General features: G+C 72.6%; 108 protein-coding genes (1 of these 108 only partly in view). 43 read left to right on the top strand and 65 right to left on the bottom strand.

Annotation, left to right across the window (positions count from 1 at the left end):
• Positions 1-195: 195 nt before the first annotated feature.
• Both ACFZCD_RS08445 and ACFZCD_RS08440 read right to left on the bottom strand, forming a co-directional pair.
• A complete protein-coding gene (locus tag ACFZCD_RS08445) occupies positions 196-693 on the bottom strand; it encodes a hypothetical protein (RefSeq protein WP_391828994.1) in 498 nt (165 codons plus the stop codon).
• Between the two features lie 22 nt (positions 694-715).
• Complete coding sequence (locus ACFZCD_RS08440) at positions 716-1,045, bottom strand: SH3 domain-containing protein (protein WP_391828993.1); 330 nt, start codon at positions 1,043-1,045, stop codon at positions 716-718.
• A 223-nt stretch (positions 1,046-1,268) separates the two neighbouring features.
• On the opposite strand from ACFZCD_RS08440, the gene ACFZCD_RS08435 reads away from it, so the two are divergent.
• Complete coding sequence (locus ACFZCD_RS08435; protein ID WP_391828992.1) at positions 1,269-3,569, top strand: protein kinase; 2,301 nt, start codon at positions 1,269-1,271, stop codon at positions 3,567-3,569.
• 328 nt (positions 3,570-3,897) lie between these two features.
• Here the strand turns inward: ACFZCD_RS08435 and ilvD are convergent, their stop codons facing one another.
• The 4 genes from ilvD to ACFZCD_RS08415 all read right to left on the bottom strand — a co-directional run bounded on the left by ilvD (position 3,898) and on the right by ACFZCD_RS08415 (position 8,534).
• Positions 3,898-5,754 carry a dihydroxy-acid dehydratase gene (ilvD, locus tag ACFZCD_RS08430; protein WP_391828991.1) on the bottom strand — a complete coding sequence of 619 codons (1,857 nt, stop codon included), beginning with the start codon at positions 5,752-5,754 and terminating at the stop codon, positions 3,898-3,900.
• 167 nt (positions 5,755-5,921) lie between these two features.
• A complete protein-coding gene (locus ACFZCD_RS08425) occupies positions 5,922-6,557 on the bottom strand; it encodes a TetR family transcriptional regulator (protein ID WP_391828990.1) in 636 nt (211 codons plus the stop codon).
• A complete protein-coding gene (locus tag ACFZCD_RS08420) occupies positions 6,554-7,378 on the bottom strand; it encodes a sugar phosphate isomerase/epimerase family protein (protein WP_391828989.1) in 825 nt (274 codons plus the stop codon). The genes ACFZCD_RS08425 and ACFZCD_RS08420 overlap by 4 nt, the downstream gene beginning before the upstream one ends.
• Positions 7,379-7,592: 214 nt before the next feature.
• Complete coding sequence (locus tag ACFZCD_RS08415; RefSeq protein WP_391828988.1) at positions 7,593-8,534, bottom strand: Ppx/GppA family phosphatase; 942 nt, start codon at positions 8,532-8,534, stop codon at positions 7,593-7,595.
• 45 nt (positions 8,535-8,579) lie between these two features.
• On the opposite strand from ACFZCD_RS08415, the gene ACFZCD_RS08410 reads away from it, so the two are divergent.
• The gene (locus ACFZCD_RS08410) at positions 8,580-9,386 is read left to right on the top strand and encodes a hypothetical protein (protein ID WP_391828987.1); all 807 of its coding nucleotides are present in this window, start codon (positions 8,580-8,582) and stop codon (positions 9,384-9,386) included.
• Between the two features lie 127 nt (positions 9,387-9,513).
• Here ACFZCD_RS08410 and ACFZCD_RS08405 read toward each other — a convergent pair whose 3' ends face one another.
• Positions 9,514-11,214 carry a sigma-70 family RNA polymerase sigma factor gene (locus tag ACFZCD_RS08405; RefSeq protein ID WP_391828986.1) on the bottom strand — a complete coding sequence of 567 codons (1,701 nt, stop codon included), beginning with the start codon at positions 11,212-11,214 and terminating at the stop codon, positions 9,514-9,516.
• 352 nt (positions 11,215-11,566) lie between these two features.
• On the opposite strand from ACFZCD_RS08405, the gene radA reads away from it, so the two are divergent.
• Positions 11,567-13,024 (top strand): DNA repair protein RadA, encoded by a 1,458-nt coding sequence (gene radA, locus ACFZCD_RS08400; protein ID WP_391828985.1) that lies wholly within the window; start codon positions 11,567-11,569, stop codon positions 13,022-13,024.
• A 107-nt stretch (positions 13,025-13,131) separates the two neighbouring features.
• Positions 13,132-14,256, top strand: a complete 1,125-nt coding sequence (gene disA, locus ACFZCD_RS08395; RefSeq protein WP_391828984.1) for a DNA integrity scanning diadenylate cyclase DisA — start codon at positions 13,132-13,134, stop codon at positions 14,254-14,256.
• Positions 14,257-14,320: 64 nt separating this feature from the next.
• Here the strand turns inward: disA and ACFZCD_RS08390 are convergent, their stop codons facing one another.
• Entirely contained in the window at positions 14,321-15,052 is a 732-nt protein-coding gene (locus ACFZCD_RS08390; protein ID WP_391828983.1) for a hypothetical protein, read from the bottom strand.
• Between the two features lie 283 nt (positions 15,053-15,335).
• On the opposite strand from ACFZCD_RS08390, the gene ACFZCD_RS08385 reads away from it, so the two are divergent.
• Positions 15,336-15,926, top strand: coding sequence for a phosphatase PAP2 family protein (locus tag ACFZCD_RS08385; RefSeq protein ID WP_391828982.1), 591 nt, complete (start codon positions 15,336-15,338; stop codon positions 15,924-15,926).
• An 82-nt stretch (positions 15,927-16,008) separates the two neighbouring features.
• On the opposite strand, the gene ACFZCD_RS08380 is transcribed toward ACFZCD_RS08385, so the two are convergent.
• The 3 genes from ACFZCD_RS08380 to ACFZCD_RS08370 all read right to left on the bottom strand — a co-directional run bounded on the left by ACFZCD_RS08380 (position 16,009) and on the right by ACFZCD_RS08370 (position 19,183).
• On the bottom strand, positions 16,009-16,512 hold the full coding sequence (locus ACFZCD_RS08380) for a pyridoxamine 5'-phosphate oxidase family protein (protein ID WP_391828981.1): 504 nt from the start codon (positions 16,510-16,512) through the stop codon (positions 16,009-16,011).
• Positions 16,513-16,673: 161 nt separating this feature from the next.
• Positions 16,674-17,375, bottom strand: a complete 702-nt coding sequence (locus tag ACFZCD_RS08375) for a response regulator (RefSeq protein ID WP_391828980.1) — start codon at positions 17,373-17,375, stop codon at positions 16,674-16,676.
• Positions 17,363-19,183 (bottom strand): sensor histidine kinase, encoded by a 1,821-nt coding sequence (locus ACFZCD_RS08370; RefSeq protein WP_391828979.1) that lies wholly within the window; start codon positions 19,181-19,183, stop codon positions 17,363-17,365. The genes ACFZCD_RS08375 and ACFZCD_RS08370 overlap by 13 nt, the downstream gene beginning before the upstream one ends.
• A 120-nt stretch (positions 19,184-19,303) precedes the next feature.
• Here ACFZCD_RS08370 and ACFZCD_RS08365 point away from each other — a divergent pair, with 120 nt between their 5' ends.
• The 5 genes from ACFZCD_RS08365 to cseC all read left to right on the top strand — a co-directional run bounded on the left by ACFZCD_RS08365 (position 19,304) and on the right by cseC (position 23,836).
• Positions 19,304-20,281 carry an A/G-specific adenine glycosylase gene (locus tag ACFZCD_RS08365; RefSeq protein WP_391828978.1) on the top strand — a complete coding sequence of 326 codons (978 nt, stop codon included), beginning with the start codon at positions 19,304-19,306 and terminating at the stop codon, positions 20,279-20,281.
• Between the two features lie 280 nt (positions 20,282-20,561).
• Entirely contained in the window at positions 20,562-21,110 is a 549-nt protein-coding gene (locus tag ACFZCD_RS08360) for a SigE family RNA polymerase sigma factor (protein ID WP_120755533.1), read from the top strand.
• A complete protein-coding gene (locus ACFZCD_RS08355) occupies positions 21,098-21,766 on the top strand; it encodes a hypothetical protein (RefSeq protein ID WP_391828977.1) in 669 nt (222 codons plus the stop codon). The genes ACFZCD_RS08360 and ACFZCD_RS08355 overlap by 13 nt, the downstream gene beginning before the upstream one ends.
• A 7-nt stretch (positions 21,767-21,773) precedes the next feature.
• A complete protein-coding gene (gene cseB / locus ACFZCD_RS08350) occupies positions 21,774-22,481 on the top strand; it encodes a two-component system response regulator CseB (RefSeq protein WP_391828976.1) in 708 nt (235 codons plus the stop codon).
• Between the two features lie 53 nt (positions 22,482-22,534).
• Positions 22,535-23,836, top strand: a complete 1,302-nt coding sequence (gene cseC, locus ACFZCD_RS08345) for a two-component system sensor histidine kinase CseC (protein ID WP_391828975.1) — start codon at positions 22,535-22,537, stop codon at positions 23,834-23,836.
• 52 nt (positions 23,837-23,888) lie between these two features.
• Here the strand turns inward: cseC and ACFZCD_RS08340 are convergent, their stop codons facing one another.
• Both ACFZCD_RS08340 and ACFZCD_RS08335 read right to left on the bottom strand, forming a co-directional pair.
• Entirely contained in the window at positions 23,889-24,398 is a 510-nt protein-coding gene (locus ACFZCD_RS08340) for a VOC family protein (protein ID WP_391828974.1), read from the bottom strand.
• Positions 24,399-24,515: 117 nt separating this feature from the next.
• Positions 24,516-25,253: a M23 family metallopeptidase gene (locus ACFZCD_RS08335; RefSeq protein ID WP_391828973.1), complete on the bottom strand. Its 738-nt coding sequence runs from the start codon at positions 25,251-25,253 to the stop codon at positions 24,516-24,518.
• 358 nt (positions 25,254-25,611) lie between these two features.
• On the opposite strand from ACFZCD_RS08335, the gene ACFZCD_RS08330 reads away from it, so the two are divergent.
• Both ACFZCD_RS08330 and ACFZCD_RS08325 read left to right on the top strand, forming a co-directional pair.
• Positions 25,612-25,950, top strand: coding sequence for a trypco2 family protein (locus tag ACFZCD_RS08330; protein ID WP_391828972.1), 339 nt, complete (start codon positions 25,612-25,614; stop codon positions 25,948-25,950).
• A 2-nt stretch (positions 25,951-25,952) separates the two neighbouring features.
• Positions 25,953-28,250, top strand: a complete 2,298-nt coding sequence (locus ACFZCD_RS08325) for an NACHT domain-containing protein (protein WP_391828971.1) — start codon at positions 25,953-25,955, stop codon at positions 28,248-28,250.
• A 68-nt stretch (positions 28,251-28,318) separates the two neighbouring features.
• Here ACFZCD_RS08325 and ACFZCD_RS08320 read toward each other — a convergent pair whose 3' ends face one another.
• Positions 28,319-30,844 (bottom strand): ATP-dependent Clp protease ATP-binding subunit, encoded by a 2,526-nt coding sequence (locus ACFZCD_RS08320; RefSeq protein WP_391828970.1) that lies wholly within the window; start codon positions 30,842-30,844, stop codon positions 28,319-28,321.
• Between the two features lie 499 nt (positions 30,845-31,343).
• Here ACFZCD_RS08320 and ACFZCD_RS08315 point away from each other — a divergent pair, with 499 nt between their 5' ends.
• Positions 31,344-32,030 (top strand): SCO3374 family protein, encoded by a 687-nt coding sequence (locus ACFZCD_RS08315; protein WP_391828969.1) that lies wholly within the window; start codon positions 31,344-31,346, stop codon positions 32,028-32,030.
• Here ACFZCD_RS08315 and ACFZCD_RS08310 read toward each other — a convergent pair.
• The 12 genes from ACFZCD_RS08310 to ACFZCD_RS08255 all read right to left on the bottom strand — a co-directional run bounded on the left by ACFZCD_RS08310 (position 31,961) and on the right by ACFZCD_RS08255 (position 41,394).
• Positions 31,961-32,302 carry an Lsr2 family protein gene (locus ACFZCD_RS08310; protein WP_391828968.1) on the bottom strand — a complete coding sequence of 114 codons (342 nt, stop codon included), beginning with the start codon at positions 32,300-32,302 and terminating at the stop codon, positions 31,961-31,963. The two genes, ACFZCD_RS08315 and ACFZCD_RS08310, sit on opposite strands and share 70 nt — an antisense overlap.
• 160 nt (positions 32,303-32,462) lie before the next feature.
• On the bottom strand, positions 32,463-32,981 hold the full coding sequence (locus tag ACFZCD_RS08305) for an amino-acid N-acetyltransferase (protein ID WP_391828967.1): 519 nt from the start codon (positions 32,979-32,981) through the stop codon (positions 32,463-32,465).
• 9 nt (positions 32,982-32,990) lie between these two features.
• On the bottom strand, positions 32,991-33,386 hold the full coding sequence (locus tag ACFZCD_RS08300) for a BlaI/MecI/CopY family transcriptional regulator (protein ID WP_058045637.1): 396 nt from the start codon (positions 33,384-33,386) through the stop codon (positions 32,991-32,993).
• A gap of 141 nt (positions 33,387-33,527) precedes the next feature.
• Positions 33,528-33,707: a hypothetical protein gene (locus ACFZCD_RS08295; RefSeq protein ID WP_391828966.1), complete on the bottom strand. Its 180-nt coding sequence runs from the start codon at positions 33,705-33,707 to the stop codon at positions 33,528-33,530.
• Positions 33,708-33,823: 116 nt separating this feature from the next.
• The gene (locus ACFZCD_RS08290) at positions 33,824-34,549 is read right to left on the bottom strand and encodes a hypothetical protein (protein WP_391828965.1); all 726 of its coding nucleotides are present in this window, start codon (positions 34,547-34,549) and stop codon (positions 33,824-33,826) included.
• Positions 34,550-34,622: 73 nt separating this feature from the next.
• Positions 34,623-35,261, bottom strand: coding sequence for a hypothetical protein (locus tag ACFZCD_RS08285; protein ID WP_391828964.1), 639 nt, complete (start codon positions 35,259-35,261; stop codon positions 34,623-34,625).
• A gap of 194 nt (positions 35,262-35,455) precedes the next feature.
• Entirely contained in the window at positions 35,456-36,253 is a 798-nt protein-coding gene (locus ACFZCD_RS08280; RefSeq protein ID WP_356287499.1) for a type III pantothenate kinase, read from the bottom strand.
• The gene (gene nadC, locus ACFZCD_RS08275; protein ID WP_391828963.1) at positions 36,253-37,296 is read right to left on the bottom strand and encodes a carboxylating nicotinate-nucleotide diphosphorylase; all 1,044 of its coding nucleotides are present in this window, start codon (positions 37,294-37,296) and stop codon (positions 36,253-36,255) included. The genes ACFZCD_RS08280 and nadC overlap by 1 nt, the downstream gene beginning before the upstream one ends.
• Complete coding sequence (locus ACFZCD_RS08270) at positions 37,293-39,011, bottom strand: L-aspartate oxidase (protein WP_391828962.1); 1,719 nt, start codon at positions 39,009-39,011, stop codon at positions 37,293-37,295. Before ACFZCD_RS08270 ends, nadC begins: the two co-directional genes overlap by 4 nt.
• A complete protein-coding gene (gene panC / locus ACFZCD_RS08265) occupies positions 39,008-39,922 on the bottom strand; it encodes a pantoate--beta-alanine ligase (RefSeq protein WP_391828961.1) in 915 nt (304 codons plus the stop codon). The genes ACFZCD_RS08270 and panC overlap by 4 nt, the downstream gene beginning before the upstream one ends.
• On the bottom strand, positions 39,919-40,839 hold the full coding sequence (locus ACFZCD_RS08260; protein ID WP_391828960.1) for a Rossmann-like and DUF2520 domain-containing protein: 921 nt from the start codon (positions 40,837-40,839) through the stop codon (positions 39,919-39,921). The genes panC and ACFZCD_RS08260 overlap by 4 nt, the downstream gene beginning before the upstream one ends.
• 207 nt (positions 40,840-41,046) lie before the next feature.
• On the bottom strand, positions 41,047-41,394 hold the full coding sequence (locus ACFZCD_RS08255) for a hypothetical protein (protein ID WP_391828959.1): 348 nt from the start codon (positions 41,392-41,394) through the stop codon (positions 41,047-41,049).
• Positions 41,395-41,493: 99 nt separating this feature from the next.
• Between ACFZCD_RS08255 and ACFZCD_RS08250 the strand changes: the two genes are divergently transcribed.
• Entirely contained in the window at positions 41,494-42,576 is a 1,083-nt protein-coding gene (locus tag ACFZCD_RS08250; protein WP_391828958.1) for a DUF5937 family protein, read from the top strand.
• Positions 42,577-42,641: 65 nt separating this feature from the next.
• Here the strand turns inward: ACFZCD_RS08250 and ACFZCD_RS08245 are convergent, their stop codons facing one another.
• Entirely contained in the window at positions 42,642-43,241 is a 600-nt protein-coding gene (locus tag ACFZCD_RS08245; protein ID WP_391828957.1) for a short chain dehydrogenase, read from the bottom strand.
• 138 nt (positions 43,242-43,379) lie between these two features.
• Between ACFZCD_RS08245 and ACFZCD_RS08240 the strand changes: the two genes are divergently transcribed.
• Positions 43,380-44,243 carry a LysR family transcriptional regulator gene (locus tag ACFZCD_RS08240; protein ID WP_391828956.1) on the top strand — a complete coding sequence of 288 codons (864 nt, stop codon included), beginning with the start codon at positions 43,380-43,382 and terminating at the stop codon, positions 44,241-44,243.
• Between the two features lie 49 nt (positions 44,244-44,292).
• On the opposite strand, the gene ACFZCD_RS08235 is transcribed toward ACFZCD_RS08240, so the two are convergent.
• Both ACFZCD_RS08235 and ACFZCD_RS08230 read right to left on the bottom strand, forming a co-directional pair.
• Positions 44,293-44,976 (bottom strand): response regulator, encoded by a 684-nt coding sequence (locus tag ACFZCD_RS08235; protein WP_391828955.1) that lies wholly within the window; start codon positions 44,974-44,976, stop codon positions 44,293-44,295.
• A 118-nt stretch (positions 44,977-45,094) separates the two neighbouring features.
• Positions 45,095-46,300: a sensor histidine kinase gene (locus tag ACFZCD_RS08230; RefSeq protein ID WP_391829028.1), complete on the bottom strand. Its 1,206-nt coding sequence runs from the start codon at positions 46,298-46,300 to the stop codon at positions 45,095-45,097.
• 121 nt (positions 46,301-46,421) lie between these two features.
• Here ACFZCD_RS08230 and ACFZCD_RS08225 point away from each other — a divergent pair, with 121 nt between their 5' ends.
• Positions 46,422-47,450 (top strand): SAM-dependent methyltransferase, encoded by a 1,029-nt coding sequence (locus tag ACFZCD_RS08225; protein ID WP_391828954.1) that lies wholly within the window; start codon positions 46,422-46,424, stop codon positions 47,448-47,450.
• Between the two features lie 22 nt (positions 47,451-47,472).
• Positions 47,473-48,615: an NADH-quinone oxidoreductase subunit D gene (locus ACFZCD_RS08220; RefSeq protein WP_391829027.1), complete on the top strand. Its 1,143-nt coding sequence runs from the start codon at positions 47,473-47,475 to the stop codon at positions 48,613-48,615.
• A 112-nt stretch (positions 48,616-48,727) separates the two neighbouring features.
• Here the strand turns inward: ACFZCD_RS08220 and ACFZCD_RS08215 are convergent, their stop codons facing one another.
• The 4 genes from ACFZCD_RS08215 to ACFZCD_RS08200 form a co-directional block, all read right to left on the bottom strand.
• Positions 48,728-49,738, bottom strand: coding sequence for a hypothetical protein (locus ACFZCD_RS08215; RefSeq protein WP_391828953.1), 1,011 nt, complete (start codon positions 49,736-49,738; stop codon positions 48,728-48,730).
• 183 nt (positions 49,739-49,921) lie between these two features.
• Complete coding sequence (locus ACFZCD_RS08210; RefSeq protein ID WP_391828952.1) at positions 49,922-50,908, bottom strand: ABC transporter substrate-binding protein; 987 nt, start codon at positions 50,906-50,908, stop codon at positions 49,922-49,924.
• A 79-nt stretch (positions 50,909-50,987) separates the two neighbouring features.
• Positions 50,988-51,671: an ABC transporter permease gene (locus ACFZCD_RS08205; protein WP_391828951.1), complete on the bottom strand. Its 684-nt coding sequence runs from the start codon at positions 51,669-51,671 to the stop codon at positions 50,988-50,990.
• Positions 51,671-52,399 carry an ABC transporter permease gene (locus ACFZCD_RS08200; RefSeq protein ID WP_391828950.1) on the bottom strand — a complete coding sequence of 243 codons (729 nt, stop codon included), beginning with the start codon at positions 52,397-52,399 and terminating at the stop codon, positions 51,671-51,673. The genes ACFZCD_RS08205 and ACFZCD_RS08200 overlap by 1 nt, the downstream gene beginning before the upstream one ends.
• 136 nt (positions 52,400-52,535) lie before the next feature.
• On the opposite strand from ACFZCD_RS08200, the gene ACFZCD_RS08195 reads away from it, so the two are divergent.
• On the top strand, positions 52,536-53,702 hold the full coding sequence (locus tag ACFZCD_RS08195; protein ID WP_391828949.1) for an ABC transporter ATP-binding protein: 1,167 nt from the start codon (positions 52,536-52,538) through the stop codon (positions 53,700-53,702).
• Positions 53,703-53,897: 195 nt separating this feature from the next.
• Here the strand turns inward: ACFZCD_RS08195 and ACFZCD_RS08190 are convergent, their stop codons facing one another.
• From ACFZCD_RS08190 to ACFZCD_RS08165, 6 genes are all read right to left on the bottom strand, one after another.
• A complete protein-coding gene (locus tag ACFZCD_RS08190; RefSeq protein ID WP_391828948.1) occupies positions 53,898-54,392 on the bottom strand; it encodes a DUF3180 domain-containing protein in 495 nt (164 codons plus the stop codon).
• Positions 54,393-54,438: 46 nt separating this feature from the next.
• Positions 54,439-55,032 carry a 2-amino-4-hydroxy-6-hydroxymethyldihydropteridine diphosphokinase gene (gene folK / locus ACFZCD_RS08185; RefSeq protein ID WP_391828947.1) on the bottom strand — a complete coding sequence of 198 codons (594 nt, stop codon included), beginning with the start codon at positions 55,030-55,032 and terminating at the stop codon, positions 54,439-54,441.
• Entirely contained in the window at positions 55,029-55,388 is a 360-nt protein-coding gene (folB, locus tag ACFZCD_RS08180) for a dihydroneopterin aldolase (protein WP_391828946.1), read from the bottom strand. Before folB ends, folK begins: the two co-directional genes overlap by 4 nt.
• A gap of 319 nt (positions 55,389-55,707) precedes the next feature.
• Complete coding sequence (locus ACFZCD_RS08175; protein ID WP_391828945.1) at positions 55,708-56,196, bottom strand: nuclear transport factor 2 family protein; 489 nt, start codon at positions 56,194-56,196, stop codon at positions 55,708-55,710.
• Positions 56,193-57,155 carry a dihydropteroate synthase gene (gene folP, locus ACFZCD_RS08170; RefSeq protein WP_391828944.1) on the bottom strand — a complete coding sequence of 321 codons (963 nt, stop codon included), beginning with the start codon at positions 57,153-57,155 and terminating at the stop codon, positions 56,193-56,195. The genes ACFZCD_RS08175 and folP overlap by 4 nt, the downstream gene beginning before the upstream one ends.
• Before the next feature lie 132 nt (positions 57,156-57,287).
• Positions 57,288-59,141, bottom strand: coding sequence for a phosphatidylglycerol lysyltransferase domain-containing protein (locus ACFZCD_RS08165; protein ID WP_391828943.1), 1,854 nt, complete (start codon positions 59,139-59,141; stop codon positions 57,288-57,290).
• 169 nt (positions 59,142-59,310) lie between these two features.
• Between ACFZCD_RS08165 and ACFZCD_RS08160 the strand changes: the two genes are divergently transcribed.
• Positions 59,311-60,420 carry an alpha/beta hydrolase gene (locus tag ACFZCD_RS08160; RefSeq protein WP_391828942.1) on the top strand — a complete coding sequence of 370 codons (1,110 nt, stop codon included), beginning with the start codon at positions 59,311-59,313 and terminating at the stop codon, positions 60,418-60,420.
• A 113-nt stretch (positions 60,421-60,533) separates the two neighbouring features.
• Here ACFZCD_RS08160 and folE read toward each other — a convergent pair whose 3' ends face one another.
• The 6 genes from folE to dacB all read right to left on the bottom strand — a co-directional run bounded on the left by folE (position 60,534) and on the right by dacB (position 68,192).
• Entirely contained in the window at positions 60,534-61,139 is a 606-nt protein-coding gene (folE, locus tag ACFZCD_RS08155) for a GTP cyclohydrolase I FolE (RefSeq protein WP_391828941.1), read from the bottom strand.
• A 151-nt stretch (positions 61,140-61,290) separates the two neighbouring features.
• Entirely contained in the window at positions 61,291-63,285 is a 1,995-nt protein-coding gene (gene ftsH / locus ACFZCD_RS08150) for an ATP-dependent zinc metalloprotease FtsH (RefSeq protein ID WP_391829026.1), read from the bottom strand.
• Between the two features lie 267 nt (positions 63,286-63,552).
• A complete protein-coding gene (gene hpt / locus ACFZCD_RS08145) occupies positions 63,553-64,092 on the bottom strand; it encodes a hypoxanthine phosphoribosyltransferase (RefSeq protein ID WP_391829025.1) in 540 nt (179 codons plus the stop codon).
• A gap of 99 nt (positions 64,093-64,191) precedes the next feature.
• Positions 64,192-65,214: a tRNA lysidine(34) synthetase TilS gene (tilS, locus tag ACFZCD_RS08140; RefSeq protein WP_391828940.1), complete on the bottom strand. Its 1,023-nt coding sequence runs from the start codon at positions 65,212-65,214 to the stop codon at positions 64,192-64,194.
• 189 nt (positions 65,215-65,403) lie between these two features.
• A complete protein-coding gene (locus ACFZCD_RS08135; protein ID WP_391828939.1) occupies positions 65,404-66,555 on the bottom strand; it encodes a zinc-dependent metalloprotease in 1,152 nt (383 codons plus the stop codon).
• A gap of 179 nt (positions 66,556-66,734) precedes the next feature.
• A complete protein-coding gene (gene dacB / locus ACFZCD_RS08130; protein ID WP_391828938.1) occupies positions 66,735-68,192 on the bottom strand; it encodes a D-alanyl-D-alanine carboxypeptidase/D-alanyl-D-alanine-endopeptidase in 1,458 nt (485 codons plus the stop codon).
• A gap of 85 nt (positions 68,193-68,277) precedes the next feature.
• Here dacB and ACFZCD_RS08125 point away from each other — a divergent pair, with 85 nt between their 5' ends.
• A complete protein-coding gene (locus ACFZCD_RS08125; RefSeq protein WP_030367366.1) occupies positions 68,278-68,775 on the top strand; it encodes an inorganic diphosphatase in 498 nt (165 codons plus the stop codon).
• Positions 68,776-68,969: 194 nt separating this feature from the next.
• Here the strand turns inward: ACFZCD_RS08125 and ACFZCD_RS08120 are convergent, their stop codons facing one another.
• Complete coding sequence (locus ACFZCD_RS08120; protein WP_391828937.1) at positions 68,970-70,670, bottom strand: threonine/serine exporter ThrE family protein; 1,701 nt, start codon at positions 70,668-70,670, stop codon at positions 68,970-68,972.
• Positions 70,671-70,856: 186 nt separating this feature from the next.
• Entirely contained in the window at positions 70,857-72,554 is a 1,698-nt protein-coding gene (locus tag ACFZCD_RS08115) for a VTT domain-containing protein (RefSeq protein ID WP_391829024.1), read from the bottom strand.
• 278 nt (positions 72,555-72,832) lie between these two features.
• Between ACFZCD_RS08115 and ACFZCD_RS08110 the strand changes: the two genes are divergently transcribed.
• Positions 72,833-73,198: a YbjQ family protein gene (locus ACFZCD_RS08110; RefSeq protein ID WP_391828936.1), complete on the top strand. Its 366-nt coding sequence runs from the start codon at positions 72,833-72,835 to the stop codon at positions 73,196-73,198.
• A gap of 89 nt (positions 73,199-73,287) precedes the next feature.
• On the opposite strand, the gene ACFZCD_RS08105 is transcribed toward ACFZCD_RS08110, so the two are convergent.
• On the bottom strand, positions 73,288-74,046 hold the full coding sequence (locus ACFZCD_RS08105; RefSeq protein ID WP_391828935.1) for a MerR family transcriptional regulator: 759 nt from the start codon (positions 74,044-74,046) through the stop codon (positions 73,288-73,290).
• 104 nt (positions 74,047-74,150) lie between these two features.
• Here ACFZCD_RS08105 and ACFZCD_RS08100 point away from each other — a divergent pair, with 104 nt between their 5' ends.
• Complete coding sequence (locus ACFZCD_RS08100) at positions 74,151-75,587, top strand: glutamate decarboxylase (protein ID WP_391828934.1); 1,437 nt, start codon at positions 74,151-74,153, stop codon at positions 75,585-75,587.
• Positions 75,588-75,596: 9 nt separating this feature from the next.
• Here the strand turns inward: ACFZCD_RS08100 and ACFZCD_RS08095 are convergent, their stop codons facing one another.
• Positions 75,597-75,950, bottom strand: coding sequence for a hypothetical protein (locus ACFZCD_RS08095; protein WP_391828933.1), 354 nt, complete (start codon positions 75,948-75,950; stop codon positions 75,597-75,599).
• A 174-nt stretch (positions 75,951-76,124) separates the two neighbouring features.
• Between ACFZCD_RS08095 and ACFZCD_RS08090 the strand changes: the two genes are divergently transcribed.
• Both ACFZCD_RS08090 and ACFZCD_RS08085 read left to right on the top strand, forming a co-directional pair.
• Entirely contained in the window at positions 76,125-76,367 is a 243-nt protein-coding gene (locus tag ACFZCD_RS08090; RefSeq protein ID WP_391828932.1) for a GntR family transcriptional regulator, read from the top strand.
• 12 nt (positions 76,368-76,379) lie between these two features.
• Complete coding sequence (locus ACFZCD_RS08085; protein ID WP_391828931.1) at positions 76,380-76,925, top strand: MepB family protein; 546 nt, start codon at positions 76,380-76,382, stop codon at positions 76,923-76,925.
• Positions 76,926-77,332: 407 nt separating this feature from the next.
• Here ACFZCD_RS08085 and lspA read toward each other — a convergent pair whose 3' ends face one another.
• The 6 genes from lspA to ACFZCD_RS08055 form a co-directional block, all read right to left on the bottom strand.
• Complete coding sequence (gene lspA / locus ACFZCD_RS08080) at positions 77,333-77,929, bottom strand: signal peptidase II (RefSeq protein WP_391828930.1); 597 nt, start codon at positions 77,927-77,929, stop codon at positions 77,333-77,335.
• A gap of 166 nt (positions 77,930-78,095) precedes the next feature.
• On the bottom strand, positions 78,096-78,737 hold the full coding sequence (locus ACFZCD_RS08075; RefSeq protein WP_391829023.1) for a TetR/AcrR family transcriptional regulator: 642 nt from the start codon (positions 78,735-78,737) through the stop codon (positions 78,096-78,098).
• A gap of 105 nt (positions 78,738-78,842) precedes the next feature.
• Positions 78,843-79,262 (bottom strand): hypothetical protein, encoded by a 420-nt coding sequence (locus ACFZCD_RS08070; RefSeq protein WP_391828929.1) that lies wholly within the window; start codon positions 79,260-79,262, stop codon positions 78,843-78,845.
• Positions 79,255-79,824 (bottom strand): thiol-disulfide oxidoreductase DCC family protein, encoded by a 570-nt coding sequence (locus ACFZCD_RS08065; RefSeq protein ID WP_391828928.1) that lies wholly within the window; start codon positions 79,822-79,824, stop codon positions 79,255-79,257. The genes ACFZCD_RS08070 and ACFZCD_RS08065 overlap by 8 nt, the downstream gene beginning before the upstream one ends.
• A 7-nt stretch (positions 79,825-79,831) precedes the next feature.
• Complete coding sequence (locus ACFZCD_RS08060; RefSeq protein WP_391828927.1) at positions 79,832-80,260, bottom strand: hypothetical protein; 429 nt, start codon at positions 80,258-80,260, stop codon at positions 79,832-79,834.
• A gap of 175 nt (positions 80,261-80,435) precedes the next feature.
• The gene (locus tag ACFZCD_RS08055) at positions 80,436-81,305 is read right to left on the bottom strand and encodes a universal stress protein (RefSeq protein ID WP_391829022.1); all 870 of its coding nucleotides are present in this window, start codon (positions 81,303-81,305) and stop codon (positions 80,436-80,438) included.
• Between the two features lie 122 nt (positions 81,306-81,427).
• On the opposite strand from ACFZCD_RS08055, the gene ACFZCD_RS08050 reads away from it, so the two are divergent.
• A complete protein-coding gene (locus ACFZCD_RS08050; RefSeq protein WP_391828926.1) occupies positions 81,428-81,925 on the top strand; it encodes a peptidylprolyl isomerase in 498 nt (165 codons plus the stop codon).
• A 277-nt stretch (positions 81,926-82,202) separates the two neighbouring features.
• Here ACFZCD_RS08050 and rpsN read toward each other — a convergent pair whose 3' ends face one another.
• Together rpsN and rpmB are read right to left on the bottom strand one after the other, a co-directional pair.
• Positions 82,203-82,508 carry a 30S ribosomal protein S14 gene (gene rpsN, locus ACFZCD_RS08045; protein ID WP_391828925.1) on the bottom strand — a complete coding sequence of 102 codons (306 nt, stop codon included), beginning with the start codon at positions 82,506-82,508 and terminating at the stop codon, positions 82,203-82,205.
• Between the two features lie 77 nt (positions 82,509-82,585).
• Positions 82,586-82,822, bottom strand: coding sequence for a 50S ribosomal protein L28 (gene rpmB / locus ACFZCD_RS08040; RefSeq protein ID WP_391828924.1), 237 nt, complete (start codon positions 82,820-82,822; stop codon positions 82,586-82,588).
• A 49-nt stretch (positions 82,823-82,871) separates the two neighbouring features.
• Here rpmB and rpmG point away from each other — a divergent pair, with 49 nt between their 5' ends.
• The 5 genes from rpmG (at position 82,872) to ACFZCD_RS08015 (ending at position 85,254) form a co-directional block, all read left to right on the top strand.
• A complete protein-coding gene (gene rpmG, locus ACFZCD_RS08035) occupies positions 82,872-83,036 on the top strand; it encodes a 50S ribosomal protein L33 (RefSeq protein ID WP_391828923.1) in 165 nt (54 codons plus the stop codon).
• A gap of 6 nt (positions 83,037-83,042) precedes the next feature.
• A complete protein-coding gene (locus ACFZCD_RS08030; protein WP_391828922.1) occupies positions 83,043-83,372 on the top strand; it encodes a type B 50S ribosomal protein L31 in 330 nt (109 codons plus the stop codon).
• Positions 83,369-84,562, top strand: coding sequence for a CobW family GTP-binding protein (locus ACFZCD_RS08025; RefSeq protein WP_391828921.1), 1,194 nt, complete (start codon positions 83,369-83,371; stop codon positions 84,560-84,562). Before ACFZCD_RS08030 ends, ACFZCD_RS08025 begins: the two co-directional genes overlap by 4 nt.
• Before the next feature lie 29 nt (positions 84,563-84,591).
• Positions 84,592-84,834: a 30S ribosomal protein S18 gene (gene rpsR, locus ACFZCD_RS08020; RefSeq protein ID WP_391828920.1), complete on the top strand. Its 243-nt coding sequence runs from the start codon at positions 84,592-84,594 to the stop codon at positions 84,832-84,834.
• A 180-nt stretch (positions 84,835-85,014) separates the two neighbouring features.
• Positions 85,015-85,254 carry a DUF397 domain-containing protein gene (locus tag ACFZCD_RS08015; protein WP_391828919.1) on the top strand — a complete coding sequence of 80 codons (240 nt, stop codon included), beginning with the start codon at positions 85,015-85,017 and terminating at the stop codon, positions 85,252-85,254.
• A gap of 47 nt (positions 85,255-85,301) precedes the next feature.
• Here ACFZCD_RS08015 and ACFZCD_RS08010 read toward each other — a convergent pair whose 3' ends face one another.
• Complete coding sequence (locus ACFZCD_RS08010; protein WP_391828918.1) at positions 85,302-85,805, bottom strand: ATP-binding protein; 504 nt, start codon at positions 85,803-85,805, stop codon at positions 85,302-85,304.
• A gap of 324 nt (positions 85,806-86,129) precedes the next feature.
• On the opposite strand from ACFZCD_RS08010, the gene ACFZCD_RS08005 reads away from it, so the two are divergent.
• The 4 genes from ACFZCD_RS08005 to ACFZCD_RS07990 all read left to right on the top strand — a co-directional run bounded on the left by ACFZCD_RS08005 (position 86,130) and on the right by ACFZCD_RS07990 (position 89,845).
• Entirely contained in the window at positions 86,130-86,993 is an 864-nt protein-coding gene (locus ACFZCD_RS08005; RefSeq protein WP_391828917.1) for a helix-turn-helix domain-containing protein, read from the top strand.
• A gap of 86 nt (positions 86,994-87,079) precedes the next feature.
• Entirely contained in the window at positions 87,080-88,537 is a 1,458-nt protein-coding gene (locus ACFZCD_RS08000; protein WP_391828916.1) for an aldehyde dehydrogenase family protein, read from the top strand.
• A gap of 114 nt (positions 88,538-88,651) precedes the next feature.
• Positions 88,652-89,200: a DinB family protein gene (locus tag ACFZCD_RS07995; RefSeq protein ID WP_391828915.1), complete on the top strand. Its 549-nt coding sequence runs from the start codon at positions 88,652-88,654 to the stop codon at positions 89,198-89,200.
• Positions 89,201-89,272: 72 nt separating this feature from the next.
• Entirely contained in the window at positions 89,273-89,845 is a 573-nt protein-coding gene (locus ACFZCD_RS07990; RefSeq protein WP_391828914.1) for a PadR family transcriptional regulator, read from the top strand.
• Here the strand turns inward: ACFZCD_RS07990 and ACFZCD_RS07985 are convergent.
• Entirely contained in the window at positions 89,832-90,464 is a 633-nt protein-coding gene (locus ACFZCD_RS07985; RefSeq protein ID WP_391828913.1) for a Uma2 family endonuclease, read from the bottom strand. The genes ACFZCD_RS07990 and ACFZCD_RS07985 overlap by 14 nt on opposite strands.
• Before the next feature lie 198 nt (positions 90,465-90,662).
• On the opposite strand from ACFZCD_RS07985, the gene ACFZCD_RS07980 reads away from it, so the two are divergent.
• Both ACFZCD_RS07980 and ACFZCD_RS07975 read left to right on the top strand, forming a co-directional pair.
• Positions 90,663-91,247, top strand: coding sequence for a WHG domain-containing protein (locus ACFZCD_RS07980; RefSeq protein WP_391828912.1), 585 nt, complete (start codon positions 90,663-90,665; stop codon positions 91,245-91,247).
• Positions 91,247-92,089: an alpha/beta fold hydrolase gene (locus tag ACFZCD_RS07975; RefSeq protein WP_391828911.1), complete on the top strand. Its 843-nt coding sequence runs from the start codon at positions 91,247-91,249 to the stop codon at positions 92,087-92,089. The genes ACFZCD_RS07980 and ACFZCD_RS07975 overlap by 1 nt, the downstream gene beginning before the upstream one ends.
• 51 nt (positions 92,090-92,140) lie before the next feature.
• Here the strand turns inward: ACFZCD_RS07975 and ACFZCD_RS07970 are convergent, their stop codons facing one another.
• Positions 92,141-92,470 (bottom strand): UBP-type zinc finger domain-containing protein, encoded by a 330-nt coding sequence (locus ACFZCD_RS07970; protein WP_391828910.1) that lies wholly within the window; start codon positions 92,468-92,470, stop codon positions 92,141-92,143.
• 82 nt (positions 92,471-92,552) lie between these two features.
• Here ACFZCD_RS07970 and ACFZCD_RS07965 point away from each other — a divergent pair, with 82 nt between their 5' ends.
• The 3 genes from ACFZCD_RS07965 to ACFZCD_RS07955 all read left to right on the top strand — a co-directional run bounded on the left by ACFZCD_RS07965 (position 92,553) and on the right by ACFZCD_RS07955 (position 96,042).
• Complete coding sequence (locus tag ACFZCD_RS07965) at positions 92,553-94,271, top strand: bifunctional 3'-5' exonuclease/DNA polymerase (RefSeq protein WP_391828909.1); 1,719 nt, start codon at positions 92,553-92,555, stop codon at positions 94,269-94,271.
• Between the two features lie 137 nt (positions 94,272-94,408).
• The gene (locus tag ACFZCD_RS07960) at positions 94,409-95,437 is read left to right on the top strand and encodes a rod shape-determining protein (protein WP_391828908.1); all 1,029 of its coding nucleotides are present in this window, start codon (positions 94,409-94,411) and stop codon (positions 95,435-95,437) included.
• 149 nt (positions 95,438-95,586) lie between these two features.
• Positions 95,587-96,042 (top strand): tellurite resistance TerB family protein, encoded by a 456-nt coding sequence (locus ACFZCD_RS07955; protein WP_391828907.1) that lies wholly within the window; start codon positions 95,587-95,589, stop codon positions 96,040-96,042.
• Between the two features lie 30 nt (positions 96,043-96,072).
• Here the strand turns inward: ACFZCD_RS07955 and ACFZCD_RS07950 are convergent, their stop codons facing one another.
• Both ACFZCD_RS07950 and ACFZCD_RS07945 read right to left on the bottom strand, forming a co-directional pair.
• The gene (locus ACFZCD_RS07950; protein WP_391828906.1) at positions 96,073-97,176 is read right to left on the bottom strand and encodes a type III polyketide synthase; all 1,104 of its coding nucleotides are present in this window, start codon (positions 97,174-97,176) and stop codon (positions 96,073-96,075) included.
• Positions 97,177-97,301: 125 nt separating this feature from the next.
• Positions 97,302-98,588 carry a cytochrome P450 gene (locus tag ACFZCD_RS07945; RefSeq protein WP_391828905.1) on the bottom strand — a complete coding sequence of 429 codons (1,287 nt, stop codon included), beginning with the start codon at positions 98,586-98,588 and terminating at the stop codon, positions 97,302-97,304.
• 379 nt (positions 98,589-98,967) lie between these two features.
• Here ACFZCD_RS07945 and ACFZCD_RS07940 point away from each other — a divergent pair, with 379 nt between their 5' ends.
• Genes ACFZCD_RS07940 through ACFZCD_RS07925 form a run of 4 tightly spaced genes read left to right on the top strand, consistent with a single transcriptional unit; the run spans position 98,968 to position 101,973 of the window.
• Positions 98,968-99,153: a hypothetical protein gene (locus tag ACFZCD_RS07940; RefSeq protein WP_391828904.1), complete on the top strand. Its 186-nt coding sequence runs from the start codon at positions 98,968-98,970 to the stop codon at positions 99,151-99,153.
• Positions 99,150-99,914 (top strand): hypothetical protein, encoded by a 765-nt coding sequence (locus tag ACFZCD_RS07935; RefSeq protein ID WP_391828903.1) that lies wholly within the window; start codon positions 99,150-99,152, stop codon positions 99,912-99,914. Before ACFZCD_RS07940 ends, ACFZCD_RS07935 begins: the two co-directional genes overlap by 4 nt.
• Positions 99,911-100,846, top strand: coding sequence for a DUF6895 family protein (locus ACFZCD_RS07930; RefSeq protein WP_391828902.1), 936 nt, complete (start codon positions 99,911-99,913; stop codon positions 100,844-100,846). Before ACFZCD_RS07935 ends, ACFZCD_RS07930 begins: the two co-directional genes overlap by 4 nt.
• A 50-nt stretch (positions 100,847-100,896) precedes the next feature.
• A complete protein-coding gene (locus tag ACFZCD_RS07925; RefSeq protein WP_391829021.1) occupies positions 100,897-101,973 on the top strand; it encodes a serine hydrolase domain-containing protein in 1,077 nt (358 codons plus the stop codon).
• Positions 101,974-102,009: 36 nt separating this feature from the next.
• Here the strand turns inward: ACFZCD_RS07925 and ACFZCD_RS07920 are convergent, their stop codons facing one another.
• The 3 genes from ACFZCD_RS07920 to ACFZCD_RS07910 form a co-directional block, all read right to left on the bottom strand.
• Positions 102,010-102,897 carry a LysR family transcriptional regulator gene (locus ACFZCD_RS07920; protein WP_391828901.1) on the bottom strand — a complete coding sequence of 296 codons (888 nt, stop codon included), beginning with the start codon at positions 102,895-102,897 and terminating at the stop codon, positions 102,010-102,012.
• A 241-nt stretch (positions 102,898-103,138) separates the two neighbouring features.
• Positions 103,139-104,812 (bottom strand): dipeptide ABC transporter ATP-binding protein, encoded by a 1,674-nt coding sequence (locus ACFZCD_RS07915; protein ID WP_391828900.1) that lies wholly within the window; start codon positions 104,810-104,812, stop codon positions 103,139-103,141.
• Positions 104,809-104,823, bottom strand: partial view of an ABC transporter permease gene (locus ACFZCD_RS07910; protein WP_391828899.1) — the 3' end only. Its footprint extends 819 nt past the window's final position; the window shows 15 of its 834 coding nt (coding positions 820-834); its start codon lies beyond the right edge, outside the window; it ends in the stop codon at positions 104,809-104,811. Before ACFZCD_RS07910 ends, ACFZCD_RS07915 begins: the two co-directional genes overlap by 4 nt.

The following is a 104,823-nucleotide window of genomic DNA, read 5'->3' as shown; positions in this document are numbered from 1 at the left end:
CCGAGGCCTTCACGTTCCGAATTCCGGCATGCCGAAATTCATCCCGTTCAGGGGCCGTGCAGTGGTGAGTGCCGCCGGTGCGGCTCGAGTGGCTGCCCCGCTGTCCTTGCGGACCCCGCGGCAACCCGGAGAACACTACACGAGGTTTGAGGGCCGCGTGGCCACCCCCGGGCGACCACGACCACCCCCCGCCGCCTACCGCCGGCGCTTGCCCTTGCGCTTCCGCTCCGTCCGCCGCTCGTACCGTGCGACGGCCTCCTCGTACTCCCGGCGGTGGAGGCCCTCGCCCGGTGCCTCTTTAAGGGTGCGGAGTGCGTAGGCCAGGAGGGCGCCGATGAAGCCGATCATCATCAGGCTCTGCATCGACCGCTCGGCGTGGGGATCGGCCGCGGGGTCCGGGCGGCGACCGAAGCGTTCCCAGGTGCGGCGGAAGGCCAGGGCGCTGCAGACCGCGAAGGCGACGACCACCATGGTGTTGACGAGGCCGCCGACCTTGGCGATGGCGAGGCCCTCGTAGCCGAAGCGCAGGACCAGGGCGCCCGCAGCTGCGGCGGCCAGCGCGCCGAGGCACGCCCCGGCGCGCCGCAGCGCGTATCCACTGTCGTGATTCAGCCACGTGGTGCCGAAGAACCTGATGGGTTCCGGACGGGGCCCTGCCGGGCCGCCGTCCGGCGCTTCCTGCTCGTCGCTCATGCCTCGATTATGTCGAGCGGGGTCAGGAGCAGCGGATCGTCACATAGCCGTCGCTGCCGGTCTTCACGTAGGCGTCCGAGACGTACTGGCCGGGGGCGATGCTGTCCCAGATGTCGGTGGTGCCGTAGGGGCCCGTGATCGTTTCGCCGCGGGTCTGGCAGCGGATGGCGATGCGGGAGTCCTCGGGGAGGACGCGGACGATCTGGCTGCCGGTGTTCGGGCCGCTGCGCACGTTGACCTGCTGGCCGGGCGCGATCGGGTAATAGACGATGCCGGCGGCGGCCGAGGGGGCCGCCATGGACTCGTTCACGTTCTCGGTCTCGGTCTCGTTCACGTTCTCGCTGGTGGCCATTGGGCCCTCCCCCGTTTGAGCGTTCACCGCGTCACCGCGTTCATCGCGTTCGCCGCGTTCACCGTCGATCAATGATGCGTTGATCGGTGCCCTGTAGATCAATGACATGCAATGTCATGTGCAGGCTAGCAAGGCGCGGCACGGCTCCCGGGATTGCCGGATGGCATCGATTAGGCTCCGGACGCCGCGCACTTCGCGGCCGACAGACAACGGGGGTGGGGGAATGCCGCCGCTGCGCAATGCCGGAACGGGCCCGGAAGCGGAGGATCCGGGTTGGGCCGGCGAATACCGGCTGGAAGAGCGTCTCGGGTCCGGCGGCATGGGCGTGGTGCACCTGGCGCGTTCGGCTTCCGGGCTGCGGCTCGCGGTCAAGGTGGTGCACGCCGAATACGCGGAGGACCCCGAGTTCAGGGCGCGGTTCCGGCAGGAGGTTGCGGCCGCCCGGCGGGTGAGCGGGGCCTTCACCGCTCCCGTCGTGGATGCGGATCCCGACGGCGAACGCCCTTGGATGGCGACCCTCTACATTCCCGGTCCCACGCTCTCCGAGCGCGTGAAGCGGAACGGCCCGCTTGAGGCGGAGGAGGTCCGGCGGCTGGCGGCCGGGCTGGCGGAGGCCCTGCGGGACATCCACCGGGCCGGGGTCGTGCACCGGGACCTCAAGCCCAGCAACGTGCTGCTGGCCGAGGACGGCCCGAAGGTCATCGACTTCGGCATCTCGCGCCCGTACGACAGCGAGCTGCGCACCGAGACGGGGAAGCTGATCGGGACGCCGCCGTTCATGGCGCCCGAGCAGTTCCAGCGGCCGCGGGAGGTGGGGCCCGCGGCGGACGTGTTCGCGCTGGCGTCGCTGCTCGTGCACGCAGCGACGGGGCGGGGACCGTTCGAGTCCGAGAGCCCCTACATCGTGGCCTACCAGGTCGTGCACACCGATCCGGACCTGACGGGCGTGCCGGCCGATCTCGTCCCGCTGATCCAGGACTGCCTGGCGAAGGACCCGGAGCAGCGGCCGACACCGGACGCGATCATGGCGCGATTGCCACGGATGCTGCGGCAGAGCGGGGCCCGGCGCGTCGAGGCCGTGGTCCCGGACGTATCCACCCCCACGCACGTGCGCGTTCCTCATTCCTGGGAAGAGGACGCCAGGGCCGTCGGAGAGGGCGGGGAGGCCAGGGACGCCGCGGACGCCGGAAAGGCCCCTCGCCCCGTCCCCCGGTGGCGCCGTCTGCCCTGGCTGGTCGCCGCCGGTGCGGCGGCCGCGGCCCTGGTGGCGGGTGGGACGTGGGCGCTGAGCCGCGGCGGCGGCGCGGACCGGCCGCTGCAGACACGGCCGACCGTCGCCTCGGCCTCCGCCCCGGACTCGGCGGACCGGCGGCCGTGGCAGGTCTCCATGCCCGAGGGGGCGATGGGGGCATGCGTGTCCGGAGGGGAGGCGCTGTACTGCTCCGCGCGCGGTGTGCAGGCGGCTCGTATCGAGGCTTCCAGCGGGAAGGTCGCCTGGAAGAAGTCCACCTCTCCCGGCGGTTCCAAGGCCGAGGCCGGGCCCGCATCCGCTCCTGCCGCATCCGCTTCTGCCGTGGCCGCTCCCGTCGTGTCCGGCGGTCTCGTGCACGTCGTGTCGCCGGACGGCGGTCGGTTGTCGGCGCTGGATCCGTCGACGGGTGAGCCGCGCTGGGTGCGGGACGTCTCCGCGTACCGCGGGCGGGTCTATCACGCGGGCGGCACCGTGCTGCTGGTCGCCGGGGACGGGACGGTGACGGCGGTCGACGGCGGTACGAACAAGCAGCGGTGGCAGCACGGGCTCGGGCTGCCGGGGCACGCCAAGCCGGTGTTCTCCTTCTACGGCGCGGGTGCCGGAGGGCCGGGGCAGCCGGTGTACGCCGTGGCTCCGGCCGGTCAGGGGCAGCACCGGACGCGGATCCTCGCGCTGGATCCGGAGCGCGGGTCGACGCTGTGGGAGCGGACCGCCGACGGTGATCTGACGGCCGTGGGGGCGGGGAGCGGCGGGGCGCTGTTCCTGACGGTTCCCGACCGGGACAACCGGGTGTCGGCCGTCGTCCGCTACGACCCCGGGGCGCGGCGGGAGACGCGCGTGCCGCTCGGTACGCCGCTCAACGTGACGAGCGCGGTGGCGCGGGGCGATGCCGTCTATTTGCTGTCGATGGACGGTGGGCTCACCGCCGTACGTACGGGCAGTGCGGGTAGTACGGGCAGTACCGGCGATGCGGGAGCAGGGAGCCGCCAGGGGCAGTCGTGGCGGCTGGACACGTCCGTGGCCAATGCGTCCGCGCTGGTCGCGGCCGACGGTGACCGCCTGTACTTCTCGGCGGCGGACGGGCGGCTCCTGGCGGTCGACACCGCCAAGGGGGCGCTCCTCGGCCAGACGCCCCCGCGGCCGGCCCGTGCCGGGCGCGGTTACGTCGATCTGCTGCCCGCGCCCGTCGCGGCGGACGGGAAGGTGTTCGGCACGGCGCCGGACGGGACGGTCTTCGCGGTCAGCGCCGGCGACCCGGGGCGCTGGCGCTGACCCGGCATCGGCCGGGCTCTGCACGGCACCGCCGGTCACCGCCGTTTCGCCTGAGCGCCGTCGTTTCGCCTGAGCGCCGCCGTTTCGCCTGAGCGCCGTCGCGGCGGATGCGATCCGCTCCGCGGCGAGCAGCCGAGTGGGCCCGGCGCCGCGCCCACACTCCGCACTCCGCACTCCGCCGCCACGGCGAACAACCACCATGGCGCAGTCCGGCGGTGCCATCCGGCGCTGATGCTCTGTGCTGCACCCGACGCTAACGCTCTGTGCTGCGCCGCCGGGGCGCGATGGCCGCCGCTCCGGCCTCAGTCCCGTAGCCTCCGGCCCTCCGTCAGCCGACGCCCAGTCGGCTGACGTCCCGCACCGCTCCGCGGTCCGCGCTCGTGGCCATGGCCGCGTAGGCGCGCAGGGCCGCCGAGACCTTGCGTTCGCGGTTCTTCGGGGCGTACGTGCCGCCGAGCGCCGCGCGCCGCTCGGCGAGCTCGGCCTCGCCGACGAGGAGTTCGATGGAGCGGTTCGGGATGTCGATGCGGATGCGGTCGCCGTCCTGCACCAGTGCGATCGTGCCGCCCGACGCGGCCTCCGGCGAGGCGTGGCCGATCGACAGGCCCGACGTACCGCCCGAGAAGCGGCCGTCCGTCACGAGGGCGCAGGCCTTGCCCAGCCCGCGGCCCTTGAGGAAGGACGTCGGGTAGAGCATCTCCTGCATGCCGGGGCCGCCGCGGGGGCCTTCGTAGCGGATGACGACGACGTCGCCCTCCTTGATCGTCTTGGAGAGGATCTTGTCGACGGCCTCCTCCTGCGATTCGCAGACGACCGCCGGGCCTTCGAACGTCCAGATCGACTCGTCGACGCCGGCCGTCTTCACGACGCAGCCGTCGGCCGCCAGGTTGCCCTTGAGGACGGCCAGGCCGCCGTCCTCGGAGTAGGCGTGCGCGGCGTCGCGGATGCAACCGCCCGCTGCGTCCACGTCGAGGGTCTCCCAGCGCTCGGACTGGGAGAAGGCGGTCGCGGAACGGACGCAGCCGGGGGCGGCGTGCCAGAGCTCGACGGCCTCGGGGGTCGCGGAGCCGCCGCGGACGTCCCAGGCCTCCAGCCATTCCTTGATGCCGGGCGAGTGGACGGTGTGCACGTCCTCGTTGAGGAGGCCCGCGCGGTAGAGCTCGCCGAGGATGGCGGGGATGCCGCCGGCCCGGTGGACGTCCTCCATGTAGTACGTGCCGCCGGGGGCGACGTTGGGGGCGACCTTGGCCAGGCAGGGCACGCGGCGCGAGACGGCGTCGATGTCGCTCAGGTCGTAGTCCAGCCCGGCTTCCTGGGCGGCGGCGAGCAGGTGGAGGATCGTGTTGGTCGAGCCGCCCATGGCGATGTCGAGGGCCATGGCGTTGTCGAAGGCGGCGCGGGTGGCGATGTTGCGCGGGAGGACGGACTCGTCGCCGTCCTCGTAGTAGCGCTTGGTGATCTCGACGACCGTGCGGGCGGCGTTCTCGTAGAGGGCGCGGCGGGCGGTGTGAGTGGCGAGGACGGAGCCGTTGCCCGGCAGGGAGAGGCCGATGGCCTCGGTGAGGCAGTTCATGGAGTTGGCGGTGAACATGCCGGAACAGGAGCCGCAGGTCGGGCAGGCGTTCTCCTCGATGCGCAGCACGTCCTCGTCGGAGACGTTCTCGTTGACCGAGTCGACGATGGCGTTGATGAGGTCGAGCTTGCGGACCGTGCCGTCGACGAGGGTGGCCTGGCCGGCCTCCATGGGGCCGCCGGAGACGAAGACGACCGGGATGTTCAGCCGCATGGCGGCCATCAGCATGCCCGGGGTGATCTTGTCGCAGTTGGAGATGCAGATCAGCGCGTCGGCGCAGTGGGCCTCGACCATGTACTCGACGGAGTCGGCGATCAGGTCGCGCGAGGGCAGCGAGTAGAGCATGCCGGCGTGGCCCATGGCGATGCCGTCGTCGACGGCGATGGTGTTGAACTCGCGGGGCACCGCGCCGGCCGCCTTGATCGCCTCGGAGACGATCCGGCCGACCGGAGCGAGGTGGGTGTGGCCCGGGACGAACTCGGTGAAGGAGTTGGCCACCGCGATGATCGGCTTGCCGATGTCCTCGCTCGCTACGCCCGAGGCCCGCATGAGGGCGCGGGCGCCCGCCATGTTGCGGCCGTGGGTGACGGTGCGGGACCTCAGCTCGGGCATCCTGCTCCACTCCTCGCAGTGACGTGGGCGCCGGGGCGGCGTCTTCCGAGCCTACGCTCGCGCTCCAGGTACCGGACAGGTTTTCCGCCATGTGAGACGGGTGTCCATAAAAGCCGGGGCGCATAGCCGGGACGCACGCTCCCCTGCGTCAGGGCTACGCGCCGGGGCTACGCGTCCCCCGCCAGGTGCCGCTGCACCGCCGGTGCCACCATGGCCACCACCTGCTCCAGCTCCGCCGACGCCAGCGGCTCGACCTTGATCACGTAGCGCAGCATCGCCACGCCGACGAGGTGGGCCGCGGCCAGCTCCGAGCGCAGCTTCGGGTCGGGGACGTCGAGCTCGCCGGCGATGCGGCTCATCAGCCGGCTGGTGACGAGGTCGCGGAAGATCGCGGCGGCGGTCTCGTTGGCGACGGCCGAGCGGACGATCGCGAGGAGCTGTTCGCGGGTGGCCGGGTCCTCCCAGACGCCGAGGATGAAGCGGGTGAGCCGCTCCCCCAAGGTGTCCGGGCCGCCGGCCTGGATGACGCCCGGCGCTTCGAGTGCGGGTGCGAAGTCCGTCTCGATCGCGGCCGCGAAGATCTGCTCCTTGGGGCCGTAGTAGTGGTGGACGAGCGCCGGGTCGACGGCCGCGCCCTTGGCGATGGCGCGGATGGACGCGCGGTCGTAGCCGCGGGCGGCGAATTCGGCGCGGGCGGCGGCGAGGATCCGCTCGCGGGCGCCGGGGCCGCTGCCCGCGTCCGTACGGGCGGGGCGGCCGCGCTTCCGGGGGGCTCCGGCGCCGCCGGGGACTGCCGTGCTCATGGCCGGGGCACGCCGGTGGGCGAGGCGAGGTGGAGCCGGGTGAAGGCGAGGGCCTCGGCGAGGTCGGCCTCGCGCTCGGCCGCGGACATGGCGCGGCGGGTGTTGACCTCGATCACGACGTGCCCGTCGAAGCCGCGGCTCGCGAGGCGCTCCAGCAGCTCGGCGCAGGGCTGCTTGCCGCGGCCGGGCACGAGGTGCTCGTCCTTGGCGGAGCCGTTGCCGTCGGCGAGGTGAATGTGGGCGAGCCGGTCGCCCATCCGGTCGATCATCGCGAGGGCGTCCGTCCGGGCGGTGGACGTGTGCGAGAGGTCGACCGTGAAGTGGCGGTAGTCGTCCTTGGTGACGTCCCAGTCGGGCGCGTAGGCGAGCATCTCGCGGTCGCGGTAGCGCCACGGGTACATGTTCTCGACCGCGAAGCGGACGTCGGTCTCGTCGGCCATCCGCCAGATGCCGCGGACGAAGTCGCGGGCGTAACCGCGCTGCCAGCGGAACGGCGGGTGGACGACGACCGTGCTCGCGCCGAGCTTCTCGGCGGCCGCCCGGGCGCGCTGGAGCTTGACCCAGGGGTCGGTCGACCAGACGCGCTGGGTGATCAGCAGGCAGGGGGCGTGCACGGCGAGGACGGGCACCTGGTGGTAGTCGGACAGGCGGCGGAGCGCCTCGATGTCCTGGCTGACCGGGTCGGTCCACACCATGACCTCGACGCCGTCGTAGCCCAGGCGGGCGGCGATCTCGAAGGCCGTCGCCGTCGACTCGGGGTAGACCGAGGCCGTGGACAGCGCGACCTTCGCATCCGGGATGCGCACCACTGGCTCTGTCACGAGGGACAGCGTACGACCGCCTCTCGTACGGCGGGCGGGTACCTCCCATGTGGCGGGCCGTCGCCGGCCGGGATGGCCGGGATGGCCTGTGGGCGCCGGGCGGGACGTCCTGCGGGCGGTGTGGCGGGATGTCTTGCGGGCGCCGGGTGGACCGGCCGGTGAGCGCCGGGGCGGACCGGCCGGTGAGGGCCGGCGCCCCCTGCGGTGCGGCCCGTCAGTTCTCCGCCGGTGCCGGCAAGTGGTCCAGCCTGCGCAGGATGACCCCCTCGCGCAGCGCCCACGGGCAGATCTCCAGCTCGTCCACGCCGAACAGGTCCATCGCGCCCTCGGCGACCATCGCGCCCGCGAGCAGCTGGCGCGCCCGGCCCTCCGACACGCCCGGCAGCTGGGCGCGCTGCGCGGAGGTCATGGTGGCGAGCCTGGGCACCCAGTCCTCCAGGGCGCGGCGGGTCAGGGTCCGCTGGACGTACAGACCCTCGGTGGAGCGTGCGGCGCCCGCGATGCGGGCGAGCTGCTTGAAGGTCTTGGAAGTGGCCACGACGTGGTCCGGCGTGCCGAGCCGCGCGAAGTCGCCGACGATCCGGGCGATCTGGGCGCGGACGTGGCGGCGCAGGGCGCGGACGTCCGTGGGGTCGGGCGGGTCGCCGGGCAGCCACGCGGAGGTCAGGCGGCCGGCGCCGAGCGGGAGGGAGGCGGCGGCGTCCGGGTCCTCGTCCAGGCCGAAGGCGATCTCCAGGGAGCCGCCGCCGATGTCGAGCACCAGCAGCTTTCCGGCCGACCAGCCGAACCAGCGGCGGGCGGCCAGGAAGGTGAGCCGCGCCTCCTCCTCGCCGGTCAGGACCGGCAGCGTGAGGCCCGTCTCCTTCTGGACGCGGGCCAGGACGGCGTCCGCGTTGGAGGCCTCGCGGACGGCGGAGGTCGCGAACGGCAGGACGTCCTCGCAGCCCTTGTCCTCGGCGGCCTGCAGGGCGTCCTGGAGGACCGTGACCAGCCGGTCTATCCCCGTGTCGCTGATCGCGCCGTCCTCGTCGAGGAGCTGGGCGAGGCGCAGCTCGGCCTTGTGGGAGTGGGCGGGCAGGGGGCGGGCGCCCGGGTGCGCGTCCACCACGAGCAGATGGACCGTATTCGAACCCACATCGAGGACACCGAGTCTCATGGCCTGAACGCTACTGCGGCCGCCGGAGGCGCATAGGCTGGAGGGGTGGCAAAGACGAAGAAGGCCAAGCAGGGCAAGCAGGGCAAAAAGCTCGAGCAGCGGACCTCCGACGAGGTCGGGCTCGACTTCGCCCGTGCGTGGGTCGAGTTCCCGGACCCTGCGGACGACGAACAGGTCTTCCGCTGCGACCTGACGTGGCTGACCTCGCGCTGGTCCTGCATCTTCGGCAGCGGCTGCCAGGGCATCCAGGCGGGGCGCGCCGACGACGGCTGCTGCACCCTGGGCGCGCACTTCTCGGACGAGGACGACGAGAAGCGCGTCGCCGAGCACGTGGCCCGGCTGACGCCGGAGATGTGGCAGTTCCACGACGTCGGCACGGGCTCGGGCTGGACGCAGCTGGACGAGGACGGCGACCGGCAGACGCGCCGCTGGCAGGGCTCGTGCATCTTCCAGAACCGGCCGGGGTTCGCCGGCGGCGCGGGCTGCTCGCTGCACATCCTCGCCCTGAAGGAGGGCCGCGAGCCGCTGGAGACCAAGCCGGACGTGTGCTGGCAGCTGCCGGTGCGGCGCACGTACGACTGGATCGACCGGCCGGACGACACGCGCGTGCTGCAGATCTCCATCGGGGAGTACGACCGCCGGGGCTGGGGCCCGGGCGGCCACGACCTGCACTGGTGGTGCACGTCGGCCACGTCCGCGCACGGGGCCGGGGAGCCGGTCTACGTGACGTACCGGCCTGAGCTCACGGAAATGATGGGCAAGGAGGCCTACGACCGGCTGGCCGAACTCTGCGAGGAGCGGATGGCTGCGCTGCTGCCGATGGCTCCGCATCCGGCGGACGGAAAGCGGTAGCCGTAGCCGACGGCGGACGGAAGCCGTGGCCGACGGCGGATGGAGAACGGGGCGGCGAGGAACCACCACGTAGCAGCCCGGCGGTGCCGTAACGGCCGGGCCGTCCTACGCCGTGGGCGGCAGGGCCTCAGCCCGCTGGAGGCGGGGGCGCTGAGGGGGCTGGAGGCGTGGGGGGTGGGGGTGGTGGGGACTGGGTGGCTGCCGGGGATGAGATGACCGGGCGGCCGCGGCCCTCGATCGTCACCGTCGTCCCGCCGGGGGCGACCACGACGCGGGCCCGCCACGGCCCGGCCGGTTCCCGTTCGGCGTCGACCTCGACCACGACCGTCGTCGTCTGCCCGGGCTGCAGCACCCCGCCCGGTCTGCTCAGCCGCAGCCAGGCCGCGTCCGCCGTCATCGACCAGGCCACCGCCTGACCGCCGCTCGCCGTGAGTGTGACGACGGTGGCGGTCCCGCTGGGCTGGGCGGTGACCGTCAGCCGGCCGGGACCGGGCGCCGGCGCGGCGGGGGCGGGAAGCGCGGCCGTGCCTCCGGCCGGGGACGACGGCGGGGCGCTCTCCGAGCGCGGAGGCGGTACGGGTCTGCCGTCCGGGCCGACGACCGCCACCGACACCTCGGCGATCATCCGGCCCGGCGCGCTGCCCGTGCCGACGGGCCGCGGGGCGGCCCCGGGACCCCGGTACGGGCGCTCGCTCACGATGCCGAGACCGGTCTCCCGCGACGAGACGGCCGCGGTGTCCGGGCGCGCCTCGCCCGTCTCCGGGGCCCCGTGCCACGCGGCCCACAGGGCGATCACGGGCGCGGCGACGACCGTGGCGACGACGGTCGTGGTGACGGCCCGGCTGCGCAGACGCCCGCGCCGGGCCGCGCGGTCCTTGGGGTCGACGGGATAGCCCCGCCGGTCGAAGCGGGGGACCGCGAGCGCCGGGCCACCGCGCTGCCGGCCACCGCCGCCCGCCGCGGACAGCATGGCGGCGTACGCGTCCGCTCTGGGGGCCGCGACGACGGGCAGGGGCGCGGAGGACGCGGCCGTGCCGGGCCACGGCTCCCCGGCGGTGGCCCGCTCGGCGGTGCGGCGGCAGTCGGCGCAGTCGTCGACGTGCCGGACCAGTTCGCGCCGCAGGGCCGCGCCCAGCAGCACCTGCGTGTCCCCCGCGAACCGCGCGACGACGGGGCAGCGGCCCGACTCCACGACGGCCAGGGCGGTCCGGGTGCGCTCGACCTCGCAGGCCGCGGAGGACAGCAGGGCCCGCGCGGCGTCGGTCTCCATGCCGAGGACGGCGGCGACCTCGGGGGCGGTCAGGCCGTGCCGGACGGCCAGTTCGAGCGCCTCGCGCTGCTCGGCGGTGGTCCCGGCGGCCTCCGGCCAGGCGAGGAGCGCCAGCTCGGCCCGCCGGCGCGGATCGGGCGGGGCGGGCGGCTCCCCCGCGCCCGGGCCGCCGGGGGGCTCGGGCGCGGCGAGGCGGCGCAGGCAGGCCCAGCGGGCGAGGGCGTAGAGCCAGGGGCGGCGCAGGTCCTCGTCGGCGGGGGCGCGGTCGGCGCGCTTCTCGGCGAGGGCGAGGACCTCCCCCAGGGCGGCGGTCGCGGCGTCGTGCTCGCACAGCACCGACAGGCAGTAGGTGAAGAGCCCGTCGAGGTGGGGGTCGTACTGCAGGGGCGGCTGCTGCGCGAGGGTCGCGTCGGATCCGGGACCGGCGGGGACGAAGACCGTCTCCGCCTCGTGCTCCCCCTCGTGCGGCGTCCCGTACTCACGAGCCGCCCTCGCCTCGGGGGGTGCCCCCGCCTCGCAGGCCGCCTCCGTCTCGCAGCACGCTTCCGCTCCCCCCACCGGCGGTGCGGCCTGATTGTTCTGATTGTCCCGAGGCGTGCGGGCCTCGCGCGGCGCACCGCGGTGTGCGCGATGCGCGCCGGTGGCATGCGGGCGGTGCTCTGGCCTCCTGGTCATCATCCCGGCGACGGTAGGCGGGTGACGGGCCGTTGCTGCCGCCGGTGACGCAGGTTTAACCCATTCGGGTGATGTTCTCCCATAAAATGGGGACACTGCTGTGCCATCCCTCCTGTGTTTCCGGGGCGAGGGGCTCCGAGCAGCAAGAACGAGCGGTTTCCCGCTTCTGGTAAAGGACCGTCGCGGGGGGCCTGGGCGGGCCCGGCTGTCAGTGGGCCCCGCTACGGTGGCTCGCATGGCTGCCCGTACCGCACGCTCGTCCGCCAAGGACCGGCCCTCCTACCGCTGCACCGAGTGCGGCTGGACCACTGTGAAGTGGCTCGGCCGCTGCCCCGAGTGCCAGGCATGGGGCACGGTGGAGGAGTTCGGCACGCCCGCAGTGCGGACGACCGCGCCCGGCCGCGTCTCCACCGCCGCGCTGCCCATCGGCCAGGTCGACAGCCGGCAGGCCACCGCGCGCAGCACGGGCGTTGACGAGCTGGACCGCGTCCTGGGCGGCGGGCTCGTGCCCGGTGCGGTGGTGCTGATCGCGGGCGAGCCGGGCGTCGGCAAGTCCACGCTGCTGCTGGACGTGGCGGCGAAGGCGGCCTCCGAGGAGCACCGCACCCTTTATGTGACGGGTGAGGAGTCGGCGAGCCAGGTGCGCCTGCGGGCGGACCGCATCGGCGCGATCGACGACCACCTCTATCTGGCGGCCGAGACGGATCTGGCCGCCGTCCTCGGGCACCTCGACTCCGTCAAGCCGTCCCTGCTGGTCCTGGACTCGGTGCAGACGGTGGCCTCCCCGGAGATCGACGGGGCGCCGGGCGGCATGGCGCAGGTGCGCGAGGTGGCGGGCGCGCTGATCCGCGCCTCCAAGGAGCGGGGCATGGCCACGCTCCTGGTCGGCCACGTCACCAAGGACGGCGCCATCGCCGGCCCGCGCCTCCTGGAGCACCTGGTGGACGTGGTCCTCAGCTTCGAGGGCGACCGGCACGCGCGCCTGCGCCTGGTGCGCGGCGTGAAGAACCGCTACGGGGCCACGGACGAGGTCGGCTGCTTCGAGCTGCACGACGAGGGCATCACCGGCCTGGCCGATCCCAGCGGCCTGTTCCTCACCCGCCGCGCCGAGCCCGTCCCGGGCACCTGCCTGACGGTGACGCTGGAGGGGCGCCGCCCGCTGGTGGCCGAGGTGCAGGCGCTGACGGTCGATTCGCAGATCCCCTCGCCCCGCCGCACGACGTCCGGCCTGGAGACGTCGCGGGTGTCGATGATGCTGGCCGTGCTGGAGCAGCGGGGCCGGATCAGCGCGCTCGGCAAGCGGGACATCTACAGCGCCACGGTGGGCGGCGTGAAGCTGTCCGAGCCCGCGGCGGACCTGGCCGTCGCCCTGGCCCTGGCGAGCGCCGCCAGCGACACCCCGCTGCCGAAGAACCTGGTGGCGATCGGCGAGGTGGGCCTCGCCGGCGAGGTCCGGCGGGTCACCGGCGTGCAGCGGCGGCTGGCGGAGGCGGCCCGGCTGGGCTTCACGCACGCGCTGGTCCCGGGCGACCCCGGAAAGGTGCCGAGCGGCATGCGCGTCCTGGAGGTGGCGGACATAGGCGAGGCGCTTCGAGTGCTCCCCAAGCGGGTACCCCGGGAGAACCGGCGCCGCGCCGGGTCGGGCGATGGAGCCGGCGAGAGCCCTGTCCAAGCGGGTGCAGGCCCTCTTTAATAGGCTGGACGCGCGAACACGCCAGTAGACTTTGCCCTGGTCTCGCCCGTACGTACGGAAAGCAGGGCGGGCTGCGGCACCGTTGACCTTGCGACCGGAGGAGTGCAGTGGCAGCCAACGACCGGGCATCGGGCCCCGGCAAGGCCGGGGGTTCCTCCGGTGCCGACGGTCTGATGCGCGCCTCGCTGAGCGCCGTCGCGCCCGGCACGGCCTTGCGCGACGGCCTTGAGCGCGTCCTCCGCGGCAATACGGGCGGCCTGATCGTCCTGGGCATGGACAAGACGGTGGAGTCCATGTGCACGGGCGGTTTCGTCCTGGACGTGGAGTTCAGCGCCACGCGCCTGCGCGAGCTGTGCAAGCTGGACGGCGCCCTGATCCTCGACAAGGACATCACCAAGATCGTGCGGGCGGGCGTGCAGCTCCTGCCCGACGCGTCGATCCCCACCGAGGAGACCGGCACCCGGCACCGCACGGCGCAGCGCGTTTCCATCCAGTGCGGCTTCCCCGTGGTGTCGGTCAGCCAGTCGATGCGCCTGATCGCGCTCTACGTGGGCGGCGAGCGGCGCGTCCTGGAGGAGTCCGGCGCGATCCTCTCCCGGGCCAACCAGGCCCTGGCCACCCTGGAGCGCTACAAGCTCCGGCTGGACGAGGTCGCGGGCACCCTCTCCGCCCTGGAGATCGAGGATCTGGTGACGGTCCGCGACGTGACCGCGGTCTGCCAGCGGCTGGAGCTGGTCCGCCGCATCGCCACCGAGATCGCGGAGTACGTGGTCGAGCTGGGCACGGACGGCCGCCTGCTCTCCCTGCAGCTGGACGAGCTGATCGCCGGCGTCGAGCCCGAGCGCGACCTCGTCGTGCGGGACTATGTCCCGGAGCCGACCGCCAAGCGCACCCGTACGGTCCCCGAGGCCCTGTCCGAGCTGGACGCCCTCACCCACCCCGAGCTGCTCGAACTGCCCATCGTCGCGCGTGCCCTGGGCTACAGCGGCTCCCCCGAGACGCTGGACTCCGCGGTGTCGCCGCGCGGATACCGCCTGCTGGCGAAGGTGCCGCGCCTGCCCGGCGCGATCATAGAGCGGCTGGTCGACCACTTCGGCGGGCTGCAGAAGCTCCTGGCCGCCAGCGTGGACGACCTGCAGACGGTCGACGGCGTCGGCGAGGCCCGCGCCCGCTCGGTCCGCGAGGGGCTGTCGCGCCTGGCGGAGTCGTCGATCCTCGAGCGGTACGTGTAACGGTTACGCGTAGCAGTACGCCCGGCCGTGCGTACGGCCGGGCGTTCCGTCGCACATCCGGCCGTCAGTCCTTCTCCAGGGTGAATTCCACCTTTTCGGTGACACCCGCGATCCTGACCTCGGCCCGGTACTTGCCGGTGCCCGCCGCCCCGTCGCCCGAAGGCGTCGCGCAGTGCGGGGCGCTGCGCTTGCGGTCCCACTCCACCGTGCGCTTCGTCTCGCCCGCTCCGGGGAGCTCCACGAGCACCGGGCCCGTGGCGCGCGGGCAGTCGTCGGAGGCCCACACCCGCTCGTCGCCGTCGATGTGCGCGATCTTCAGGATCGCGGCCGTGGCACCGAAGTTGACCTTGCAGGTGCTGCTGCCGGCGTTCTTCACCACGATCTCGAACTTCGGCTTCTCGCCGGGCCCGTAGGAGTCCTTGACGCTGCGGATCGCGAGCCGCACCGCGCCCGGAGCGCAGTCGGGCAGGGAGGAGCCGAGCGGGACGGCCTTGCCGTCGCCGGTGCCGAGGGCGCCGCCGCCACCGGTGCCCGTCGTACCACCACCACCGCTGCCGGCACCGCCGGCCCCGGACGCACCGCCGCCGCCACTGCCGGAGCGGTCGTCACCCGCACCGCCGCCCGAGCCGCCGCTGCCCGAATCGCCGCGCCCGCCCGGGCGTTGGCTGAGGTGCGGGCCGGAGGGCACCGGGCCGGGGGTGATGGTGGTGCTGTCGCCCGGGTTCTTTCCGTCCGAGCCCTTGCCCTGGTTGTCCCCGGACCCGCCGTCACCCCCGAGGGTGACGAACCAGAGCACCAGGAGAACGAGAAGACCGAGCAGGCCAAGCGCAACTGCCCTCCGCCGCCAATAGATGGAGGAGGGAAGCGGCCCGATCGGATTGCGCAGTGATCCCACGCGAAGACTCTACGAGACATCGACGGGGGCACCAGCCCCTACCCGCCGGGTGGGTGCCGGATTTTCTCATCATCGGCCCGGCGCGGGCCGGTTTTCCCGTGCCGCGATCTGACGAAAGTCGGATCGGATGCATGCCGATAGCCCGGTGTGGCACGTAAGTGACGGACCGTAAACTCCCGGGACCATGGACACCGTGGACAACGACCTCTATCGCGACGTCACCGAATTCGCCCGCTCCACACCGGAGTGGGTGCACACGCTTGCGGAAATCGGCACCGAGGCCGGGCTGTTGCTGCTCATGGCCGTGGCCGTCGCCGCCTGGTGGCGCAACCGGCGCACGGGGGCGCGCGGGGTCGCGCTCGCGCTGCTCGTACCGGTGACCACGGCGATCGCGTACGGCCTCAGCGAGGTCATCAAGAGCCTGGTGGACGAGGAGCGGCCGTGCCGGGTGGTGCAGGGGGCAGTCACCTCGCTGGCAGCCTGCCCGCCGCACGGGGACTGGTCGTTCCCCAGCAACCACGCCACGCTCGCGGCGGCCCTGGCGACGGGGATCGTGCTGGCGCGGCGGGTGCTCGCGTGGGCCGTCGTGCCGATGGCGCTGCTCGTCGCGTTCTCGCGGGTCTTCCTCGGCGTGCACTACCCGCATGACGTCGCGGCGGGGCTGCTGCTGGGGCTGATCGTGGCGCTGGTGGGCGGGCTGGTGCTCGCGGGGCCGGCGACACGGGTGGTGGAGCGGGCGGAGCGGGGGCGGTTGCGGGTGCTGGTGAAGGCCTGACGCTAAGGCGTGACGTTAAGGCCTGGCGTTAGGCGTGAGGTTAAGGCCTGGTGTTAAGGCCTGACGTTGCGGGCCCGCAACGTCAGGCCGTGGGCCGGGTCCACTCGGTCTTGTGGCCGAACCCCTGCCCGTTGTCGACCAGGCGCAGCCAGTCGGGGCGCAGTTCCCACAGGTCGGTGCGTTCCATCGCTTGCCGGAGCCGGTCGTTGTGGTCCACGTACGGGAAGCGTTCGCTGTACGCGCGCCAGGCGGTCTCGCGCTCGGCGCCCTCCAGGCGGCGGCACGTGCCGCGTCCCTGAAGGCCCGTCAGGGCCGTCCACACCTGCCCGTCGCGCTGGGCGGTGAACGCGACGCGGGCGCCCTCCGTGCCGGCGGCCGTGCCGGAGCCTGCTGCGACGAGGGCGCGGCCGTGGCGGGTGGTGGCCGAGGTGACGAAGAGCAGGGTGGTGTCGTCCTCGCCGCCCAGGGCGTAGAGCACCGCGCACGCCTGCGGGCCGTCCTCGTCCACGTAGGCCAGGGTCAGGGTCGAGTGCGCGTCGAGAGCCGCCCGGATCTCGCGCGGGGGGCGCGGCTGCGTATCGCTCATGGAACCATTCCACCGTGACGGGCGGCCTGCGGCCAGCCGAACCGCGTTCGTCCCTCGCCGACGCCCCATTCCGCCGGACCTCACCGTCGTGGTGTCCCGCCGTAGCGGCGGGCATATAGCCGCGGCGGAGCCGCGGAAACGACCCGCCGGCCGCTATTCGTCTACTCGTTCAGTGATGAGCCCGTCGTCAGGCCCGCCTCGTAGGCGACGATTGCCGCTTGGACGCGGTTGCCGACCTCCAGGCGGTCGAGGACCGCGCTCACGTATCCCTTCACCGTGCCTTCCACCAGGTGGAGCCGGCGGCCGATGCCGGCGTTCGAGAGGCCCTCGGCCAGGAGGGCGAGGACCTCGCGTTCGCGGGACGTCAGGCCGGCGATCCGGGCGCGGGCGGCGGCCCCGCGGGTCAGGCGTTCGCCGCCGAGTTCGGCGATGACGTGGCGGGCCACCTTCGGGGAGAGGTAGGCGCCGCCGTCCGCGACCGCGCGGACGCCGGTCATGAGTTCATAGGGGTCGCCGGACTTGAGGAGGAAGCCGGTGGCGCCGCCGCCCAGGGCACGCGAGATGTAGGCGTCTTCGGAGAACGTCGTGAGGATCGCGACAGCCGTGCCGGGCACGCTCCGGCCGATCTCCTCGCACGCGGCGAGGCCGTCCATGCGCGGCATGCGGATGTCGAGCAGCGCGACGTCCGGCCGGTGGGCGCGGGCCGCCTCGACGGCCTCGTGGCCGTCCGCCGCCTCGGCGACCACGTCGATGCCGGGGTCGGCGGACAGGATCGCGCGGACGCCGGCGCGGATCATCGTCTCGTCGTCGGCGATGAGGACCCTGATCGCCGACGGTGTCTCGCGGGCGGTCACCGCACCCATTCCTTCTCCTCCTGTTCCACGACGCCGGCTGTACCGGCGCGCGGTATGCGGCTCTTCGCGACGAGGTGCCCGTCGCGGAAGCAGAGCCGGAAGTGTTCGACGCTGACGAAGAGTTCGCTGCTCGCCCGGTAGTAGCGGCACTCGGCCCCCGCCGGCGGCACGCCCGGGGCGCGGCCGGCCGGCGGGTCGGCGACCTGCCGGTCGGGCAGGAAGCGTGCGACGTCGGCGTAGGGCGCGCCGACGCGCAGGGCCGCGTAGTCGGCCGGCTTCAGCACGGAGTGTGCCTTGCTGTAGGCGTACCAGCCGAAGGTGGCTCCGATGAAGACGGTGGCGCCCGCGCCGGCGACGGCGAACGGGACGGCGAACCGCCGCGCGGCGGAAGGCCCGGACCGCCCGGCGACGGAGGACGGCGGCCCGGGGCGGGGACCCGGCGCGTGCGGCAGCCGCGCCCGGACCCGGAACCCGTTCCCGTCCGCGCAGGCCCCGGCCGTGAACTCGCCTCCCGTGAGCGCCACCCGTTCCCGCAGCCCCAGCAGGCCCGTACCGCCCCGCGCCGTGACCAGGCCCGTGCCGCCCCGCGCCACGGCCGCCGATTCGCCCGTACCCGCCGTACCCGCCGTACCCGCCGTACCCGCCGTAGCCGCCGTACCCGCCGTAGCCGCTGGGCCCGCTGCACCCGCGCCTTCATCCGCTTCAGCCGCCCGGGCAGGACCGTTGACGACCGTCACCACCGTCTCCCCGCCCCCGCCCGGCTCTCCCGCCGCGGTCGTCATGGTCGTCGCGGTCGTCACGGTCACCGAGACCTCCGCCCCCGGCGCGTGCTTGGCCGCGTTCGTCAGCGCCTCCTGGACGACGCGGTACGCGGCCCGCTCCACGAGCGGCGGCAGCTCCGCCTCCCGCGGCAGCCGGGCGCGTACGGGCAGGCCGGAGGCGGCCGCCCGGTCGACGAGGGCGCGGAGCGAGTCGTCCGGCGGGGTCAGCGGCGCGGGCTCGGGCGGGCCGACGTCGCGCAGGACGCCGATGATGTCGCGGAGCCGGTCCGTCGCCGACGCCGCGGCCTCGCGCAGGTCCGCGGCGGCCGCCCGGTGCGTCGCGTCGAGGCCCGGGGCGACCTGCAGGGCCCCGGCGCGCAGCGCGATCAGGCTGAGTTCGTGGCCGAGCGAGTCGTGCATGTCCTGGGCGATGCGGGCGCGCTCCCGCAGCCGGGCCCGGTCGGCGACGATCTCCTGCTCGCGCTCCAGCTGCGCCGCCCGGCTCCAGCCCGCGGCGAGGAGTTCGCGCGCCTGGCGCCGGTACCGGCCGGCGAGCCAGGGGAAGACCGCGCCGAAGAGCAGCGTGCCGATCAGAACCAGCCATTCGATGACGGGGTCGGCGTTGCGGGCGAGGACGAGCACCGTGCCCGCGGCCGCGACGGCCGGGAAGGCCTGCAGCGCGGGCCGGATCCGGGCCGAGCGGCGGCCCAGCAGGTAGCCGAGGACGGACAGCGCGGGCCCGTAGGAGAGGGTGAAGAGCGAGGGCGAGGCGGCGAGCCCCAGCCCCGCGGCGAGCCCCAGCGCGAGCAGGGGGCGGGCCCGGGAGACGGCGACGGCGACGGCGAGGACGGCCGCGCCGGCCGCGGTCTGCCACCAGGGCCGGGGCGCGTTCAGGCCGAGCAGGTCCGTGGCGATGCCGGGCACGGTGAGCGCCGCCCACAGCAGGGCGTCGGGCAGGGCCCTGATCGAGCGCCCGGTCCGGACGATCCCGGTCCGGCCCCTGCTCAGGGCCTGGGAGAGGGCCCGTCCCGGGGCGGTGGTCGTGCGGCGGTTCACCGGTCCGACGGTACAAGGCGGCCCGTCCGCGCACCTCTGACGAAAGTCAGACGAAAGTCAGGTGCACGGGGCCCGGCGCGTTTCTCCGTCGTCCACGACCGTGCCAGGATCGGAAGGGCCATGACTGTGACAGCCCGCACCACCCTCGCCGGTCTCCCCGAACCCGCCGCCGCCCCCTTCCCCGGGACACCGTCCTCCGAGGCGCAGTCCTCCGGGGCGCCGTCCCCCGAGCTGCTCCACGGCCCGGTCATCGACTGGTTCGCCGCGCACGCCCGTGACCTGCCCTGGCGGCGTCCCGAGGCGGGCGCGTGGGGCGTGATGGTCAGCGAGTTCATGCTGCAGCAGACGCCCGTCAGCCGCGTCCTGCCGGTGTACGAGCAGTGGCTCGCGCGCTGGCCGCGCCCGGCGGACCTGGCGGCCCAGCCGCCCGGCGAGGCGGTGCGCGCCTGGGGCCGCCTCGGCTATCCGCGGCGGGCGCTGCGGCTGCACGCCGCCGCGACGGCGATCACCGAGCTGCACGGCGGCGAGGTGCCGCGCGACCACGCCAAGCTGCTCGCGCTGCCGGGCGTCGGCGAGTACACGGCGGCGGCGGTGGCCTCCTTCGCGTTCGGGCAGCGGCACGCGGTCCTCGACACCAACGTGCGCAGGGTGTTCGCGCGCGCCGTGAGCGGCGCGCAGTACCCGCCGAACGCGACCACGGCTGCCGAGCGCAAGCTGGCCCGGTCCCTGCTGCCGGAGAGCGAGCCGGTCGCGGCCCGCTGGGCCGCCGCGACGATGGAGCTGGGCGCGCTGGTCTGCACGGCGCGCACGCCGGTCTGCGGGCGCTGCCCGATCGCCGACCGGTGCGCGTGGCGCGCGGCCGGCTCCCCGGCGCACGACGGCCCGCCGCGCCGTGGCCAGACCTACGCGGGGACCGACCGGCAGGTGCGCGGCAAGCTGCTCGCGGTGCTGCGGGAGGCGCTGGAGCCCGTGCCGCAGGTGGCGCTGGACGCCGTGTGGGACGAGCCGGTGCAGCGGGCCCGGGCGCTGGACGGGCTGGTGGCGGACGGCCTGGTGGAGCCGCTGGAGAACGGGACGTACCGGCTGCCGCTGACGTAGCTGCAGGCATGGCTGCGGACACGGAGACAGAGCCCGTGACAAAGGCCCTCACAAAAGTCTCCCGCGCACCGGCCGAAAGGCCCTCCCGAACAGGACAGAGACCCCTTTTCACGCCCTACCGCCCCTGCTCCCGCACCGCTGTTACACAACCTATGGACAGCTGTGCACCAGCCGCAGTGCTGCCGCACATCACGCCGCAACAGCTCCTCCGTAGCGTCCTACTCGTGCTGGGAGACCACCAGCGTGACGCGGGGAATGCAAGCGGAATGGAGGCTGCGAGATGGCCAGCAGCGGCAAGGTTCTGGACTTCGAGGAGTACGTGCGCAACCGTCAGGACGCGCTCCTGCGCAGCGCCCGCCGTCTCGTGCCGGACCCGATCGACGCGCAGGACCTCCTCCAGACCGCTCTCGTGCGCACCTACGGCCGCTGGGAAGGCATAGCGGACAAGTCGCTTGCCGACGCCTACCTCCGCCGTGTCATGATCAACACTCGTACGGAGTGGTGGCGCGCCCGCAAGCTCGACGAGGTGCCCACCGAGCAGCTCCCCGACGCGAGCGTCGAGGACGGCACGGAGCAGCACGCCGACCGCGCCCTGCTGATGGACGTCCTGGGTGTCCTGGCGCCCAAGCAGCGCAGCGTCGTCGTGCTGCGACACTGGGAGCAGATGAGCACCGAGGAGACCGCGGAGGCGCTCGGGATGTCGACCGGAACGGTCAAGAGCACGCTGCACCGGGCCCTGGCCCGGCTGCGTCAGGAGCTGGAGAGCCGCGACCTGGACTTCCATGCCCTCGAGCGCAACGAGCGGGGGCAGGAACGGTGCGCAGCCTGAGGAAGGCGGCTCCCCCACGGCCGGTACTGATCACCGGCGGCACGGTCACTGCTCTGGCCGCTGCCGCCGGTCTTCTGCTTGCCGGGTGCAATGCGGGCAGCGAGGGCGTGCGCAAGGAGGGCAGCGCGCAGACGCAGTCCGCCGCGAAGCCGACCCGGCTGCCCTCGGCCGCGGCGACGGTGGAGCGTCCGCAGCCGAAGATCGACGCGGTCAAGCTGCTCAAGAACGACCCGAAGATCGGCAGCCAGGTCAAGAAGGACCTCAAGCCCTGTGTGAAGAACCAGTACCCGCTCGACGTGATCTACGGGAAGCTGACCGACGGCTCCCGCGACGACATCGTCGTCAACATCCTCACCTGCGGCGATTCCGTGGGCGTGGGCTCGTATGTGTACCGTGCGAAGGGCGACGGCTCCTACGAGAACGTGTTCATGATCGAGCAGGCGCCGGTCTACGCCGAGATCGACCGCCGCGACCTCCGGGTCACCAAGCAGGTCTACGGCCCCGGTGACGCCGTCTGCTGCGCCTCGGGCGAAGATGTCATGACGTACCACTGGTCGGGTGCGGAGTTCCGGGAGACCGGGCGCACGCACACCGACTACAGCAAGGCCGGCAACAACGACAAGGGCGATCTCCCGAGCGTGGGAACGGAGGGCTGAGAGCAGCGTGGCCGATACGCATGTGCTCTTCGTGGAGGACGACGACGTCATCCGTGAGGCGACCCAGCTGGCACTGGAGCGGGACGGCTTCGAGGTGACCGCGGTGCCGGACGGGCTGCTGGGGCTGGAGAAGTTCCGCGCCCGCAAGCCCGACATCGCGCTGCTCGACGTCATGGTGCCCGGCCTGGACGGGGTCAGCCTCTGCCGCCGGATCCGCGACGAGTCCACCGTCCCGGTGATCATGCTGTCGGCGCGCGCGGACTCCATCGACGTCGTCCTGGGCCTGGAGGCCGGGGCCGACGACTACGTCACCAAGCCCTTCGACGGCGCCGTGCTCGTCGCCCGCATACGGGCCGTGCTGCGCCGCTTCGGGCACGCCGGCGGGAAGAACGGCACCGCCGGGGACGACGCCCCCGAGGAGCTGGAGGGCGGCGTGCTGCGCTTCGGCGACCTCGAGGTCGACACGGACGGCATGGAGGTCCGCAAGGGCGGCGAGCCCGTCGCCCTGACCCCGACCGAGATGCGGCTGCTGCTGGAGTTCTCCGCGGCGCCCGGCACGGTCCTCTCCCGCGACCGCCTGCTGGAGCGCGTGTGGGACTACGGCTGGGGCGGCGACACCCGCGTCGTCGACGTGCACGTGCAGCGCCTGCGCGGCAAGATCGGCCAGGACCGGATCGAGACGGTCCGCGGCTTCGGCTACAAGCTCAGAGGGTGATCAGAGGGTGACCGGATGACCCCCCGGGCCGGCAGCTCAGGGGCGGCGGGCCCGTGGTGAAGCTCGCCCTCCGCTCCGGTCTGCGCTGGAAGGTCAGCCTCGCCATCGCGGGCGTCGGCGCGCTCGTCGCGGTGGCGCTCAGCCTCGTCGTGCACAACGCCGCCCGCCTGTCCATGCTCGACAACAGCCGCGACGTCATGGACGAGCGGGTGCAGATCGCCCAGCGGTACTACGAGAACACCGGCCGGCTGATGCTGCACGCCAAGATCGACGACCCCGCGCTGCCCAAGCCGCTGCGCGACGCCGCCGCCACCGGCCAGCGCGCCACCTTCCTGCAGGACTCCGGCGGCGGGAACTCGCCCGAGGTCTGGGCCTCGGTGCCGGTCCGCAACGGCCGGATCCTCTCGATCCACACCCGGTTCAAGGACCGGTTCTCCATCATCGACGCCCTCGACAAGGCGCTGATCATCGGCTCGGTCTCCGTCGTCCTCGGCGGCTGCGCCCTCGGCATCCTCATCGGCGACCAGCTCTCCCGCCGGCTGCGCAAGGCCGCGACGGCCGCCCGCAAGCTCGCCGACGGCGACTCGGAGGTACGGGTCCGGGAGGCCATCGGCGGGCGCGTCCGCGACGAGACCGACGACCTGGCCCGCGCCGTCGACGGCATGGCCGAGGCGCTCCAGCGCCGCCTGGAGGCCGAGCGGCGGGTCACCGCCGACATCGCCCACGAGCTGCGCACCCCCGTCACCGGCCTGCTCACCGCCGCCGAGCTGCTGCCGCCCGGCCGGCCCACCGAGCTCGTCCGCGACCGGGCGCAGGCGATGCGCACCCTCGTCGAGGACGTCCTGGAGGTCGCCCGGCTGGACGGCTTCGCCGAGCGCGCCGAGATGCAGGAGATCCTGCTGGGCGAGTTCGTCGAGCGCCGCGTCCGCTCCGTCGAGCCCGGGGCCCGCGTACGGGTCGCCCGGGACGCCTACGTCTCCACCGACCCGCGCCGCCTGGAGCGCATCATCGGCAACCTGCTGGCCAACGCCGCCAAGCACGGCAAGCCGCCGTTCGACGTCACCGTCGAGGGACGCGTGCTGCGGGTGCGCGACCACGGGCCCGGCTTCCCCGAGGAACTGCTCCAGGAGGGCCCGAGCCGCTTCCGTACGGGCAGCAAGGACCGCGCGGGCAAGGGCCACGGCCTGGGCCTGACCATCGCAGTCGGCCAGGCTCGCGTCCTGGGCGCGCGCCTGACCTTCCGCAACGCCGACCCCGAGGTGGAGGGCGGCACGGGGGCGATCGCGGTGCTGTGGCTGCCGGAGTCGGCGCCGACGAGCACGGGGACTTTCCCGATCATCCAGGTGCCGGACTAGCCGGCCCCGAGCCTGCGGGCCGTCCGGAAACCCGGGTCCCCGGGCCCCCGGTTCACATCGGGTCGACGCACTCGCCCCAGGCCTTGCCGGGGTCCAGCTGCTCGTTGCGCTGGGTCAGCGAGAACCAGTTGCCGGAGTCGTCACGAAAGATCGCCTCCGTGCCGTACGGCCGCTCCTTGGGCTCCTGCAGGAACTCCACACCCCGGGCCTTGAGCGTCTCGTAGTCGCGGAGGATGTCGTCGGTGCTCAGCACCCCCGCGCCCAGCGCTCCCTCGGCCACCAGCTTCTTCAGGGCCTCCGCCGACTCCGGCCCGACGGCGGGCGGGCCCGGGACCATCAGGGTGAGCTCGACGTCGGGCTGGTCCTTGGCGCCGACGGTCAGCCAGCGCATCCCCTTGCCGCCCCCGCCTCCGCCTCCGCCTCCGCTCGCGTCTCCGTCGCCTCCGCCGCTGTCCATGGTCATGTCGGTGCGGACCTCAAGACCGAGTTTGTGGACGTAGAAGTCCTTCGCCCGGTCCTGGTCGAGGACCCAGACGGTGGCAATGGCAATTCCCTTGATCATGACGCGCTCCGATCGCCGGTTTTCCACGCTCCATGACCACGGTAAAAGCCGGAGCCGGCGCACCGCTTGTCGCGGTGCGCCGGCTCCGGGGGATCCGGGCGGATCAGAAGTTATGGATCAGAGGTTCTCGCCGTGGGCCTTCATGAAGCCGACCGGCTCGACGGCGGTGCCGTAGTTCGGCGTGGTGCGGATCTCGAAGTGCAGGTGCGGGCCGGAGGAATTGCCGGTGGAGCCCGACAGGCCGATCTCCTGGCCGGTGGTCACGGTCTGGCCGACCGAGACCTTCACCTGCGAGAGGTGGGCGTACTGCGAGTACGTGTTGTCGGCATGCTTGATCACGATGGCGTTGCCGTACGCGGGACCGTCACCGCCGCCGTTCGGGCCGGCCTTGACGACCGTGCCGCCGTGGACGGACATGACGGGCGTGCCGGTGCCGACGACGAGGTCCTGGCCGCTGTGCTTGTGGGCCCACATGGCGCCGTCCTTACCGAACGGCTGGCCGATCTGGTAGCCGGCGACGGGGGCGACCCAGGCGTCGGCGCGCTTGCGCGAAGCCTCGGCCTGCTTGCGGGCGTCCTCGGCGCGCTTGGCGGCGTCCCGCTGGGCCTGCTCGGCGGCCTGCTTCTCCTTCGCCGCCACCTTCAGCTGCGTGTCGGCCTGCTTGTTCAGGGCGTCGTGCAGCGTCGCGACGGACGACGCGAACGCCGGGAACTCGCTCGCCGAGGTGGTGGTGTCGGCTGCGAGCGCAACCCCGGAACCCAGCGCGACCGAGGCTCCCAGGCCGGCTGCCACGACGGCGGCGCGGGTACGGAGAACGGTCTTGCTCGGGTTACGGAAAGCGGTGCGCTTCGACATACGGATAAACCTCCAGGCAGAAACAGGTCCCGGCTGCGGACCGGGATCGCCCTACCTTGGTAACCCGTATTCGCCGGGCTGCCAAGAACGGCCTCTACTAAGGAATGCCGTAGCGGAGGGGAGGGAATTCAACCGCCTCTGAGCAGGGATTCCGCCTGTTTTTCGGGGGATACCGGGAAGCGCTTCTCTCCTATTTCCCCTAGTACGTGACCCACGCCCTATGGCGGGCATCACCGCCGGAGGACATTCGGCCTTCCCCGTTCCGGGACCAAAGGCCCGGCCGCGGAGGTACGCTCCCCGTCAGCGGCCGCGCACGGAGCGTGCGGCCCGCAGGGGCGGGACAGGGGTGGGAGCGGACATGAGTGGCGGATTCGAGGACGTCGAGCTGGCGGACGCCGTGCAGGCGGTCCGGGAGGGCCTGACCTCGGCGGCGGCCCGGGGGGCGGGCCAGGACCTGGCCTTCGAGGTGGGCGAGATCGCCATGGAGTTCACCGTCGAGATCCGCAAGGACCTCAAGGGCTCGGGCGGGGTGAAGGCCTGGGTGGTCAGCGCGGACGCGGAGGCGTCCCGCGGCTCGACCCGTACGCACAAGGTGGCGTTCACCCTGACCCCGAAGGACACCCGCACGGGCGGCAGCTGGCGCGTGGGCAACGAGCGGCCGGGCGGGGTGTCGCGGTTCGGGACCGCCGGGCAGTAGCGGTGGGCCGGGCGAGAACGTTCCCGTCGGTCGAGGACCGGCTGGTGGCGGTGCTGGGGGCCCGGCAGGGCAGCGGGGTGCTGCTGACGCCGGAGCTGGTGCTGACGAGCGCGCATCTGTTCCGGAGGGACGACACGGTCGAGGTCGCCGCCCCGGACGGCAGCGGGCGGGTGCCCTGCGACGTCGTGTGGTCCGGCGACCCGGACACGTGCGACGTCGCGCTCCTCCTGGCCAGGAGGCCCGTGCTGCCCCTCCGGCGCGTGCCGCCGCTGCGGTGGGGCAAGTGCGCGGGCTGGCAGCCGATGCCGCGCTGCCAGGTCCTGGGGTTCCCGCAGGTCCAGCGGTACGGGCCCGGCGAGCTGGAAGCCATACAGATCCCCGGCACGCTGATGCCGCTGGCGGGGCGGATGCGCGGCCGGTACGTCCTGCACGCCGACCACCACCCGCCGGCGGCCGTCCCCGACGGCTCGCCGTGGGCGGGCCTGTCGGGCGGGCCGGTGTTCGCGGGCCCGCTGCTCATCGGCATCGCGAGCGGGGACCCGATGGGCTGGCAGCACGCCTCCATCGAGTCGGTGCCGCTGGCCGCCGTGATCGACGACGACGGTTTCACGAAGGCCCTGGCGAGCCACTGGCGGGGCCTCCCGGAGTTCGAGGAGATCTCCTCCGCGTACCCCGAGGACCTGGCCTACGAGCCGGCCTACGCGAAGGCGGTCAAGGCCGCCTACAGCCGGCTGGAGATCTTCGGCCTGGACGAGCTGAGCTCGGGCGACTGGGACCTGGACACGGCCTACCTGAGCCTGGAGGCGCAGACGCCGTCCGCGGCGGGGCTCGCGCGCCCGGAGGCCGGCCGCATCGAGGACCTCCTCGGCTCGCGGCCGCGGACGGTCCTCCGGGGCGAGGCGGGCGCGGGCAAGACCACGCTCGTGTGGTGGCTGGCCTCCCACACCGTGTGCCGGACGCTGCCCGCGCAGCTGTCCGAGCTCGACGGAATGATCCCCTTCGTGATCCCCATGCGCAGCCTGGCCGCCCGGGGCATCACCTCCCCCACCCCTTCCCAGCTCCCCAAGATCGCGCGCCTGCCGGTCGACAGACCGCCCGACGGCTGGGCGGGGCGGGTGCTGGAGGCGGGGCGCGGCCTGCTCCTGGTCGACGGCATGGACGAGATCCCGCAGGCGGACCGGGAGCTGGCCCGCAAGTGGCTCGCCGGGCTCCTGCGGATGTACCCGCGGACGCGCTGCCTGGTCACCGTCCGGCCCCTGGCCGTCGGCGGCGACTGGCTGGAGCAGGAGGGGTTCGAGGAGCTCCGGCTGCTCCCCCTGGGCGACGCGGACATCCGGTCGTTCGCCCGCTCGTGGCACCGGGCCGCCCGGCTGGAGTGCGACCGCTATCCGGACGAGCACTGGGCGAAGAGGCAGCGCGACCGGCTCGACGCGCTCGAATACGAGCTCGACCAGGAATTCGGGCGCAGCGAGGCGCTGCGCGACCTGGCGCGGACCCCGCTGCTCTGCGCGGTCATCTGCGCCCTGCACCGGCAGCGCAACGGATTCCTCCCGAAGACCCGCTGGGACCTCTACAGCGCCGCCCTGAACCTGATGCTGGCGACGCGCGACATCCACCGCCGCATTCATCAGCCGGAGGGCATCGAGCTCACGGTGGACGAGGGCCGCCAGCTGCTGCAGCGCATTGCCGTCTGGCTGGTCCGCAACGGCCGCGCCGAGCTCACCCGCGAGCAGGCCGTACGGCAGCTCGAATCGGCATTGCGGGGGCTGCGGCGCGTCCGCGCCCAGGGCACTCCCCAGGCCGTGCTGGCGCATCTGCTCAATCGCAGCGGGCTGCTCCAGGAGCGCTCACCGGACGCCATCCAGTTCATCCACCGCACCTTCCAGGACTATCTGGCGGCGAAGGAACTCCAGGAGAGCGACTGCCTGGACGAATTACTGCTCCACGCGGCGGAGGAACAGTGGCAGGACGTCCTGCGGCTGGCCGTGGGCCACTGCGGGCGCAGCGAGGAGAGACGGCTCATCGCCGGACTGACGGCGGCGGCGGACGCGGCCCCATACCGGGCGACGGAGTGGCCCTTGCGGGCGCTGGCGGCCCACTGCGCGCTCAATGCGCGATATCTGGAGGATGACCAGTATGACGAGGCGTGGGAGGGGCTGAAGGCGCTCCTGCCGGCGGTGACAGACAGCGAATTCCTCTCCCTGGATCCAGAGGTCGTAGTGGCCCTCGCCGACGACATGGGGCTGTCCACCGACGAGATCTGCGATCCCGCGCCGCCCGACCCCCGGAAAGCGGACTGAAATACGGGTCGGCCCCCGGAACCTCACGGTTCCGGGGGCCGACCACTGTCACACGATGCGCGGAGCGCCTACGCGTCCTTGGACAGGTTCGGGCCCGCCCCGCCCGCGGCCGACTCGATCGGCGGCGTGTCCGGCAGGGCCGACTTCTCCTCGCCGCGGAAGGTGAACTTCTTCTCCTCGCCCTCGCCGTCCGTGCCGACGACCACGATGTGGCCGGGGCGCAGCTCGCCGAAGAGGATCTTCTCGGAGAGGATGTCCTCGATCTCGCGCTGGATCGTACGGCGCAGCGGACGGGCGCCCAGGATCGGGTCGTAGCCCTTCTTGGCCAGCAGCTGCTTGGCGTCCGCGCTGAGCTCGATGCCCATGTCGCGGTCCTTCAGCCGCTCGTCCACCTTGGCGATCATCAGGTCGACGATCTGGATGATGTCTTCCTGCGAGAGCTGGTGGAAGACCACCGTGTCGTCGACACGGTTGAGGAACTCGGGCCGGAAGTGCTGCTTGAGCTCCTCGTTGACCTTGGCCTTCATGCGCTCGTAGCCGGTCTTGACGTCGCCCTGGGCGGCGAAGCCCAGGTTGAAGCCCTTGGAGATGTCCCGGGTGCCGAGGTTGGTCGTCATGATGATGACGGTGTTCTTGAAGTCCACGACCCGGCCCTGGGAGTCGGTCAGGCGACCGTCCTCCAGGATCTGCAGGAGCGAGTTGAAGATGTCCGGGTGGGCCTTCTCGACCTCGTCGAACAGGACCACGGAGAACGGCTTGCGGCGGACCTTCTCCGTCAGCTGGCCGCCCTCCTCGTAGCCCACGTAGCCGGGGGGCGAGCCGAAGAGCCGCGAGACGGTGTGCTTCTCGCTGAACTCCGACATGTCGAGGGAGATCAGGGCGTCCTCGTCGCCGAAGAGGAACTCGGCGAGCGTCTTGGACAGCTCCGTCTTACCGACGCCCGACGGGCCGGCGAAAATGAACGATCCGCCCGGGCGCTTGGGGTCCTTGAGGCCCGCACGGGTGCGCCGGATGGCCTGGGAGAGCGCCTTGATGGCGTCCTTCTGGCCGATGACGCGCTTGTGCAGCTCGTCCTCCATGCGCAGCAGACGGGAGGACTCCTCCTCCGTCAGCTTGAAGACCGGGATGCCGGTGGCCGTGGCGAGGACCTCGGCGATCAGCTCGCCGTCGACCTCGGCGACGACGTCCATGTCGCCGGCCTTCCACTCCTTCTCGCGCTTGGCCTTCGCGGCGAGGAGCTGCTTCTCCTTGTCGCGCAGGGACGCGGCCTTCTCGAAGTCCTGCGAGTCGATCGCGGACTCCTTCTCCCGGCGCACGTCGGCGATCTTCTCGTCGAACTCGCGGAGGTCCGGCGGCGCGGTCATCCGGCGGATGCGCATCCGGGAGCCGGCCTCGTCGATCAGGTCGATCGCCTTGTCCGGCAGGAAGCGGTCGGAGATGTAGCGGTCGGCGAGCGTGGCGGCCTGGACCAGCGCCTCGTCGGTGATGGAGACGCGGTGGTGGGCCTCGTAGCGGTCGCGCAGACCCTTGAGGATCTCGATGGTGTGCGGCAGCGACGGCTCGGCGACCTGGATGGGCTGGAAGCGGCGCTCGAGGGCGGCGTCCTTCTCCAGGTGCTTGCGGTACTCGTCGAGCGTGGTGGCACCGATGGTCTGCAGCTCGCCGCGGGCCAGCATCGGCTTCAGGATGCTGGCGGCGTCGATCGCGCCCTCGGCGGCACCCGCACCCACCAGGGTGTGGAGCTCGTCGATGAACAGGATGATGTCGCCGCGGGTGCGGATCTCCTTGAGGACCTTCTTCAGGCGCTCCTCGAAGTCACCGCGGTAGCGGGAGCCGGCGACCAGGGCGCCGAGGTCGAGGGTGTAGAGGTGCTTGTCCTTGAGGGTCTCGGGCACCTCGCCCTTGACGATGGCCTGGGCCAGGCCCTCGACGACGGCGGTCTTGCCGACGCCGGGCTCGCCGATGAGGACCGGGTTGTTCTTGGTGCGGCGGGACAGCACCTGCATGACCCGCTCGATCTCCTTCTCGCGCCCGATGACCGGGTCGAGCTTGGACTCGCGGGCGGCCTGCGTCAGGTTGCGGCCGAACTGGTCCAGGACGAGCGAGGTCGAGGGGGTGCCCTCGGCCGGGCCGCCGGCGGTGGCGGCCTCCTTGCCCTGGTAGCCCGAGAGCAGCTGGATGACCTGCTGCCGGACCCGGTTGAGATCGGCGCCCAGCTTCACGAGGACCTGGGCGGCGACGCCCTCGCCCTCGCGGATCAGGCCGAGCAGGATGTGCTCCGTGCCGATGTAGTTGTGGCCGAGCTGAAGGGCCTCGCGGAGCGAGAGCTCCAGGACCTTCTTCGCACGGGGAGTGAAGGGGATGTGCCCGGACGGGGCCTGCTGGCCCTGACCGATGATCTCCTCCACCTGCTGGCGGACCGCCTCGAGCGAAATCCCGAGGCTCTCCAGGGCCTTAGCGGCGACACCCTCACCCTCGTGGATCAGGCCCAGGAGGATGTGCTCGGTGCCGATGTAGTTGTGGTTGAGCATCCGGGCTTCTTCCTGAGCCAGGACGACAACCCGCCGCGCACGGTCGGTGAACCTCTCGAACATCGTTAATCGCTCCTCAGAGCGGTCAGGCAAGTAGGGGTCGGTCCCCTCCCTGTCCTTCCGCATGCTAGTCCCGCGGGACGGGACAGCTCATTCCAACTGCCGACATCCGTCCGGATCACCCCGCGTCGGCGGGGAAACCTGCTGCCGAACAGCCGACATCTCCTCCAACCCGATGGTGGGAGACGATGTTCCCGCAGGCCAGGCATATACGCTCGTCGTCACTACGCCGACGGCGAACGCGCGCCCGGCCCGACCTGCCCGCCCAGCGCCCGCCGCCACCCGTGGTGACGCGCTCCGCGCGGTGTCGCACCGCCTCTTCCCATGGGGAACCTCTTACCCGCAAGGATTGACAGTCCATGCGGCGCGGGCACCGTTCATCCGCTACGGGCGAACACCCTCGCGCCGCCCGGAGCGCCTGTGCGCCCCCCACTCCTTATACGGAGTGTGCCCAACTACCAACCCAGAGTAACCTCTTGGGCGTTTCGCAGTTGCACCGCATATGACCGTTGTCCTCCCGCGCCCCGGCGGCCCCGCAGCACCATGGTGCCAGGCGCGCCGGTGGTACGAGCGCGAGCTCGGCTGGCCGACCTCCGGCGAGGCGCCCCTGGAGCTGCTCACCGGGCTCCGCTTCGACGCCCTGGGCCTGCCGCTGGACGCGGGCGTGGCGCTGCTGGGCCGCGCCGTGCGCACCGGCCCCGTCGCGCTCGACGCCGGGGCGCGCAGGCTGTGGTTCCTGGTCGCCGCGGGCAGCGCGGACGAGCTGCCGGAGCTGCTCGACTGGCTGGAGTGGGGCGCGGTCGCCCTGGACCTGGCCGTGCGGGGGCCGGGCGGGCGGATCGCCGCGCCCGTGCCCGCCGGAGCGGGGCACTGCCGTCCCGGGGCCCTCGGGCCGGGGGAGCCGGGCGGGCCGGTCGCGCCGGCGAGGGCGGTGTGGGTGCGGCCGCCCCGGGCCGGGGACCGAGGGGGCGAGGCCGAGCCGTCACTCCCCGTCACCGGCCTCGGGGGCGAGGGGGCCGCCCCCGATCTCGCACGGCTCGTGGGCGCGGCGGCCACGGAGGTCCACCGGGCCCGGCTGCTGCGCGCCCGGGGAGCACGCCGCGGCCTTCCGGGGGAACGTCAGCCGTTGGCCTTCTCGTACGCCTCGCGGATGTCGGCGGGCACACGACCGCGGTCGTTCACGTTGTAGCCGTTCTTCTTGGCCCAGGCGCGGATCTTCGCGGTGTCCGGGCTGCCGCCCGTGACCGCGGCCGCGCGCGCCTTGCCCCGGCTGCCCGCGGCACGGCCGCCGGTGCGGCGCCCGCTGCGGGTGTACGGCTCCAGCAGACCGCGGAGCTTGTCGGCGTTGGCCGTGGTGAGGTCGATCTCGTACGTCTTCCCGTCCAGGGCGAACGTCACGGTCTCGTCGGCCTCGCCACCGTCGAGGTCATCGACAAGAAGGACCTGAACCTTCTGCGCCACGGGGAATCCTTTCAGTGGAAAATGGGATTACGGAGGAATAGCAAACCGCCTTTCCCGGAAAAACACAAACCCCCCGGGAAGGTTCAGCCCGCCTTCCGCGTGGGAAGCATCCCTTCCGGAGCCATGTGATAGGGGCGCGATTCGGACATAGGGACCGCGATCACAGATGCAGAAGCATCCGGCTGTTGCCAAGGGTGTTCGGCTTCACCCGTTCGAGACCCAGGAACTCGGCGACACCCTCGTCATAGGAACGCAGCAGCTCGCTGTAGACATCACCGTCCACGGGCGTCTCACCGATCTCCACGAAGCCGTGCTTCGCGAAGAAGTCCACTTCGAAGGTGAGGCAGAAAATGCGCCGCACGCCGAGCCAGCGCGCCGTCTGCAGCAGCTTGCCCAGTACGGCGTGGCCGATGCCGCCGCCCTTGACGTCCGGGTCCACCGCGAGAGTGCGCACCTCCGCGAGGTCTTCCCACATCACGTGCAGGGCGCCGCAGCCGATGACGGTGCCGTCCTCGTCCCGCTCGGCCACCCAGAACTCCTGGATGTCCTCGTAAAGAGTGACGGTGGCTTTGTCGAGGAGGATGCCGTCACGAACGTACGTGTTGATGAGACGGCGCAGCGCCGGCACATCGCTGGTCCGGGCACGGCGGACGGTGACGACTTTTGATAGCGCGGGCATGCCCGGACGCTATCGTCCCGGGGCGCCCGTGCCGTCGCCGGGCCCGTCGAGTTGCACGACCCGGATCGCATCCCGCAGCGCTTCGCGTTGTTCGGCCGACATCATGCCGAAGAAGGCGACAAGAGCCGCTGCGGGGTTGTCGCTCACGGACCACGCTTCGTTCATCAGTGCGGCCGAGTAGGCGGCCCGGTTGGAGACGGCCTCATATCGATAGGCGCGGCCTTCCGCTTCCCGGCGCAGCCAGCCCTTCTGATACAGGTTGTCCATTACGGTCATGACGGTGGTGTAGGCGATGGACCGTTCCTGTTGAAGGTCTTCCAGCACTTCTCGAACAGTGACCGGCCGGTTCCAGTCCCACACGCGCGTCATGACGGCGTCTTCCAGATCACCCAGGCGTCTGACCACACGCGAATAATAGTGGGAGATGTCTGGAATGACGCTTTATCGGGGCAGCAAAGGGGCAGCAAAAAGGGCGCACGGCGAGAATTGCGGTCTCTTGCCGTACGCCCTGTGAGCACCCCGCGCCCGCGTGCGGGCGCGGCCGCGTCAGGCCGCGCTGCCCTCGCCGGACCGGCGGCCGGCCTCGGCCCGGGCCAGCGCCGCGTCGACCACGGCGTCCTCCTTGGCCTTGTTCGCACCGCCCTGGCTCTTGATGATCGTCACGACCAGGGCGGTGAAGGCGATCGCCATCACGACGGGCGGTACCAGTGCGGCGACGTAGTCCATGACCGTCGGCTCCTTCTGGATCGGGATTGCGCGGTTTCCGAGCGACCCGTCCAGATTACGCGCGCCCCGGGACGGCCCTCGGGCGGGCCCGGCGCACGCGTGCGGCCCCCGCGCCCTCAGGCGGGCCGGGCGCGCGGGGCCTCGGCGGCCGGCGGCGGGGCGGGCTTGCGGCGGGGCGGGAAGACCTCACCGGGGGTGGGGATGGGCCGGTCCGGGCGGGAGGGCTTGCCGGGGTCGCCCCCGGGCTTCTCCCCCGGCTTCTCGGCCGGCTTCTGCCCCGGCTTCCGGCCGGGGCGCGGCGTGGCCGCCCCGGGGGGCGCCGGCGGGCGGCCGCCGGGCAGGGCGAGCAGCGGGGTGCGGCGCAGCCGGATGCGGGCGGCGGGCACCGCGCAGGCCGTGCGGTCGGCGGGCGCTCCCGGCCCGGCCGCGCCGGCGACGAGCTCGCAGCGGCGCAGCAGGGCCCGGTAGGAGGCCGTGGCGGGCCCGGCGGAGGGCGTCGCGCACAGGGCGCGGAGCGCGTCCAGGTCCTCTGCGCGCGGCCGGTAGCCCGCCGCGAGGGCGTCCTGGAGGCGCTCGGCGTAGCCGGAGGCGGCGCCGGGCAGAGCGGCGCGGTAGCGGGCGAGGTCGGCGCGGAGGAAGGCACGCAGCCTTCCGCTCTCCAGCACCGCCTCGTCCACGGCTTCGGCGAGCCGGAGGCAGGCGCGCACCTCCGCGGCGCGCTCGGGACCGGAGCGCCCGGGAACGGCGTGGGGGTGGAGAGCGATGGCGAGGGCTCGGCGCAGCACGCGCAGTTCGTCCGCGCTGAATGCCATGCCGCCGCGGGATCCATATGGCGTGGGCATGCGCTGACTTTAAGTGCTAAACGGACAATTTTTGTATAGCTGGATATTTACGGCGTGGCATGGGTCGTCCGGCCTACCGCCGGCGGCGGGTGACCCCCAGCGCGATGGCACCCGCCGAGACGGCGGTCCCGGAAGTGGTGGCGAGCAGGAGCGTGCTGCTGGTGGCGGGCGGCTCGGGCAGCGGTTCGGGCAGCCGGTCCACGACCTCGACCCGGATCGGCGCCGCGTCGTTGCCGGGGTCCGGGTCGGGGGACGGCTCGCCGTCGCGGTCGAGGACCCGCACCTGCCCCTCGGCGCCCTCCACCTTCTCGTCGATGCGGACCCGGAAGCCGAGCGTCTCCCGCTCGCCCGCGGAGAAGTGCTCCCCGATGGAGCAGATGTACGAGCCCGGCTGCGCGTCCGGGCCCACCGCCGGCACACAGGGCTGCCGCGCACCGCTGTGCGGGGGCGCGGTGATCGTCGTGCCCGGCGGGGGCGTCACCTCGTACGTGCCCGCGCCGCGCCCGGGCCGGACGCCGGCCGGGCCGGGGCCGCCGTTCCTGACCCCGAGCTCGACCTCGACGGTCTCGCCGAGCCGGCCCACGACCGGGTGGGCGACGGCCTGGTAGTCGGCGCCGGGCGCCGGTGCGGCCTGCGCCGGTGCGGCGCACAGCCCCAGGCCGGCCGCCAGCGCCGCGGCGGGGACCGCCGCCCACCGCATTGTCCGCTTCATTCCCATACGCTCCACGCCCATCGGATGCAGGATCAGGTTCCGCAGCTGACAGGACAGTTGAAACGAAGCGTTGGTTGCATCCCCGCCCGTACCGGCCCCCGGGCGGCGAGCGTTTCCGGACGCCGGGCACGGGAGGCGTTCCGCTGCGTGCGGGAGGCGTTCCCTCCGTGCGGAAGACGTGCGGGAGACGGTCCCTACGTGCGGGAGACGTTCCGCTCGTAGACCAGCCGCAGGCCGATCAGCGTGAGCCACGGCTCGTGCTCGTCGATGACCGACGCCTCGCCGAGCACCAGGGGCGACAGCCCGCCCGTGGCGATGACGGTGACGTCGTCCGGATCGTCGGCGAGCTCACGGGCCATCCGCTCGACCACACCGTCGACCTGCCCGGCGAAGCCGTAGAGGATGCCCGACTGCATGGCCTCGACCGTGTTCTTCCCGATGACGCCGCGCGGGCGGGCCAGCTCGATCTTGCGGAGCTGCGCGCCCTTGACGCCCAGCGCCTCCACCGAGATCTCGATGCCCGGGGCGATCACCCCGCCCGCGTACTCGCCGCGGGCGCTGACCGCGTCGAAGGTGGTGGCCGTGCCGAAGTCGACGACGATGCACGGGCCGCCGTAGAGCTCCACGGCGGCGACGGCGTTGACGATCCGGTCGGCGCCGACCTCCTTGGGGTTGTCCATCAGGATCGGCACGCCGGTCTTGACGCCCGGCTCGACCAGGACCGCGGGCACGTCGCCGTAATAGCGGCGGGTGACCTCGCGCAGCTCGTGCAGGACGGCCGGGACCGTGGAGCAGATGGCAATGCCGTCGATGCCGTCACCGAGCTCCTCGCCGAGCAGCGGGTGCATGCCCATCAGGCCCTGGAGCAGGACGGCCAGTTCGTCGGCGGTCCGGCGGGGGTCGGTCGACACCCGCCAGTGCTCGACGATCTCCTCGCCGTCGAACAGGCCGAGGACCGTATGGGTGTTGCCGACATCGATGGTGAGCAGCATCAGGCGGTTTCCTCCCGGGCGCCGTCCTCGTCGCCCTCGCGCAGGTCGAGGCCGATGTCGAGGATCGGGGAGGAGTGCGTCAGCGCGCCGACCGCCAGGTAGTCGACGCCCGTCTCGGCGTAGGCGTGGGCGTTGACGAGGGTGAGCCGGCCGGAGGACTCCAGCATCGCGCGGCCCGCGACGAGCTCGACGGCCTCGCGGGTCTGCTCCGGGGTGAAGTTGTCCAGCATGATCAGGTCGGCGCCCTCGGCGAGGACCGGCGGGATCTGGTCGATCCGGTCGACCTCGACCTCGATCGCCAGGCCGGGGAAGGAGTCCCGCACGGCCTTGAAGGCCTCGGCGACGCCGCCGGCCGCGACCACGTGGTTGTCCTTGATGAGGGCCGCGTCCGACAGGGACATGCGGTGGTTGACGCCGCCGCCGCAGCGGACCGCGTACTTCTCCAGGGCGCGCAGGCCGACCGTGGTCTTGCGGGTGTCGCGGACGGCGGCCTTGGTGCCGTCCAGCAGGTCGGCCCACTCGCGGGTCGCGGTGGCGATGCCCGACAGGCGGCACAGGATGTTGAGCGCGCTGCGCTCGGCGGTGAGCAGGTCGCGGGTGCGGGTGCGGACCGTGAGCAGCTTCTGGCCCGCGGTCACCCGGTCGCCGTCCTCGACGTGCCGCTCGACCTCGAACTCCTCGGTGCAGACGACCGAGAGGATCGCCTCGGCGACGTGCAGGCCGGCGACGGTGCCGTCCTCGCGGGCGGTGAAGTCACCCGTGGCGACGGCGTCGGCGGGGATGGTGGCCAGGGTGGTGACGTCCTTGCCGCCGTCGAGGTCCTCCTCGATGGCGAGGTGGGCGATGTCCTCCACCTGCAGCGGGTCCAGGCCGGCGTCGGCGAGCAGGCGGGCGAGGTCGGGGTCGAGCCCGCACTCCATGACGTCCTCGGCGAAGGTCTCGCCGCAGCCGCAGCCGTCACCGCAGCCGCCGGTCGCCGACTCCAGGTTCACCTGGATGTCCTGGCCGATCTGGTGGAGGGGGAGGTCGTTCGGGGTGGTCACGTGGTGCTCCTCGGGTCGGCGCCGGTCGTGGGCGGGTGGGGCGTCGGGGCCGCTACGGGCGGGAAGGCCGCCGTCTCGGTGGTGGAGACCGCGAGCGTACGGTCCGGGCGCAGGGCCACCAGAAGGTGGCGGCGCCAGGCATCGTCCCGGTCGGGGGCGTCCTCGCGCCAGTGGCAGCCGCGGGTTTCCTCGCGGCGCAGGGCCGCGGCGACGAGGACGCGGGCGACGAGCAGGAGGTTGGTTGCCTCCCAGCTCTCCGTGCCGGGCGCCTCCAGCGCGGTGGCGGCGTCCTCGTCGATGCGGGCCAGCTCCGCGGCCGCCCGTTCGAGGCTCTTCCTGGACCGCAGGACTCCGGCGCCTTCGGTCATGATGCGCTGGATCTCCGGCCGGGCCTTCGGACCGGCGAGCACGCCCGTGCCGGCGGTGGCCGGCTGCAGGGGCGCGCCCGGCTCCCGGGGGCCCGCCGCGAGGGCCGCCGTGATGTCCGCGGCGATGCGCTCGGCGAAGACGAGGCCTTCCAGCAGCGAGTTCGACGCGAGGCGGTTGGCGCCGTGCACGCCGGTGCAGGCGACCTCCCCGCACGCGTAGAGACCCGGAAGGGTGGAGCGGCCGAGCAGGTCCGTACGGACGCCGCCGGAGGCGTAGTGCGCGGCGGGCGCGACCGGGATCGGCTCGGTGACCGGGTCGATGCCGTGCGCGCGGCAGGCGGCGAGGATCGTGGGGAAGCGGTGCTCCCACATCTCGGCGCCGAAGTGCCGGGCGTCGAGGTACATGTGCTCGGCGCCGAGCTCCTGCATGCGGCGCATGATGCCCTTGGCGACGATGTCGCGCGGGGCCAGCTCGGCGAGCTCGTGGCGGCCCACCATGAAGCGGTGGCCGTCCGCGTCGACGAGGTGGGCGCCCTCGCCGCGCACGGCTTCCGACACCAGCGGCTGCTGGCCCTCGGCGTCCGGGCCGAGCCACAGCACCGTGGGGTGGAACTGGACGAACTCCAGGTCGGAGATCTCGGCCCCGGCCCGCAGGGCGAGGGCGACGCCGTCGCCGGTGGAGACCGCGGGGTTCGTCGTCGCGGAGAAGACCTGGCCCATGCCGCCGGTGGCGAGGACGACGGCCCCGGCCCGGACGGCGCCGACGCCGTCGCGCTCGCCCTCACCCATCACGTGCAGGGTGACGCCGGCGGCGCGGCCCTCCGCGTCCTTGAGGAGGTCGAGGACGAGGGCGTGCTCGATGGTCTCGATGCCGGCCGCGCGGACGGCCTCGACCAGGGCGCGGGAGATCTCGGCGCCGGTGGCGTCGCCGCCGGCGTGGGCGATGCGGCGGCGGTGGTGGCCGCCCTCGCGGGTCAGCAGGATCGCGCCGGTCTCGTCGTCCGTGTCGAACTGCGCGCCCGTGGCGATGAGCCGGCGGACCGCGTCGGGACCCTCGGTGACCAGGGTGCGCACGGCCTCCTCGTCGCACAGGCCGGCGCCCGCGACGAGCGTGTCGTCCAGGTGCTGCGCGGGGGTGTCACCCTCGCCGAGGGCCGCGGCGATGCCGCCCTGCGCCCAGCGGGTGGAGCCGTCGTCCAGGAGGGCCTTGGTGACGACGGTGACCTTGGCCCCGGCCGCGGCGCAGCGCAGGGCGACGGTCAGGCCGGCCACGCCGGAGCCCACGACGACGACGTCCGCGTCGACGGACCAGCCGGGGCGGGGGGCGTGGAGCCGTATGCCGTTCATCGCTGCGCTCCGACGGTCAGGGGGACGTTGTCGATCAGGCGGGTGGTGCCGACCTTGGCGGCGACGGCCAGGACGGCTTCGCCCGCGAAGTCGCCGGGAACGTCGGTGAAGTCGGCGGGGTCGACGAGGGCCGCGTAGTCGAGGTGCAGCGGGGGGTCGAGCCGGGCGGCCTCGTCCAGGACGGCGCGGGCGGCGGCCAGGGCGGCCGGCGCGGTGGCCTTCTCCCGCTCGGCCGCGGCCAGGGCGCGGGACAGGGCGAGGGCCGTCTTCCGCTCGGCGGCGGACAGATAGCGGTTGCGGCTGGAGAGGGCGAGGCCGTCGGTCTCCCGGACGGTCGGCACGCCGACGATCTCCGTGCGGAAGTTGAGGTCGCGCACCATGCGGCGGATCAGGGCGAGCTGCTGGGCGTCCTTCTGGCCGAAGAAGGCCAGGTCGGGGCGGGTGAGGTGGAGCAGCTTGGCCACGACCGTGAGCATGCCGTCGAAGTGCCCGGGGCGGGAGGCGCCTTCCAGGCGCTCGCCCATGGGGCCCGCGGTGAGGCGGACCTGGGGCTCTCCGCCCGGGTACACCTCCTCGGCGGAGGGGGCGAAGACGGCGTCCGCGCCCGCCGCCTCGGCGATCTCCAGGTCGGCGTCCAGCGTGCGCGGATAGCGGTCCAGGTCCTCGCCCGCGCCGAACTGCAGGGGGTTGACGAAGACCGTGGCGATCACGAGGCCCTTGCGGCCGACGCGCTCGCGCGCGGCGCGTATGAGCGTGGCGTGGCCCTCGTGGAGCGCGCCCATGGTCATCACGACCGCGGTGCGGCCGGGGACCGCGTAGTGGTCGAGGAGGTAATCGAGATCCTCGACGGTGGGTACGAGCTCGAAGGCGGGCTCGCGGTCCCGGTCCTTCAGCCACTCGGCAAGCGTCACGGCCGTCCTCCGTCGGACAGTACGCCGAGCAGGTCCTCGGCCAGTTCGGGCTTGAGCAGGCCGGCCGCGAGGGCGCGGTCGGCGGTCGTGCGGGCCATCGCCAGATAGCCGGCGACGGCCTGGGGTGCGTGGGCGCGCAGCTCGGCGACGTGCGCGGCGACCGTGCCGGCGTCGCCGCGGGCCACGGGGCCGGTCAGGGCCGCGTCGCCGCTGCGCAGGACGTTGTCGAGCGCGGCGCCGAGGAGCGGGCCGAGCATGCGGTCGGGGGCCGCGACGCCGGCCGTCCGCAGCAGGTCCATCGCCTGGGCGACCAGGGTGACCAGGTGGTTCGCGCCGAGGGCGAGGGCCGCGTGGTAGAGCGGGCGGGCCTCTTCCGCTATCCACTCGGGCTCGCCGCCCATCTCGATGACCAGGGCCTCCGCGGCGAGCCGCAGCTCCTCGGGCGCGGTGACGCCGAAGGAGCAGCCGGCGAGGCGGTCGACGTCGACCGGGGTGCCGGTGAAGGTCATCGCGGGGTGCAGGGCGAGCGGGAGGGCCCCGGCCCGGCGGGCGGGGTCGAGGACGGCGGTGCCGTGCCGGCCCGAGGTGTGCACGAGGAGCTGGCCCGGGCGCACGGCGCCCGTCTCGGCGAGGCCGCTGACCAGGCCCGGCAGGGCGTCGTCGGGCACGGTGAGCAGGACCAGCTCGGCGCGCGCGAGGACCTCGGCGGGCGGGACGACCGGGACCTCGGGCAGCAGGGCCGCTGCCCTGCGCACCGAGGCGTCGGAGACCCCGGAGACGGCGACCGGACGGTGCCCGGCGAGCCGGAGCGCGGCGGCGAGCGCCGGGCCGACACGGCCCGCGCCGACGACGCCGACGGTGAGCCGTGCGGGCCGGTCCTGGGGGCTCGGGTGCTCCGGGAGAGTGTGTGCGTTCACGCGGCGATGGCCTTCCGTTCCAGTCCGCGGGGGGTACCGGACGATTCCACCGTCATGCTACGTGAGCCGGGAGGGGCAGTCCCCGGCCGTCCCCAGGCCTGTGGACGACGCGGGACTTGTGGATAACTCGACCGCGCGTTCGAGTGATCGGACGGCTGACGGCCGCCGGACGCGGCCGGTGGGACCTAACCTGCAGACCTCGGGCGATCAGCACTCGGCCGGGCGGCCGCAGGTGTCCGGGATGCGGGGGGTGCCGTCCTGTGCCGGGTGCGGGCAGGGGCTCTCCTGCGCCGGGTACGGGCGGACGGCGGCGGGGCGGGCGGCGGACGGACGAGCGGCGGGGCGGACGGGGGTGCGCGGCAGGAGGAAGCGGAGCAGCGCCGACCGGCGGGCGCGGCGGGCGGCGACCCGCTCGTCGACCACGGCCCGGAAGGCCAGCCAGGTGCGGAAGGAGCGGAAGGTCTCCACGTCCCCGGTGCCGGGAGCGGGCGGGGCCGGGTGGCCGAGCCGGGCGGAGCGGTAGAGGTCGAGCATGTGCTGCTGAGCTGCGTTCATGCCTTCCACGGTGCGCCGGTGGACGCCGCCCTGCCGCGTCAATTGACGAGGACCGTCAAGTGACGGCAGGTCCCTTCGGGAGGGAGGCAGGATGTGCACATGACCGTGGAGATCGACATCGCTGGGCTGCCGCCCGAGCGCATCGTTTTCGGCCCCTCGCCGCTTGCCGAGCTCGGCGCGATGCTGCACGTCCTGGCGGAGCCCGGCCACCACCCGGGCCTGCACGGCTGGGCCACGGCCACCGCCGCCGGACTGCGGCCCGACCTCGCCGACCGGCTCACCGAGGCCGACTTCCTGTGGCGCTCGGCGCGCTCCGACCTGCTCCTGCCGGCCGTCCCCCGGGCCACGCTCGCCGAAGACCTGGACGACCTCGACCGCATGGACGACGAGAAGTTCGTCTCCGCGGCGTTCGAGGTCACCTGCCGGTCCGCCCACGAAGGGCCGGTCCCCTCGCCCCTCGTCGACGCGGGGCAGCGGGCGCTGGTGCGCGAGCTGTCCGCCGCGCGCGGGCCGCGCCAGGCGCAGTTCACCGACCGGATGCTGGAGGACCCCGCCGCCCTGCGGGCGTGGCTGCGCCGGCTCCTGGAGGACTGCAACGAGGCGTTCTTCGCCGACAACTGGCAGCGGGTGCGGGTGCAGCTCGCCTCCGACGCCCGGCACAAGGCGGACCTGCTGCGGCGGCGCGGGCTCGCGGAGGCGATGGCCGCGGTCTCCACGGCCGTCTCCGTCGAGGAGGACGGCAGGCGGATCGTCTTCGACAAGCTGCAGAACGGGCGGGCGACGGTGGACCAGGACGGCATCGCGTTCGTCCCGACCGCCTTCGGGTGGCCGCACCTGATCGTGCTGCACCGGCCCGGCTGGCGGCCGATGGTCCAGTACCCGATCGCCGCGCCGGAGCTCCCCCGCGGGCCCGCCCTGCAGCTGGTCCAGCAGCGCATGGACGCCCTCGCGCACCCGGTCCGCATGCGCCTCTGCCGCACGCTGGCCCGCGGCCCGCACACCACGGGCGAGCTGGCGTCGGGCTCCGGCCTGACACCGCCGGAGGTGTCCCGGCACATAGCCGTGATGAAGAAGGCCGGCCTCCTCACCACCCGCCGCCGCGGCCGCTACGTCCTCCACCAGCTGGATTTGCCGGTGGTGGCCCGCCTGGGCAGTGACTTCCTGGAGACGGTCCTGAGATAGCGGTCCCGAGATGGCGGACGGCCCGCGCACCCGGGAACGGGCCCCGCGGTCCGCGGGCCAGGAGGTCAGCGGACCCCGTAGATCCGGCCCGTCTGCGCGCCCTCGATCGAGCGGACGTACGCCGTCGCCACCCGCGACGCCGGGACGGCCTCCATGCCCCGGAAGAACGGGCCGTACGAGGGGAGCGACTCCTCGACCACGGTCGGGCTCACCGCGTTGATCCGCTGCGGCGGAAGCTCGATCGCAGCGGCCCGTACGAACGCTTCCACCGCCCCGTTCGCCGCGGAAGCCGCCGCGCCCGCCACGATCGGCTCCTCCGTCAGCACCCCGCTGATCAGCGTGAACGACCCGGTGGCGGCCACGTGGCGGGCCCCCTGGCGGACCAGTTCCACCTGGCTGAGCGCCTTGCCCCGGAACGTCGCCGCGAAGTCGTCCGCCGTCAGCTCGCCCAGCGGCTTGAAGACCGCGGCGCCGGCCGCGACCGCCACCGCGTCCAGCCCCTCCACCTGCCCGTACAGCCGCCCGACCGCCTCGGGGTCGGTGACGTCGCAGAGCACGTCCCCGCCGCTGCGGCCCACGCCGATCACCTCGTGACCGCGCTCCACCAGCGCCTTCCGCACCACGCTGCCCAGCGTTCCGCCCGCGCCTACGAGAAGGATCCTCACCGCACACCATCCAAAAGGAGAGACGAACAAAAAGGGAGGGACGAACAAGAGAGAGCCGCATCCCCACCGAGAACGACGCTACGGATTCCTCCCCACCGTCCGGAAATGCCTTCTGCGCAGCAGCTATGCTCCCCACGCATGGATGTGGAACTGCGCCACCTCAAAGCCCTGGCCGCCATCGCCGACGAAGGCACCGTCACCGCCGCCGCGGCCCGGCTGCACGTCACGCAGCCCGCCCTCTCCCGTACGCTCGCGCAGCTAGAAGCCCGCGTCGGGGTGCGGCTGGTCGACCGTTCGTCCCGGCACCTGGACCTCACCCCGGCCGGGGAGACCCTGCTCGGGCACGGCCGGGCCATCCTGGCCCACCTGGACGCCGCGCTCGCGGACACCAGGGCCGTCTCCCGCCCCCTCCGCCTGGGCTACACCTGCGCGGTCCTGGGGCAGCAGACCGTCCCCCTGCTCCGCTCGTGGCGCCGCTCCCACCCGCAGGTGCCCCTCGAAGTGGTCCGCCAGGACAACCCCACCGCGGGCCTGGCCACGGGCGACGCCGACGTGGCCGTGCTCCGCATCCGCCCCCGCGACCCGCGCCTCCGCACCGAGACCCTCTACACCGAGGACCGCATCGCCGCCCTCCCCGACGACCACCCCCTCGCCGCCCGGCCCCGGGTGCGCCTCGCCGAGCTCACCGAGGCGCCCGGCCTGCCCCTCGCGTTGTGGCCGGAGGCGGGCACCGCCTCGCTGGACCTCTGGCCCCCGGCGCAGCGCCCCTCCCGCACCGTCGAGGTGCACAACGTGGACGCATGGCTGAACACCATCGCCACGGGCGACGCGTTCGGCCTCGCCGCGGAGGGCACCGGGCAGAGCCACGGCCACCCCGGGGTCCGCTTCGTCCCGGTCGAGGACGCCCCCGCCACGGCGGTCTACCTGGCCAGCCCCGCGCACGCCACGCACCCCCGCACGGAGGAGTTCCTGGCGGCGGTGCGCGAAGCGGTCAGCTCGTGAGACCCGCCGCCGGCGGAACCCGCCGCCGGCACGGCTACTGCTGCTACTGCTACTGCTGCTGCGCCGCCCCGCCGCCGGCCCGGACGAGCCCGCTCTCGTAGGCGAGCACGACGACCTGCACGCGGTCCCGCAGCCCCAGCTTGGTGAGGATGCGCCCCACGTGCGTCTTGACCGTGGCCTCGGACAGCACCAGCCGCGCCGCGATCTCCCCGTTGGACAGGCCCTGCGCCACCAGCAGCATGACCTCGCGCTCGCGCTCGGTCAGCCGCCCCAGCTCCGCGCCGGCCGGTTCGTGGCTCGTGCTCGGCAGCATCGGGGTGAAACGGTCCAGCAGCCGCCGCGTCGTGCTCGGCGCGACCACCGCGTCCCCGCTGTGCACGGCCCGGATGGCCCCCAGCAGCTCGGCCGGCGGCACGTCCTTGAGCATGAACCCGCTCGCGCCGACCTTCAGCGCCGAGAACGCGTACTCGTCGAGGTCGAACGTGGTCAGGATCAGCACCTTCGGCGGGTCCTCCTGCGCACAGATGCGGCGCGTCGCCTCCACCCCGTCCAGGCGCGGCATGCGGACGTCCATCAGGACGACGTCCACCTCCGTGCCGGCCAGCACCTCCAGGGCCTCCGCACCGTCCCCGGCCTCGGCGACGACCTCCATGTCGGGCTGGGCCGCCAGCACCATGCGGAAGCCGGTACGGAGCAGTACCTGGTCGTCTACGAGCATCACCCGGATGGACATGCGGAGGTCTCTTTCCTCAAGGGGACGGATGTGAAGGAACTCAAGGGACTCAAACGGCTCAAGCAGCTCGAACGGCTCAGGAAACTCAAGGGGCTCAGGAGGAGCGAGGCGCTCACCGTCAGCGGCCGCCCGGCTTCACCGGCAGCAGCACACTGATCCGGAAGCCGCCGCCCGGCCGCGGCCCCGCGTCCAGGGTGCCCCCGACCATGCCGACGCGCTCGCGCATGCCGATCAGGCCGTGGCCCTTGCCGTCCGCCCCGCCCGCCTCGTACAGCTCGTGCTGCGCGCCCCGGCCGTCGTCCTCCACCAGCAGGCCGAGCCCGTCGTCGAAGTAGGTGAGGCGGACGCTCGCGCCGGCTTCCGGGCCGCCGTGCTTACGGGTGTTGGTCAAGGCTTCCTGCACGATGCGGTACGCGGTCAGCTCCACGCCGCTCGGCAGCGGCCGCGGCGCGCCCTCGACCTCGTACTCCACGGGCAGGCCCGCGCCCCGGACCTGCTCGACCAGATCGCCGATCTGCTCGACGTCGGGCTGCGGCACGTACTCCCCGCCCTCGGCGCCGCCCTCCTCGGTGCGCAGGACGCCCAGCAGGCGGCGCATCTCGGCCAGCGCCTGGCGGCCCGTGCCGGAGATCGTCTCCAGGGCCTGCTTGGCCTGGTCGGGCGAGGAGTCGAGGACGTACGCGGCGCCGTCGGCCTGCACGACCATCACCGAGACGTTGTGCGCGACGACGTCGTGCAGCTCGCGGGCGATGCGCGCCCGCTCGGCGGTCACCGCCATCCGCGCCTGCTGCTCGCGGTCCTTCTCCAGCTGGGCGGCGCGCTCCTCCAGCTGGGCCCAGTAGGCGCGGCGGGTCCGCATGGAGTCGCCGAGCACCCAGGCGAGGAGGAAGGGGGCGGTCAGGAAGGCCAGCGAGAGGAGGGACTTGCCCGGCCCCTCCGGCTCCGCCGGCCAGCGCAGGATGAAGAGCACCGGCGCGGCCAGGCCGCCCACCAGGGCGACCCGCGACGCCCAGCGGACCGGGCCGGCCGCGACCGTGTAGACGATCGCGAGCATCGCGAGGTCCGCGGGCTGCCCCTGGACGTCGCCCGCGAGCTGCGCGATGCCGGAGGCGATCGCCAGGAAGAGCATCTGCACGGGGGCGCGCCGCCGCAGGGCGACCACCACGCTGAGGGTCACCGTCGTGACGAGGAGCACGGCCGTCTGCCGCGTCGAGGCCCCGTGTTCCTCGGTGGCGGCCAGCGCCGTGAACGCGAACAGCAGGAAGGCCCAGAAGCTGTCCACACCCGTCGGGTGCCTGCGGAGAAAGTCGTAGAGGCGGTGCACGTCACCCAGCGTAGGCATGCCGCGTACGTGCCGGGGTCAGCCCGGCGATCGATCCGGTAACGCTCCTTCTACTCCGCAAGGTGGAGGCGGTGTGCTCGCGACGGGCGCATAGCGTGTGCGTATGGCAAGCGGAACGAGAACATGGCGCGCTGCGGCCGAGGCCGCGCTCTACGGCCCGCGCGGCTTCTACCGGCGACCCGAAGGCCCCGCCGGGCACTTCCGTACCTCCGTCCACGCCTCGCCGCTGTACGCCGGCGCCGTCGCCGAACTGCTGTGCAGGGTCGACAAGGCGCTCGGACAGCCGGCGGAGCTCGCGTTCACGGACGTCGGCGCGGGGCGCGGCGAACTGCTCACCGGCGTCCTCGGGCAGCTGCCGCAGGACGTGGCCGCACGGCTGCGCCCGTACGCCGTCGAGCGCGCCGCCCGGCCGGCCGGGCTGGACGAACGCATCACCTGGGTGGGTGACGTCCCGGACGGCGTCGAGGGCCTGCTGTTCGCCAACGAATGGCTCGACAACGTGCCCGTTGACGTCGCCGAGACGGACGCTGAGGGCGTCGCGCGCCAAGTGCTCGTCCAGGAGGACGGCGAGGAGATGCTCGGGGACCCCGTCGCGGGCGAGGACGCCGCGTGGCTGGCCCGCTGGTGGCCCGTCGAGGGCGCGCCCCCGGGCACCCGCGCCGAGATCGGCCGGCCGCGCGACGCCGCCTGGGCGCGGGCCGTGGGCAGCCTGCGGGCGGGCCTCGCCGTGGCCGTCGACTACGCCCATGAGCGCGCCGGCCGTCCGCCGTTCGGCACGCTGACCGGCTTCCGGGAGGGCCGGGAGGTGCGCCCGGTGCCGGACGGCTCGTGCGACATCACCGCGCACGTCGCCATGGACGCGTGCGCGGGCCCGGGCAGCACGCTGCTGACCCAGCGCGAGGCGCTCCACGCCCTCGGTGTGGACGGCGGCCGCCCTCCGCTGTCGCTGGCCTCGGTCGATCCGGCCGCGTACGTGCGGGCGCTGGGGCGGGCGGGCGAGGCCGCCGAGCTCACCTCGCCGGCGGGGCTGGGGGCCTTCGGCTGGCTGGTGCAGCCCGTGGGCAGGGCCTGCCGCGGGCTGCTCCCGGACCCGGCGGGCAGTGCCCCGGACGGGTCCGGGGGAGAAGGCTGACAGACTTGTCCCCATGACCCCCATGACGGAGACGACAGTCGGCATCGGCGGTGCGGCGGAGAGCACCGACATGGTGCTCAACATCGGACCCCAGCACCCGTCCACGCACGGCGTGCTGCGCCTGCGGCTCGTCCTCGACGGCGAGCGGGTCCGGGAGGCCGAGCCGGTCGTCGGCTACATGCACCGCGGCGCGGAGAAGCTGTTCGAGGCCCGCGACTACCGGCAGATCATCGTGCTCGCCAACCGCCACGACTGGCTGTCGGCGTTCTCCAACGAGCTGGGCGTCGTCCTGGCCGTGGAGCGGATGCTCGGCATGGAGGTCCCCGAGCGCGCCGTGTGGACCCGTACGCTCCTCGCCGAGCTGAACCGGGTCCTCAACCACCTCATGTTCCTCGGCTCCTACCCCCTGGAGCTCGGCGGCATCACCCCCGTCTTCCACGCCTTCCACGAGCGCGAGGAGCTCCAGACGGTGATGGAGGAGGTCTCCGGCGGCCGGATGCACTACATGTTCAACCGCGTCGGCGGCCTCAAGGAGGACCTGCCGGCCGGCTGGCTCGGCCGCGCGCGGCACGCCGTGGCCCAGGTCCGCTCCCGGATGGACGTCTACGACCGGCTCGTCCTCGGCAACGAGATCTTCCGGGGGCGGACGCGCGGCGTCGGGGTCCTCGCGCGCGAGACGGTGCACGCGTACGGGGTGAGCGGTCCCATCGCCCGCGCGTCCGGCGTCGACTTCGACCTGCGGCGCGACGAGCCCTACCTCGCGTACGGGGAGCTGCAGGACACGCTGAAGGTCGTCACCCGCGAGGAGGGCGACTGCCTGGCCCGCTTCGAGTGCCTGCTGGAGCAGACGCACAACGCGCTGGAGCTGGCGGAGGCCTGCCTCGACCGGATCGCCGAGCTGCCGCCGGGGCCGATCAACCAGCGGCTGCCGAAGGTGCTGAAGGCCCCCGAGGGCGCGACGTACGCGTGGACGGAGAACCCGCTCGGCCTCAACGGCTACTACCTGGTCTCGAAGGGCGAGAAGACCCCGTACCGTCTGAAGCTGCGCTCCGCCTCCTTCAACAACATCCAGGCGCTGACGGAGCTGCTGCCGGGGACGCTGGTCGCCGACATGGTGGCGATCCTGGGGTCGCTGTTCTTCGTCGTCGGCGACATCGACAAGTAGAGAACAAGCAGGGAAGCGGGCCGGCGGGACCAGTGAGCCGGCCGCAGACGCGCGGAACCCCCGGTGAGTGCTCACCGGGGGTTTCGTTTCTGCGGGCCGGGCCCGGTGCCGTCTACGAGACGGCCGTCCGCAGCTCGGCCACGTCTATCTGCTCGGTCTCGTCGTGCGCGGTCAGGTCGATGACGTCGTCACCGGCCGCCTCGCCGTCCGTTTCGGCCTCGGCCTTGGCTTCGGCCTCCGCCTGGGCGAGCGCCTCCTCGCCGACGACGTCCGCGAGGTCCGTCTCCTCGACGGGCCGGGCGGCCGGGGCGGTGCGCTGGGTGCCGAAGAAGTCGAAGCCGCCGGTGGTGCGGGAGGCGGGGCGCTGGGCGGGAGCCGCCGGCACGGCGGGCTTGCCGGCCGCCTTGCCCTCGGTGGCCGGGCCGGAGGCAGCAGCAGGCGACGGGCCGACGGGAGCGACGGGCGACGGGCCGGCGGCGGGGCCCGGCTCGGAGGCGGCCGCGGCCGGCCGCCCGGCGGAGTCCCGGCGGGCCTCGGGCCGCGGCCGGGGCACGGCCTCGGACCCTGCCCGAGGCGCCGTCAAGGGCTTCTGGCGAGGTACGGGCACGGGCCCGGCAGCGGGCTTGAGAGCGGCGCCGGGAGCTTCCTCCGCCGCGCCGCCGGCCATGCTGCGCAGCGCCTCCGCGGCCTTGCGGTAGGCGGCCGGGTCGACGGCCGGGCCGGGCACCGTGAGCGGCGCGCCGGACTCCAGCTCGCGCGCGCCGCGGGTCCTGCCGCTCTGAGCGACGCGGCGGCCCTCCAGCGCGCTGGCCCGCTCGGTCTCGGCGGTGGCGTAGCGGCGCAGCAGGTCGGCGTGCTCGGTGCGGAGGCGGGCGAGCTCGGCACGCTTGGCGCGGAGCTTGGACTCCACCCGGGCCTTGGCCGCCCGGGTGTCCTCCAGATCCGTCTCCAGCTCGGCTATGCGCTCCTCGGTCTTCCACTCGTCCCGGGTGCGGGCGGCGGTGAGCTGGGCGACCCGCCTGCCGGCGGAGCGGTCCCAACGGCGCATCAGCACGGCGCCGACCACCGCGGCGGCGGCAGCCGCCGCGGCGAGACCCCGGATGACGACCGTTTCACCTACCACCCATGCACCGGCGGCGCAGGCGACCGATGTCGCGGCGACCGTCGATGGGGGAAGAAGCCTGTGCAGGGATGGCGAATGGCGGTGGCGTCCTCGTGGCATGGCCTGAAACTTACCGTGCGTCGCCTCGGGAGTGTGACTCCACCACGAAACTCTTCCCTTGATCTTACTTGTCCCCTACACCTCTCACTTCGTCAGCAGCCCCTTCTCCTTGAGGTACTGCGCGGCGACATCCGCGGGCTTGAGCCGCTGCGCATCCACCTTCTTGTTGAGTTCGGTGAGATCTTCCGTGGTCAACACCCGGGTGAGCTTCGCGAGAGCGTCCGCGACCTTCTGCGAACCGGCCTTCTGTGCATTCACCACGGGCAGCACGTTGTCGGAGTTCTGGAGCTTCTTGTCGTCCTTGAGCAGGACCAGCCCGAACTGTTCGAGAGTGGCGTCCGTGGTGGTGGTCAGGAGCATCTGGGCCTTGCCGTCCTTGACCGCCTGCTTGGCCTGGACGCTGCCCACCTCCAGCGGTGCGATGCCCGTGACGCGGATGCCGTACGTCTTCTCCAGGCCGGGCTGGCAGAAGGGCCGCTGCGGGCATTCGTCACCGGCCGCGAGCTTGACCTCCTGCCCCGACTTTCCAAGATCGGAAAGCGTCTTGAGCTGGTGTTTCTCCGCGAACTCCGAGGTCACCGCGAAGGCGTTCTGATCGACCGCGCGGCCCGCGTCGAGCACCTTGAGGCCGCGCGGCTCCGCGAGTTTCCGCAGGGCCTTCACCGTGGCATCGGCGTCGGCGGACGCGACGGCGGGAGCGTCCTTGCCGTTCTGCTTCTTGTTCAGGAATTCGGCGAGCGTCGCCGCATACTCCGGGACGACGTCGATCCGGCCCTTCTCCAGCTCCGGTTCATAGAGCTCGCGGGCCTCGGTCGTCTTGATGGTGGGGGAATATCCGGCGTCCTTCAGCAGGCCCGCGTATATCTCGGCGAGGACCTTGGACTCGGTGAACCCGGCCGAGCCGATGACCAGGGAGTTCTCCCCCGGCCCGGCCGAACCGCCGGCTCCGCCGGAACCCGACTTCTCCAGGCTGTCGCCGCCGCAGGCGGCGAGGCCCGCCGTCAGGACCGCGACGGCGGCCGCCGCCTGCAGGACACGGGGGGTCCGCGCCCGGCGCGGGGTACTGCTCATGGGAAACATCGGAGATTCTGCCCTTCGGTTCCGGCGCCCGGCTCTCCGGCCGCCCTCGCTTCGCTGACCGGCGCCGCACCTACCCCGGCACCGCTCCCGTACGCCGCCGCACGGGGTCGAGCAGGCGCTCCGCCGCCATCAGCACGCCCTCGACGAGCAGCGCGAGCCCCGCCACCAGGACGGCGCCGGCCACCACTTGGGCGGTGTCGGTGAGCCGGAAGCCCGCCGTGATGATGCGGCCCAGGCCGCCGCCACCGGGCAGCGCGGCGAGCGTGGTCGTGGCGACGACCTGCACGGCGGCGGTCCGGACGCCCGTCACGATCAGCGGGAACGCCAGCGGCAGCTCGACGCGCGCCATGAGCTGACGGCCCGTCATTCCCATGCCGCGGGCCGCCTCCACCACATCGCGGTCCACCTCGCGCATGCCCACGTAGGCGTTGGTCAGCAGCGGGGGTATCGCGAACAGCACCAGCGCGATGACGGTGGGCCAGGAGCCGTGCGTGCCCAGCGGGCTGAGCAGCAACAGCACCAGCACCGCGAACGTGGGCACGGCCCGGCCGGCGTTGGAGATGTTGACCGCGAGGGCGCCGCCCTTGCCCACGTGGCCCAGCAGCACGCCCACCGGCAGGGCGATGGCGCACGACAGGGCCAGGCACACCACGGTCAGGAAGAGGTGCTCACCGAGCCGGTGCCACACGCCGTCCGTGCCCGACCAGTGCGCACCGGTGGACAGCCAGGTCCACGTGCGCTCCATGACGCCCATCAGAGTGCCCCCTCGGCCGCCGGCCGGCCCGCCGTCTTCACGGCCTTGCGGCCCGCCGTCCTGCCCGCCCGCGTCCACGGCGTCAGCAGCCGCTGGACGAGCAGCAGGAGGAGGTCGGCCGCGACGGCCAGCGCCACGCACAGCACGGACGCGGTGAGCACCTGCGCCTTGAAGTAGCTGTGCATGCCGTCGTACACGAGATTGCCCAGGCCGCCGTAGTGGAGGATCGCGCCGACCGTCGTGAGCGAGATCGTGGACACCGTGGTGATCCGCAGTCCTGCCATCAGGGCCGGGAGTGCCAGGGGCAGTTCCACGCCGAAGAGCAGCCGCAGCGGGCCGTAGCCCATGCCGCGCGCGGCCTCTCTGGTCTCCTCCGGCACCGCCGCGAGCCCCGCCAGGATGTTCCGCACGAGGATCGTCAGCGAATAGAGCACCAGGCCCGTGACCACCACCGCCACCGACAGCCCGAAGAACGGCACCAGCAGCGAGAACATCGCCAGCGACGGCACCGTGTAGAGCACGGTGGTCAGGCCGAGGACCGGGCCCGCCGCGGCGCGCCACCTGCGGGCCAGCAGGGCGAGCGGGAAGGCCACGAGCAGCCCGATGGCGACCGACGCGAGCGTGATGCCGATGTGCTGGAGCGTGGCGTCCGCCAACTCCTGGCCCCGGGTGCGCAGATATTCGCCGCAGATCCAGTCATTGCTGATCAGACAGGACTGCTCCGCCATGCGCTCCCACCTCCCCCTGGCCGTGAACCCACGGTTTTCCGGTCACCAGCGACCCTAACCCGGGGCACTGACATTCGAGCCGGCCGCCACACAACGGCAACAATGTCCGCAGCGAGTACGGCCAGAATGGGGAACCATGATCCGCTTCGAGCACGTCACCAAGAGCTACGCCGACGGCACGACCGCCGTGGACGACCTGTCCTTCGAAGTGGCGGAGGGCGAGCTCGTCACGCTCGTGGGGCCCTCGGGCTGCGGCAAGACGACCACGATGAAGATGGTCAACCGGCTCATCGAGCCCACGGCGGGGCGGATCCTCCTCGACGGCGAGGACATCTCCGGCGTCGACCCCGTCGAACTGCGGCGCCGCATCGGCTACGTCATCCAGCAGGTCGGCCTCTTCCCGCACAAGACGGTGCTGGAGAACACCGCCACCGTCCCCCACCTGCTGGGCTGGCAGCGCAAGAAGGCCCGGGAGCGCGCCGCCGAACTGCTCGACCTCGTCGGGCTCGACCCCGCCGTCCACGGCTCCCGCTACCCGCACCAGCTCTCCGGCGGCCAGCGGCAGCGGGTGGGCGTCGCCCGCGCCCTCGCGGCCGACCCGCCCGTGCTGCTCATGGACGAGCCGTTCGGCGCGGTCGACCCGGTGGTGCGGGAGCGGCTCCAGAGCGAGTTCCTGCGGCTGCAGTCGCAGGTGCGCAAGACGGTGCTGTTCGTCACGCACGACATCGAGGAGGCCGTGCGGCTCGGCGACCGCATCGCCGTCTACGGGCAGGGCCGCATCGAGCAGTTCGACGCCCCGGCCACGGTGCTGGGGGCGCCCGCCACGCCGTACGTCGCCGACTTCGTCGGGGCCGACCGGGGGCTCAAGCGGCTGTCCGTCACCCCCATCGAGGAGGGTGACCTCGAACAGCCGCCGGTGGTCCGGCTGGACGACACGGCCGCCGCGGCGGCGGCCGCGCTCGCCGCGGACGGGGCCCGCTGGGCCGTGGTCCTGGGCGACGCCGGCCGGCTGCACGGCTGGGTCTCCGCGGACGCGCTCGCCGACGGCACCGGGACGGTCCGGGACCGGGCCCGCCGCATGGACGCGTGGCTCCCCGTCGGCGCCTCCCTCAAGCAGGCCTTCAGCACGATGCTGCAGCACGACGCGGGCTGGATCGCGGTCCTGGACGGCGACGCGGCGGACCGTTTCGTCGGGGTCCTGACACCGGCGCGGCTGCATGAGGCGCTGCGGCGCTCGATCGACGCCGATGCGCGGGGCGCTGCGCGCGGCGAGGTGGAGCTGGAAAGCATCCCGGGGGCGTAGCCCCTGCGGGGCGGGCCCGTTCCTTCCGTCGCGACGGCGCGCAATCACGTGCTTGGTGCCCGGCGGTGCCGATCCTGCCTGAGGCGCGTACGGCACCGCCGGTCAGGTCCATGGGGGCTGAGCGCCGCTGCGGCGGATTTATGGGTGCGGGCACCCATAACCCGCGGCCCCGGCCGGAGGCCGTGCCGCACTGGGTCAGCCGCGGACCGCGCCTGGGCCCCCGGGGCTGTCCTCGTCGTCTTCCGGGAGTTTGCAGACGCGCTCCAGGAAGAAGGCCGCGGCGATCACCGCGATGCCCGCGACGACCGACGCGCCCGCGTAGATCACCTGGTCGCGGCGGACCGCGACGTCCAGGCCGTCGAGGCCGAGAAAGACGCCGACGCCGCCGTACATGCCGGCCACGAGGGCCGCGACGAGCGCGCTGGCCTGGCCGAAGACGACCGCGCGGGCGGCGACCAGCGGGTCGACGCCCTTCGCGCCGGGGCGCCGCTCGCGCTGCGCGCGCAACCGGGCGCGGAGCGAGAGCGCCGTGGCGGCGAGGACGACGGCGATGACCGCGAGCACGATGGGCGCGGCCACCGGCACCCGCGGAAGCGTGCCGACCGCGTCCCACAGCCGGGCGCCCGCCCAGGAGAGCACGCCGGCCACGGCGAACAGCCCGGCCAGCACCCCGATCCGCAGTTGCCTCACCGAGCCGTCGCTCCTCATCTCGATCGCGTTCTCAGAAATCCAACGACTACTCGGGCAGCCGGAGTTCCAGGTCCACCCGCGGCTGCACGCCGGCCAGCCCGACGGTCGCGAGCAGCTCGACGACCGCGCCCCGGCCCGGGACGACGGCCTCCGGGTCCACATCGTGCCAGGGAGCGAGGACGAAGGCGCGCTCATGGGCGCGCGGGTGCGGCAGGGTCAGGACGGGGTCGGCGGAGACGACGTCCTGGTAGGCGACGATGTCGACATCGAGGGTGCGCGGGCCCCAGCGCTCGTCCCGCACGCGCTCGAAGGCCTCCTCGATGGCGTGGCCGCGCTCAAGCAGGGAGTCCGGCGGGAGGGTGGTCTTCACGAGCACGACGGCATTGAAATACGAGGGCTGGGTGCCGGGCTCGACGCCCCACGGCTCCGTCTCGTAGACCGGGGAGACGGCCTTGACCCGCAGACCGGGCGTGTCCTCCAGGGCGTCGATGGCGCCCTGGAGGGTCTCCAGGCGGTTGCCGAGGTTGCTGCCCAGGGAGATCACGGCTCGTTTGGGGTTGCTCAGGGTCACGTCCGCCGCGTCCACCTGCTCCACCACGGAGGCGGGCACCGGCTGCACGGTCGGGTCGCTGCTGCTCATACTCGGCTCCGCGTAATAGTGATCGTCACATCGTCAAAGGGCACGGTGATGGGGGCGTCCGGCTTGTGGACGGTCACCTCCACTTCGTGCACCGCGTCGTGCTTGAGGCAGTTCCGGGCGATCCGCTCGGCAAGGGTCTCGATCAAGTCGACGGGCTCGCCCTGGACGATGTCGACCACTTCCTCCGCGACGACGCCGTAGTGCACGGTCTTCGTGAGGTCGTCGGAGGCGGCCGCGGGCCGGGTGTCCAGGCTCAGGACGAGGTCCACGATGAAGGTCTGACCCTCCTCGCGCTCCCGGGGGAACACGCCGTGGTGCCCACGGGCCTTCAGGCCGCGCAGCGCGACACGATCCACACGAATCACTCCTGCTGGTCGTCGGACGGGGCACTCCGGATGCCGGTCCCCACGTCGAATCTACCTGCGAGCACCGACAGCGCTCGCACAGAAAGGCCAGAGGTTCCTGCACATATTTACGGATGCTTCCGGATGTTTCAGGGACATTCGGACGGATGCCACGCCCGGCCGGGTGCGGCTCGCGCCGCGCATACCCGGCGGCCCGTCCCCCACCCCTACCCGCCCGCCCAGCAGCCCGAACGAGTGGCGAACGGTCCACTGCGCTGACGCTCCGCCGCCGCCCGGGACCCGCGGCGCCCCGCGAGCGACGCGAGATACGTCACGCCCCCGTCATCCCGTCCGCCCCGTTCGTCCCCTCCCCCTCGTCCTCCTCGTCGTCGCGCCCGGCGAGCACCGGCGAGCCGTGGTGCGACCACACCTTCCACTCCTCGCCGACGCGCCGGAAGGCGTTCGTCGCCACGACCAGCTGGCCCACCAGGGGCCCCAGCTCGCCCTCCTCCTCGGCCGGGCCGCCGCTGAGGATGTTCTCCGTGCAGGTGACGAGGGCGGTGTCACCGGCGACCGACACCTCGACGTCGGTCAGGAAGAACTGGATGTAGTCCGTACTCGCCATGATCAGCGCATACGAGCGGAGCACCTCGCTCCGCCCGCGCAGCACCGGCCACCCCGGATGGACGCACGACACCTCGGCGTCGGGATCGTCCAGCCACAGCCGGCCCATCGCGGCCGTGTCGCCGCGCTCCACCGCCTCGTACAGCGCGGTGTTCGCCAGCTCGACCCGCTCGCTGTCCGTACGGGCGGTGCTCACATGCCCCCCTCGGCGCCTGACGCGCCCGCCGCCCGTGCCGCCTCCGCGGCCTCCGTGGCCTCTGCCGCCTCCGCGACCGCCGCAAGCTCCTCGGCTTCGGCGGCCTCCTGCACCGCCCGCACCACGCGCACCGCATCCGCGCTGGCCCGCACCTCGTGCACCCGGACCGCCCACGCCCCCTCGCGCGCCGCGAGCGCCGAGACGGCGGCCGTCGCGGCGTCCCGCTCCCGGGCCGGCGGCGGCTCGCAACCGGGGCCGGCGAGCACCCGGCCGAGGAAGCGCTTGCGGGAGGCGGCCACCAGCATCGGCAGCTCCAGCTCCCGGCGCAGCCGCGCCATGCCGGCGACGAGGGCCAGGTCGTGCCCGGCGTCCTTGGCGAAGCCCAGGCCGGGGTCGATGACGAGCCGCTCCGGGTCGATGCCGCCCTCGATCACGGCGTCCAGCCGCTGCCGCAGCTCGGCGAGCACCTCGCCCACCACGTCCCCGTAGACCGCCCGGCTGTTCATGTCGGCGCTGAAGCCGCGCCAGTGCATCACCACGAAGGGCACCCGGGCCGTGGCCACGACGGGCACCATCGCCGGGTCCGCCAGGCCGCCGCTCACGTCGTTGACCAGCGCCGCCCCGGCCTCCACGGCCGCCTCGGCGACCGAGGCCCGCATCGTGTCCACCGACACGACGGCGCCCTCGGCGACCAGCTCGCGGACCACCGGGACCACCCGGCGCAGTTCCTCGCCCTCGTCCACCCGCGAGGCGCCGGGGCGGGTGGACTCGCCGCCGACGTCGACCAGGTCGGCACCGCCCGCGATCAGGTCCAGCCCGCGCTTGACCGCGAGTTCGGAGTCGAACCAGCGCCCGCCGTCGGAGAACGAGTCCGGCGTGACGTTCACGACGCCCATCACCGCACAGCGGTTCCACTCCGGCAGACCGACGGGCCCCTGACGACCGCGCAAGGTACTCATGGGACCAGCCTAGGGCGTGCCGCAAAGAGGAGTGCCCCCGACCGGAAGCCGGTCGGGGGCACTGCCGCACATACGTCCCGCGGTGTCGCCACGGCGCGCTCGGTTCGCGCTCGGTCAGCGCTCACCTCGCGCTCAGGCCGCGCGCGTGACCTCCGTGGCCGAGACCTTGTCGTCGGCGTCGTCCAGGACGTCCTTCGGCGGGGCCGGGCGGCGGCGCAGCAGGCGCGGCAGCTCCAGGAAGCCCTCCGCCTGCATCATCGCGAAGCCGATCCGGGGCAGGTCGCGGCTGTTCGGGAAGACCACGAAGCGGGGCTCCCAGCGCGGCCGGAACTTCTCGTTGAACTTGTACAGCGACTCGATCTGGAACCAGCGCGAGAGGAAGACCAGCACCGAGCGCTGGATGCGCACGACCGGGCCGGCGCCCAGCTTGCCGCCGCGCTCCAGGGCGGAGCGGAAGAACGCGAAGTTCAGCGACAGGCGCTTGATCTTGAGCTCGGGCGCGGCCTGCAGGAAGGCGACGATCAGGAGCTCGTTCATGCCCGGGTCCGCGCTGCGGTCGCGGCGCATGAGCTCCAGCGAGCTGCCGTCCGGGCCCCACGGCACGTAGTGCTGCATGGCGCGCAGGTCGCCGAACGGGCAGTCCTCGCCCTCCTCCGGGTCCTTGTGGGCGGTGGCGATGATGGCGTCCAGGTCCTTCGGGTCGCCGATCCGGCCCAGGGCCATGGAGAAGCCGCGCTCGTCCTCGGTGTCCCGCCAGGCGTTGGCGGCCTTCTGGACGGCCTCCAGCTCCTCCGGGGTCAGGTCGCCGACGCGGCGCACCTTGGTGCTGTAGCCGTTGCGCTCGATGCGCTTGACCATCTGGCGGACGTTGCGCATGGAGCGGCCGGTCAGGGAGAAGTCCGCCACCTCCACGATGGCCTCGTCACCCATCTCCAGGGCGTCGAGCCCGGTCTCGCGGGTCCACACCTCGCCACCGGTCTCGCTGCAGCCGGCGACGGCGGGGGTCCAGGAGTGGCGCTTGGCCAGCGCCATGAACTGCTCGATCGCGCCGGGCCAGGCCTCGACGTCGCCGATCGGGTCACCGCTGGCGAGCATGACGCCGGAGACGACGCGGTAGGAGACGGCCGCCTTGCCGGAGGGCGAGAAGACGACGCTCTTGTCGCGGCGCAGCGCGAAGTGGCCCAGCGAGTCGCGGGCGCCGTGCTTGGCGAGCAGCTCGCGCAGCTTGTCCTCGTCCTCCTCGGTGAGGACGGCGGCCGGGTAGGCGGGCATGAAGGCCAGGTAGGCCGTGGTGGCGACGGTCAGCAGGCCGAGGGCGCCCAGGGAGTAGCCGACGGTGTAGTCGACGTGCTCGGTGTAGCGGATCGAGCCCTCGAAGCCGAAGAGGCCCCAGATCACGTGCTCGATCTGCTCGATGACCGGCGGGTCGCCGATCATCTGGTCCGGGTGCGAGCCGACGATCACCCAGCCGAGGCCGAAGCTGAACGCGCCCATGAGCACGAAGTTGGCCGCGACCTTCCAGCGGCTGCGCGGGTCCGGCAGCGCGTAGAAGGAGCTCTTGTGCCACACGAGGTAGATGAAGAGCAGCAGCGAGAGGATCGCGCCGATGTAGGAGTGCCGGTAGAGCAGCTGTGCGGCGGCGCCGATGGGCAGCAGCACCACGGCGGCGAGCCAGGCGCGCTGCTTGGCCCGCTTGAGGCCGTGGGCCAGCATCAGCAGCAGGACGCCGACGATGATCGAACCGGCGGCGGCGAGCTGCGTCACCGAGCCGGGCAGGACCTCGGCGAGGCTGTGGACCTTGCTCCAGCGGAACCGCGGAACGACACCGGCAAGGATGTCCACCAGGCCGATGAGAGCGGCGACCGTTCCCACGACGGCAGGCACGCTCTCGGGCTTGGGCCCTCTGACGATACGCGCAAGCCTCGACAGTCGCTTGGTCCCCTCGGGAACCCCATCGGACTTTTTGCCATCTACCCTGACAGACATCTCTTCCCGTCGTCCTGTCGAGTGGACCTGCGCCTTCGGCGGCAGCGCCCGGACAATGTGCGCCCTGTAGGACGACGGTTTCGGGGTTGAGGTTCCGCGGGGGGCCGAGCCCGGAAAGACGTAACCATTCCGCGACTCGGCGCCGGGTCGCCTCGGCAGAAAGCACCTCATGGGTCTCACCAGCATGGCAGTACTGCTGCTTGCCATCGCGGCTGCGGTAGTGCTCTTCGCGTTGACCATTTGGCTCTGGCCCCGCCTGGGCAAACGGAGCGTGGGCTCCATACTCGGCAGGGTGGGCATGATGCTGGCCACGCAGCTCACCCTGTTCGCAGCGATCGGTCTCTGGGCCAACCAGTCCTTCGGCTTCTACGGCTCCTGGGCCGACCTCTTCGGTCAGGTCAAGGAGGAGGGCGTGGTCGTCGACCACAGCGCCAGCGGCAAGCGGGTGCAGGTCGTGAGCACCCAGGCCGTCAAGGTGCCGCGCGGCAACGTTCCGCGCGTCGGCGGGAAGATCGAGAAGATCCAGGTCGCCGGCGTCGCGTCGAAGATCAACGGGCCGGCCTACGTCTACCTGCCGCCCGAGTACTTCCAGCCGGAGTACGCGAACCGCAAGTTTCCCGCCTCCGTCGTCCTGACCGGCTACCCGGGCACCGCCGAGGCGCTCATCAAAGGGCTCGACTACCCGGTCCGCGCGCACAAGCTGAGCAAGAGCAAGAAGATGCAGCCCACCATCCTGGTGATGATGCGGCCCTCCATCGTCGGCCAGCGCGACACCGAGTGCATGGACATACCGAACGGTCCGCAGGCCGAGACCTTCTTCACCAAGGACCTGCGCGCCGCCGTCGCCCAGCACTACCGCGTCGGCGACAAGGCCGCGAACTGGGGCATGATCGGCGACTCCACCGGCGGCTACTGCGCGCTGAAGATCGCCATGCGCCACCCGGACGCGTACGGCGCCGCGGCCGCGCTCTCGGGCTACTACAAGGCCCCGCAGGACCCGACGACCGGTTCGCTCTTCGGCGGCAGCAAGCAGCTGGAGAACGAGAACGACCTGCTGTGGCGGCTGAAGAACAAGGACATGCCGCCCGTCTCGCTGCTGGTGACCACCAGCAAGCAGGGCGAGCACAACTACAAGGACACGCTGAAGTTCATCCAGAGCGTCAAGGCTCCCGCCCGCGTCTCGTCGATCATCCTGGACACGGGTGGTCACAACTTCAACACGTGGCGTCGTGAGCTGAACCCGACGCTGAAGTGGATGGGCAGCCGCCTGTCCGCGTAGCGGATCCCCGGACAACACCCCGCCGCCGTGGCTGATCGCCACTGCGGCGGGCATTTTTATGCGGCGGTGCGGGCCGGTTCATGCAGCGGTGCGGGCCGGGCGAGGCGATCCGGCTAGCGAGCCATGATCAGGCTCATCGCTTCCGCCCGCGTCGCGGGATCCCGCAGCTGGCCGCGGACCGCCGAGGTCAGCGTCTTCGCGCCGGGCTTGCGGATCCCCCGCATCGACATGCACATGTGCTCGCACTCGATGACGACGACCACGCCCCGCGGCTCCAGGATCTCCATCAGCGAGTCCGCGATCTGCGTGGTCAGCCGCTCCTGGACCTGCGGCCGGCGGGCGAAGACGTCCACCAGGCGGGCCAGCTTCGACAGGCCGGTGATCTTCCCGCTGGTCGACGGGATGTAGCCGACGTGGGCCACGCCGTGGAAGGGCACCAGGTGGTGCTCACACGTGCTGTAGACCTCGATGTCGCGGACGAGCACCATCTCGTCGTGGCCGAGGTCGAACGTCGTGGTCAGCACGTCCTCCGGCTCCTGCCAGAGACCGGCGAATATCTCCTTGTACGCACGCGCCACCCGTGCCGGCGTCTCCCTCAGGCCCTCCCGGTCCGGGTCCTCGCCCACGGCGAGCAGCAGCTCCCGCACCGCGTTCTCGGCGCGCTTCTCATCGAATGCGCCGACGCCCCGGTCGGCGTCCAGGGTCACCGGGTCGGTCATGGAGTGCCTCGTTCTCTCGTACGTGTGTACCAACCGGCACTGCCCGGATAAACCGGATGCCGCGTCCCCCAGGCTAAAACCTGGGTGACGCGGCATCCATTCCGGGCCCTGTGGTGCGGGGCCCGCGGGCCTCAGGGGCGAAGGGCCCCGATCAGCTCTCCGGCCGGGTGTCGTCCGGCAGGTCGGCCTGCTCGACAGCCTGGCCGCCGTTGCTCGGCGCGAGCTCCTTGGGGGAGAGCACCGGCGGGCGGGTGGAGGGGGTGCGGCGCGAGGAGCCGGTCCACGCCGGGCGGGCGGGGCGCCGGACCACGTGCTTGAAGATCTCGGCGATCTCCTCCTTGTTCAGCGTCTCCTTCTCCAGGAGGGCCAGAACCAGGTTGTCGAGGATGTCGCGGTTCTCGACGAGGATCTCCCACGCTTCGTTGTGCGCGGTCTCGATGAGCTTCTTGACCTCCTCGTCGACCAGGGCGGCGACCTCTTCGGAGTAGTCGCGCTGGTGCGACATCTCGCGGCCCAGGAACGGCTCGGAGTTGTCGGAGCCGAACTTGATCGCGCCGAGACGCTCGGTCATGCCGTACTGCGTGACCATGGCGCGGGCCGTGGCCGTGGCCTTCTCGATGTCGTTGGCGGCACCGGTGGTCGGGTCGTGGAAGACGAGCTCCTCCGCCGCGCGCCCGCCCAGCATGTACGCCAGCTGGTCGAGCATTTCGTTGCGGGTGGTGGAGTACTTGTCCTCGTCGGGCAGGACCATGGTGTAGCCGAGGGCGCGGCCGCGGGACAGGATCGTGATCTTGTGCACCGGGTCGGAGTTCGGAGAAGCCGCCGCGACCAGGGCGTGACCGCCCTCGTGGTACGCGGTGATCTTCTTCTCCTTGTCGCTCATGATCCGGGTCCGCTTCTGCGGGCCGGCCACGACACGGTCGATCGCCTCGTCCAGCATGTGGTTGTCGATCAGCTTCCGGTCGCTGCGGGCCGTCAGCAGGGCGGCCTCGTTCAGCACGTTGGAGAGATCGGCACCGGTGAAGCCGGGGGTGCGGCGGGCGACGGCCGACAGGTCGACGTCCGGAGCGACCGGCTTGCCCTTCTGGTGGACCTTGAGGATCTCCAGACGGCCCTGCATGTCCGGGCGGTCGACGGCGATCTGCCGGTCGAAACGGCCGGGGCGCAGCAGCGCCGGGTCGAGGATGTCGGGCCGGTTCGTGGCGGCGATCAGGATGACGCCGCCCTTCACGTCGAAGCCGTCCATCTCGACGAGGAGCTGGTTCAGGGTCTGCTCGCGCTCGTCGTGACCGCCGCCGAGGCCGGCGCCGCGGTGGCGGCCGACCGCGTCGATCTCGTCGACGAAGACGATGGCCGGGGCGTTGGCCTTGGCCTGCTCGAAGAGGTCACGGACGCGCGAGGCGCCGACACCCACGAACATCTCGACGAAGTCGGAGCCGGAGATCGAGTAGAACGGCACGCCCGCCTCGCCGGCGACGGCGCGCGCGAGCAGCGTCTTGCCCGTACCGGGCGGGCCGTAGAGCAGCACACCCTTGGGGATCTTGGCGCCGACGGCCTGGAACTTCGCCGGCTCCTGCAGGAACTCCTTGATCTCGTGGAGCTCCTCGACCGCCTCGTCGGCGCCGGCGACGTCGGAGAACGTCGTCTTGGGGGTGTCCTTGGTGATCAGCTTGGCCTTGGACTTCCCGAAGTTCATGACCCGGGAGCCGCCGCCCTGCATCTGGTTCATCAGGAACAGGAAGACCACGACGATGAGGACGAACGGCAGCAACGACAGCAGAACGCCGATGAACGGGTTCTGCTTGGACGTCGAGACGTTGTACCCCTCCGGGATCATGTTCTTCTCGGCGTTGGCCTGCAGGGACTTGGCGATGTCAACGCCCTGCTCGCCGATGTAGTTCGCCTGGATCTTGCTGGAGCCCTTGACCTTCTGGCCGTCCTTGAGCTCGACCTTGATCTTGTTCTCGTCGCCGGTCGTCAGCTCGGCCGATTTCACCAGGTCCTTGTTGATCGCATTGACGACCTGGCTGGTGTCCACCGACTTGTAGCCGCCGCCGGAGCCGACGACCTGCATCAACACGACCACGGCGAGGACGGCCAGCACGATCCACATGACCGGCCCACGGAAGTAGCGCTTCACGTCCATCCATACGGGGCGCAAGCGCCCCGTCCCTCCTGCCACAGTGAGGCACGGCCAGCCCCTGGACGGGGTGCCTGTGCGTACGGTGTCCTGCTCGACCTTGAAAGCTTGACTTGAAAGCCTGAAAAAGACTGACCTTCGGACGGTACCCCAGCATTGTCTCCCGACGCCGCTGCAGACGGTCAACCAACCCGCCTTACCCTGCTCCAACGGCGGGAACCGTCATTCGGTTCCCGCGTGCCGGACGGGGTCTCCGTTCCGGGGGCCGGGAGCTCAGCCGCCGTAGACGTGCGGCGCGAGCGTGCCCACGAAGGGCAGGTTGCGGTACTTCTCGGCGAAGTCGAGACCGTAGCCGACGACGAACTCGTTGGGGATGTCGAAGCCGACCCACTTGACGTCGATCGCGACCTTGGCCGCCTCCGGCTTGCGCAGGAGGGTGACGACGTTGAGCGACTCGGGCTCGCGCGAGCCCAGGTTCGACAGCAGCCAGGACAGCGTCAGGCCGGAGTCGATGATGTCCTCGACGATCAGGACGTGCTTGCCCTTGATGTCGGTGTCGAGGTCCTTGAGGATGCGGACCACGCCGGAGGACTGGGTGCCCGCGCCGTACGAGGAGACGGCCATCCAGTCCATCGTGACGGGGTTGGAGAGGGCGCGCGCCAGGTCGGCCATCACCATCACGGCACCCTTGAGGACACCGACGATCAGCAGGTCCTTGCCCGCGTACTCCGCGTCGATCTTCGCCGCCAGCTCCGCCAGCTTCGCGTCGATCTCTTCCTTGGTGATGAGCACCGACTTGAGGTCGGTGCCCATGTCCTTGTCGTCCACCCGCGCCACTCTCGCTTGTCTACGGATCGTCCGGCATTTCCGCGGCGAGCTGAGGCCCGTTCGTGACGTTCGTGCCCGTTCGAATCAGCCCTGCCGGAGGACCAGTCTGCCACCCTGCCTGCGGACCGCGACCCGCCCGGGCAGATTGATGGCTCCCTGGCCGCGCCATCCGGTGATCAGCCGGTCGACTTCCTCGATGTGCCGGGCGAAGAGCGAACCGGCCGGTGCGCCCGCCGAGATGGCCGCCCGGCGCAGCACCCGGCGGCGGACCGCGGGCGGCAGGGCGTAGAGCTTGGCGGTCTCCAGGGCACCGCTGTCGTCCCGGACGGAGGGCTCCACGGCGGCGGCCCAGTCGTCCAGGGCGTCGGCGTCGTCGCGGGAGAGCTGGGCGGTGCGGGCGAGGGCCTCGATCACGCCCTTGCCGAGGGCCTTCTCCAGGACGGGGAGGGCTTCGTGGCGGACCCGGGAGCGGGTGTAGGCCGGGTCGGCGTTGTGCGGGTCGTCCCAGACGGGGAGGGACTGGACCATGCAGGCCTTGCGGGCGGTCTGGCGGTCGAGACCGAGGAAGGGCCGGCGGTAGCGGCCGCCGATGCCGGAGGTCACGGCCATGCCGGCGAGGGAGCGGGTGCCGGAGCCGCGGGCGAGGCCGAGGAGCACCGTCTCCGCCTGGTCGTCCCGGGTGTGGCCGAGGAGGACGGCCGCGGCTCCGTGCCGCTCGGCGGCGGCGTCGAGGGCGGCGTAGCGCGCGTCACGGGCGGCGGCTTCGGGGCCGCCGTCCCTGCCGACCGTGACGGTCAGCGCCTCGACGGGGTCGAGGTCGAAGGCGGCGAGGCGGTTGGCCACCTCCGCCGCGCGGAGGTCGGAGCCGTGCTGGAGGCCGTGGTCGACGGTGACTCCGCCGGCCCGGATGCCGAGCCTGGGCGCCTCGAAGGCCAGGGCGGAGGCGAGCGCCATCGAGTCGGCGCCGCCCGAACAGGCGACGAGGACGAGCGGCTGCCGGCCCGGGGGAGCCGGGGGGACGGAGGAGGGTGTGGTGGGGGTGAGGACGTCGTGAAGTACGCGGCGGACCGCCAGGCGTATCGCGGCGACCGCGGGATGTGGACCCATGTCCGTGTGTCCAATCGTTCCATATGGAGATCGTTCGGAGCTGCGCGAGCTACGAAGCCTCAGTCACGCTGTGTGCGTCGATGGTGACAGAAGCGAGCCATTACCCGAGCATCGCACGCCCACCCCTGGCTCACGGTCCCTCGGACGGGTGATTAAGGAGGCGTTCTACCCGGAGGTGGAGCTTCCGGTTCATGGCTCCGAACGGCGGTGCACCCTCGCGACCCAGTCCGCCGGTTTGGCGATCTCCGCCTTGGTGGGCAGTGTGTTCGGAGACGTCCACACCCTGTTGAAACCGTCCATGCCGACCTCGTCGACCACGGCCCGCACGAAGCGCTCACCATCACGGTACTGGCGCAGCTTCGCATCCAGCCCCAGCAGCTTCCGCAGCGCCGCGTCCAGCCGGCCCGCGCCCTTCGCCCGCCGCTGCTGGAACTTCTCCCGGATCTCCGCCACGGACGGCACGACCTGGGGGCCCACGCCGTCCATCACATAGTCCGCGTGGCCCTCCAGCAGCGACATCACCGCCGTCAGCCGGCCGAGGATCTCCCGCTGCGCGGGCGTCTGCACCAGATCGACGAAGCTGCGGCCGCCCTCGTCGCCGTCCTCCTCCGGCGGGCGGCCGCCCGCCAGCGACTGGGCCGCCTCCCGGATCCGCTCCAGCAGGGTGGCGGGGTCGATCTCCGTCTCCCCCAGGAAGGCCTGGATCTCGCCCTCGACGTGGTCGCGCAGCCAGGGGACGGCCGTGAACTGCGTCCGGTGCGTCTCCTCGTGCAGGCACACCCACAGGCGGAAGTCGTGCGGGTCCACGTCGAGCTCGCGCTCGACGTGGACGATGTTCGGCGCCACCAGCAGCAGGCGGCCGCCGCCCGCCGGCGGGCCCGGCAGGTCCCTGCTCGGCGGGGCGAACGTCTCGTACTGGCCGAGGACGCGCGAGGCGAGGAACGACAGCAGCATCCCCAGCTCCACGCCGGTCACCTTGCCGCCGACCGCGCCGAGCACCGTCCCGCCGGGGACGTTCGCGCGGCGGTCCTGCATCTTCTCCAGCAGCGGGCCGAGGATCGCGCGGAACCCGGCCACGTTCGCCTTGATCCAGCCCGCCCTGTCCACGACGAGAACCGGCGTCTCGCTCGCGGTGCCCTCGCCCTTGCCCTCGTCCTTGCCGGGCGCCATCCGGGTGAACGCCCTGACGTGCGCCTCGGACGTCACCGCGTGCTGCCGCAGCTCCGCGACGACCGCCCGCGCCTCCTCCCGGCTCACCTCCGGCCCGGGCCGTACGAACCGGGTCGCGGTCGCGACCGCGAGCTTCCAGTCGACCATCTCCGCACCACCGATGCTCGTCATGGCTTCACCGTACGTGCACCGCCCCGCCGGCGGGACCCGTCACCGCACGCAGTTGCCGGTTCTGCCGGACCTGGCGGACTTCCCTCACTACGGCCTCGTGCCCCGTAAAAGGCGCGGGGAACTGCGCGAGCGGCCACGGGCGGTCCGCAGCCGGCCGGCCCCGGACCACAGCAAAGCGCTCAGCGGCAGCCGCAGCCCGCGACCGTCGTCGCCAGGCGGTCCAGCGCTTCCTGGGCGGTGGGGCCCGAGGGGGCGTCCATGGTCATGAAGGCGAAGGACAGGAGGCGGCCGTCGGCGTCCACGACCGTTCCGGAGAGTGTGTTCACCCCGGTCAGCGTGCCCGTCTTGGCGCGGACGAGGCCGCGCCCCGCCGCCTCCGGCCCGTACCGCCCGCTGAGCGTCCCGCTGAAGCCCGCCACGGGCAGGCCCGTCAGGACGGGCCGCAGCTCCGGCCGTTCCGGATCCGCCGCGCGGGCGAGGAGCCCGGCCAGGAAGGCCGCCGAGACGTGGTCCGCGCGGTCGAGCCCGCTGCCGTCGGCGATGCGGGCCCCGGGCAGCGGCAGGCCGAGCTTCTCCAGGCGTGCAATGACCGCCCGGGCGGCGCCCTCGAAGTCGGCCGGCTGCCCGGACGCGAGCGCCGTCTGCCGGGCGAGCGCCTCGGCGATGTCGTTGTCGCTGTTGGTGAGCGTGCGTTCGACGAGTGCGGACAGCGGTGGCGAGGAGACGGAGGCGAGGCGTTCCGCCGTCCCGCCCGCCCGTCCCGCGGCCGGATCGCCGTCGACGTCCACGCCGGCGTCGCGCAGCATCCCCGCGAACTTCCGCGCGGCGTCGCCCGCCGGGTCGGTGGTGCGGTCGGCGGGGCCGTGGTCGGAGTCGTCCAGCCGGCCCTCGTCCACCATCAGGGCGCTGACGGGCGCGATGTTCTCGTTGGGCCCTATGGCGTGGAGGGCGGGCCCGGAGTAGCGGGACGTGTCGTAGGCGACCTTCACCCGGCCCTTGCCGCGCGCCTTGAGGCCGCGGGCGGTCGCGTCGGCGAGCTCCTTCAGGCTCGCGGCGGGCGGCGTCCCCTCCCCCGCGGGGCGGGCGGTGAGCGTCGGGTCTCCCCCGCCGACGAGCACGACCGTGTCGCCGTCGGCGACGGCGGTGGTCTCGATCCGGTGATCCGGGCCCAGCGCGGCGAGCGCCGCCGCGGCCGTGGCCGTCTTGATCGTGGAGGCGGGGGTGTACGCCGTGTCCTGGTCGGCCCCGTACAGCTGCTGCCCGGTGGCGACGTCGACCACGGCCGCCGACGTCTGCGCGCCGAGCGCGGAGTCCTTGAGCAGGCCGTCCAGCGCGCCCGCGAGGCCGTCCCGGCCGGGCAGCGGGGCCGTGGCCCGCCCGCCGAGGGCGGCGAGCACGGGCGGCGCGGCCGGGCGCACGGGCCGCCCGGCGCCGTCGCGGCCCGCCGCCGGACCCGCGGCGGCCCGCTCGCGTTCGGCCCTGCGCTGGCCGCCGTCCCAGGGTCCGGCGGCGCCCACGGCACCGGCCGCCACGACGCATCCGGCCAGGGCGGACACGGCGACGAACCGCGCCGTCCGGGCCCGCGGCGTGCCCCGCCACGGGGGCGGCGTCAGCCGCCACGACCTGGTCCCTGCCATCACGACCAGCCCCTTTCGCCAGCACACACCCACGTGAGAGACACTTAATCACCAGACGTATGTGTTGATCATGGAGGAGCCACCCGTGGAGTTCGACGTCACCATCGAGATCCCGAAGGGTTCGCGGAACAAGTACGAGGTGGACCACGAGACCGGTCGCATCCGCCTGGACCGCCGTCTCTTCACCTCGACCAGCTACCCGGCGGACTACGGCTTCGTCGAGAACACCCTCGGTGAGGACGGCGACCCGCTGGACGCCCTCGTCATCCTGGACGAGCCCACCTTCCCGGGCTGCCTCATCAAGTGCCGCGCCATCGGCATGTTCCGCATGACCGACGAGGCCGGCGGCGACGACAAGCTGCTGTGCGTCCCGGCGAACGACCCGCGCATGGAGCACCTGCGCGACATCCACCACGTGTCGGAGTTCGACCGCCTGGAGATCCAGCACTTCTTCGAGGTCTACAAGGACCTGGAGCCGGGCAAGTCGGTCGAGGGTGCGGACTGGGTCGGCCGCGCCGAGGCCGAGGCCGAGATCGAGGCCTCCTACAAGCGCCTCGAGGCCGCCGGCGGCGCCCACCACTGAGCCTGCGGCTCGCTTTGACGCGGGGCCGGCCCTGTACGTCGCGTACGGGTCCGGCCCGCGCGCCCGGCACCGCCGGGAACGTCCGCCGGGGCGGGTCGCCCTCGCGCCGGGCAAAGGCCGCCGGGCATCCGGAATCGTGGGGCGGGGCCTGCCGGGGCGCCCGGAAACATGCGGCGCGCTCCGCGTGAGGCCTGCTAGAAGCCGCGCGTCCGTTTCGCCGCGCGGCGGCCCGCCGCCTCTCCCGGCACCTTGAGGAACATCCGGGCCATCTCCGACCCGAGGTTCACCCCGATCGCGATGGCCAGCGCCAGGGCCGCCGCCTTGGTGAGGCTGGCGATGCCGGTGTTGAGCTCGTTCTTGGCGAAGTTCAGCAGCGCGAAGTACACCGCACTACCCGGCAGCAGCGGCCCGATCGCCGCCGTGACGTACGGCAGCGCGGACGCGTACCGGTAGCGGGAGAGCAGCTGCCCGAAGAGGCCGACGAGCCCGGCGGAGATCGCCGTTGCGGGCACCGCGTCCAGCTTGACGGTGTCGGCGAGCGCGCCGTAGACCACCCAGGCGATCCCGCCGTTGAGCGTGGCCACCCACACGGTGTGACGTTCCTGCTGGAGCAGCACCGCGAACGCGAACGCCAGCAGCATCGCCGCGATGATCTGGATCACCGGCCGCTCGACGCGTTCCAGCGCCGCCTCCGGGTTGAGCGTGGCCCCGCCGACGTGCACGCCCCCGTACAGCACCATCAGCACGCCGCAGACGATGCCGGCGATCAGGTAGCCGACCTCCAGCAGCCGGGCCGCAGCGGTGATGTAGTAGCCCGTGAGGCCGTCCTGGACGCCCGCCACGAGCGCCCGCCCGGGGATCAGGGCGAACAGCCCACCCGTGATCACCGCCGACGCCTGGACGTGCACGTACCCGTGGTTCGCGAGCGCGCTGAGCGCGACGCCCATCGCGGCCGGCGGCATCGCCGCCGCCACGAACTGGTAGAACTCCGGCAGCCCGCGCCCCGACGCCAGCCACGCCAGCCGGTCGCCCAGCATGGCCCCGGCCGCCGCCGCGAGGAACACCACCAGGCCGCCGCCCACGAGCATGCTCGCCGCGCCGGCGAGCAGCCCGGAGGCGGCCGTCAGGCCCCAGCCGGGGTACGGGTGGCGGTTGCGGCGGATCTCGGCGAGGCGGCGGTACGCCTCCTCCAGGGTCAGCCCGCGCGTGGTGATGTCGTGGACGAGCCGGAAGACGGCGGAGAGCCGCGTGTAGTCCGTGCCGCGGCGGCGCACCGTGCGGTGGGCGGTCAGCGGGTCGTCCACCAGCGAGGGCTGGTAGCTGACCGTCAGCAGCGTGAAGGTGACCGTCGGCTCGCAGCGGTCGAGCCCGTAGGCGTGCGCGACGCCGAACATCGCCGCCTCCACGTCCTCGGCGCCCTCGCCGCCCGCGAGCAGCAGCTCGCCGATGCGGAGCGTCAGGTCGAGGACGCGGGGGACGGGCGGCCCGGGCTCGTCCTGCTTCGCGGCCCGCTCGGGCGCGGGCCGCTCCCCCACCGGCATGCGCAGCATGGTGCGCATGCGGTCCTGCCAGGGCGTGTCCTTGGTCAGGCTGATCTTGGGCGTGCCGTACGGGGGTGTGAAGGCCGGGATCGGGGTGCCCTGGGTGGTGCTGGAATCCGGGGCGACCGCACCCGCGGGGAGCGTGAAGGCCGACCCCTCGGGCTCGCTGGGCGGCTCCGGAGCGATGCCCTCCGGGACGGCGAACTCGGACGTCGGGTGCTCGTCCTCCGGCGGGGGCGGGAGCGGCACGCCGAGCGGCGGAGTGAAGGCGCTGCGCGCCTCGTCGGACTGGGGCTTGCGGTCCTCGGAGGCCTCTCCGGCCGCCCCGCCTCCGCCCCGCTGCCGCTCAGCCACCTCGCGCTCCTCATACGCCCCGCGCCACCGCCGGAATCCCGGCGAAGCTCTAGCCCTAGGGTCACCATGCCTGATCAGAGGGGCGTGTGCCCAGTGGGGCAGGGGATATGCGGAATACGGGAGGGGATGGAGGGCTGGGAGGGGTGTTCAGGGAGCGAGCTTGAGGGGCGCGCTTGAGGCAGCGCCTCAGCGGCGCGCGTGCCGTCCACGCGGGGCGGGCGGGCGCTGATCGCCGGAGCCGGGGTCGCTCGGACCGCTGGGGGCTCCGTAGCCGCCGTGATCGTCGTCGTGGCTGTCGTAGCCACCCTGGTCGCCGTAGTCGGCGGGGGTGCTCTGGCTGGTCTGGCCGGGGTGGCTGGTCTGGCTGCCCTGGCCGTCATGGCCTACGTAGCCGCCCTGACCACCTTGACCGCCCTGAGCGCCGGGGCCTGCGTAGCCACCCTGACCGCCCGGGCCACCCTGGCCCGCGTAACCGCCCTGGGCACCGTAACCCCCGGGGGCACCCTGACCACCGGGGCCGCCGTAACCGCCACGGCCCCCCTGGTATCCGCCGGGAGCTTCGTAACCGCCCTGGGCACCCTGACCGCCATAGCCACCCTGACCGGCGGGACCACTCTGGCCGTAACCACCGGGACCGCCCTGGGCGCCGTAGCCACCCTGACCCCCGGGACCACCCGGGGCACTCTGACCACCGCGCGGACCCTGACCACCCTGAGCGCCCGGGCCGCCGTAACCACCCTGACCGCCCGGCCCACTCTGGCCGACGCGCGGGCCCTGGCCACCCGGGGCGCCGTAGCCACCCTGACCACTCTGGCCGTAGCCGCTCTGACCGCCGGGGCCACCCTGGCCGTAGCCACCCTGGGCGTCCTGGCCGCCGTAGCCGCCACGGCCCTGCGGTCCACCGGGCTGCACTCCACCCTGGCCCTGAGGCCTGCCCTGGCCCTGGGGGCCACTCTGGCCCGGATATCCACTCTGCCCCTGGTAACCACCAGGCGCGCCATAACCGGGCATAGCACCCGGCATAGCACCCGGCATGGCGCCCGGCATGGCGCCCGGCACGGCACCCGGCATGCCGCCGGGCCTGCCGTAGCCGCCCTGCGCGCCGGGGCCGCCATACGCCCCCGGAGCAGCCGGCGCACCGGGCCCACCGTAAGGCGCAGGCGAAGGCGCCGCCGGCCCGCCGATCGGGAACGCCGGCGCCGGCACCGCCACCTGCTCAGCCTCCGCTTCCGCGTCCGCCTCAGCCTCGGCCTCCGCCGCCTTCTTGCTCTTCGAGCGAGCCCGCAGGAACTCGATGGCGATCGGCACCACCGAGATCAGCACGATCGCGACGAGCATCATCTCGATGTGCTGGTGAACGAACTCGACCTTGCCCAGCGCCGAGCCGAGCAGCGTCACCCCGACGCCCCACAGGACGCCACCGATGATGTTGAAGATGAGGAACGAGCGGTAGTTCATCCGGCTCACGCCGGCGATGATCGGCGTGAACGTACGGATCACGGGCACGAAACGGGCCAGGACCAGCGACTTCGGTCCGTACTTCTCGAAGAAGTCGTGCGCCTTCTCCACGTTCTCCTGCTTGAAGAGACGCGAGTCGGGCCGCTTGAACAGCGAGGGGCCGACCTTGCGGCCGAAGAGATAGCCCGCCTGGTCGCCGAGGACCGCCGCCAGCCCCACCAGCACGCACACCATCCACAGGGGCTTGTTGAGCTGACCCGTGGTGACCAGCAGGCCCGTGGTGAACAGCAGCGAGTCACCGGGGAGGAAGAAGCCGATCAGGAGGCCGGACTCCGCGAAGACGATGGCCAGGACGCCGATCAGACCGAATTGCTCGATCAGATAGTTCGCGTCCAGCCACTGGGGGCCGAGCGCGAGGGTGGTCATGGGGGTCACGGGTGACAGGCTCCTGGGTCGAGGGCGCAGGCTCGTGCGAGGCCCGGGCACAGGCGGAGTGGGGTGATGCGCGGCCCCAAGTTACCAACGAGGCCGGGACCCCCCACGTTCCAGTGCGCTTACCAGTGTGCGGGAGGAATACCCCCTGCCGCTTGTGCCGAAGGCCCCGTCCCGGCGTACGTCCGGTCGGCGCAACCCCGCGCCCCCCGCATGCGTCCTGGTCACGCAACCGCAAAACTGCACACACTGCACAGACGGAGGTGGATGCGATGGGCATCGAGGATTACGGCGGCGGGCAGTCCCAGTCCGACGTCCTGGTCGTGACCACGAACGACGTGCCGGGCTACAAGGTGGACCGCGTCATCGGCGAGGTCTTCGGCCTCACCGTGCGCTCCCGCCACATCGGCAGCCAGATCGGCGCGGGACTGAAGTCCCTCGTCGGCGGCGAGCTCAAGGGCCTGACCAAGACCCTGGTGGAGACCCGCAACCAGGCCATGGAGCGGCTGATCGAACAGGCGCGGGCGCGCGGGGCGAACGCGGTGCTGATGTTCCGTTTCGACGTCACCGAGGCGGCGGACGTGGGCACGGAGGTGTGCGCGTACGGCACGGCAGTGGTGATCTCCCCACGCCCGTGACGTAACGGTCCGCTACGGAACACGAGCGGGGCGGCCCGGTCAGCGACCGGACCGCCCCGCGGTCATATCAAGCACCCGGCACCCCGCCGTCAGGCACTCCGCGCCGCATTAGCGACGATCGCGTCCCGCAGGTAGGCGCCCATGCCGGGCCGGATCGCGTCGTAGTACGCGGCGAACCGCTCGTCTGTGACGTACATCTCCGCGATGCAGGTGTGGATCTCGTAGGTGCAGTCGTAGTGGAAGCGCCGGATCTGCTGCCGGTGCTCCTCGGCGAGGTCCATGGCCTCAGCCGAGTCCGCGGCCGCGCCGGTGGCCATCAGGGCGGCGATGCGCGCGTTGAGCGCGTTCGTCTCGTCCTGGATCCGCTGCCAGTCCTCCTTCGTGTACGTGGCGGCCCGGCGCTGCGACTCCTTGTACGCCTCGGTGTCGCCCCACCGCTGCTCGACCTCCTCGGCGTGCTCGTCGGGGTCGAAGTCCCCGAACACCTCGAACTTCTCCTCCGGGGTGAGCTTGATCCCCATCTTCTTCGCCTCCATAGCGTGCTCGACGGCGGTGGCCATGCGCTGGAGCTGCTCGATCCGCTCGGTGAGCAGACCGTGCTGGCGGCGCAGGTGCTCGACCGGGTCCGCGCCCGGGTCGTCCAGCAGCGCCGCCACTTCCTCCAGCGGAAAGCCGAGCTCCCGGTAGAACAGGATCTGCTGCAGCCGGTCGAGGTCGGCGTCGTCGTAGCGCCGGTGCCCGGCGTGACTGCGACCGCCGGGCGAGAGCAGCCCGATCTCGTCGTAGTGGTGCAGCGTCCTTACGGTCACGCCGGCAAAGGCGGCAACCTGTCCCACGGAGTAGCTCATCCGCGCTCCTTTCCTCTTGCGCACTCCACGGTGCGCCCTGCCGTTACGTGAGGTGCAAGTCCGTATTGTCCCGAGCACCCGGACCAGAGGAGGTACGTACGGATATGGCATTGCACAGAGGCGGCAGCACGGCGGAAGGCAGGGGCGGGCCGGCCGCCCGCCGCAGTCTGGCGGTCAACCCCTTCCTCCACGGCGACGCCGACCCGGTCGACGGCATGGACACCGCGCCGCCGCGCCACCGCCTGCCCGACGGGCCGATGACCCCGCACGCCGCGTACCAGATCGTCCACGACGAGCTCATGCTCGACGGCAACTCCCGGCTCAACCTGGCCACCTTCGTCACCACCTGGATGGAGCCCCAGGCGGACGTGCTCATGGCCGAGTGCCGGGACAAGAACATGATCGACAAGGACGAGTACCCGCGCACGGCCGAACTGGAGCGCCGCTGCATCGCCATGCTCGCCGACCTCTGGCACGCGCCCGACCCGACCGCGGCCACCGGCTGCTCGACCACCGGATCCAGCGAGGCGTGCATGCTGGCCGGCCTGGCCCTCAAACGGCGCTGGGCCGCCCGCAACTCCCACCGCTACCCCTCGGCCGACGCCCGGCCCAACCTCGTCATGGGCGCCAACGTCCAGGTCTGCTGGGACAAGTTCTGCAACTTCTGGGAGGTCGAGGCCCGCCAGGTGCCCCTGGCGGGCGACCGCTTCCACCTCGACCCCGGCGCCGCGGCGGCCCTCTGCGACGAGAACACCATCGGCGTCGTCGCCGTCCTGGGCTCCACCTTCGACGGCTCCTACGAGCCGGTCGCCGGCGTCTGCGCGGCCCTCGACGAACTCCAGCACCGTACGGGCCTGGACGTGCCCGTCCACGTCGACGGCGCGTCCGGCGCGATGGTCGCCCCCTTCCTCGACCCGGAACTGGTCTGGGACTTCCGCCTTCCGCGCGTCACCTCCATCAACACCTCCGGCCACAAGTACGGGCTGGTCTACCCGGGCGTGGGCTGGGCCCTCTGGCGCGACCGCGCGGCCCTCCCCGAGGACCTCGTCTTCCGCGTCAACTACCTCGGCGGCGACATGCCCACCTTCGCCCTCAACTTCTCCCGCCCCGGCGCCCAGGTGGCCGCCCAGTACTACACCTTCCTGCGCCTGGGCCGCGACGGATACCGGGCGGTGCAGCAGAACGCCCGCGACGTGGCGTGCCGCCTGTCCGGCATGATCGGGGAGACCGGCGACTTCCGCCTCCTGACCCGCGGCGACGAACTCCCCGTCTTCGCCTTCACCACGGCGGACGGCATCGACGCGTACGACGTCTTCGACGTCTCCCGCCGCCTCCGCGAACGCGGCTGGCTCGTCCCCGCCTACACCTTCCCGCCCGGCCGCGAGGACCTCTCCGTCCTCCGCATCGTCTGCCGCAACGGCTTCTCCCACGACCTGGCCGACCTCTTCATGGACGACCTCCACGCCCTGCTCCCGGAACTCCGCCGCCAGCCCCGGCCGCTGGGGCGCCCGGAGACGGTGGCGACGGCATTCCACCACTGAGCCCGCGCCTCACTTCCCCCAAGTACTACGGGCGTTGACCTCACGCACCTTGGCCCGGAGGAGCTCGGTGTCGGCGGCGGGGGCGGGGTCGCGAATGGGGACGGGCTCCTCGTCCTCGGAACAGGTGCAGGTGAGAAGCGCGGTGGTGGGCCGCAGATCGATCCCGTGCGCGGTCGCCCAGACGTAGACACCGCAGTGAGGACGCATGGGTTCGGGAGCGGCGGAAGCGTGCTCGGGTTCGGGCTCGGGAGCTTGCTCGGGTTCGAGCGCGGGCTCGGCGGGCGCGACGGGGGTTTCGGGCGCCGCGCGACGGCTGAAGAGAGCCCTCGTCCGGGCGAGGAGGCGGGAGATAGAGTCCTTCACTGTCATCAGCTCCTACGGCTGGTGGCCATGCCCCCGGGCCGTTGCGAGCGGTCGCGGGGGTCCTCTGTGAAGCAAGCTACCGCCACGCACGGTCACCTGTCCATGCCTGGGCATGCCCGCTCAAGGCCGTCCGTGCCTATGTTCGGATGTTCGTCAACGCGTACAGTCCTGCGCGTGATGGAGTTCGACCCCACTCGTCCCAAGTGGACGCAGATCGCCGACGTAATCCGGCAGCGCATCGCCAGCGGCGAGTACCCCGTGAATCACCTGATCTCGGAGACTCAACTGGAGCAGGAGTTCGGTGTAGCCCGCGGTACGGTCCGCAAGGTCAAGACCGCCCTCCGCGACGAGGGTCTGATCGTCACCACCCCGGGCCTGGGCTCTTTCGTCACCGCCGCCCGCCCACCGAAAGCCTAGGACCCGGCCTTAATGGGGGCGAATCAATCCTGGTCCTGGTCGGGGCTTCCCGCGGACCTGCTGGCGGCGAAAACCCGGGTGTACGAGCCGAGCGGCATGATCTGCTCGCGGCCGGTTCCGGACGCGGAGGGGGAGGAGTACGCGGCGCACGGCTTCACGCTGGACGGGCTCTCGGTCAAGTTCCGCGTGGGGAAGACGACTCCGACCAAGGTCGGCCAGTTCGTCACCGTGTGGCAGCGGTCCGCGGAGGGGGGCCCGATCCGGCCCTTCGACGCCGAGGACGGGATTGACCTCTTCGTCATCAGCAGCCGCGAGGGCGGGCACTTCGGCCAGTTCGTGTTCCCGCGGGAGGTGCTGTGCGAGCGCGGCATCATGTCCCGGAACGGCTCGGGCGGGAAGCGAGGCTTCCGTGTGTACCCGCCGTGGGTGACGACGACCAATCGCCAGGCAACGAGCACGCAGGCGTGGCAGGTGAACCACTTCCTGCACCTGCCGGAGGACAGACCGGTCGACCTGGAACGCGCCCGAGCCCTCTACTGCCGTGGGCCGGTCGGCTGACGCACGTCGCCACCGGAGAGGGCCCCGAAATCAACCGCCTGCAGGCGCTACCCGGCAGAACTTCGACCCCTACTGCCTGTACTGACACCAGCCCCCACTCCGCGGCAGCCGCCCGCTCGGCCACGACGGTGGCGAGCCGAGCGAAGCGCCCACGACGGGCCCGGCCACATCGCGGCAGCAGCCGGCTCCCCGCCAGCCACAACCTATGGGCGCGGTCTCCTCACGCGCCCGCATCCGCGACGGCAGGAGTACGGCGCCCAGCCACCCACCACCCCGGGCAAAAGGCACCGAACCCGCACCCCCACCCCTCCCCCCGCTGCCAGCCTGTTCTGACCCGCACCCACCCCACGGATCCCAGCCCAAACCGGAGTTCGGAGCCAGTTCGGGGCCCGGGCCCGACAGTAACTTCAGCGTGGTTGTCTGCCCGGACGAGTGAAACGGTGCGGCACCCGGGCGGGTGCCGCGGGTGCCGCACTGTCCAGCTCCCACCCCCGGAGCGAGAAGTACACGATCAGTACGCCCCCGCAGCAGATCGCCCAGTCGGCGAGGTTCATCACGCTGAAGCCGCGGACGGAGATGAAGTCGACGACCGCGCCCCGCAGGCCCCCGGGGGTGCGGAAGAGGCGGTCCGTCAGATTGCCGAGTGCGCCGCCGAGGAGCAGGCCCAGGGCCACCGCCCACGGGGCGCTGTAGAGCTTGCGCGCCAGGCGGATGATCACCAGGGCAACGACCGCGGCTATGCCCGTGAACACGATGGTGGTCGCCGCACCGAGGCCGAACGCCGCACCGGGATTGCGCATCACCCGTAGCTCCAGCCACGAGCCGATCACCTGAACAGGAGCGTGGTTCTCCAGCTCGGCGACCACGGCCAGCTTGCTACCCAGGTCGATCAGGTAGGCAAGAGCCGCCACGGCGAGAAGCAGGGGGATCATCCGCCGCCGACCGGCCTGGGCGGCCTCTCCCGCCTCGCTGCGTATGCCTGCCGCGCTGTCCGGCTCGGTCAAGTTCGGTCACCCCGGGGTTCGAAGTCATGGCCCGGTCGCGGTCACGCCCCGGCTCACCTCCCAGCTTACGGACGGCCCCCGCGCGTACGGGGCCGGTCGAAGTTCTGCCGGGTAGCGCCTGTAGGCGGTTGATTGCCGTGCCCTCTTGGCCGTGGGCCCTTGTGGTTTACGACTTGCGGGCTACTGCCGTTTGGGCCATGCCCGGGAGGAAGTCCGTGAAGAGTTCGTGGATTTCGATGACCAGGGGGCGGAGCAGCCGGAAGCGGGCCAGGGCGATGCCGCGGGTCGTGAGGCGGGCACCGCGGTCGGCCAGGCGGCGGGTGCGTTCGCGGTCGGGCGAGCGGTCGAAGACCCAGTAGAGGACGAGGCCCATCTGGGAGAGCCACATCAGCTCGGGGAGGATGCCGGCGAGCTCGGCCGGGATCTTCGTCTTGGCGCCGGCGAGCACCTCGCGGTGGATGTCGATGGCCGCCTCCCGCGCGTGCTCGGACTCGGCGGAGAAGGGGCTGAGCGGTGAGTCCGGGTCGGCGGCGTTCTTGAAGAACTGGGCCGCGAACTCGTGGTACGGCGTGGCGATGTCCAGCCAGGCCTGCAGCACGCCGGAGAGCCGCGCCTCCAGATCGGTCTCCCGGTCCAGCACCTCGCGGGCCGCCGCCTGGTGCTGGGCCGCGATCCGGTCGTAGAAGCCCTGGATCAGGTGTTCCTTGCCGGCGAAATAGTAGTACGCGTTGCCGACGGAGACACCGGCCTCCTTGGCGATGGCCCGCATGGTGGTCTTGTCGTAGCCGCGCTCCTGGAAGAGCCGCATCGCGGTCTCCAGGATCAGACTGCGGGTCTGCTCGCTCTTCTCGCCCTTCGCAGGTGCGGGCTTCGCAGGCCGGGGCTCGTTCTCTGCTGCTGGCACGGTCAGAGCCTAGAGGGTCTTCTTGAAGCGGAACTGGGTGGCCGTGCCCCCGGACGGCCTGATGAAGAGGCCGTCCCGGGCGCCCTCGCCGGCGATCGACAGTTCGAACGTCTCGCCGAACGCGAGCCGGATCCGCTGATGGCCGAGCTTGGGCTTCTTCTTCAGGGACCAGGTGCCGTTGCCCGTGAACCATTTCGTGGGCCGCTCGTCGTCGTCCTCCGCGAAGGAGGTGGGGAGCCGGGCCGCGGTGAGCGTGCCGTCCGCGTGCAGGGTCAGTTCGGCTCCCTGGTAGCTGCGCCACGAGCCGATCACGTCCGCGCGCTCCGCCGAACCGGCGGGCGGGCTGAGGAGGACGACCAGGGCGGCCAGCGCGGCCACGGCCCCGAAGGCGGCGAGGCCGACGATCGTGCGGGGGCCGGGGCTACGCATCCCGCACACCACAGCGGTTGCTGCCGTCACCGTCGTCGTCGTCGTTGCCGCCGCCGTCGCCGCATGCGCACTCATCGCCCGCGGCCGGAGGGGCGATGTACGTCCATCCCACGGCCGGTGCGTACACCCAGCCGCTCGCGCCCGCAGTCGGTGGCTGTTGGCGCGACCCCCGGTACTTGGCCGCGGCGAGCACCGCCCCGCGGGCGAAGCGCATGCCGGACGGAGTGCTCAGCCGGTGGGCGAGCGGGCGGTACGCGGAGAGCGCCCACAGGCAGACGACCCAGGCGGCGGCGCCCCGGTAGACCTGGCCGGCGTCTCCGACCACCGTGATCTCCTTGAACGCCGCCCCCTGGTCGAGCTCGGGGAAGCGGCGCCGGGCCTCGTCCGACCCGACCGGTACGAGGTCGAGCGGGACGAGCTGCTTCTGGCGTACGAGCCAGTTGCGCACGAAGGTGCAGAGGGAGCACTGCGCGTCGTACAGGACGGTGAGCCGGCGAACCGGGACCCGTTCAACGCCGACAGCGGCGGTGGCAGCGGTGGTCGCAGCCTTGGCGGTCTCCATGAGGGGCTCAGTGCCCGGCCGCCGGCGCGGCCCACGGCCCCTGCTCCCCCGCGTGCCCCTGCGGCAGGACCGGCGGGACCTGCTCCCGGTCCATCAGGCCGCGGCGGCGGAACCTGTTGAGGACGTAGACGTTGCCGAGGTGCATCGCGCCCAGCACGAGCAGCACGACGCCCAGGTTCCGCGACAGCACCTCGAAGACGCCGCGGGCGTTGCCGACCGTGGTGTCGTCCTGCAGGTACAGGGCGATGAAGCCGAGGTTCACCAGGTAGAAACCGACCACCAGCAGGTGGTTCACGGCGTCCGCGAGCTTCTCGTTTCCGTGCAGGACGTCGGCGAGGAAGACCCGTCCGTTGCGGCTGAGCGTGCGCGCGACCCAGATCGTGAGGCCCAGGCTGATCGCCAGGTAGATGGCGTATGCGACGACTGTGAGATCCACGTCCCCCACCCCTTCTTGAACGTGTTCAAAAGCTTCGTGGTCGAGACTGTAGACCCGTTTTTGAACACGTTCAAGCCGTCCCGCCGGTGGACCCCACTCCTGACCCCACTCCTGACCCCCTCCTGACCCCACTCCTGACGCCACCCGTAAGGCCCCTCCTGACGTCACTCCTGCGTCACTCCTGCGGGGCGACCGCCACCGGACACCCCGCGTGGTGCAGCGCCGTGTGGCTGACGCGGCCGAGCTGCAGCCCGAAGCCCCGGCGGCGGCGCACCGCGCCGACGACGAGCAGGTCAGCGGTGGCCGACGCGTCGATGAGCGCCTGCCGGGCGTGACCCTCGTAGACCGTGCGGTGCACGGTGACGTCGGGGAACTCGCGCTGCGGTTCGCGCAGGGCCTCGATCAGCTCGCGCCCGGCGAGCTCCTCGTGCTCGATGGCGTCGTCGCTGGGCAGCGGGTAGTGGTCCGCCGACTGGTGCGCGGGGTGGCGCCAGGCCCGTACGGCCTCGACCCCGCAGCCGCGGGCCGCGGCCTCGCGGAGGGCGAAGCGGAGGGCGGCCGGGGCCTCCTCCGGGGCGCCGACGCCGACGACGATCCGGCCGTACTCGCCGCGGACGTTCCGCTCCTCGCCCCGGACGACGACCACGGGGCAGTGGGCGCGGGCGGCGACCGAGAGGCTGACCGAGCCGAGCAGCAGGCCGGTGAGCGTGCCACGGCCCGACGGGCCGGTGACGAGCGCGAGGGCCCGGCGGGACTCGTCCAGCAGCGCGTTCAGGGGCTCCTCGGGGAGCACCTCCGCCTCGACGACGAGGCCCGGGCTGCGCTCGCGGGCCCGCAGCTCGCTGACGGCGACGACGCGCTCCTCGGCCACCGCCTCGGCGGAGGGCTCGCCGGGCTCCGGAAGGCGGGACTCGTAGCGCTCCCAGCGGGAGGCGTAGACGATGCGGAGCCTCGCCCGGCGGCGGGCGGCCGCGTCCACGGCCCAGTCCAGCGCCAGCATGCTGCCGGCGGACCCGTCGACGCCCACGACCAGGGGAAGCTCCATCGTCGTCACATTCACACGATGGCACCGGGCGGGCCGCGCCTCATCTCGGTACGACCGGTCATACGGCCGTTCGGAGGTGCCTCGGCGGCAGGCCCCCGGCCCGGGATGTCAGGATGGAGCACATGACGACCAAGGTTTACTTCGATATCACCATCAACGACGAGCCCGCCGGGCGCATCAACTTCAACCTCTTCGACGACGTCGTGCCCAAGACGGCGGAGAACTTCCGCGCGCTGGCCACCGGCGAGAAGGGCTTCGGCTACGCCGGCTCCTCCTTCCACCGCGTCATCCCGGACTTCATGCTGCAGGGCGGCGACTTCACCGCCGGCAACGGCACGGGCGGCAAGAGCATCTACGGCGAGAAGTTCGCCGACGAGAACTTCAAGCTCAAGCACGACCGTCCGGGTCTGCTGTCGATGGCCAACGCGGGGCCGAACACCAACGGCTCCCAGTTCTTCATCACGACCGTGGTGACGGGCTGGCTGGACGGCCGGCACGTCGTGTTCGGCGAGGTCGCCGACGAGGAGAGCATGAAGCTCGTCAAGAAGATCGAGGCGCTCGGCTCCGGCAGCGGCGCCACCTCCGCGAAGATCACCATCGCCGCGTCCGGCCAGCTGTAAGCCCCGGCGGCCGGCTCCTCGGCCCGCTGCCCACCCGCGCGTGGGCAGCGGCCGGTGGCGGCCCGGCACGCAAGCCGGAGCCGCCCGGGGCGGCGGAATGCCCGCCCCCACCCCTTCTTATGCCTCTACGCCCCCACGGGCTTCGGAGCGCCCCCGCGGTGTGATGGATGTGCGTGCGCGGCGGCTGTGAGCGCGTGTGCGGCGGCTGCGAGCCGGGAACGATCCCGCCGGCCCGCGCGCCGGCAGCCGGAACCCTCGGAGCCTTACGCGCCCCTCCCTACCAGCTCGACTTCCGCACCCCCGGCAAATGCCCCGCATGGGCCTCCGCGCGCAGGTTCACCCGCGACAGGCCGAACGTACGGAAGTAGCCGCGCGGCCGGCCGTCCCCCGAGTCGCGGTTGCGGACGCGCGTGGCGCTCGCGTCCCGCGGCTGGCGCCGCAGCTCGCGCTCCGCGGCCAGCCGCTCCTCCTCCGGCGACTGCGGATTGCGGATGACGGCCTTGAGGAGCGCGCGCCGGGCCGCGTAGCGGGCGACCGTCAGGCGGCGCTGCTCGTTCTTTGCGATCTTGCTCTTCTTCGCCATTGAACCTTCGTTCCCCTAGGGCCTTTCAGGCCGTCTCGTCGGGCCTTCTCATCAGACCTTCTGGTCGGACCGTCCGGTCAGACCTTCTCGCCGCGGGCCCGGATACGGGCGACCGCGGCCTCGATGCCGATCGCGTCGACCGTCCGGATGCCCTTCGCGCTGAGCTTCAGACGTACGTGTCGCCCCTCGCCGGGCAGCCAGTAGCGCTTGGTCTGGATGTTCGAGTCGAACCGCCGGGACGTACGGCGGTGCGAGTGGGAGATGGCGTTGCCGAACCCGGGCTTGCGGCCGGTCAGTTGGCAGTGAGCGGACATGCTGCGGACCTCCTAATGAAAATGGAAACCATTTCTGTATAGTAGCCCCATGGCCCGCAACGAACTACGCCCGGTCGTCAGGCTCCGCTCCACGGCAGGCACCGGCTACACGTACGTGACCCGCAAGAACCGCCGTAACGACCCCGACCGCATGCAGCTGCGGAAGTACGACCCCGTCGCCGGCCGCCACGTCACCTTCCGAGAGGAGCGCTGATCCGCCATGAAGCCCGGACTCCACCCGCCCTACGGCCCCGTCGTCTTCCGTGACCGCGCCGCCGGCTTCGCCTTCCTCACCCGCTCCACCGCCACCAGCGACAAGACCGTCGAATGGGAGGACGGCAGGACGTACCCCGTCGTCGACGTCGAGATCTCCTCGGCGAGCCACCCCTTCTACACCGGCACGGCCCGGGTCCTGGACACGGCCGGCCGCGTCGAGCGGTTCGAGCGCCGTTACGGTCGCGGCAGCGCCAACAGCGGCCCCAGCAACACCAATAGCGGTGGCAGCAGCGGCAACAGTGGCAGCAACCGCGCCCCCGGAGCCCCCCGGTGACCGCCCCGCGCCCCCTGGCCGTCGCCCTGGTGGGCGGGCTGCACGCGGATGCCCGGCGGGTCACGGTCCAGGGCCTCCTGGAGACCGTGCCGGGCAGCGTCGCCCTCCACCACGACCTGGCCACCGCCACCGAAGGAACGGTTCGCCGGACCGTGCGCGACCGCACCGGCGTCCTCGACGAGGGCGAGGCTCCGCTCGTCAACGACTGCGCCTGCTGCGCCCTGCGCGAGGACTTGATGCCCGAGCTGGAGCGGCTCGCCGAGGCCGGCACCTGCCGGCTGGCCGTCGTCGAGCTGTGGGATTCCGTCGAACCCAAGGCCATGGCCGAGGTCGTGGCCGCCCACGCGGGCGAGGACCTGCGCCTCACCGGCGTGATCACGGCCGTGGACCCCGCCATCGTCCTGCCCGCCCTCGCCTGCGGCGACGACCTCGCCGAGGCCGGGCTGGCCGCCGCGGCCACCGACCAGCGCACCGTGGCCGACACCTTCGCCCGGCAGCTGGAGTACCCGGCGGTGCTCGCCCTGGTGGAGGACACGGCGGGGACCGAGGAATCCGCCTTCGGCTCCCCCGTCGCCCCCGCCGACGCCGCCGACCAGGCCCTCCTCACCCAACTCGCCCCCACCGCCCGCCACATCGCCGCCGGCTCCGCCGAGCTCGCCGCTGCCGCCGTGGCCGGCTTCGACGTGCAGGCAGCAGGAGAACGCCAGCACCCCGCTTGCGCGCTCCTGCCGCAGGAGGCCGACGCCGACGGCGTCACCACCCTCGTGTGGCGCGCCCGCAGGCCCTTCCACCCGGGGCGGCTCTACGCCGCGCTGGAGGACCTGTGCTGTGCCGCCGCGCGCAGCCGCGGCCGGTTCTGGCTCGCCGACCGGCCGGACACGCTGCTCGCGTGGGACGCCGCGGGTGGCGCGCTGTGCGTGGAGAGCGCCGGGCCGTGGCTCGCTTCGCTGCCGGACGCCGCCTGGGACATGGTGCCGCCGGCCCGGCGCGTGGCCGCCTCCCTCGACTGGGACCCCGAGCACGGGGACCGCGTCCAGCACCTCACCTTCACGTCTCCCGGGCTCGACGGAGACGCGCTGCGCGAACTGCTGGAGTCGTGCCTGCTGACGGATGCCGAATACGCCGGCGGGCCGGACGCGTGGCGGCGGCTTCCGGCCGCATTCGACGCGCTCCTCGACCCCGTTTCCTGATCATCGACACCGATTTCCGAGGACTTTTCATGACGCGCCGCCCCGACCGCCGCAAGGCCCTCAAGCCCCGCCCCAATCCCCTGGAAACGGCGGGCATCACGTACATCGACTACAAGGACACCGACCTCCTGCGGAAGTTCCTTTCGGACCGGGGAAAGATCCGCAGCCGCCGGGTGACCCGCGTCACCGTCCAGCAGCAGCGTGAGCTGGCCCGGGCGATCAAGAATGCGCGGGAGATGGCACTCCTGCCGTATTCGAGTACGGGCAAGTAGACGTCGGACGCCTGGTCACGTTGGTGTAGTCACGCTGAAGAAGTACGGGAACACCGTAAGTGCACGTGCATTCGCTCATGCAGAAGCATGTGAACGCAGCTATGATCCGGGAGTAGTTGTCAACCCCACCCATCGCCGCCGGGCGTGCCGGGGTGCCCTGCAATTCTCCGGGAGAGTCCTGTGAGTCACGCGTACAACGGGATGCCTGCCGCGGACCTCGGCGGCGTCGTCTGGCGGAAGAGCCGGCACTCCAACTCCCAGGGCTCCTGCGTGGAGTTCGCCAAGCTGCCGGGCGGCGGCGTCGCCGTGCGCAATTCCCGTCATCCGGACGGTCCGGCGCTCGTCTACACGCCTGCGGAGATCGATGCGATGCTGCGCGGGATCAAGGACGGCGAATTCGACTACCTGGTGACCGACTGATCCGGTAAGCGGCTACAGAAACGCCCTCAGGCGTTCCGCCCGCGTCCTTAGGCGTGCTGCTCCCGCGGCAGCCGGAACAGCGCCCACACGACCTTGCCGTGCAGCGCCCCCGCCAGCGGGTGCCAGCCCCAGGTGTCGCTGAAGGACTCCACGAGGAACAGCCCGCGCCCGCACTCCGCCGAGGCGTCCGCCTCGCCCGCCGTCGGGCTCTCCTCGCTCGGGTCGCGCACGGCGCACACGAGCCGCGACGTCCACCGCATGAGATGGAGCCGCACCGGGGGCTCGTAGGGGCCGCCGCCGGATATCGGCTCGGGAGGAAGCGCGTACCGCAGGGAGTTGGTGACCAGCTCCGACACGACGAGCGCCACGTCGTCGAAAAGGCCGCCCAGTCCCCACCCCTGAAGGGTGGATCTCGTGAAGGTGCGGGCGGTGCGGACCGCTTCGAAACGGGGTGGAAGTGCACACGACGCCGAGTTGGAGGCGGCCGATGGGGCGATCGGTGGCAGCCCTCGCCACAGTGGAGAGAGCACAGTCGATCCTTCGGTACCCATCCGAGGCACTCCTGGCAATCGTGGACGTGACACGCACGTGTGCGTTCCCCATCGTTCCCAATGCGCGCGGCGGATGCAAGGGCAGATGCACGTGCACGTGGGGGGTTTGGGGGCGCACGGTGGCGTCCGTCCGCAATTCTTCCTACGCCCTCTTCCGTACGACCTCCGGCCTACTGCTCGCCCGGTAGCCGGATGCACACTCAATGCACACTCAACGGTGCCCGGAGGTGGCAGACTTCACCGCCGGGGGTTGCGGGGGCCGCCCCCGGAGAGGGCGGGAGCGGCAAGGCCGGGATCGGAACCGGAAGAGGAGGGGTCGCAAAGATGGCCACGAGCGAGTCGAGCGGTTCTGTGGTGCGCCGCATACTCCTGGGCTCCCAGCTCAGGCGGCTCCGTGAGTCGCGCGGCATTACCCGGGAGGCCGCCGGTTATTCGATCCGCGCCTCCGAGTCGAAGATCAGCCGTATGGAGCTGGGCCGGGTGAGCTTCAAAGCGCGGGACGTCGAGGACCTGCTCACGCTCTACGGGGTCACCGACGAGCTGGAGCGCGAGGCGCTGCTCGGGCTCGCCCGCGAGGCCAACGTGGCCGGCTGGTGGCACAGCTACGGCGACGTGCTGCCGGGCTGGTTCCAGACGTACGTCGGCCTGGAGGGCGCCGCCTCGCACATCAGCATCTACGAGGTGCAGTTCGTGCACGGGCTGCTGCAGACGGAGGGGTACGCCCAGGCCGTCGTCGTACGCGGGCAGCCCGCGGCCGACGAGGCGGAGGTCGAGCGCCGCGTCTCGCTGCGCATGGAGCGCCAGAAGCTGCTCTTCTCGGAGCGCGCCCCGCACTTCCACGCCGTCCTCGACGAGGCCGCGCTCCACCGCCCGTACGGCGGGGAGGCCGTCATGCGCGGCCAGCTGCAGCACCTCATGGACATCTCGGAGCAGGCCAACGTGACCCTCCAGGTGATGCCCTTCTCGCACGGCGGGCACGCGGGCGAGGCCGGAGCCTTCACCATGCTCCGCTTCCCCGAGTCGGACCTGTCGGACGTGGTCTACCTGGAGCAGCTCACGAGCGCGCTCTACCTCGACAAGCCCGAGGAAGTCGCCCAGTACGGACGGGTGATGGAGCGGCTGCACGAGGACAGCCTCTCGCCGGCGGCCAGCCGTGACCTGCTGAGGCGGCTGCTTCAACTCATGTGACACATCAGTACGATGACGTCCCATCAGGAGCGCATTCCGGATCGGGCGCCCGTGTGCGCCCCCGTATCTCCAGGCAGGGATGGCACATGTCCTACTTCGAAGAATTGGCCTTCCAGTACATCGACGGCGAGTGGCGGTCCGGCACCGGCTCCTGGGACATCGTCGACTTCAATCCGTACAACGGGGAGAAGCTCGCCTCCATCACCGTCGCCGGCACCGGTGAGATCGACCAGGCCTACCGCGCCGCCGAACGGGCCCAGACCGCGTGGGGCGCCACCAACCCGTACACCCGCCGGCTGGTCTTCGAGCGCGCACTGCGCATCATCGACGACCGGGAGGCGGAGCTGGCCGCCGCGATCACCGCGGAGTGCGGCGGCACCGCGGTGAAGGCGGGCTTCGAGCTGCACCTGGTGCGGGAGTTCCTGCGCGAGGCGATCCACCTCGCGCTGCGCGCCGAGGGGCGGATCCTGCCCTCGCCGGACGACACCAAGGAGAACCGGCTGTACCGGCTGCCGGTCGGTGTCGTGGGGGTGATCAGCCCGTTCAACTTCCCCTTCCTGCTGTCGGTCAAGTCCGTCGCGCCCGCGCTCGCGCTCGGCAACGCGGTCGTCCTCAAGCCGCACCAGAACACGCCCATATGCGGCGGCGGGCTGGTCGCCAAGGTCTTCGAGGAGGCCGGGCTGCCGGCCGGCGTCCTCAACGTCGTCGTCACCGACATCGCCGAGATCGGCGACGCGCTCATCGAGCACCCGGTCCCCAAGGTCATCTCCTTCACCGGCTCGGACAAGGTCGGGCGGCACGTGGCCACGGTCGCCGCCGGCCACTTCAAGCGCACCATCCTCGAACTCGGCGGCAACAGCGCGCTGATCGTCCTGGATGACGCCGACCTCGACTACGCGGTCGACGCGGCGGTCTTCAGCCGCTTCATCCACCAGGGGCAGGTCTGCATGGCCGCCAACCGGGTGCTCGTGGACCGTTCGGTGGAGCGGGAGTTCACGGAGAAGTTCGTCGCCAAGGTGAAGAGCCTCAAGGTCGGCGACCCGGGCGATCCGGCCACGCACATCGGCCCCCTCATCCACGCCGGGCAGGCGGAGGCCATCGGGGCCCTGGTCGAGCAGGCGGTCGCGGACGGCGCCACCGCGCTCGTACGGGGCGGGGCGGACGGCACGCTCGTCTCCCCGTCCGTCCTGACCGGGATGAAGGCCGACGCGGCCATCCTCGGCCAGGAGATCTTCGGGCCGGTCGCGCTGATCATCCCCTTCGACGAGGAGGAGGAGGCGATCCGGCTGGCGAACGCCACTCCGTACGGGCTGAGCGGTGCCGTCCACACGGGGGACGTCGAGCGCGGCGTGCGGGTGGCCAAGCGCATCGACTCCGGGATGATCCACGTGAACGACGGGACCGTGCACGACGAGCCGATCGTGCCCTTCGGGGGCGAGAAGGCGTCGGGGGTGGGGCGGCTGAACGGGGACGCGATGGTCGACGCGTTCACGACGACGAAGTGGATCTCGATCCAGCACGGGCGCAGCACCTTCCCGTTCTGATCCGGGGAGGTTGAAGGAGATCTGAAACGAGCTCCGATCTAGGACGGGATCCGACCTCCTTCGGGGCTACTTTTGGCTCAACAGCCCCGCGGAACGAGCGAAAAGGCGAACACCATGGTTATGCACGTCATCGAGAAGGACCCCTTCGACGAGCGCGGCACCCTGCTGGCGTTCGTGGAGGCCCAGCGGGGCGGCCTGCGCCGTGCGTTGCTCGGGCTGACCGACGAGCAGGCGGCGCTCAAGCCGAGCGCGAGCGAGCTGTCCCTCGGCGGCCTCCTCAAGCACGTGGCCGAGGTCGAGGACAACTGGGTGCGGATGGCCCAGGGCCGCGAGCCGGAGATCAAGCGCGACCAGTCGACCTGGGGCGACAGCTTCCGGCTGCTCGACGGCGAGAGCGTCGCCGGCGTGTTCGCCCACTGGGAGCGGGTGGCCGAGGAGACGGAGCGGTTCATCCGCTCGGCGCCCAGCCTGGAGGACACGTTCCCGCTGCCCGACGCGCCGTGGTTCCCGAAGGACACGCGGGTGTCGCTGCGGTGGATGATGCTCCACCTGGTCGAGGAGCTCGCACGGCACGCCGGGCACGCCGACGTCATCCGCGAGTCGCTCGACGGGAAGACGTCCTTCGAGCTGGTGGCGCTGGACGCGGGCGACGCCGAGGGCTGACGCGGCCGGCGCTCCTCGTTCCGCCTAGTCTGGCTGCAGACAGACCAGGCGGAACGAGGAGACTGAGCGCGCATGTCGGCCATCCGGTTGCTGGTCCTGGGAGCGGTGCGCCGGCACGGGCGGGCGCACGGCTACCAGGTCCGCAACGACCTGGAGCTCTGGGGCGCGCACGAGTGGTCCAACGCCAAGCCGGGGTCGATCTACCACGCGCTCAAGGCGATGGCGAAGCAAGGCCTGCTGGTCGCCCACGACACGGCCCCCAGCGAGGCCGGCGGCCCGCCCCGCACGGAGTACGAGCTGACGCCGGGCGGCGAGGAGGAGTACTTCCGCCTGCTGCGGCACGCCCTCGCCACCCACGACGAGAAGATCGACGTCCTGACGGCCGGCGTCGGCTTCCTCGTCGACCTCCCGCGCGCCGAGGCCCTCGCCCTGCTCCGGCAGCGGGTCGCGGCCCTGGAGGAATGGCGCGAGGAGATCCGCCGCAACTGGACCCCGGCGGAGGGCGAGGACTGGGGCCACATCGCCGAGATCATGGGCCTGTGGGTCCACACGGCGGAGACGGGCGGCGAGTGGACCCGCGGCCTCATCGCCCGCCTGGAGGCGGGGGCCTATGAGATGGCGGACGAACGGGTCAGAAGTCGATGAGACTGCGCAGGTCGATCTCGACGGGGAAGGGAACATCGGTCTTGAAGGTTCCGACGTGTGTGGGGCGGTCAGGGCTGGGGACGTAGAAGCCCGCCTCCTTGTGCCGCCAACACTCGTGCACCTCAGGAACGTTGCCCTCGCCGCGCTCCACCCGCCAGAAGTAGCCGATGCCTGCCTGGGCGTACATGGCCGGCTTGAGGAATCGGTCCTCCGTGCGCGACCCGGGTGACACCACTTCGACTGCCAGGACCACGTTTTCGACGGGAATGCAGTCCTGGTCGACGTCGAGGCCTTGCCTTTCGAAAATCACGATGTCGGGCCTCGGAACGTTGTTCTCGTTGAAGAAGACCGACTGCTCGCTGTTGATCACGAGGTTTCGGGGCTTGGCGCCCCTCAGCCGGTAGTAAAGCTCGTCCCGCACCAGGTTGTGCCACCACTTGCTTGCGCCACGCACCACGATCTTCCCGCCCAGAAGTTCCCAGTCGAACGGCAGGATCAGGCCCTGCACCTGGTCCCAGGTCCAGCCACCACCCGCCGGGGGATACATCCAGTTATCCCGTGTGGCGGGCTCGTCCCGCGCGGGACGCTGCGGGTGCTCGCTACCGGCTCCTACGGCCATTGCCACTCCCATAGGCGAAATGGTGTGCGACATCGCGGTCACTTCTCCCGCCTACGACGGTAGCGCCCTCCCTATGGGTGAGGACCGACCGTTTCCTCATGTCGCGAGCAGAGCGCGTGTGCTAGCGACGTAGGCCCCGAGAGGGTCTAGGGATGCTAGGTTCCTCCCTAGAGGCCCTAGGAAAGAGGGGAGGCACCCATGGTCCGCGCCGGACTCACCGCCGCCAAAGTGACCGCCGCGGCCGCCGACATGGCCGACGAGGCCGGGCTCGACAAGGTCACCGTGTCCGCGCTCGCGCGGCGGCTCGGGGTCAAGGACGCGAGCCTGTACTCGCACGTGAAGAACCTGCGGGACCTCCGCGTCCGGATCGCCCTGCTGGCCTCCGAGGAGATGACCGACCGCATCGGCGCCGCGGTGGCGGGACGGGCCGGCAAGGACGCCCTCGTCGCCTTCGCCGACGCCTACCGGCAGTACGCCCTCGGCCACCCCGGCCGCTACGCCGCGACCCAGCTGCAGTTCGAGCCCGAGGAGATCGCCGGATCCGCCGGCTTCCGCCGCAGCGTCGAGCTGACCTACGGCATGCTGCGCGCCTACGACCTCGCCGAGCCGGACCTGACCGACGCGGGACGCCTGCTGCGGAGCACCTTCCACGGCTACATCCACCTCGAACTCAGCGGTGGCTTCGGCCACTCCCGCGACGTCGGGGAGTCCTGGGCGCGCTCGCTCGACGCGCTGCACATGGTGCTGGAGAACTGGCCGCCCCGAGACGACCGGAGCAAGTGATGAACGAGTCCACGAACCACACCACCACCGGCACCCTCGACGTGCCCGGCGCCACCCTCCACTACGAGACCCGCGGCAGCGGGCCGGTCCTGCTGCTGATCCCCGGCGGCGGCGCCGACGCCGGGCTGTACGCGCCCATAGCCTCCGCCCTGGCCGCCCGCTACACCGTCGTCTCCTACGACCCGCGCGGCATGTCCCGCAGCCCCCTGCACGGCCCGGTCACCGACCATCAGGTGGAGGTGTGGAGCGACGACGCGTACCGGCTGCTCGAACTGGTCTCGCCGGACGAGCCCGCCTCCGTCCTCGGCTGCAGCGCGGGCGCGATCGCCGCGATCGGCCTGCTGGCCCGGCACCCGGACCGGCTGCGCCGCGTCGTCGCCCACGAGCCGCCGCTCCTGGAGCTCCTGGAGGACCCCGCACCGCACCGGGCGCTGTTCACCGGCGTGCGCGAGACGTTCCGCGCGGAGGGCGTGGGTGCCGCGATGGCCCGCTTCGCCGAAGGGCTCGGGGGCGGGGACCGGCCGTCGGAGCAGCCTGCCGAAGTGGCCCCCGAGATCCGGGAGATGGCGCCCCGCATGCACCGCAACACCCCGGTGTTCCTGGAGCACATCCTGTGCCCGTTCTCCTCATGGGCCCCGGACCTCGGCGCCCTCCGCCCCGCCGCCGGCAAGCTGGTCCCGGCGGCGGGCCGGGAGTCGCGCGAGCAGGTGCCGCTGTACGGGCCCGCCGCCCGCCTGGCGGAGCTGACCGGCAGCCCGCTGGCGGAGTTCCCGGGCGGCCACCTGGGCTGCACCGAACGCCCGGCGGAGTTCGCCGCACGGCTGCTGGACGTGCTCGGCTGAGGGTCGGCTGAGGACCTGACCCGGGCGTGCCCGGCCGGCGAAGGGAGCGGCTCAGCCCGTAGACGCCGGCAACAGCAGCAGCTCGTCCGCGTAGCACCACGCCCACTCCTCGCCCGGTTCGAAGGACCGGGCGAGGTCGTGTCCGGGGACCGTACGCGCGTGCGCGCTCGCGTGCCGGTTCGGGGAGCTGTCGCAGCAGGCGACGTGGCCGCAGACCAGGCACTCGCGCAGGTGCACCCAGGTGCCGCCGATGCGCAGGCAGTCCTCGCAGCCTTCCGTCGTGCTCGGGGTGACCTCCGCGGCCGCCTCGCCCAGGTGGGCGCAGTCCCGCCGCGTCGGACGGCCCTCCACGTCCGCCGACACCTGCCAGGTTCCACTCATACCCCCAACGTAGCCCGGCCCGCCGGGCCCGCAACTCCTCAGGTCAGGGCGATTGTCAGACCCCCCTGGCAGGATCTTTCCCGTGAGGCTGGCGGTGGCGGAGACGGGCGACGGGGGTGTCCGTCTCCGCGCCGTCGACCTCATGGGTCTGCCCGCCGGGCCGGTCGAGTCGGCGGGCAGCCTGGCCGAGGCGGTGCGGGCGCGGCCGGGGGTCGAGCGGTGGGTGTGGCGGTCCACCGCGCAGGCGTATCCGCAGGTGCTGGCCGCGGGGCTGCGCGTCGAGCGGTGTTACGACGTGGAGGCCGCGGAGAGCCTCCTCATCGGGCACGAGGAGGGGCAGTCGGGGCAGCCCCGCTCGCTCGCCGCCGCGTGGGCCCGGCTGCACGGCCTGCCCGTGCCCGCCGATCCGCCGCCGCGCGCGCCCGGAGGGCAGCCGTCTCTGTTCGAGCCCGGGCCCGTCCCGCTGCCGCCCGGCACAGATCCGCTCGACGCGCTGATCGAGGTCCATGCGGCGCAGATCGCCCGGGCGCGGGCCACCGCCCGGCCCGGCCGACTGCTGCTGCTCCTCGCCCTGGAGTCCGCGGGCGCCCTGGTCGCCGCCGAGCTGAACCGCACCGGCCTGCCCTGGCGCGCCGACGTCCACCGCGCGCTGCTGGACGAGCTGCTCGGCGAGCACTTCCCGGGCGGCCTGGAGCCCCGGCGGCTGGCCGAGCTGGCGGATGCCGTCTCCCGCGCCTTCGGCAAGGACGGCGAGGAGGTCCGCGTGCGGCCCGATCTGCCCGCCGACATCGTCCGGGCCTTCGCCCGGGAGGGCATCGCGCTGTCCTCCACGCGCGCGTGGGAGCTCAAGTCCCTCGACCACCCCGCCGTCGAGCCCCTCCTGGAGTACAAGAAGCTGTACCGGCTCCACACCGCCCACGGCCGCTCCTGGCTGCAGACGTGGGTGCGCGACGGCCGCTTCCGCGCGGAGTACGTGCCGAGCGGCTCCGTCTCCGGCCGCTGGACCACCAACGGCGGGGGCGCCCTGCAGATCCCCCGCGTCGTCCGCCGCGCCGTCGTCGCCGACCCCGGCCGGCGGCTGGTGGTCGCCGACGCCGACCAGCTGGAGCCCCGCGTCCTGGCCGCCGTCTCCCGTGACCCGGGCCTGATGGAGGCCTCCAGCGGCGAGCGCGACCTGTACGCGGCCCTGTCAGACCGGGCCTTCGCCGGTGACCGCGAGCGGGCCAAGATGGCGATGCTCGGTGCGATCTACGGCCAGACCTCCGGCGACGGCCTGAAGAACCTCGCCGACCTGCGCCGCCGCTTCCCCGCCGCTGTGGCCCTCGTGGACGACGCGGCGCGCGCGGGCGAGGAGGGCCGCCTCGTCCGCACCTGGCTCGGACGCACGTGCCCGCCGGCCTCCACGGCCGTGCCCGACGAAGCGGGCATCCCCCAGGCCGCCGAGGAGGGCGCCTCGCCCGGCTACGGCAGCACCCCGGCCGGCCGGGCCCGCGGCCGTTTCACGCGGAACTACGTCGTGCAGGGCAGCGCCGCGGACTGGGCCCTGGCGCTGCTCGCCGCCCTGCGGCAGGAGCTCGCCGGGCTCGGCGCCGAGCTGGTCTTCTTCCAGCACGACGAGGTCATCGTGCACTGCCCCGAGGCCGAGGCGGCCACCGTCACCGAAGCGATCCGCACCGCCTCGGCCCGCGCCGCGCAGGTCGTCTTCGGGGACACCCCGGTGCTGTTCCCGTTCACGACGGCGGTCGTCGAGTGCTACGCCGACGCGAAGGGCCCGGCGGCGGCCGGTCCGCCCCCGCCCTGACAGGCCGTCAACCCCGTCTCCCCCATGCGGCCCACTCCAGCGCGCACCCCGCCGCCCCGCCGCGCACGATGACCCCAGGGGCGCCCGGCGGCGGCGGCCCGACCGTACCCCGACCGCCGCTCAGGGGAGGCCCTGCCATGACGTCCTTCAGCCTTGAGCAGCTGCGCCGTTGCACCGTCGCCGTCGACCTCGGCGCCGCCCGCACCCGGGTCTACCTCCGCGACAACGGCCTGATCGTGGACGAGCCGAGCATCGCCGCCATCAACACCAGGACCGGCTCGCTGATCGCGGTCGGGCAGCTCGCCGAGGGCATGGCCGGCCGCACCCCCGCGCACATCAGCGTCGTCCGGCCCGTCTCCGGCGGCACCGTCGTCGACATCGACATGGCCCAGCGGATGCTCCGCAGCCTCGTCAGCGACAAGGTCCGCCGCGCCTGGCGGCGCAAGCCGATGCTGCGCGCCGCGGTGTGCATCCCGCACGACGCGGACCCGCTCGCCCGCCGCGCCGCCGTCGAGACGCTGATGGGCCTGGGGACGCGGCGCGTGGAACTGGTCGACACGATCATCGCCGCCGCGGTGGGCTGCGGACTGCCCGTCGAGCAGCCGGAGGCGACGATGATCGTGGTGTGCGGGGCGGCGTCCACGCAGGTCGCCGTCCTGTCACTGGGCGCGATCGTGGCGGCGGAGAAGGTGCTCGTCGGCGGCGACGCCATGGACTACGCGGTCGTGGAGCACCTCCGCAGCCGCCACGAGCTGATGCTGCCGACCCAGGGCCTGCACCCGCTGCACCTCGCGCTGGCCGCGGACCCCATGGAGGAGAGCGCCGAGGTCCGCGGCCGGGACGTGGCGACGGGCCTGTCCCGTACGGTCATGGTGAACACCGGCGACATCCGCGAGGTCATGCACACGCCGCTGACCGCCGTGCTGGACGCGATCGGCCGCGTGCTGCGTGCCTGCCCGCCGGACCTCGTGGCGGACCTGGTCGACCGCGGCGTGATGCTCGCGGGCGGCAGCGCGGTCCTGCCCGGCCTGGACCGGATGATCGCGGACGCGACGGGGATGACCGTACGGATCGCCGACCAGCCCGACGTGTGCGCGGTGCTCGGGCTCGGCGCCATGATGGAGGGCAAGGTGCAGCCGCTGCACCTGGATCCGCTGGCGACGTGATCCGCCGGTAATGCGGCCCGCCGGTGGCACGACCCGCCGGGGAGGTAACACCCCGTTTTGCCGGTCGGTCAGCCGGTTTGGGAACTTCCGTCACGCTCTCCCCCGTTCTCCCCGTACACCCCCGTTGTTATGTATGAGGAGAACAGCAAATGGCGCTCTGGGACCGGCTCAAGGACTCCGCGACGGCGATGCAGGGCCAGCTGGTGGCGAAGAAGAACGAGCTGAAGAGCGGTGCGTTCCGGGACGCGAGCATGGCCATGTGTGCCCTGGTGGCCGCCGCCGACGGTTCGATCGACGCCTCGGAGCGGCAGCGCGTCGCCTCGCTGATCGCCACCAACGAGGTGCTGCAGAACTTCCCGGCCGACGACCTGCAGGCCCGCTTCAACGACTACTGCCAGAAGCTCACGGCCGACTTCGACTTCGGCAAGGTCAGCGTGATGCAGACCATCGGCAAGGTGCAGAAGAAGCCGACCGAGGCCCGTGCCGTGGTCCAGATCGGCATCGTCATCGGCGGCGCCGACGGCGACTTCGACAAGACCGAGCAGGCCGTCGTCCGCGAAGTGTGCTTCGCGCTGGGCATCAACCCTGCCGAGTTCGACCTCTGACGGTCCGGGCCGGGCGGGCGGGCCGGACCGCTAGGCGGGCTGGGGCATCGGGCGGCCGGGCGCCTGTCCCTCGCTCTCTCCCCGGCCCGCTTCCGTCCACGTCCCCAGCGAGATCTCCGCGGTGATGCCGGGGCCGAAGCCGGCGATGACCCCCCGGGCGTCGTGCGGGGCACCGCCGTCCTGCCAGAGGCGCTCCAGCGCGTCGAAGATGACGGCGCTGGCGATGTTGCCCCGCTCGGTGAGCGTGGCCCTGCTGTAGCGGAACCACTCGGGCGCGAGGTCGAGGTACTTGCACAGGTCGTCGAGGATCCTCGGACCGCCCGCGTGGACGATGTAGAAGTCCAGGCCGGAGACGTCCCAGTCGTGGGGCTCGGCCATGTCCCGCATGGCGGGGGCGAGCATGGCCATCGTGCCCGGCACCCGCTTGTCGAGCAGGAAGTGGAATCCGGTGTCGCGGACGGCGTAGGAGATCCAGGCCTCGGTGTCGGGCACGAGGTGGGAGCCGTTGCGGTGCAGGTGCACGCCCTCGCCGCCCTCGCCGCGCACCACGGCCGCGGCGATGGCGTCGCCGAAGAGGCCGTTGGACAGGAGATTGCCGACGCCGAGGTCCGTGGGCTGGTAGAGCAGCGAGCAGAACTCGCAGCAGACGATGAGGGCGTTGGCGCCGGGGTAGGCGGTGCAGAAGTCGTGGGCCCGGTTGATGGCCGCGCCGCCGGCCGCGCAGCCCAGCTGCGCGATCGGCAGCTGTCTCGTCGTCACCGGGAAGTCCATGTTGTTGATCAGCCAGGCGGTCATGGACGGCATCATGAAGCCGGTGCACGAGGCGTAGACGATCAGGTCGATGTCGCGCGTGGTCACCCCGGCGTTCTCCAGGGCCCGCCGGACGACGGCGGGGACGCGGGCCTTGGCCTCGGTCTCGTAGAGGTTGTTCCGCCAGGTGAACCCGGGGTGTTTGAGGGTGTCCTCGATGGGCTGGAGGATGTGCCGGGTCTGCACTCCGGTGTTGCCGATCAGACGCAGCGCCAGCGGCAGCTGGGGGTGGTCGGCGTGCAGCGTGCGCGCCAGCTGCAGGGTCTCCTCCATCGTGATGACGTGCTCGGGTACGGCGATGGCCGGTCGGCAGAGCGTTGCCATGACTGCCTCCTTACCAGGGACTTACCGGTCCAGGGGACTGACCGGGGGACTTACCGGGCGACGGGTCGCCGCCCTCCTGCGGTCGGCGGGCCGGGCACCCCCGTCGGGGCGCCGGACCGCCCGCCCTACCAGGCGACGGGCAGGGCGAGCGGGAAACGCCAGATGGAGCGGGTGTTCCAGCGGACTTCCTCCGCCGGGACGGCCAGGTGCAGGCCGGGAAAGCGGGTGAGCAGCGTGCCGATGGCGACCTGGAGCTGCATCCGCGCCAGGTGGGCCCCCAGGCAGTGGTGCGTGCCGTGGCCGAAGGTGAGGTGGGCGGGGGCGCCCTGCCGCTCCAGGTCGAGCTCGTCGGGGCGGTCGTAGACGCTCTCGTCGCGGTTGGCGGCGAGGTACGAGACGTGGACCGTCTCGCCCGCGCGGATGGTGACGCCGTCCAGCTCCACGTCCTCCGTGGCCTGGCGGGGGATGCCCACGCCCTGCCGGTAGGGGATGAAGCGCAGGAGCTCCTCGACGGCGGAGGGCAGCAGCTCGGGCCGGGCCCGCAGGCGCTCCAGCTGCGCGGGGTGGGTGAGCAGGGTGTAGATCATGTTGCTGATCTGGTGGGCGCTGGTGTTGTGGCCGGTGACGAGCAGGAGCATGCCCATGACGGCGACCTCGCGGGCGTCGAGGAGCTCGCCGTCCTCGCGCACCGCGGCCAGGGCGCTGAGCAGGTCGCTTCCGGGGTGCCGGCGGCGCGCGGCGGTCAGCTCCGCGAAATACGCGCGCAGCCCGGCCTTGCCCTCGGCGGCCGCGGCGCCGTCGGGGGTGCCGGGGGACATCATCGCCGTGGCCCAGCGGCGCAGCGGGGCGCGGTCCGGCTCGGGGACGCCGAGCAGCTCGAAGACCGTGGTGAGCGGCAGGGGGGCCGCCAGCCAGTCGGAGACGTCGGCGGGGGAGCCGTGGTCGGCCATGGCGTCCAGCAGGGCGTCGACCGTGCGCTGCGTGCGCGGGCGCAGCTCCTCGACCCGGCGGTCGCCGAAGGCCGCGGCCACGAGGCCGCGCAGGCGGCTGTGGGCCGGCGGGTCCATGAGGTTGATCGACTCGGCGTGATCGACGAGGTCGGGGGTGACGCGCGGGATGTCGCGGCCGATCAGGGCGGCGCGGCTGAAGCGGCGGTCGGAGGTGACCGCGCGGACCTGCCGGTGGCGCGTGACGAGCCAGGCGGCACCGGCGGCCGGGCCGCCGGATCCGGGCGCTCCGGGCCCTCCCGGGCCGTCCTCCGCGGCGTCGTCCGCGCTGCCGGTGCCGCCCCCGCGGGGCATCGGGATGCGCGTGACCGGCGGCTCGCTCCGCAGCCGGGCCAGGAAGGGGTCGAACTCCAGGGCCTCATCGTGGCGGAACGGACAGGTCCACACCGACTCGGAGGTGGTCATCGAAGACTCCCATCCCAAGGGCCCCGCCCCGGTGGCGTGCCAGCTTATTTTCAGACCATGCCGCACCAGTCACCCCGCCACACCCCAGCCTTCGCAGTTCACCCGAATGGTGGAAATTTCGGAGAATCACCCGTCGCATCCCCCACTTTTCCCTTCTTTCTCACCACTCCCCAGGCTTCGCTCCGGCCCTCCTCCGCACGCCTCCGTTGTCTCCGCGAGCCCCCGGCTCCCCTTTCGCGCTCCCTCGTTCGGCGTCCACCTGCGCGGTCAACCGGCGTGTCCCGAGGGGCAGATCGCCGAAAACATGCTTAGCCTGATTTGTCAGACATCACTGATTAGGTGATGTTCATTCCGCCCGCATCTCCTCAAGGAGGCGCACATGCTCACTCAAGAAACCCTCCGTCCCCTCGCGAAACCGGCCGGGGCGGCCGCGATCGGCTCCCTGATGGTGGAGCCGGAAGCGGCCGTCAGCGGCGCTCCCCTGCCCGCACCGGAAGCCGCAGGCGTCCTGCTGGCGCTCCTCCTGCTGTCGCCCAAGGAGCCGAAGGAGCCGAAGGGCAAGTGAGTTCGCGTGCGGCCTACGCCGCGGCGGCCGACGAACTGGCGTCCCGCGTCCTTCGCGCCCTCCGGGGCGCGGGGGACGCGGCGCTCGTCGCCCCGCACCTCGACAGCTCCCCCGACTCCCCCGGCTCCCTCGCCGCCCTGGCCGCGGTCCGGGTGATCGGCGCCGACACCTTCACCCCCCACGTCCTCACGGGCGCCCCCTTCCACGCCGCCGACGCGGCGGCCGTGGCCCGCGCCTTCGAGGCCTTCCCCGTGCCCGTCAGCAGCCGCTCCGCCCGTACGGACGAGCGCACCGCCGCCTGGCGCGACTGGGCGACCGCCCAGCTCCTGGCCCGTACGGCGGGCACCGGCGACACCCCCATGCCCGCCGTCCCGCCCGAGGCCGACGAGGACCTCACCGACACCACCCACTGGCAGCGCTGGTCCGTTCGCATGGCCCAGCTTGCGCCGCTCGCCACCCCCGGTCTGGACGGGCCCGTACGGGACGCCGCCCGCGGCGCGGCGCTCCCCCTGAGCCGCGGCCTGACCCGCTCCGTGCTGCGCCGCGACTTCCCGACCGCCGTACGGCTGCTGCGCTGGCTCGCCCTGCTCCACCACGACGGCATCGCCCTGCCCCTGGAGCCGCAGACCGTCCTCGACCACGTGCGCCTGCTCGGCGGCGCCGGCCCGCGGACGGCCCTCGACCTGGCGGTGGCCGCCCACCTCCTCACCGGCGGCGGCACCGGACACGCCCGCAACCAGCCCGCGGAGGCGCCGGCATGACCCTTTCCGCGACCGTGACGATCCCGGCCCCCGTGACGGCGGCCGCCCGCGCCATGGCCGACCGCGCGCTGTCCTGGCTGCACGCCCACCGCGCGCTCGGCGCGCTGCCGCCCGGCACCACCGAGGAGCTCGCCGACCCCGACAGCGTCTACAAACCCCTCGGCGAGAGCACCCTCGCCGCCTCCGTCATCCTGCGCGACGGCATGGCGGGCCCCGGCCAACTGGCCGCGGCACAGAGCCTGATGGACTTCACCTGGTTGCAGCTGCGCAAGGGCGACATGCTCTACGAACGCCAGCTGCGCCACACCCTGATGACCGACCCGCTGGAGATCTACGCGCACTTCGTGCGCTGCGGCTACCACCACGCGGACCTGGACCGGCTGCTCGCCCACCGCGTCCGGCTGCGCTCCGTGCACAGCGTCGAGCTGCTGCCGAACCGCCGCCTCGCCGTGGCCAACGCCGCGCGCATCGCCGGCCTCGACCACGGCGAGGACTTCGAGGCGCTCGCCCGCACCACCTGGCTGGGCGCCACGCCCGAACCCTGGGCGATCAACTGGATCACCGCCTACGCGATGACGCACACCGTCTTCCACCTGACGGACTGGGGCGGCCGCCCCGAAGGCCTGCCCGCCGACCTCACCGCGTACGTGCGCACCTGGCTGCCGGTGTGGATCGACATCTGGCGCGAGGTCCAGCAGTGGGACCTCGTGGCGGAGCTCCTCATCGTCGGCGCCTGCCTGTCCGAGCCCTACTGCAACCCGGACGACTGGGGGGCCATGGCCGCCCTGCAGCACGAGGACGGCCTGATGCCCGTCGACGGCGACCCCGTCGACGAGGATCCCGTCCGGCGGTTCAAGGAACACCAGCACACCACCGTGGTGACCGCCGTGGCGGGCTCCATCGCCCTGGCCCGGGCGGCACGAGCACAGTGACGGATCCCCGGGAGACACCGGCGACGCCCGGGGCCGCGCCGGGCCGGGCCATGAGCGCGGCCGCCGAAGCCGTGACCGCGGCGGCGGAGGCGGCGGCAGCGGGAGGAGCGGCCGCACCGCCGCTGAACGCCCTCCTGCTGCCCCTGCCCGACGCCGCCCGCGGAGCGAGCGCCGTCGCCGTCGCCGCCGTGCGCGGCGACGAGCGCATCATCGTCTGCCGCGGGCCCGCCGAGGAGGACACCCGCTTCGAGACCGGATCGCTCACCAAGACGTTCACCGCGCTGCTGCTCGCCGAGCTCGCCGCCCGCGGCGAAGTCCGCTACGACGACCCCCTCGACCGCTACCTGCCGCCCGGAGCCCGCCGCATCCCCGGCCCGTCCGTCACCCTCCTGCACCTCGCCACGCACACCGCGGGCCTGCCCCGCCTGCCCCCGGGCCTGCTCGCCCGCTCCGCCCGTACGGGCTGGTTCCGCAACCCGTACGCCGGCTTCACCGGGGACGACCTCCTCGCGGCCCTCCCCCGGACCCGGCTGCACCACCGCCCCGGCACCTGCGTGCGCTACTCCAACTACGGCGTGGGCCTGCTCGGCCTCGCCCTGGCGCGCGCGGCCGGCGGCGGACCCGGCGACTACCCGGCGCTGCTCGGCGAGCGCGTCCTGGACCCGCTCGGCCTGGCGGACACCGACTGCGATCCGGCCCGGCCGCAGGTCCAGGGGCACTGGCACGGCCGCCCCCGGCCGCCCTGGCTCATCCCCGGGCTGCCCGCCGCGGGCGCCCTGCGCTCCAGCGCGCGGGACCTGCTGCGCTGCCTGTCGGCGCTGCTCGCGCCGGAAGCGGCCGCCCCGCCGAGCCTGCGCGTCGCGCTCACGGAGGTGCAGCGGCCCAGGCTGGCGCTGCGGCGCCCGGGGCGCCGCCTGTGCCTCGTCTGGAACCTGCGCGTGCGGCCCGGCGGGCCGCTGCTGCACCACTCCGGAGGCACCCGGGGCTGCACGGCCTTCGCCGGCTTCCACCCCGGCTCGCGCACCGGCCTCGTAGCCCTGGCCGACACGGCACCGGCGCCGGCGGGAGCGTTCGTCCAGACGGCGTACGGGACGCTGTGCGGGCTGGCCGCCGGGCGGGGGGTGTGAACCACGCGGGGCCGTGCACCCGTGGGCCGTCCGCCGTCATACACCCGCCACGTGCCGCGTGACCGCCGCCGCGAACTCGCGGGCCGCCGGGGCCAGGGCCGACCACTGGCGGGCGGCCCAGCCGACCTCCAGGGGCGGGATGCCGGTGACGGGTATCAGGCGGACCGCGCCCGACGGGCTGACGAGTCCCGGCATGGCGGGTATCAGGGCGTGGCCGAGGCCCAGTTCGGCCAGCAGCAGGGCGGTGTCCCAGTCCGTGGCCCGGGTGGTCGCGCGCGCGGAGAGGGCGACGGCGCCGAGCACGTCCTCGACCTGACGGCCGGAGCTCGTCCCGGCGGGCGGGCGGATCAGGCGCGTACGGACGAGGTCGGCCGCGCCGAGCGCGTCCTCGGCGGCGAGCGGGTCGCCGGGATGGACGGCCAGCACCCACTCCAGGCTTTTGACCGGCCGCAGTTCGACGCCTTGTGCGTCGGAGGAGACGGTCACCCAGGCGAGGTCGACGGAGCCGGAGCGCAGGGCGTCGATGCAGCGGTGGCTGGAGCGTTCGGTGTGGAACTCCAGGCCGACGTCCGGGTACTGCTTGCTGTACTCCTCGATGGCGGCGCCCATGAGGTGGCGGATGGTGGTGGCGCCGGTGGCGATGACGACGCCGCCGCCCTGGCCGGTGCGCAGCTCCTCCAGGGTGCGCAGGCCCTCGCCGAGGGCGGTGAGCCCGTCGGAGGCGGCCCGCTGGAGGATCCGCCCGGCCGCGGTGGGCACCACCCCGCGGGGCTGACGCTCCATCAGAGGCAGCCCGACTTCCTTCTCCAGACGCCGGACGTGCTGGCTGACGGCGGACTGGCTGCAGTTCATCTCACGGGCCACGGCGCTGAGGTTGCGGGCCTCGCACACCATGACGAACACCTTCAGGTCATCTAGCGTCACGCCGTCACGATACAAGCTCCAGCTTGGGTTGATCGAGTCAAGTCATAGGATTGACTTGGCACATGAGTGACCGCCATGATCTATGCGAAGAGCGGCGGCAACCTGTCCGTGGCTTCACACAGCAGCACACAGTGCTCCGTTGCTGCGCATGCACAGCAGCGGGCCGGGGCGTCGCTGCGGACAGGTGCCGACCATTCCCCGGCCTTGCCGGACCCTCCGGGATCCCGCCGGGCCCCTCCGGTCACCGCAGGACCGGCACGGCCTCCAGCAGCTGCCGCGTGTACGGGTGCTCGGGCGCCTCCCACACGCGCTCGACCGGCCCCCGCTCCACCACTCTCCCCTCCCTCATCACCACCACCTCGTCGCACAGGTAGCGCACCACGCCCAGGTCGTGGGTGACGATGCACAGGGCCATGTCCCGCTCGGCGGTGACCTTGCTCAGGACGTCGAGGACCTGGGCCCGTACGGACACGTCCAGGGCGCTGACCGGCTCGTCGGCGAGGAGGACGGACGGGCGGGGGGCCAGGGCGCGCGCGATGGCGATGCGCTGCCGCTGCCCGCCGGAGAACTGGTGCGGATAGCGGTCCGCCGCCTCCGCCGGCAGGCCCACGTCGGCGAGGAGCGCGGCCACGCGGTCCGCGGCCGCGGGCGAGCGGCGGTCCGGGAGCGGCTCGGCGATGATGTCCCGCACGCGCATCCGGGGGTCGAGGGAGCCCATGGGGTCCTGGAAGACCACTTGAAGGCCGCTGCCCACCGCGTTCCCGGCCGTCCCCGGCGCCGGGCGGCCGTCCGTCCGCTGCGGCGCATTCCCGGCCGCCCGCGGTGCCGGCCTGCCGACCGTCCCCGAGGTGGGCCTGTCCAGCCCCGACAGCAGCCGCAGCAGCGTCGTCTTGCCCGAGCCCGACTCGCCGACCACCCCGACCCGGCCGCCCGCGCGCAGGTCCAGGTCCAGGCCCTCCAGCGCCGTGAAGTGCTCCCGGGGGCCGAGGAGGCGGCGGCGGGGGCGGGCGTAGCGCCGGGTCAGGCCGCGGGCCCGCAGCAGCGTCTCCGGCTCGGCGGGCGCGGGGGGCCGCGGGACCGGGACCGACAGGTCGGACGCGCTCAGCAGGGCGCGCGTGTACGGGTGCTCGGGCTGCCGCAGCACCCGCTCCACGGGCCCGCTCTCGACGACCTCCCCGTCGTGCATCACCAGGACGCGGTGGCAGACGGACGCGACGAGCGCGAGGTCGTGGCTGATGTAGAGCACCGCCGTGCCGCGCTCGTCGGACACGCCCGTGATGAGGTCGACGATCTCCTTCTGGACGGTGACGTCCAGGGCGGTGGTCGGCTCGTCGCAGATCAGCAGGGCCGGGTCGCCGGCGAGGGCCCCGGCGAGCACGGCGCGCTGGCGCTGGCCGCCGGAGAGCTGGTGGGGGTAGGCGCGGGCGGCCCGGCCGGGGTCGGGCAGGCGCAGCCGGTCCAGGAGGCCCACGGCGGTGGTGCGGGCGGCGGCCCGGCCGGGGCGTTCGCTGCGGGGGCCGTGCAGCCGCAGCGACTCGGCCACTTGCGGCCCCACCTTCATGACGGGGTTGAGGGCCGTCATCGGCTCCTGGAAGACCATGCCCGCGAGCCGCCCCCGTACGGTCGACAGCTCGCGGTCCGTGGCGCCCAGCAGGTCGAAGGGGACCCCGTCCAGGCGGGCGCTGCCCCCGGCCCGCAGGCCCTCGCCGAGGAGGCCCAGGAGGGCGAGCGCGGTGAGGGTCTTCCCGGAGCCGGACTCGCCGATGATGCCGACGCGCTCCCCCCGGCCGACCGTGAAGCCGACGCCCCGCACGAGCGGCTTGTCCCCGGCACCGACGGTGAGGCCGTCGACCTCCAGCAGCGTGCTGCCGGGGCTGGCCGGGCCCGTCGCTTTCACCGGGCTCGCAGGGCTCACCGGACACCTTC

This window comes from Streptomyces sp. NPDC008001 (assembly GCF_042958085.1).
Lineage (GTDB): Bacteria > Actinomycetota > Actinomycetes > Streptomycetales > Streptomycetaceae > Streptomyces.
This window is presented reverse-complemented; position numbering and strand designations above follow the sequence as displayed.

Coding starts and splice junctions, on each gene's coding strand:
- ACFZCD_RS08445 (WP_391828994.1), bottom strand. CDS start 693: ATGAGCGACGAGCAGGAAGCGCCGGACGGCGGCCCGGCAGGGCCCCGT.
- ACFZCD_RS08440 (WP_391828993.1), bottom strand. CDS start 1,045: ATGGCCACCAGCGAGAACGTGAACGAGACCGAGACCGAGAACGTGAAC.
- ACFZCD_RS08435 (WP_391828992.1), top strand. CDS start 1,269: ATGCCGCCGCTGCGCAATGCCGGAACGGGCCCGGAAGCGGAGGATCCG.
- ilvD (WP_391828991.1), bottom strand. CDS start 5,754: ATGCCCGAGCTGAGGTCCCGCACCGTCACCCACGGCCGCAACATGGCG.
- ACFZCD_RS08425 (WP_391828990.1), bottom strand. CDS start 6,557: ATGAGCACGGCAGTCCCCGGCGGCGCCGGAGCCCCCCGGAAGCGCGGC.
- ACFZCD_RS08415 (WP_391828988.1), bottom strand. CDS start 8,534: ATGAGACTCGGTGTCCTCGATGTGGGTTCGAATACGGTCCATCTGCTC.
- radA (WP_391828985.1), top strand. CDS start 11,567: ATGGCTGCCCGTACCGCACGCTCGTCCGCCAAGGACCGGCCCTCCTAC.
- ACFZCD_RS08385 (WP_391828982.1), top strand. CDS start 15,336: ATGGACACCGTGGACAACGACCTCTATCGCGACGTCACCGAATTCGCC.
- ACFZCD_RS08380 (WP_391828981.1), bottom strand. CDS start 16,512: ATGAGCGATACGCAGCCGCGCCCCCCGCGCGAGATCCGGGCGGCTCTC.
- ACFZCD_RS08375 (WP_391828980.1), bottom strand. CDS start 17,375: ATGGGTGCGGTGACCGCCCGCGAGACACCGTCGGCGATCAGGGTCCTC.
- ACFZCD_RS08365 (WP_391828978.1), top strand. CDS start 19,304: ATGACTGTGACAGCCCGCACCACCCTCGCCGGTCTCCCCGAACCCGCC.
- ACFZCD_RS08360 (WP_120755533.1), top strand. CDS start 20,562: ATGGCCAGCAGCGGCAAGGTTCTGGACTTCGAGGAGTACGTGCGCAAC.
- ACFZCD_RS08340 (WP_391828974.1), bottom strand. CDS start 24,398: ATGATCAAGGGAATTGCCATTGCCACCGTCTGGGTCCTCGACCAGGAC.
- ACFZCD_RS08335 (WP_391828973.1), bottom strand. CDS start 25,253: ATGTCGAAGCGCACCGCTTTCCGTAACCCGAGCAAGACCGTTCTCCGT.
- ACFZCD_RS08330 (WP_391828972.1), top strand. CDS start 25,612: ATGAGTGGCGGATTCGAGGACGTCGAGCTGGCGGACGCCGTGCAGGCG.
- ACFZCD_RS08320 (WP_391828970.1), bottom strand. CDS start 30,844: ATGTTCGAGAGGTTCACCGACCGTGCGCGGCGGGTTGTCGTCCTGGCT.
- ACFZCD_RS08315 (WP_391828969.1), top strand. CDS start 31,344: ATGACCGTTGTCCTCCCGCGCCCCGGCGGCCCCGCAGCACCATGGTGC.
- ACFZCD_RS08305 (WP_391828967.1), bottom strand. CDS start 32,981: ATGCCCGCGCTATCAAAAGTCGTCACCGTCCGCCGTGCCCGGACCAGC.
- ACFZCD_RS08295 (WP_391828966.1), bottom strand. CDS start 33,707: ATGGACTACGTCGCCGCACTGGTACCGCCCGTCGTGATGGCGATCGCC.
- ACFZCD_RS08290 (WP_391828965.1), bottom strand. CDS start 34,549: ATGCCCACGCCATATGGATCCCGCGGCGGCATGGCATTCAGCGCGGAC.
- ACFZCD_RS08285 (WP_391828964.1), bottom strand. CDS start 35,261: ATGAAGCGGACAATGCGGTGGGCGGCGGTCCCCGCCGCGGCGCTGGCG.
- ACFZCD_RS08280 (WP_356287499.1), bottom strand. CDS start 36,253: ATGCTGCTCACCATCGATGTCGGCAACACCCATACGGTCCTCGGCCTG.
- ACFZCD_RS08270 (WP_391828962.1), bottom strand. CDS start 39,011: ATGAACGGCATACGGCTCCACGCCCCCCGCCCCGGCTGGTCCGTCGAC.
- ACFZCD_RS08255 (WP_391828959.1), bottom strand. CDS start 41,394: ATGAACGCAGCTCAGCAGCACATGCTCGACCTCTACCGCTCCGCCCGG.
- ACFZCD_RS08250 (WP_391828958.1), top strand. CDS start 41,494: ATGACCGTGGAGATCGACATCGCTGGGCTGCCGCCCGAGCGCATCGTT.
- ACFZCD_RS08240 (WP_391828956.1), top strand. CDS start 43,380: ATGGATGTGGAACTGCGCCACCTCAAAGCCCTGGCCGCCATCGCCGAC.
- ACFZCD_RS08235 (WP_391828955.1), bottom strand. CDS start 44,976: ATGTCCATCCGGGTGATGCTCGTAGACGACCAGGTACTGCTCCGTACC.
- ACFZCD_RS08225 (WP_391828954.1), top strand. CDS start 46,422: ATGGCAAGCGGAACGAGAACATGGCGCGCTGCGGCCGAGGCCGCGCTC.
- ACFZCD_RS08220 (WP_391829027.1), top strand. CDS start 47,473: ATGACGGAGACGACAGTCGGCATCGGCGGTGCGGCGGAGAGCACCGAC.
- ACFZCD_RS08210 (WP_391828952.1), bottom strand. CDS start 50,908: ATGAGCAGTACCCCGCGCCGGGCGCGGACCCCCCGTGTCCTGCAGGCG.
- ACFZCD_RS08205 (WP_391828951.1), bottom strand. CDS start 51,671: ATGGGCGTCATGGAGCGCACGTGGACCTGGCTGTCCACCGGTGCGCAC.
- ACFZCD_RS08200 (WP_391828950.1), bottom strand. CDS start 52,399: ATGGCGGAGCAGTCCTGTCTGATCAGCAATGACTGGATCTGCGGCGAA.
- ACFZCD_RS08195 (WP_391828949.1), top strand. CDS start 52,536: ATGATCCGCTTCGAGCACGTCACCAAGAGCTACGCCGACGGCACGACC.
- folK (WP_391828947.1), bottom strand. CDS start 55,032: ATGAGCAGCAGCGACCCGACCGTGCAGCCGGTGCCCGCCTCCGTGGTG.
- folP (WP_391828944.1), bottom strand. CDS start 57,155: ATGAGTACCTTGCGCGGTCGTCAGGGGCCCGTCGGTCTGCCGGAGTGG.
- ACFZCD_RS08165 (WP_391828943.1), bottom strand. CDS start 59,141: ATGTCTGTCAGGGTAGATGGCAAAAAGTCCGATGGGGTTCCCGAGGGG.
- ACFZCD_RS08160 (WP_391828942.1), top strand. CDS start 59,311: ATGGGTCTCACCAGCATGGCAGTACTGCTGCTTGCCATCGCGGCTGCG.
- folE (WP_391828941.1), bottom strand. CDS start 61,139: ATGACCGACCCGGTGACCCTGGACGCCGACCGGGGCGTCGGCGCATTC.
- ftsH (WP_391829026.1), bottom strand. CDS start 63,285: ATGGACGTGAAGCGCTACTTCCGTGGGCCGGTCATGTGGATCGTGCTG.
- hpt (WP_391829025.1), bottom strand. CDS start 64,092: ATGGGCACCGACCTCAAGTCGGTGCTCATCACCAAGGAAGAGATCGAC.
- tilS (WP_391828940.1), bottom strand. CDS start 65,214: ATGGGTCCACATCCCGCGGTCGCCGCGATACGCCTGGCGGTCCGCCGC.
- ACFZCD_RS08135 (WP_391828939.1), bottom strand. CDS start 66,555: ATGACGAGCATCGGTGGTGCGGAGATGGTCGACTGGAAGCTCGCGGTC.
- dacB (WP_391828938.1), bottom strand. CDS start 68,192: ATGGCAGGGACCAGGTCGTGGCGGCTGACGCCGCCCCCGTGGCGGGGC.
- ACFZCD_RS08115 (WP_391829024.1), bottom strand. CDS start 72,554: ATGACCACCCTCGCGCTCGGCCCCCAGTGGCTGGACGCGAACTATCTG.
- ACFZCD_RS08110 (WP_391828936.1), top strand. CDS start 72,833: ATGGGCATCGAGGATTACGGCGGCGGGCAGTCCCAGTCCGACGTCCTG.
- ACFZCD_RS08105 (WP_391828935.1), bottom strand. CDS start 74,046: ATGAGCTACTCCGTGGGACAGGTTGCCGCCTTTGCCGGCGTGACCGTA.
- ACFZCD_RS08100 (WP_391828934.1), top strand. CDS start 74,151: ATGGCATTGCACAGAGGCGGCAGCACGGCGGAAGGCAGGGGCGGGCCG.
- ACFZCD_RS08085 (WP_391828931.1), top strand. CDS start 76,380: ATGGGGGCGAATCAATCCTGGTCCTGGTCGGGGCTTCCCGCGGACCTG.
- ACFZCD_RS08075 (WP_391829023.1), bottom strand. CDS start 78,737: ATGCGGCTCTTCCAGGAGCGCGGCTACGACAAGACCACCATGCGGGCC.
- ACFZCD_RS08070 (WP_391828929.1), bottom strand. CDS start 79,262: ATGCGTAGCCCCGGCCCCCGCACGATCGTCGGCCTCGCCGCCTTCGGG.
- ACFZCD_RS08065 (WP_391828928.1), bottom strand. CDS start 79,824: ATGGAGACCGCCAAGGCTGCGACCACCGCTGCCACCGCCGCTGTCGGC.
- ACFZCD_RS08055 (WP_391829022.1), bottom strand. CDS start 81,305: ATGGAGCTTCCCCTGGTCGTGGGCGTCGACGGGTCCGCCGGCAGCATG.
- ACFZCD_RS08050 (WP_391828926.1), top strand. CDS start 81,428: ATGACGACCAAGGTTTACTTCGATATCACCATCAACGACGAGCCCGCC.
- rpsN (WP_391828925.1), bottom strand. CDS start 82,508: ATGGCGAAGAAGAGCAAGATCGCAAAGAACGAGCAGCGCCGCCTGACG.
- rpmB (WP_391828924.1), bottom strand. CDS start 82,822: ATGTCCGCTCACTGCCAACTGACCGGCCGCAAGCCCGGGTTCGGCAAC.
- rpmG (WP_391828923.1), top strand. CDS start 82,872: ATGGCCCGCAACGAACTACGCCCGGTCGTCAGGCTCCGCTCCACGGCA.
- ACFZCD_RS08030 (WP_391828922.1), top strand. CDS start 83,043: ATGAAGCCCGGACTCCACCCGCCCTACGGCCCCGTCGTCTTCCGTGAC.
- rpsR (WP_391828920.1), top strand. CDS start 84,592: ATGACGCGCCGCCCCGACCGCCGCAAGGCCCTCAAGCCCCGCCCCAAT.
- ACFZCD_RS08010 (WP_391828918.1), bottom strand. CDS start 85,805: ATGGGTACCGAAGGATCGACTGTGCTCTCTCCACTGTGGCGAGGGCTG.
- ACFZCD_RS08005 (WP_391828917.1), top strand. CDS start 86,130: ATGGCCACGAGCGAGTCGAGCGGTTCTGTGGTGCGCCGCATACTCCTG.
- ACFZCD_RS08000 (WP_391828916.1), top strand. CDS start 87,080: ATGTCCTACTTCGAAGAATTGGCCTTCCAGTACATCGACGGCGAGTGG.
- ACFZCD_RS07995 (WP_391828915.1), top strand. CDS start 88,652: ATGGTTATGCACGTCATCGAGAAGGACCCCTTCGACGAGCGCGGCACC.
- ACFZCD_RS07990 (WP_391828914.1), top strand. CDS start 89,273: ATGTCGGCCATCCGGTTGCTGGTCCTGGGAGCGGTGCGCCGGCACGGG.
- ACFZCD_RS07985 (WP_391828913.1), bottom strand. CDS start 90,464: ATGGCCGTAGGAGCCGGTAGCGAGCACCCGCAGCGTCCCGCGCGGGAC.
- ACFZCD_RS07980 (WP_391828912.1), top strand. CDS start 90,663: ATGGTCCGCGCCGGACTCACCGCCGCCAAAGTGACCGCCGCGGCCGCC.
- ACFZCD_RS07975 (WP_391828911.1), top strand. CDS start 91,247: ATGAACGAGTCCACGAACCACACCACCACCGGCACCCTCGACGTGCCC.
- ACFZCD_RS07970 (WP_391828910.1), bottom strand. CDS start 92,470: ATGAGTGGAACCTGGCAGGTGTCGGCGGACGTGGAGGGCCGTCCGACG.
- ACFZCD_RS07960 (WP_391828908.1), top strand. CDS start 94,409: ATGACGTCCTTCAGCCTTGAGCAGCTGCGCCGTTGCACCGTCGCCGTC.
- ACFZCD_RS07955 (WP_391828907.1), top strand. CDS start 95,587: ATGGCGCTCTGGGACCGGCTCAAGGACTCCGCGACGGCGATGCAGGGC.
- ACFZCD_RS07950 (WP_391828906.1), bottom strand. CDS start 97,176: ATGGCAACGCTCTGCCGACCGGCCATCGCCGTACCCGAGCACGTCATC.
- ACFZCD_RS07945 (WP_391828905.1), bottom strand. CDS start 98,588: ATGACCACCTCCGAGTCGGTGTGGACCTGTCCGTTCCGCCACGATGAG.
- ACFZCD_RS07940 (WP_391828904.1), top strand. CDS start 98,968: ATGCTCACTCAAGAAACCCTCCGTCCCCTCGCGAAACCGGCCGGGGCG.
- ACFZCD_RS07930 (WP_391828902.1), top strand. CDS start 99,911: ATGACCCTTTCCGCGACCGTGACGATCCCGGCCCCCGTGACGGCGGCC.
- ACFZCD_RS07925 (WP_391829021.1), top strand. CDS start 100,897: ATGAGCGCGGCCGCCGAAGCCGTGACCGCGGCGGCGGAGGCGGCGGCA.